General features: G+C 71.2%; 108 protein-coding genes, 1 tRNA gene and 2 riboswitches (1 of these 111 running past the window's edge). Of the genes, 64 read left to right on the top strand and 45 right to left on the bottom strand.

Going from position 1 to position 111,561, the window contains the following annotated elements; all coding sequences use genetic code 11:
• The first annotated feature begins 64 nt into the window (after positions 1-64).
• From Microterr_RS08865 to Microterr_RS08855, 3 genes are all read left to right on the top strand, one after another.
• Positions 65-1,210, top strand: a complete 1,146-nt coding sequence (locus Microterr_RS08865) for a Na+/H+ antiporter NhaA (RefSeq protein ID WP_263798322.1) — start codon at positions 65-67, stop codon at positions 1,208-1,210.
• Entirely contained in the window at positions 1,207-1,863 is a 657-nt protein-coding gene (locus tag Microterr_RS08860) for a nucleoside triphosphate pyrophosphohydrolase (RefSeq protein ID WP_263798323.1), read from the top strand. Before Microterr_RS08865 ends, Microterr_RS08860 begins: the two co-directional genes overlap by 4 nt.
• A gap of 231 nt (positions 1,864-2,094) precedes the next feature.
• Positions 2,095-3,354, top strand: coding sequence for a histidine--tRNA ligase (locus Microterr_RS08855; protein WP_263798788.1), 1,260 nt, complete (start codon positions 2,095-2,097; stop codon positions 3,352-3,354).
• Between the two features lie 24 nt (positions 3,355-3,378).
• On the opposite strand, the gene Microterr_RS08850 is transcribed toward Microterr_RS08855, so the two are convergent.
• Positions 3,379-3,852 (bottom strand): DUF4442 domain-containing protein, encoded by a 474-nt coding sequence (locus Microterr_RS08850; protein ID WP_263798324.1) that lies wholly within the window; start codon positions 3,850-3,852, stop codon positions 3,379-3,381.
• A gap of 101 nt (positions 3,853-3,953) precedes the next feature.
• Between Microterr_RS08850 and Microterr_RS08845 the strand changes: the two genes are divergently transcribed.
• The 12 genes from Microterr_RS08845 to Microterr_RS08790 all read left to right on the top strand — a co-directional run bounded on the left by Microterr_RS08845 (position 3,954) and on the right by Microterr_RS08790 (position 15,368).
• A complete protein-coding gene (locus Microterr_RS08845; RefSeq protein WP_263798325.1) occupies positions 3,954-4,622 on the top strand; it encodes an O-methyltransferase in 669 nt (222 codons plus the stop codon).
• Positions 4,623-4,736: 114 nt separating this feature from the next.
• Complete coding sequence (eno, locus tag Microterr_RS08840) at positions 4,737-6,017, top strand: phosphopyruvate hydratase (protein WP_263798326.1); 1,281 nt, start codon at positions 4,737-4,739, stop codon at positions 6,015-6,017.
• 22 nt (positions 6,018-6,039) lie between these two features.
• Positions 6,040-6,531, top strand: coding sequence for an FtsB family cell division protein (locus tag Microterr_RS08835; RefSeq protein ID WP_263798327.1), 492 nt, complete (start codon positions 6,040-6,042; stop codon positions 6,529-6,531).
• Between the two features lie 86 nt (positions 6,532-6,617).
• Positions 6,618-7,088 (top strand): DUF501 domain-containing protein, encoded by a 471-nt coding sequence (locus Microterr_RS08830; RefSeq protein ID WP_404810195.1) that lies wholly within the window; start codon positions 6,618-6,620, stop codon positions 7,086-7,088.
• A complete protein-coding gene (locus Microterr_RS08825) occupies positions 7,085-8,413 on the top strand; it encodes a S8 family serine peptidase (protein ID WP_263798329.1) in 1,329 nt (442 codons plus the stop codon). Before Microterr_RS08830 ends, Microterr_RS08825 begins: the two co-directional genes overlap by 4 nt.
• Positions 8,414-8,456: 43 nt before the next feature.
• On the top strand, positions 8,457-9,890 hold the full coding sequence (locus Microterr_RS08820; RefSeq protein ID WP_263798789.1) for an NAD(P)/FAD-dependent oxidoreductase: 1,434 nt from the start codon (positions 8,457-8,459) through the stop codon (positions 9,888-9,890).
• A gap of 80 nt (positions 9,891-9,970) precedes the next feature.
• Positions 9,971-10,047 (top strand) — tRNA-Leu (locus Microterr_RS08815).
• 158 nt (positions 10,048-10,205) lie between these two features.
• Positions 10,206-11,438, top strand: a complete 1,233-nt coding sequence (locus tag Microterr_RS08810; RefSeq protein WP_263798330.1) for an alanine racemase — start codon at positions 10,206-10,208, stop codon at positions 11,436-11,438.
• Positions 11,435-12,748, top strand: a complete 1,314-nt coding sequence (locus Microterr_RS08805) for a D-arabinono-1,4-lactone oxidase (protein WP_263798331.1) — start codon at positions 11,435-11,437, stop codon at positions 12,746-12,748. Before Microterr_RS08810 ends, Microterr_RS08805 begins: the two co-directional genes overlap by 4 nt.
• 59 nt (positions 12,749-12,807) lie before the next feature.
• A complete protein-coding gene (locus Microterr_RS08800) occupies positions 12,808-13,377 on the top strand; it encodes a LemA family protein (RefSeq protein ID WP_263798332.1) in 570 nt (189 codons plus the stop codon).
• 18 nt (positions 13,378-13,395) lie between these two features.
• Positions 13,396-14,283, top strand: a complete 888-nt coding sequence (locus tag Microterr_RS08795) for a M48 family metalloprotease (protein WP_263798333.1) — start codon at positions 13,396-13,398, stop codon at positions 14,281-14,283.
• A gap of 2 nt (positions 14,284-14,285) precedes the next feature.
• Positions 14,286-15,368 (top strand): DNA glycosylase AlkZ-like family protein, encoded by a 1,083-nt coding sequence (locus Microterr_RS08790; protein WP_263798334.1) that lies wholly within the window; start codon positions 14,286-14,288, stop codon positions 15,366-15,368.
• On the opposite strand, the gene Microterr_RS08785 is transcribed toward Microterr_RS08790, so the two are convergent.
• Complete coding sequence (locus Microterr_RS08785) at positions 15,365-16,639, bottom strand: winged helix-turn-helix domain-containing protein (protein WP_263798335.1); 1,275 nt, start codon at positions 16,637-16,639, stop codon at positions 15,365-15,367. The genes Microterr_RS08790 and Microterr_RS08785 overlap by 4 nt on opposite strands.
• A gap of 58 nt (positions 16,640-16,697) precedes the next feature.
• On the opposite strand from Microterr_RS08785, the gene Microterr_RS08780 reads away from it, so the two are divergent.
• The gene (locus tag Microterr_RS08780; protein ID WP_263798336.1) at positions 16,698-17,888 is read left to right on the top strand and encodes an AI-2E family transporter; all 1,191 of its coding nucleotides are present in this window, start codon (positions 16,698-16,700) and stop codon (positions 17,886-17,888) included.
• Positions 17,885-19,111 carry a threonine ammonia-lyase gene (gene ilvA / locus Microterr_RS08775; RefSeq protein WP_263798337.1) on the top strand — a complete coding sequence of 409 codons (1,227 nt, stop codon included), beginning with the start codon at positions 17,885-17,887 and terminating at the stop codon, positions 19,109-19,111. Before Microterr_RS08780 ends, ilvA begins: the two co-directional genes overlap by 4 nt.
• A 21-nt stretch (positions 19,112-19,132) precedes the next feature.
• On the opposite strand, the gene greA is transcribed toward ilvA, so the two are convergent.
• Positions 19,133-19,624, bottom strand: a complete 492-nt coding sequence (gene greA, locus Microterr_RS08770; RefSeq protein ID WP_263798338.1) for a transcription elongation factor GreA — start codon at positions 19,622-19,624, stop codon at positions 19,133-19,135.
• Positions 19,625-19,711: 87 nt separating this feature from the next.
• Positions 19,712-20,107 carry a DUF4307 domain-containing protein gene (locus Microterr_RS08765; RefSeq protein ID WP_263798339.1) on the bottom strand — a complete coding sequence of 132 codons (396 nt, stop codon included), beginning with the start codon at positions 20,105-20,107 and terminating at the stop codon, positions 19,712-19,714.
• A gap of 68 nt (positions 20,108-20,175) precedes the next feature.
• On the opposite strand from Microterr_RS08765, the gene Microterr_RS08760 reads away from it, so the two are divergent.
• Positions 20,176-20,469: a hypothetical protein gene (locus tag Microterr_RS08760; protein WP_263798340.1), complete on the top strand. Its 294-nt coding sequence runs from the start codon at positions 20,176-20,178 to the stop codon at positions 20,467-20,469.
• A 36-nt stretch (positions 20,470-20,505) separates the two neighbouring features.
• Here the strand turns inward: Microterr_RS08760 and trhA are convergent, their stop codons facing one another.
• Entirely contained in the window at positions 20,506-21,204 is a 699-nt protein-coding gene (gene trhA / locus Microterr_RS08755) for a PAQR family membrane homeostasis protein TrhA (protein WP_263798790.1), read from the bottom strand.
• 140 nt (positions 21,205-21,344) lie between these two features.
• Between trhA and Microterr_RS08750 the strand changes: the two genes are divergently transcribed.
• The 4 genes from Microterr_RS08750 (at position 21,345) to Microterr_RS08735 (ending at position 25,546) form a co-directional block, all read left to right on the top strand.
• Entirely contained in the window at positions 21,345-22,124 is a 780-nt protein-coding gene (locus Microterr_RS08750; RefSeq protein WP_263798341.1) for an isoprenyl transferase, read from the top strand.
• A gap of 17 nt (positions 22,125-22,141) precedes the next feature.
• The gene (locus Microterr_RS08745; protein ID WP_263798342.1) at positions 22,142-23,266 is read left to right on the top strand and encodes an aminotransferase class V-fold PLP-dependent enzyme; all 1,125 of its coding nucleotides are present in this window, start codon (positions 22,142-22,144) and stop codon (positions 23,264-23,266) included.
• 182 nt (positions 23,267-23,448) lie between these two features.
• Positions 23,449-24,804: an RNA 5'-3' helicase PhoH2 gene (gene phoH2 / locus Microterr_RS08740; RefSeq protein WP_404810188.1), complete on the top strand. Its 1,356-nt coding sequence runs from the start codon at positions 23,449-23,451 to the stop codon at positions 24,802-24,804.
• Between the two features lie 112 nt (positions 24,805-24,916).
• Positions 24,917-25,546: a hypothetical protein gene (locus tag Microterr_RS08735; RefSeq protein WP_263798343.1), complete on the top strand. Its 630-nt coding sequence runs from the start codon at positions 24,917-24,919 to the stop codon at positions 25,544-25,546.
• Positions 25,547-25,633: 87 nt separating this feature from the next.
• Here Microterr_RS08735 and Microterr_RS08730 read toward each other — a convergent pair whose 3' ends face one another.
• From Microterr_RS08730 to xseA, 7 genes are read right to left on the bottom strand one after another with little or no spacing between them, the layout of a single operon-like run.
• Positions 25,634-26,290, bottom strand: coding sequence for a response regulator transcription factor (locus Microterr_RS08730; RefSeq protein WP_263798344.1), 657 nt, complete (start codon positions 26,288-26,290; stop codon positions 25,634-25,636).
• On the bottom strand, positions 26,287-27,804 hold the full coding sequence (locus Microterr_RS08725; RefSeq protein WP_263798345.1) for a sensor histidine kinase: 1,518 nt from the start codon (positions 27,802-27,804) through the stop codon (positions 26,287-26,289). The genes Microterr_RS08730 and Microterr_RS08725 overlap by 4 nt, the downstream gene beginning before the upstream one ends.
• Before the next feature lie 40 nt (positions 27,805-27,844).
• Positions 27,845-29,239, bottom strand: a complete 1,395-nt coding sequence (locus Microterr_RS08720; protein ID WP_263798346.1) for a class II fumarate hydratase — start codon at positions 29,237-29,239, stop codon at positions 27,845-27,847.
• Positions 29,240-29,288: 49 nt separating this feature from the next.
• Positions 29,289-29,900 (bottom strand): carbonic anhydrase, encoded by a 612-nt coding sequence (locus tag Microterr_RS08715; protein WP_263798792.1) that lies wholly within the window; start codon positions 29,898-29,900, stop codon positions 29,289-29,291.
• 35 nt (positions 29,901-29,935) lie between these two features.
• A complete protein-coding gene (locus Microterr_RS08710; RefSeq protein ID WP_263798347.1) occupies positions 29,936-30,568 on the bottom strand; it encodes a DUF4245 domain-containing protein in 633 nt (210 codons plus the stop codon).
• Positions 30,568-30,810, bottom strand: a complete 243-nt coding sequence (locus Microterr_RS08705) for an exodeoxyribonuclease VII small subunit (protein ID WP_263798349.1) — start codon at positions 30,808-30,810, stop codon at positions 30,568-30,570. Before Microterr_RS08705 ends, Microterr_RS08710 begins: the two co-directional genes overlap by 1 nt.
• Position 30,811: 1 nt before the next feature.
• Positions 30,812-32,104, bottom strand: coding sequence for an exodeoxyribonuclease VII large subunit (gene xseA, locus Microterr_RS08700; RefSeq protein ID WP_263798350.1), 1,293 nt, complete (start codon positions 32,102-32,104; stop codon positions 30,812-30,814).
• Between the two features lie 96 nt (positions 32,105-32,200).
• Between xseA and Microterr_RS08695 the strand changes: the two genes are divergently transcribed.
• The 3 genes from Microterr_RS08695 to Microterr_RS08685 are packed head-to-tail and all read left to right on the top strand — an operon-like array spanning position 32,201 to position 34,401.
• On the top strand, positions 32,201-33,241 hold the full coding sequence (locus Microterr_RS08695) for a 4-hydroxy-3-methylbut-2-enyl diphosphate reductase (protein WP_263798793.1): 1,041 nt from the start codon (positions 32,201-32,203) through the stop codon (positions 33,239-33,241).
• Complete coding sequence (locus tag Microterr_RS08690) at positions 33,238-33,825, top strand: DUF6264 family protein (protein ID WP_263798351.1); 588 nt, start codon at positions 33,238-33,240, stop codon at positions 33,823-33,825. The genes Microterr_RS08695 and Microterr_RS08690 overlap by 4 nt, the downstream gene beginning before the upstream one ends.
• Before the next feature lie 24 nt (positions 33,826-33,849).
• A complete protein-coding gene (locus Microterr_RS08685; protein WP_263798352.1) occupies positions 33,850-34,401 on the top strand; it encodes an MOSC domain-containing protein in 552 nt (183 codons plus the stop codon).
• 115 nt (positions 34,402-34,516) lie between these two features.
• On the opposite strand, the gene fbaA is transcribed toward Microterr_RS08685, so the two are convergent.
• A complete protein-coding gene (gene fbaA, locus Microterr_RS08680; protein WP_263798353.1) occupies positions 34,517-35,545 on the bottom strand; it encodes a class II fructose-bisphosphate aldolase in 1,029 nt (342 codons plus the stop codon).
• Between the two features lie 187 nt (positions 35,546-35,732).
• On the opposite strand from fbaA, the gene glpX reads away from it, so the two are divergent.
• Together glpX and Microterr_RS08670 are read left to right on the top strand one after the other, a co-directional pair.
• Positions 35,733-36,722, top strand: coding sequence for a class II fructose-bisphosphatase (gene glpX / locus Microterr_RS08675; protein ID WP_263798354.1), 990 nt, complete (start codon positions 35,733-35,735; stop codon positions 36,720-36,722).
• 127 nt (positions 36,723-36,849) lie between these two features.
• Positions 36,850-37,059, top strand: coding sequence for a UDP-N-acetylmuramyl pentapeptide phosphotransferase (locus Microterr_RS08670; RefSeq protein WP_263798355.1), 210 nt, complete (start codon positions 36,850-36,852; stop codon positions 37,057-37,059).
• 3 nt (positions 37,060-37,062) lie between these two features.
• Here the strand turns inward: Microterr_RS08670 and Microterr_RS08665 are convergent, their stop codons facing one another.
• Both Microterr_RS08665 and Microterr_RS08660 read right to left on the bottom strand, forming a co-directional pair.
• The gene (locus tag Microterr_RS08665; protein ID WP_263798356.1) at positions 37,063-38,346 is read right to left on the bottom strand and encodes a DNA recombination protein RmuC; all 1,284 of its coding nucleotides are present in this window, start codon (positions 38,344-38,346) and stop codon (positions 37,063-37,065) included.
• A gap of 43 nt (positions 38,347-38,389) precedes the next feature.
• The gene (locus Microterr_RS08660) at positions 38,390-38,992 is read right to left on the bottom strand and encodes a 3'-5' exonuclease (protein ID WP_263798357.1); all 603 of its coding nucleotides are present in this window, start codon (positions 38,990-38,992) and stop codon (positions 38,390-38,392) included.
• Between the two features lie 181 nt (positions 38,993-39,173).
• Between Microterr_RS08660 and Microterr_RS08655 the strand changes: the two genes are divergently transcribed.
• The 3 genes from Microterr_RS08655 to ychF are packed head-to-tail and all read left to right on the top strand — an operon-like array spanning position 39,174 to position 41,645.
• Positions 39,174-39,788: a dihydrofolate reductase family protein gene (locus Microterr_RS08655; RefSeq protein WP_263798358.1), complete on the top strand. Its 615-nt coding sequence runs from the start codon at positions 39,174-39,176 to the stop codon at positions 39,786-39,788.
• Positions 39,785-40,531 carry a class I SAM-dependent methyltransferase gene (locus Microterr_RS08650; protein ID WP_263798359.1) on the top strand — a complete coding sequence of 249 codons (747 nt, stop codon included), beginning with the start codon at positions 39,785-39,787 and terminating at the stop codon, positions 40,529-40,531. The genes Microterr_RS08655 and Microterr_RS08650 overlap by 4 nt, the downstream gene beginning before the upstream one ends.
• 40 nt (positions 40,532-40,571) lie before the next feature.
• Complete coding sequence (gene ychF / locus Microterr_RS08645; RefSeq protein ID WP_263798360.1) at positions 40,572-41,645, top strand: redox-regulated ATPase YchF; 1,074 nt, start codon at positions 40,572-40,574, stop codon at positions 41,643-41,645.
• Positions 41,646-41,671: 26 nt separating this feature from the next.
• Here ychF and Microterr_RS08640 read toward each other — a convergent pair whose 3' ends face one another.
• Positions 41,672-42,988, bottom strand: coding sequence for a hypothetical protein (locus Microterr_RS08640; RefSeq protein WP_263798362.1), 1,317 nt, complete (start codon positions 42,986-42,988; stop codon positions 41,672-41,674).
• Between the two features lie 221 nt (positions 42,989-43,209).
• Here Microterr_RS08640 and Microterr_RS08635 point away from each other — a divergent pair, with 221 nt between their 5' ends.
• Positions 43,210-44,862 (top strand): ABC-F family ATP-binding cassette domain-containing protein, encoded by a 1,653-nt coding sequence (locus tag Microterr_RS08635; protein WP_263798363.1) that lies wholly within the window; start codon positions 43,210-43,212, stop codon positions 44,860-44,862.
• Positions 44,863-44,910: 48 nt separating this feature from the next.
• Here Microterr_RS08635 and Microterr_RS08630 read toward each other — a convergent pair whose 3' ends face one another.
• From Microterr_RS08630 to Microterr_RS08620, 3 genes are all read right to left on the bottom strand, one after another.
• A complete protein-coding gene (locus tag Microterr_RS08630; protein WP_263798364.1) occupies positions 44,911-45,261 on the bottom strand; it encodes a LysR family transcriptional regulator in 351 nt (116 codons plus the stop codon).
• Positions 45,262-45,295: 34 nt separating this feature from the next.
• Entirely contained in the window at positions 45,296-45,769 is a 474-nt protein-coding gene (locus Microterr_RS08625) for a hypothetical protein (RefSeq protein ID WP_263798365.1), read from the bottom strand.
• A gap of 82 nt (positions 45,770-45,851) precedes the next feature.
• The gene (locus tag Microterr_RS08620; RefSeq protein ID WP_263798366.1) at positions 45,852-46,736 is read right to left on the bottom strand and encodes a hypothetical protein; all 885 of its coding nucleotides are present in this window, start codon (positions 46,734-46,736) and stop codon (positions 45,852-45,854) included.
• A gap of 47 nt (positions 46,737-46,783) precedes the next feature.
• Between Microterr_RS08620 and Microterr_RS08615 the strand changes: the two genes are divergently transcribed.
• Positions 46,784-47,491: a nitroreductase family deazaflavin-dependent oxidoreductase gene (locus Microterr_RS08615; protein WP_263798367.1), complete on the top strand. Its 708-nt coding sequence runs from the start codon at positions 46,784-46,786 to the stop codon at positions 47,489-47,491.
• 10 nt (positions 47,492-47,501) lie between these two features.
• Here the strand turns inward: Microterr_RS08615 and Microterr_RS08610 are convergent, their stop codons facing one another.
• The gene (locus Microterr_RS08610) at positions 47,502-48,167 is read right to left on the bottom strand and encodes a VOC family protein (RefSeq protein WP_263798368.1); all 666 of its coding nucleotides are present in this window, start codon (positions 48,165-48,167) and stop codon (positions 47,502-47,504) included.
• Between the two features lie 154 nt (positions 48,168-48,321).
• Here Microterr_RS08610 and Microterr_RS08605 point away from each other — a divergent pair, with 154 nt between their 5' ends.
• Complete coding sequence (locus tag Microterr_RS08605; protein ID WP_263798369.1) at positions 48,322-49,308, top strand: aldo/keto reductase; 987 nt, start codon at positions 48,322-48,324, stop codon at positions 49,306-49,308.
• A gap of 6 nt (positions 49,309-49,314) precedes the next feature.
• Here the strand turns inward: Microterr_RS08605 and Microterr_RS08600 are convergent, their stop codons facing one another.
• Entirely contained in the window at positions 49,315-50,097 is a 783-nt protein-coding gene (locus tag Microterr_RS08600) for a hypothetical protein (RefSeq protein WP_263798370.1), read from the bottom strand.
• A 41-nt stretch (positions 50,098-50,138) separates the two neighbouring features.
• A complete protein-coding gene (locus tag Microterr_RS08595; protein WP_263798371.1) occupies positions 50,139-50,552 on the bottom strand; it encodes a glucose-6-phosphate dehydrogenase in 414 nt (137 codons plus the stop codon).
• A 224-nt stretch (positions 50,553-50,776) separates the two neighbouring features.
• On the opposite strand from Microterr_RS08595, the gene Microterr_RS08590 reads away from it, so the two are divergent.
• Positions 50,777-51,583, top strand: coding sequence for a DNA-formamidopyrimidine glycosylase family protein (locus tag Microterr_RS08590; protein ID WP_263798372.1), 807 nt, complete (start codon positions 50,777-50,779; stop codon positions 51,581-51,583).
• A 121-nt stretch (positions 51,584-51,704) separates the two neighbouring features.
• Here Microterr_RS08590 and Microterr_RS08585 read toward each other — a convergent pair whose 3' ends face one another.
• Both Microterr_RS08585 and Microterr_RS08580 read right to left on the bottom strand, forming a co-directional pair.
• The gene (locus Microterr_RS08585; protein ID WP_263798373.1) at positions 51,705-53,225 is read right to left on the bottom strand and encodes a DHA2 family efflux MFS transporter permease subunit; all 1,521 of its coding nucleotides are present in this window, start codon (positions 53,223-53,225) and stop codon (positions 51,705-51,707) included.
• Positions 53,226-53,356: 131 nt separating this feature from the next.
• Positions 53,357-53,533, bottom strand: coding sequence for a hypothetical protein (locus tag Microterr_RS08580; RefSeq protein ID WP_263798374.1), 177 nt, complete (start codon positions 53,531-53,533; stop codon positions 53,357-53,359).
• Positions 53,534-53,589: 56 nt separating this feature from the next.
• On the opposite strand from Microterr_RS08580, the gene Microterr_RS08575 reads away from it, so the two are divergent.
• A complete protein-coding gene (locus Microterr_RS08575) occupies positions 53,590-55,674 on the top strand; it encodes an ABC transporter ATP-binding protein (protein WP_263798794.1) in 2,085 nt (694 codons plus the stop codon).
• Between the two features lie 3 nt (positions 55,675-55,677).
• Here the strand turns inward: Microterr_RS08575 and Microterr_RS08570 are convergent, their stop codons facing one another.
• Genes Microterr_RS08570 through Microterr_RS08545 form a run of 6 tightly spaced genes read right to left on the bottom strand, consistent with a single transcriptional unit; the run spans position 55,678 to position 62,251 of the window.
• Positions 55,678-56,622, bottom strand: a complete 945-nt coding sequence (locus tag Microterr_RS08570) for a glycosyltransferase family 2 protein (protein WP_263798375.1) — start codon at positions 56,620-56,622, stop codon at positions 55,678-55,680.
• Entirely contained in the window at positions 56,619-57,773 is a 1,155-nt protein-coding gene (locus tag Microterr_RS08565) for a cysteine desulfurase family protein (RefSeq protein WP_263798376.1), read from the bottom strand. Before Microterr_RS08565 ends, Microterr_RS08570 begins: the two co-directional genes overlap by 4 nt.
• A gap of 2 nt (positions 57,774-57,775) precedes the next feature.
• Positions 57,776-58,636 carry a carboxylating nicotinate-nucleotide diphosphorylase gene (gene nadC / locus Microterr_RS08560; RefSeq protein ID WP_263798377.1) on the bottom strand — a complete coding sequence of 287 codons (861 nt, stop codon included), beginning with the start codon at positions 58,634-58,636 and terminating at the stop codon, positions 57,776-57,778.
• Positions 58,636-60,231, bottom strand: a complete 1,596-nt coding sequence (nadB, locus tag Microterr_RS08555; protein ID WP_263798378.1) for an L-aspartate oxidase — start codon at positions 60,229-60,231, stop codon at positions 58,636-58,638. Before nadB ends, nadC begins: the two co-directional genes overlap by 1 nt.
• Positions 60,228-61,541 carry a quinolinate synthase NadA gene (gene nadA, locus Microterr_RS08550; protein WP_263798379.1) on the bottom strand — a complete coding sequence of 438 codons (1,314 nt, stop codon included), beginning with the start codon at positions 61,539-61,541 and terminating at the stop codon, positions 60,228-60,230. Before nadA ends, nadB begins: the two co-directional genes overlap by 4 nt.
• Positions 61,538-62,251, bottom strand: a complete 714-nt coding sequence (locus Microterr_RS08545; RefSeq protein ID WP_263798380.1) for an NUDIX hydrolase — start codon at positions 62,249-62,251, stop codon at positions 61,538-61,540. The genes nadA and Microterr_RS08545 overlap by 4 nt, the downstream gene beginning before the upstream one ends.
• Before the next feature lie 116 nt (positions 62,252-62,367).
• On the opposite strand from Microterr_RS08545, the gene Microterr_RS08540 reads away from it, so the two are divergent.
• The 4 genes from Microterr_RS08540 (at position 62,368) to gcvP (ending at position 68,273) form a co-directional block, all read left to right on the top strand.
• Positions 62,368-63,558: a MarP family serine protease gene (locus tag Microterr_RS08540; protein ID WP_263798381.1), complete on the top strand. Its 1,191-nt coding sequence runs from the start codon at positions 62,368-62,370 to the stop codon at positions 63,556-63,558.
• A 47-nt stretch (positions 63,559-63,605) separates the two neighbouring features.
• A riboswitch (glycine riboswitch) is annotated at positions 63,606-63,700 on the top strand.
• Positions 63,701-63,801: riboswitch (glycine riboswitch) on the top strand.
• A 43-nt stretch (positions 63,802-63,844) separates the two neighbouring features.
• The gene (gene gcvT / locus Microterr_RS08535; protein WP_263798382.1) at positions 63,845-64,981 is read left to right on the top strand and encodes a glycine cleavage system aminomethyltransferase GcvT; all 1,137 of its coding nucleotides are present in this window, start codon (positions 63,845-63,847) and stop codon (positions 64,979-64,981) included.
• The gene (gcvH, locus tag Microterr_RS08530) at positions 64,978-65,361 is read left to right on the top strand and encodes a glycine cleavage system protein GcvH (RefSeq protein ID WP_263798383.1); all 384 of its coding nucleotides are present in this window, start codon (positions 64,978-64,980) and stop codon (positions 65,359-65,361) included. Before gcvT ends, gcvH begins: the two co-directional genes overlap by 4 nt.
• 74 nt (positions 65,362-65,435) lie before the next feature.
• Positions 65,436-68,273 (top strand): aminomethyl-transferring glycine dehydrogenase, encoded by a 2,838-nt coding sequence (gene gcvP, locus Microterr_RS08525; RefSeq protein WP_404810196.1) that lies wholly within the window; start codon positions 65,436-65,438, stop codon positions 68,271-68,273.
• A 213-nt stretch (positions 68,274-68,486) separates the two neighbouring features.
• Here gcvP and Microterr_RS08520 read toward each other — a convergent pair whose 3' ends face one another.
• Entirely contained in the window at positions 68,487-69,362 is an 876-nt protein-coding gene (locus tag Microterr_RS08520; RefSeq protein ID WP_404810190.1) for a CPBP family intramembrane glutamic endopeptidase, read from the bottom strand.
• A gap of 154 nt (positions 69,363-69,516) precedes the next feature.
• Here Microterr_RS08520 and Microterr_RS08515 point away from each other — a divergent pair, with 154 nt between their 5' ends.
• The 3 genes from Microterr_RS08515 to Microterr_RS08505 all read left to right on the top strand — a co-directional run bounded on the left by Microterr_RS08515 (position 69,517) and on the right by Microterr_RS08505 (position 74,312).
• Complete coding sequence (locus Microterr_RS08515) at positions 69,517-71,388, top strand: ABC transporter family substrate-binding protein (protein ID WP_263798387.1); 1,872 nt, start codon at positions 69,517-69,519, stop codon at positions 71,386-71,388.
• 201 nt (positions 71,389-71,589) lie between these two features.
• Positions 71,590-73,125 (top strand): ABC transporter permease, encoded by a 1,536-nt coding sequence (locus Microterr_RS08510; protein ID WP_263798389.1) that lies wholly within the window; start codon positions 71,590-71,592, stop codon positions 73,123-73,125.
• A 2-nt stretch (positions 73,126-73,127) separates the two neighbouring features.
• Positions 73,128-74,312: an ABC transporter permease gene (locus tag Microterr_RS08505; RefSeq protein WP_263798390.1), complete on the top strand. Its 1,185-nt coding sequence runs from the start codon at positions 73,128-73,130 to the stop codon at positions 74,310-74,312.
• On the opposite strand, the gene Microterr_RS08500 is transcribed toward Microterr_RS08505, so the two are convergent.
• Positions 74,303-74,908, bottom strand: coding sequence for a PH domain-containing protein (locus Microterr_RS08500; protein WP_263798391.1), 606 nt, complete (start codon positions 74,906-74,908; stop codon positions 74,303-74,305). The two genes, Microterr_RS08505 and Microterr_RS08500, sit on opposite strands and share 10 nt — an antisense overlap.
• Before the next feature lie 35 nt (positions 74,909-74,943).
• Here Microterr_RS08500 and Microterr_RS08495 point away from each other — a divergent pair, with 35 nt between their 5' ends.
• The 10 genes from Microterr_RS08495 to ddaH all read left to right on the top strand — a co-directional run bounded on the left by Microterr_RS08495 (position 74,944) and on the right by ddaH (position 84,231).
• Positions 74,944-76,653 carry an ABC transporter ATP-binding protein gene (locus tag Microterr_RS08495; RefSeq protein WP_263798796.1) on the top strand — a complete coding sequence of 570 codons (1,710 nt, stop codon included), beginning with the start codon at positions 74,944-74,946 and terminating at the stop codon, positions 76,651-76,653.
• An 86-nt stretch (positions 76,654-76,739) separates the two neighbouring features.
• Positions 76,740-78,650, top strand: a complete 1,911-nt coding sequence (gene typA, locus Microterr_RS08490; RefSeq protein ID WP_263798393.1) for a translational GTPase TypA — start codon at positions 76,740-76,742, stop codon at positions 78,648-78,650.
• Between the two features lie 82 nt (positions 78,651-78,732).
• A complete protein-coding gene (locus Microterr_RS08485; RefSeq protein ID WP_263798395.1) occupies positions 78,733-79,467 on the top strand; it encodes an AzlC family ABC transporter permease in 735 nt (244 codons plus the stop codon).
• On the top strand, positions 79,464-79,778 hold the full coding sequence (locus Microterr_RS08480) for an AzlD domain-containing protein (protein ID WP_263798397.1): 315 nt from the start codon (positions 79,464-79,466) through the stop codon (positions 79,776-79,778). The genes Microterr_RS08485 and Microterr_RS08480 overlap by 4 nt, the downstream gene beginning before the upstream one ends.
• Before the next feature lie 14 nt (positions 79,779-79,792).
• Positions 79,793-80,191, top strand: coding sequence for a DUF6113 family protein (locus Microterr_RS08475; protein WP_263798398.1), 399 nt, complete (start codon positions 79,793-79,795; stop codon positions 80,189-80,191).
• A gap of 4 nt (positions 80,192-80,195) precedes the next feature.
• Positions 80,196-80,516, top strand: a complete 321-nt coding sequence (gene fdxA, locus Microterr_RS08470; protein ID WP_263798399.1) for a ferredoxin — start codon at positions 80,196-80,198, stop codon at positions 80,514-80,516.
• A gap of 15 nt (positions 80,517-80,531) precedes the next feature.
• Positions 80,532-81,638 (top strand): succinyldiaminopimelate transaminase, encoded by a 1,107-nt coding sequence (gene dapC / locus Microterr_RS08465; protein WP_263798400.1) that lies wholly within the window; start codon positions 80,532-80,534, stop codon positions 81,636-81,638.
• A gap of 159 nt (positions 81,639-81,797) precedes the next feature.
• The gene (locus tag Microterr_RS08460) at positions 81,798-83,096 is read left to right on the top strand and encodes a citrate synthase (protein WP_263798401.1); all 1,299 of its coding nucleotides are present in this window, start codon (positions 81,798-81,800) and stop codon (positions 83,094-83,096) included.
• A 63-nt stretch (positions 83,097-83,159) separates the two neighbouring features.
• Positions 83,160-83,465, top strand: a complete 306-nt coding sequence (locus Microterr_RS08455; protein ID WP_263798402.1) for an SHOCT domain-containing protein — start codon at positions 83,160-83,162, stop codon at positions 83,463-83,465.
• A gap of 4 nt (positions 83,466-83,469) precedes the next feature.
• Positions 83,470-84,231, top strand: coding sequence for a dimethylargininase (ddaH, locus tag Microterr_RS08450; protein WP_263798403.1), 762 nt, complete (start codon positions 83,470-83,472; stop codon positions 84,229-84,231).
• A gap of 27 nt (positions 84,232-84,258) precedes the next feature.
• Here the strand turns inward: ddaH and dapD are convergent, their stop codons facing one another.
• A complete protein-coding gene (gene dapD / locus Microterr_RS08445) occupies positions 84,259-85,209 on the bottom strand; it encodes a 2,3,4,5-tetrahydropyridine-2,6-dicarboxylate N-succinyltransferase (protein WP_263798404.1) in 951 nt (316 codons plus the stop codon).
• 44 nt (positions 85,210-85,253) lie between these two features.
• On the opposite strand from dapD, the gene dapE reads away from it, so the two are divergent.
• The 3 genes from dapE (at position 85,254) to Microterr_RS08430 (ending at position 87,765) form a co-directional block, all read left to right on the top strand.
• Positions 85,254-86,324, top strand: coding sequence for a succinyl-diaminopimelate desuccinylase (gene dapE, locus Microterr_RS08440; RefSeq protein WP_263798405.1), 1,071 nt, complete (start codon positions 85,254-85,256; stop codon positions 86,322-86,324).
• Positions 86,312-87,517: a hypothetical protein gene (locus tag Microterr_RS08435; protein WP_263798406.1), complete on the top strand. Its 1,206-nt coding sequence runs from the start codon at positions 86,312-86,314 to the stop codon at positions 87,515-87,517. The genes dapE and Microterr_RS08435 overlap by 13 nt, the downstream gene beginning before the upstream one ends.
• A gap of 74 nt (positions 87,518-87,591) precedes the next feature.
• Entirely contained in the window at positions 87,592-87,765 is a 174-nt protein-coding gene (locus Microterr_RS08430) for a DUF3117 domain-containing protein (protein ID WP_257502423.1), read from the top strand.
• 61 nt (positions 87,766-87,826) lie between these two features.
• On the opposite strand, the gene Microterr_RS08425 is transcribed toward Microterr_RS08430, so the two are convergent.
• Positions 87,827-88,462 (bottom strand): O-methyltransferase, encoded by a 636-nt coding sequence (locus Microterr_RS08425; protein WP_263798407.1) that lies wholly within the window; start codon positions 88,460-88,462, stop codon positions 87,827-87,829.
• Between the two features lie 72 nt (positions 88,463-88,534).
• Between Microterr_RS08425 and Microterr_RS08420 the strand changes: the two genes are divergently transcribed.
• Positions 88,535-88,909, top strand: a complete 375-nt coding sequence (locus tag Microterr_RS08420; RefSeq protein ID WP_263798408.1) for a twin-arginine translocase TatA/TatE family subunit — start codon at positions 88,535-88,537, stop codon at positions 88,907-88,909.
• A gap of 105 nt (positions 88,910-89,014) precedes the next feature.
• Complete coding sequence (locus Microterr_RS08415; RefSeq protein WP_263798409.1) at positions 89,015-90,304, top strand: HNH endonuclease signature motif containing protein; 1,290 nt, start codon at positions 89,015-89,017, stop codon at positions 90,302-90,304.
• Between the two features lie 9 nt (positions 90,305-90,313).
• Here Microterr_RS08415 and Microterr_RS08410 read toward each other — a convergent pair whose 3' ends face one another.
• Genes Microterr_RS08410 through Microterr_RS08400 form a run of 3 tightly spaced genes read right to left on the bottom strand, consistent with a single transcriptional unit; the run spans position 90,314 to position 93,296 of the window.
• Entirely contained in the window at positions 90,314-91,465 is a 1,152-nt protein-coding gene (locus Microterr_RS08410) for an Mrp/NBP35 family ATP-binding protein (protein ID WP_263798410.1), read from the bottom strand.
• Positions 91,462-92,001, bottom strand: coding sequence for a DUF1003 domain-containing protein (locus Microterr_RS08405; protein ID WP_263798411.1), 540 nt, complete (start codon positions 91,999-92,001; stop codon positions 91,462-91,464). The genes Microterr_RS08410 and Microterr_RS08405 overlap by 4 nt, the downstream gene beginning before the upstream one ends.
• Positions 92,001-93,296, bottom strand: coding sequence for a magnesium transporter MgtE N-terminal domain-containing protein (locus Microterr_RS08400; RefSeq protein WP_263798412.1), 1,296 nt, complete (start codon positions 93,294-93,296; stop codon positions 92,001-92,003). The genes Microterr_RS08405 and Microterr_RS08400 overlap by 1 nt, the downstream gene beginning before the upstream one ends.
• Before the next feature lie 40 nt (positions 93,297-93,336).
• On the opposite strand from Microterr_RS08400, the gene Microterr_RS08395 reads away from it, so the two are divergent.
• Together Microterr_RS08395 and Microterr_RS08390 are read left to right on the top strand one after the other, a co-directional pair.
• Positions 93,337-94,086, top strand: coding sequence for a YflT domain-containing protein (locus tag Microterr_RS08395; protein ID WP_263798413.1), 750 nt, complete (start codon positions 93,337-93,339; stop codon positions 94,084-94,086).
• 7 nt (positions 94,087-94,093) lie between these two features.
• On the top strand, positions 94,094-94,777 hold the full coding sequence (locus Microterr_RS08390; RefSeq protein WP_263798415.1) for an alpha/beta hydrolase family protein: 684 nt from the start codon (positions 94,094-94,096) through the stop codon (positions 94,775-94,777).
• Here Microterr_RS08390 and Microterr_RS08385 read toward each other — a convergent pair.
• The 3 genes from Microterr_RS08385 to Microterr_RS08375 form a co-directional block, all read right to left on the bottom strand.
• Positions 94,759-96,486 (bottom strand): gamma-glutamyltransferase family protein, encoded by a 1,728-nt coding sequence (locus Microterr_RS08385; RefSeq protein WP_263798797.1) that lies wholly within the window; start codon positions 96,484-96,486, stop codon positions 94,759-94,761. The genes Microterr_RS08390 and Microterr_RS08385 overlap by 19 nt on opposite strands.
• Positions 96,487-96,556: 70 nt before the next feature.
• A complete protein-coding gene (locus tag Microterr_RS08380) occupies positions 96,557-97,978 on the bottom strand; it encodes an aminopeptidase P family protein (protein WP_263798416.1) in 1,422 nt (473 codons plus the stop codon).
• Positions 97,979-98,095: 117 nt separating this feature from the next.
• Positions 98,096-99,112: an endonuclease/exonuclease/phosphatase family protein gene (locus tag Microterr_RS08375; RefSeq protein WP_263798417.1), complete on the bottom strand. Its 1,017-nt coding sequence runs from the start codon at positions 99,110-99,112 to the stop codon at positions 98,096-98,098.
• 73 nt (positions 99,113-99,185) lie between these two features.
• Between Microterr_RS08375 and Microterr_RS08370 the strand changes: the two genes are divergently transcribed.
• Entirely contained in the window at positions 99,186-100,046 is an 861-nt protein-coding gene (locus tag Microterr_RS08370; RefSeq protein ID WP_263798798.1) for a PHP domain-containing protein, read from the top strand.
• 31 nt (positions 100,047-100,077) lie between these two features.
• On the opposite strand, the gene Microterr_RS08365 is transcribed toward Microterr_RS08370, so the two are convergent.
• Complete coding sequence (locus tag Microterr_RS08365; RefSeq protein WP_263798419.1) at positions 100,078-100,491, bottom strand: SHOCT domain-containing protein; 414 nt, start codon at positions 100,489-100,491, stop codon at positions 100,078-100,080.
• Positions 100,492-100,613: 122 nt separating this feature from the next.
• Between Microterr_RS08365 and Microterr_RS08360 the strand changes: the two genes are divergently transcribed.
• Positions 100,614-101,477: a DUF817 domain-containing protein gene (locus Microterr_RS08360; protein WP_263798420.1), complete on the top strand. Its 864-nt coding sequence runs from the start codon at positions 100,614-100,616 to the stop codon at positions 101,475-101,477.
• 18 nt (positions 101,478-101,495) lie between these two features.
• On the opposite strand, the gene Microterr_RS08355 is transcribed toward Microterr_RS08360, so the two are convergent.
• Positions 101,496-103,013, bottom strand: coding sequence for a DEAD/DEAH box helicase (locus Microterr_RS08355; protein WP_263798421.1), 1,518 nt, complete (start codon positions 103,011-103,013; stop codon positions 101,496-101,498).
• 132 nt (positions 103,014-103,145) lie between these two features.
• Here Microterr_RS08355 and Microterr_RS08350 point away from each other — a divergent pair, with 132 nt between their 5' ends.
• Positions 103,146-103,859 (top strand): ferritin-like domain-containing protein, encoded by a 714-nt coding sequence (locus Microterr_RS08350; RefSeq protein ID WP_263798422.1) that lies wholly within the window; start codon positions 103,146-103,148, stop codon positions 103,857-103,859.
• On the opposite strand, the gene Microterr_RS08345 is transcribed toward Microterr_RS08350, so the two are convergent.
• Both Microterr_RS08345 and Microterr_RS08340 read right to left on the bottom strand, forming a co-directional pair.
• Positions 103,856-104,143: a hypothetical protein gene (locus Microterr_RS08345; RefSeq protein WP_263798423.1), complete on the bottom strand. Its 288-nt coding sequence runs from the start codon at positions 104,141-104,143 to the stop codon at positions 103,856-103,858. The two genes, Microterr_RS08350 and Microterr_RS08345, sit on opposite strands and share 4 nt — an antisense overlap.
• Before the next feature lie 2 nt (positions 104,144-104,145).
• On the bottom strand, positions 104,146-104,370 hold the full coding sequence (locus tag Microterr_RS08340; protein ID WP_263798424.1) for a DUF3107 domain-containing protein: 225 nt from the start codon (positions 104,368-104,370) through the stop codon (positions 104,146-104,148).
• 152 nt (positions 104,371-104,522) lie between these two features.
• Between Microterr_RS08340 and Microterr_RS08335 the strand changes: the two genes are divergently transcribed.
• Both Microterr_RS08335 and Microterr_RS08330 read left to right on the top strand, forming a co-directional pair.
• On the top strand, positions 104,523-107,609 hold the full coding sequence (locus tag Microterr_RS08335; protein WP_263798425.1) for an ATP-dependent helicase: 3,087 nt from the start codon (positions 104,523-104,525) through the stop codon (positions 107,607-107,609).
• Between the two features lie 5 nt (positions 107,610-107,614).
• Positions 107,615-110,896 carry an ATP-dependent helicase gene (locus tag Microterr_RS08330; protein WP_263798426.1) on the top strand — a complete coding sequence of 1,094 codons (3,282 nt, stop codon included), beginning with the start codon at positions 107,615-107,617 and terminating at the stop codon, positions 110,894-110,896.
• Positions 110,897-110,900: 4 nt separating this feature from the next.
• Here Microterr_RS08330 and Microterr_RS08325 read toward each other — a convergent pair whose 3' ends face one another.
• On the bottom strand, positions 110,901-111,561 hold the final stretch of the coding sequence (locus tag Microterr_RS08325) for a phosphotransferase (RefSeq protein WP_263798427.1). It continues 674 nt past the right edge of the window; only the last 661 of its 1,335 coding nucleotides appear in the window; its start codon lies beyond the right edge, outside the window — the gene reads right to left on this strand; its stop codon occupies positions 110,901-110,903.

Genomic DNA, 111,561 nt, shown 5'->3' with positions numbered 1-111,561 from the left:
CCCGAGGAGCGCCGGGAAGTCTGGTCGGCATCCATTTGTGCACTCCTCGAAAGGCCGGTACCCCGTGAGGCTCCTCCGCTCCGACCGCTTCCCCGCCGTTCTCCTGCTCGCCGCCGCCGCCCTCGGGCTGATCGTCGCCAACACGGCGGCGGGCCCCGCGGTCATCGACGCGTTCGCCGTCCACATCGGGCCCGCGCCGTTCGACCTCTCCCTGACCCACTGGGTGCAGGACGGCCTGCTCGCGATCTTCTTCTTCTCGGTCTCGGTCGAGCTGCAGTACGAGCTGACCAGGGGAGAGCTGGGCAGCGCCCGTCGGGCGGCGCTGCCGGCGATCGCGGCGACCGGAGGCGTGCTGGTGCCGATTGCGATCTACCTCGCGATCGCCGCGCCCGCCGGGTTCGCCCCCGGCTGGCCGATCCCGACGGCGACCGACATCGCCTTCGCGCTCGGCGTGCTCGCCATGTTCGGCCGCGGGCTGCCCTCGCGGGTGCGGGTGTTCCTGCTGGCCCTCGCGATCCTCGACGACATCGTCGGCATCGTGTTCATCGCCGTGCTGTTCGCGACCGACCTGAACCTCTGGATGCTGCTGCTGGGCATCGTGACGGCGACGGCCTTCGCGATCGTCAGCCGCATGATCGACACCCGGATCCGCCGCGGGCTGGTGGTCGTGCTGATCCTGCTCGCCATCGCCACCTGGGTGTTCGTCTTCCTCTCGGGTGTGCACGCGACCATCGCGGGCGTCGTCCTCGGGCTCGCGATGGCGCAGTCGCCCGCACTCGTCGCGCGGCATGCGCTGGAGCCGTGGATCAACGGCCTGATCCTGCCCCTGTTCGCCTTCACCGCTGCCCTGGTGCCCATTCCGGGCGGGGGAGAGGGGCTCTCGCCCGCGTTCTGGGCGATCCTCGTCGCCCTGCCGGTCGGCAAGCTCGTCGGCGTGGCCGGCGCCGGCTGGCTCGGCCAGCGGCTGCTCGGCGGGCCGCGTCTGGCGACCGGCGATCTGCTGGCGGCGGGCGCGCTGGCCGGCATCGGGTTCACGGTGTCGCTGCTGCTCGCGGCGCTCGCCTTCGCGGACGACGCGGCTGCTCGTGATCAGGCGACGCTCGGCGTGCTCGCGGGCTCGATGATCGCCCTGGCCGTGTCGGCGGTGCTGGTCAGCCTGCGCGCGCGGCATCATCGGAGGATCGCCGCCACATCGCAGGAGACGCCATGACCGATTCAGCCGACCCGCTGCGCAGCGCCGCCGACACCATGAGGGCCGTGCGCGACCGCTGCGTCTGGTCGCAGCAGATCACGCACCGCGACCTCGTGCCCTACCTCATCGAGGAGAGCGCCGAGCTGATCGACGCGGTCGAGGAGGGACCCCGCGCTGAGCTGCGCGAGGAGCTCGGCGACCTGCTCTGGCAGGTGCTGTTCCACGCCGAGATCGCCTCGCGCGACCCGGACGACCCGTTCGACATCGACGACGTCGCCCGCGGGCTGACCGAGAAGATGGTGCGACGGCATCCGCATGTGTTCGCCGGTGAGACCGCCGAGACGCCCGAGCAGGTGCTGGTGCTGTGGAACGCGGCCAAGGCGGCCGAGAAGCACACCCGCACGAGTGTGCTCGACGGAGTGAGCGAGCGGATGCCGTCGCTCGCGCTCGCGCAGAAGCTCGTCGGCAAGGCGGCCCAGGTGGGAAGTCCCGTCGACGCGGAGCGCGGCACGTCGCCCGGGCCCGCGTCCGAAGCCGAGCTCGGCGACGCCCTCCTGGCGCTGGTCGCCACCGCGCGCGCCCGCGGGTGGGACGCCGAACGCGCCCTCCGCGAGCGGCTGCGGACGCTGCAGACCGACATCCGCCAGGCCGAATCGGGCCCCACCGGCTGATCCCGCCCCCGGCTCGGAGTCCGCGCCGCAGCGCACCCCCCCCCGTCCGCCCCGCAACGCACCCCCGCCTGCCCAGAACACCTGTTCCGGCGGGCACAGGACGACGTGGCCCTGAAACCACCTCCCCTCGCCAGAACAGGTGTTTCGGCGCGCGGCGGCCGGGCCGACTGCGGGGCGCCCACCGCGACCTGGAAGAATGGTGCTGTGGCATCCGTGAACCCGCCGCGCGGCATGCGCGACTTCCTCCCCGCCGACAAGGCCCGCCGCGAGCGCGTGCTCGCCGTCATCCGCGAGCGCTACCGCGCCCACGGGTTCGACGAGATCGAGACACCGGTCGTCGAGGAGTACTCCCGCCTGCACGCAGGCATCGGCGGCGACAACGAGAAGCTCGCGTACAACGTGCTCAAGCGCGGTCTCGACGCCGACGCGATCCGGGCGGGCGCCGACGACCCTGCCGCGCTCGCCGACCTCGGCCTGCGCTACGACCTCACGGTGCCGCTCGCGCGGTTCTACGCGAGCCACCGCGGCGAGCTGCCGTCCGTCTTCCGCTCGATCCAGATCGCACCGGTGTGGCGCGCCGAGCGCCCGCAGAAGGGCCGCTACCGCCAGTTCGTGCAGTGCGACATCGACATCATCGGCGACGGATCGGCGCGCGCCGAGGCCGAGCTGATCGTCGCCACGCTCGACACGGTCGACGCGCTCGGCCTCGACGGAGGCTCCGTGCGCGTGAACGACCGCCGCGTCCTCGAGTGGATGCTGGCGAGCTTCGGCTTCACGGACGACGAGAAGCCGGGCGTGCTCATCACGATCGACAAGCTCGACAAGATCGGGCCCGCCGGCGTCGCCGCGGAGCTGCGCGGTCGCGGGACGACTCCGACCGCCGTCGATGCGTTCGAGGCGTTCCTGACCCGGCCGCAGACCCTCGAGTACCACCCGTACGGCGAGCGGCAGATCCGCAAGGCGCTCCCCGAGGGCGCACCCGACGAGGTCGTCGGACACCTCGTCGGCATCGGCGAGGCGGTGGCGGCAGCGCGCAGCGGCGACGGCGACGTTCCGCTCGTCTTCGACCCCTTCCTCGTCCGCGGCATGGGCTACTACACGGGCACGATCTTCGAGCTGGCGCACCCGAGCGTCGACTACTCGCTCGGCGGCGGCGGCCGCTACGACGGCATGATCGGCCGCTTCCTCGGCCAGGACGTGCCGGCCGTCGGCTTCTCGATCGGCTTCGAGCGCATCGTCGACCTCATCGCGGACGGTGACGCCGCAGCCGCCAGCGCGATCGTGCTCGTCCACGATCGCGACGTGCCCCTGGGGGAGCTCCTGGCGATCAAGGCCGGGCTCCTCGCGGATGGCGCCCGCGTGCGCCTCGAGCAGCGCACCAAGAACCTCAAGGCGCTGCTCGAGCGATCGGCCGCCGACGGGTACACGTCGTTCGCGACCGTGACGGCAGGCGCGGCACTCGCCGACCTGGAGATCAAGCCGCTCGCCTGACGCCGCTGCCGGGAACCCGCGGGATCAGCCTGCCGTCGACGAGGTGACGCGCTTCTTCTCGCGCACGTACACCTCGCGGCGCACCCGCGCGACGACGTCGCCGGCGGCATCGGTGATCTCGGTCTCGAACCACTCGAGCACCTTCGCGCCGCCGCGGGCGCGCTCGCGCAGCTCGGCCGCCTTCTCCGGCGGCACGTGGAACTGCGCGGTGAGCACGCCGCTCCCCGGTTTGACGAACTCGATCTCGCCGCGCGTGTCCCACACCACGTAGTCGCGGCCGAGCTGGTGCATCACCAGCATGAAGAAGTACGGATCGGTCATCGCCGACATCGATCCGCCGAACGCCGTCTTCACGTAGTTGCGGGTGATCCGGTTGACGTGCAGCTCGACGGTGGCGCGCGTCCAGTCGTCCGAGAACCGCCTGATGCGGATGCCGCTGAACAGGTTCGGCGCCCACAGGCTCATGCCGATGGCCAGGCGTCGGGGGGTGATCTGCATGACCGAGAGTGTGCCGGAGGAGACGGATGCTGCGCACATCGATGGTCGAAGACCCACAATGCACCGTTGCGACCGGGCGTCCGAGGCGGTTGGCTGACCACATGAGCGATCCCACCCCCGCGGCCTGGGCGGCCGTCGACAGCTACCTCGCCGAGACCCTCGTCGGCCACGACAGCGATCTCGAGCGCGCGCTGGCCGAGCAGAACGCCGCCGGGCTGCCGCCGATCGAGGTGGCGCCGCTGAATGGCAAGTTCCTGCATCTGCTGGCACGGATCAGCGGCGCCCGACGGGTGCTCGAGATCGGCACCCTCGGCGCCTACTCCACGATCTGGATGGCCCGCGGCCTGCCGGCGGACGGGCGGGTCGTGACCATCGAGGCCGAGGGGCGCAACGCCGCGATCGCCCGCGCCAACCTCGAGCGGGCGGGCGTGGGGGACAAGGTCGAGATCCTCGTCGGCCGCGGCGCCGATGTCCTGCCGACCCTCGAGGGCGGCGAGCCCTTCGACCTCGTCTTCATCGACGCCGACAAGGAGTCCAACACCATCTACCTCGACTGGGCGGCCCGGCTCGGCCACCCCGGCACGGTCGTGGTCGTCGACAACATCGGCAGGGGCGGTCAGGTCGCCCACGCGGACACCGGCAGCTCGCAGGTGGATGGCACGCGCGCCGGGCTGCAGATGCTCGGCGCCGACCCGCGGTTCGACGCCACCGCCCTGCAGACGCTCGACGCGAAGGGATGGGACGGCGTCGCGGTCGCCATCGTCGTCTGACAGGCGAGGGGACCTGTGGCGACGGCATCCTGATCACTAGACTCGGGCTCGGACCGATGACGCTCCGCGATCCACCTCCACGACGTAAGTCACAAGAAACGCAAGGGGTCCCCAGTGGCACTTATCGAGGCAGTAGGCGCGCGCGAAATCCTGGATTCGCGCGGCAATCCGACCGTCGAGGTGGAGGTGCTGCTCGATGACGGCATCGTCCAGCGCGCTGCCGTCCCGTCGGGCGCGTCCACCGGCGCCTTCGAGGCGTACGAGCTGCGCGACGGCGACAAGGGCCGCTACGGCGGCAAGGGCGTGCTGAAGGCCGTCTCCGCCGTGCTCGACGAGCTCGGCCCGGCTGTCGAAGGCGTCGAAGCCAGCGAGCAGCGCACCGTCGACGAGATCCTGATCGCGACCGACGGCACCGACAACAAGAAGCGCGCGGGCGCCAACGCGATCCTGGGCGTCTCGCTCGCCGTCGCGAAGGCCGCGGCGGACAGCGCCGACCTGCCCCTGTTCCGCTACCTGGGCGGACCGAACGCGCACGTCCTGCCCATCCCGCTGTTCAACGTCATCAACGGCGGTTCGCACGCCGACAACGGCATCGACATGCAGGAGTTCTTCCTCGCGCCGATCGGCGCGTCGAGCTTCGCCGAGGCGCTCCGCTGGGGTGCCGAGACCTACCACGTGCTGCACAGCGAGCTGAAGGCCGCCGGCTACGCCACCGGCCTCGGCGACGAGGGCGGCTTCGCCCCCGACCTGAAGAGCAACCGCGAGGGCCTGGACTTCCTGGTCAAGGCGATCGAGAAGGCCGGCTTCGCCGTCGGCACCGACATCGCGCTGGGCATGGATGTCGCGGCCACCGAGTTCTTCAGCGACGGCGTGTACCGCTTCGAAGGCGCGGACTGGTCGGCCGAGAAGCTCACCGACTACTACGTCGACCTCGCCGACTCGTACCCGATCGTCACGATCGAGGACGCGCTCGCGGAGGACGACTGGGAGGCCTGGGGCGCTCTGACCGAGGCGCTCGGCAAGAAGATCCAGCTCGTCGGCGACGACCTGTTCGTGACCAACCCCGAGCGCCTGGCGAAGGGCATCGAGCTGGGCATCGCCAACTCGCTGCTCGTGAAGGTCAACCAGATCGGCACGCTCACCGAGACGCTCGACGCGGTCGAGCTCGCGCACCGCTCCGGCTACACGACGATGTTCTCGCACCGCTCCGGCGAGACCGAGGACACCACCATCGCCGACCTCGTCGTCGCGGTGAACTCGGGTCAGATCAAGAGCGGCGCGCCCGCTCGCAGCGAGCGCGTCGCGAAATACAATCAGCTTCTGCGCATCGAAGAGGAGCTGGGCGACGCCGCGACGTTCATCGGCCGCTCCGCGTTCCCGCGCTACAAGGCCTGACGCACGATCGAGAGGGGGAGCCGTGAGCGACACGACGGCTCCCCCTTCCCGTGCCCGCGGGACGCGCGCGGTGCGCGGGCGCGTGGACGTGCGCGGGTGGCTCGGCGGCATCCGGCTCTCCGGGTTCATGGTCATCATGCTCGGCCTCGTCGTGCTCGCCGCGTTCGTGCTGGTGCCCACGATCGGCACGTACATCGATCAGCGCCAGAAGGTCGCCGCGCTCGAGGAGTCGGTGCAGCTCGCGAACGACGAGGTCGCCGCGCTCCGGGCGCAGCGCGATCGCTGGAGCGACCCCGCGTACATCACCACGCAGGCGCGGGAGCGGCTGTACTACGTGCAGCCGGGCGAAGTGGTCTATCTCGTCGACAACGACCTGCCGGCGTCCGCCACCCCGCAGGAGGAGGCGCCGGTCAGCGAGGACGTCGAGGCGACGCACACCGACTGGATGGCGCAGCTGGTGCGCTCGGTGACGGCCGCGGGCCTGGCCGAGACCGTGTCCGGCGAGGCGGACTGATCAGCGCCGTCCCAGCCGGGGCCGGTAGCCTGGGCGGCGTGAGCACCCCGCCGTATCCTCCCGTCGACGACGCTGACCTCGAGGTCATGCGCGAGCAGCTCGGCCGCCCCGCACGGGGTGTCGTCGGCATCGCGGCGCGCTGCGTCTGCGGCAACCCGACCGTGGCTGCCACCGCGCCCCGGCTGCCCGACGGCACGCCGTTCCCGACGTTCTACTACCTCACCCATCCCGCGGCGACCGCGGCGATGTCGACGCTCGAGGCCGGTCAGGTCATGCGAGCCCTCGCCGACGACCTCGCCGCGGATGAGGAGCTCGCTGCCGCCTACACGCGTGCGCACGAGGCCTACCTGCGCGACCGGGAGCCGTTCGGCCACGTCGAGGAGATCGACGGCATCTCCGCCGGCGGCATGCCCACCCGCGTCAAGTGCCTGCACGCGCTGGCCGCTCATGCGCTGGCCGCTGGGCCCGGCGTGAACCCGATCGGCGACCGCGCGCTCGCCCTGTCCAACTGGTCGCCGGACCGCTGCGTCTGCGCGCACCCGGGCAAGGGCGCATGAGGCGCCGCCTCACCGCAGCCGCCGCGGCGCTCGTCGCCACGGCGCTGCTCGTCGGGGCGGCCCCTGAGATCGACGACCAGGTCGACGTCGAGCACGTCGGCGTCGACGAGACCACCGAGGTCGAGGAGACCCCGGCGCCCGATCCCGTCCGGGCCAAGGAGTACTGGCTCGACGACTACGGCGTCGAGGACGCCTGGAAGAGCTCGAAAGGCGCCGGCGTGCGCATCGCCGTCATCGACACCGGTGTGGGGCGCGAGCCCGAGGAGTTCCAGGGCGCCGTCGTGGACGGCACCGACGTGTCGGGCATGGGCTCGCCGGACGGGCGCACCCCGGTCGGCGCGGTGGACGGCAACCACGGCAGCTGGGTCGCCTCGCTTGCGGCGTCCCGCGGCACCGGCAAGGGCACCGGCATGATCGGCGTGGCCCCCGAAGCCGAGATCCTCTCGATCTCGGTGGGCTTCGGGTCGTCGGTGACGGTGCCCTTCGACGAGCAGATCGCCACGGCCATGCGCTGGGCGGTCGATCACGGTGCGGATGTCATCAACCTCTCCCTGACGACCAACTCCGCGGGCTGGGACGAGAGCTGGGACGACGCGTTCCTGTACGCGTTCGAGAACGACGTCGTCGTGGTCGTGGCCGCCGGCAACCGGGGCAGCGGAACCTCGCGCGTGGGTGCACCGGCGACGATCCCCGGGGTGCTCACGGTGGCCGGCGTCGATCGGAACGGTGAGGCCAGCGTCGAGGCGTCGACGCAGGGCATCACCATCGGCGTCTCGGCGCCGAGCGAGGAGCTGCTCGGGGTCTCCGCCGACGGCGACCTCGTGCAGTGGAACGGCACCAGCGGCGCGGCGCCGATCGTGGCGGGCGTCGCCGCGCTCATCCGCTCCGCGCACCCCGAGCTCGACGCCGTCAACGTCATCAACCGGATCATCCGCACCGCGCGGCCCGCGGACGACGCGACCGCGGTGCCCGACCCGCTCTACGGGTACGGACTCGTGGATGCCGAGGCCGCCGTCACCGAGGACGTCCCGCTCGTCAGCGTGAACCCGATGGGCAGCCTCGCCGACTGGGTACGGCTGTACCGGCGCGCCGACGCGATCCCCGCGCCCGTGCCCACGGCGACCCCCGTCGAGATCGCGCCGCTGCCGCGCGCGGAGGTGCCGACGCGGCCCTCGTCGCCGCTGCTGCCGTCGCGGGAGACGCTGCTCTACGGGAGCCTGCCGCTGATGGGGGGGACCATGGGCGGTATACTGATAGCGCTCGGCGTCACCGTTGCTGTCCGACGCATCCGATTGGCGCGCGCATCCCGCACGTCGAGCCGTTGATCCGCGAGGAGTCCCACCCATCGTGTCCAGCACTGTGACCGCCGTGCCCAAGATCCTCATCGTCGGCGGCGGCTACGCCGGCTTCTACACGGCCTGGAAACTCGAGAAGCACCTCCGCAAGGGCGAGGCCGACGTCACCATCGTCGACCCGCTGCCCTACATGACCTACCAGCCGTTCCTGCCGGAGGTCGCCGCGGGCGAGATCGAGGCGCGCCACGTCATCGTCGGCCTGCGCCGCCACCTCAAGCGCACCCGCGTGGTCACCGCGAAGGTCACGCAGATCGACCACGCGTCCAAGACCGCGACGCTCACCCCGGCCGAGGGCGAGCCGTGGCAGGAGACCTACGACCAGATCGTCGTCACCGCCGGTGCCGTCTCGCGCACCTTCCCGATCCCCGGCATCGCCGACAACGCGATCGGCCTCAAGACGATCGAGGAGGCCGTCGCCATCCGCGACCGCATCCTGACGAACTTCGACCGCGCGGCGAACCTCGCGCCCGGCCCCGAGCGCGACCGCCTGCTGACCGTCGTGGTCGTCGGCGGCGGCTTCGCCGGCATCGAGGTCTTCGCCGAGCTGCGCGCCCTGGCATCCTCGCTGCTCAAGGACTACCCGCAGCTGAGCTTCGACGACACGCACTTCCACCTCATCGAGGCGATGGGGCGCATCATGCCGGAGGTGTCGCTGAAGACGAGCGAGTGGGTGCTGAAGAGCCTCGCCACCCGCGGCGCCAACGTGCACCTCGACACGCAGCTCACCGGTGCGATCGACGGCAACGTCGAGCTGTCGACGGGCGAGGTCATCCCGACCGACCTCATCGTCTGGACCGCGGGCGTCATGGCCAACCCCACCGTCGTGCGCGGCAGCGACCTGCCCGTCGAGGAGCGCGGCCGCATCCGCACCCGCGCCGACCTGCGGGTGGGCAGCGACGAGGAGATCGTCGAGGGCGCCTGGGCGGCCGGCGACGTCTCCGCCGTGCCCGACCTCACCGGCGGCGGCGTGGGCGGATACTGCGTGCCCAACGCCCAGCACGCCGTGCGTCAGGCGAAGCTGCTCGCGAAGAACCTCGTCGCCGTGCTCCGCGGAGAGGTGCCCCGCGAGTACATCCACAAGAACCTCGGCGCCGTGGCCGGCCTCGGCCTCTACAACGGCGTCTTCCAGTCGGGCAAGTTCGCGCTCAAGGGCTTCATCGCCTGGTGCGCGCACCGCGGCTACCACGGCCTGGCGATGCCGTCGTGGGAGCGCAAGTGGCGCGTCATCGGCGACTGGTGGCACAACTTCTGGCTGCACCGCGACAACGTCTCGCTGCAGACCGTGCAGAACCCCCGCTACGTGTTCGAGGAGTTCGCGGCCCGGCCGCGCCCCGCGCAGCCGGCCCCCGAGGCCGCGCCGGCACCGGCCATCGACCCGAAGAGCATCGCCAAGGAGAACGCCGAACCCGCCGCCAAGGCACCTGCCAAGGTGAAGGCCAAGGCCTGACCCTCCCGCATCCGCGGTCCTCGATCGCCGCGACGTCGACGCACTAGTCTGACGTCGCGGCGATCGTCGTTTCGCGGCGCGCCCCCATAGCCCAATCGGCAGAGGCAGGCGACTTAAAATCGCTTCAGTCTGGGTTCGAGTCCCAGTGGGGGTACCACAGGATCCGCGCTGTCGACATGCTCAGCGGGGCGGACGGATGCTGGCGAAACCGACGCCGGAAACGGGTCCGCCACGCGGGGGAGCGGCGTGGTCGGAGACACCCCCGGAGAACGCGTAGGCTGATCGCTTGTGTCGAAGCGAAGGAGCCCGAAACCGATGAGCATCGACCTCTTGGATGCCACCGCGGCGTCCACCGAGTCCTGGCGGAATCCGGCCGAGTACTGGCCGGCGATGACGCGTGCCGTCGCGGACCTGTCCGGGCCCGTCGCGGCCATCAGCCTGCCCGCGCTGCGCTACAACGCGCTCGACATGGTCGTGCGCTCCAGCGGGGTGCCCATCCGCGTCGCGAGCAAGTCGGTGCGCGTGCGCCAGGTCGTCGACGCGACGCTCGCCCTGCCCGGCTACCACGGCATCCTCGCCTTCACCCTGCCGGAGGCGCTCTGGCTGGCCGAGACGCACGACGACGTCGTGCTCGGCTACCCGACGGCCGACCGCGCCGCGATCGCCGCGCTCGCGGCCGACGAGGCTGCGGCCTCCCGCGTCACCCTGATGGTCGACGATCTCGCCCAGCTCGATCTCATCGACGGCATCGTCGCACCTGCCGGACGCGCCGTCATCCGTCTCGCCATCGACGCCGACGCCTCATGGCGGGCGCCCGGCCTCGGCCACATCGGCGTGCGCCGCTCGCCGGTGCACACGCCCGACGAGGTCGCCGCGCTCGCGCGCGCGATCGCCGGTCGCGCGGGCTTCCGGCTCGTCGGCCTGATGATGTACGAGGCTCAGATCGCCGGCCAGGGCGACGCCACCGGCTCGGGCGACGCGATGATCCGCTGGATGCAGCGCCGCTCGTCGCAGGAGCTCCTCGACCGCCGCGGCGCCATCGTCGAGGCGGTGCACGCTGTCGCGCCGCTGGAGTTCGTCAACGGCGGCGGCACCGGCTCGCTGGAGTACACCGCTTCCGACCTCTCCGTCACGGAGCTCACGGCGGGCAGCGGCCTGCTCGCGGGGCACCTGTTCGACGGCTACCGCATCTTCGACCCGGCGCCCGCTGCCGCGTTCTCGCTCGAGGTCGTGCGCAAGCCCGCGCCCGACATCGCCACCGTGCTGGGCGGCGGCTGGATCGCCTCCGGCCCGCCGGTGGCCTCGCGACAGCCGCTGCCGGTGTGGCCGCAGGGTCTGAGCACGCTCGCCCGCGAGGGCGCGGGCGAGGTCCAGACGCCCCTGCAGGGCGAGTCCGCGCGCGGACTCTCGGTCGGCGACCGCGTCTGGTTCCGCCACTCCAAGAGCGGCGAGCTCGCCGAGCGCGTCGACCGCTACCACCTCATCGACGGCGACCGCATCGTCGGCGAGGCTCCCACCTACCGCGGCGAGGGGAAGACGTTCCTGTGACCCGACCTGAAGGAACCTGGCAGAACTGGGGTCGCTCGGCGCATGTCCGTCCGCAGCGAGTGGAGTTCCCGCGCAGCACGGATGCGGTCCAGCGCGCCGTGCAGGCGGCGAAGACCCGCGGGATGCTGATCAAGGCGGTCGGCGCCGGCCACAGCTTCACCGGCATCGCGGTGGCGCCGGGAGTCCTGCTCGACCTCACCGACCTGACTGGGCTGGTCGACGTCGACCGCGAGCGCGGCCGCGTGACGCTGCGGGCCGGAACGCGCCTGCACCAGATCCCCGCCCTGCTCGAGCCCTACGGCCTGGCGATGGCGAATCTCGGCGACATCGACCGCCAGTCGATCGCCGGTGCGATCTCGACAGGCACCCACGGCACCGGAAGCCGCTTCGGCGGCATCTCCACCCAGGTCGTCGGCGCGAAGCTCGTGACGGCCGACGGCGAGGTGCTGACGGTGGACGAGCACGAGAACGCCGAGCTGCTGCCGGCGGTCGCCCTCGGACTCGGGGCGCTCGGCATCCTCGTGGAGGTCACCGTGCAGTGCGTGCCCTCCTTCGTGCTGCACGCGGTCGAGCGGCCCGAGCTGCTCGGCGACGTGCTCGGGACGCTCGACGACCGCGCGGACGCAGCCGACCACTTCGAGTTCTACTGGTTCCCGCACACCGACCGCGGCATGACCAAGACCAACACCCGTCTGCCCGCCGATGCCCCGCGTCATCCGCTGCCGGCTGTCGGCAAGTGGCTCGACGACGTGGTCATCGGAACCGCGGTGCACGAGGCGGTCTGCCGGCTCGGCAAGCTCGCGCCCGCCAGCATCCCCGCGGTCAACCGCGCGGCGGCGAAGATCTGGGGGGATCGCGAGTTCACCGACGCCTCCCACCGCGTCTTCGCGACAAACCGCGACGTCCGCTTCCGCGAGATGGAGTACGCCCTTCCGGCTGACAACGTGCGGCCCGCCTTCGACGCCGTGCGCGCGCTGATCGACGAGCGCGGCTGGCGGATCTCGTTCCCGATCGAGGTGCGCTTCGCGGCTGCCGACGATCTGTGGCTCTCGACCGCCCACGGGCGGGCATCCGGCTACATCGCCGTGCACCGGTACTGGCGCGAGGACCCCACCGAGTACTTCGAGGCCGTCGAGCAGATCATGCTCTCCTTCGGCGGGCGCCCGCACTGGGGAAAGATGCACACCCTCGACGCGTCGATCCTGCGCGAGCGCTACCCCCGTTTCGACGACTTCGTGGCCCTGCGCGACCGGCTCGATCCCGACCGGATGTTCCGCAACCGCTACCTCGATCGCGTGCTGGGTGAGTAACGACTGGGAGTAGCGAACGCACCCGTTCGACGGGTCGGGCACGTGGATAGGATGGCCGCATGTGGGAATGGCTTATTCCGGTCCTCATCGCGGTGGCGCTCATCGTCATCGGCTGCGTCTACCTCTGGGCGACCTACAACTCGCTCGTCGGGCTGAACGCGCGCGTCGAGGAGGCCTGGAGCGACATCACCGTGCAGCTCAAGCGCCGAGCCGATCTGCTGCCGAACCTCATCGAGACGGTGAAGGGCTACGCCGCGCACGAGAAGGCGGTGTTCGAGAACGTCACCAGAGCCCGCGCCGAGACCCTCGCCGCCCGCCGTCCGGCTGACGCGGGCGTCGCCGAAGGGCACATGGAGCTGGCGCTGAGGTCGCTGTTCGCCGTGGCAGAGGCGTACCCGCAGCTCCAGGCCAGCCAGAACTACCTGCAGCTGCAGCAGTCGATCGTCGACACCGAAGACAAGATCCAGGCGTCGCGGCGGTTCTACAACGGGGGCGTGCGCGAGCTGAACACCAAGATCGCGGTGTTCCCGAACAACCTCTTCGCACGCAACCTGGGATTCCCGACCCGCGAGTACTTCGAGGTCGTCGACGGGGCAGCGATCTCGGAACCCCCTCGCGTCCAGTTCTGACCGCTCGCACCCGCCTCGTTGTACACCGCGATCAGCCGGAACAAGCGCAACACGTGGCTCATCGTGATCGCGTTCGTGCTGTTCCTCGGCGCCGTGGGGCTGCTGGCGGGCTGGCTCGCCGGCAACAACTGGTGGATCACGGCCTTCGTGCTGCTGTTCGCCGGTGGCTACGCGACGTTCCAGTACTTCCTCGCTGATCGCGAGGCCCTCGCCATGTCGGGCGCCGTCGAGGTGGGGCGCGAGGACGCGCCCCGGTACCACCGCCTCGTCGAGAACCTGTGCATCGCGACCGGCACCCCGATGCCGAAGCTGTACGTCGTGCAGGATGCGGCGCCCAACGCGTTCGCGACCGGACGCACGCCCGAGACCGCGTCGATCACCGTGACGACGGGGCTCTTCGAGCTCATGACGGATCGCGAGCTGGACGGCGTGCTGGGCCACGAGCTCGGTCACATCCGCAACTACGACATCCGCGTCTCGCTGATCGTCTTCGGGCTCGTCGTGGCCGTCGGGGTCCTGGCCGACCTGACGATGCGCGCCGCGTTCTTCGGGAGCCGCGGGCGTGGCGGCGGCAATCAGGCGCAGCTGCTCTTCCTCGTCTTCGGGGTCGTCGCGGCGATCGTCTCGCCGCTGATCGCCGCCGGCGTGCAAGCCGCCGTGTCGCGCCAGCGGGAGTACCTCGCCGACGCGACGAGCGCCCTCACCACACGCGACCCGGACGGGCTCGCATCCGCGCTGGAGAAGTTCGGGCAGCACGCTCAGCCGCTCGCGAAGGCGAACACCTCCATGGCCCACCTGTGGATCGCCGACCCGCTCAGGCCCGGTGCCCTGACGCGCCTGTTCGCGACCCATCCGCCGATCGCCGACCGGGTCGCGCGCCTGCGCGACATCGGCGGGCACTTCTGACCATGCGCACCCTCGCTGCCACCGAGGCGCGCCGCATCGCGGTGACCGCGCAGCTGCTCGGCGCTGAGCGACCGGCCGACATCATGGAGACCGTCGACGGGCTGGGCGCCATCGACACGGAGCCGACCGCCGCGGTCGCCCCCAGCACCGACCTGATCCTGTGGAGCAGGCTCGGCTGGCCGTACCAGCACGCCGACCTGATGCGCCTGTTCGAGCAGGACCGTGCCGTCTTCGAGTGGCGCGGCTTCGTGCGTCCGATGTCCGACCTCCCGCTGTTCCGGCCGGTCATGCGCGCCTGGCCGCCGTACCAGGAGACGCGCGAATGGCTCTCGGCCAATCAGGGGTTCCGCCGCGACGTGCTCGACCGGCTCCGCGCCGAGGGGCCCCAGCATCCCGCGGACGTCCCCGACACCGCCCAGGTGTCGTGGCGCTCCACGGGCTGGACGAACAGCCGCAACTCGTCGCAGATGCTCGAGCTGCTGCTCTCGCGCGGGGAGGTCGCCGTGACCGGCCGCGACGCGAAGGGGCGGCTCTTCGATCTGGCCGAGCGGGTGTATCCGACGGACCTGCCCGAGCTGAGCGACCGCGACGCCGCGAACGCCCGCGCGGAGCGCCGGCTCGGCGCGCTCGGGATCGCCCGCCGGAAGAGCCTCGTGGAATCGGGCGAGACCGTGGACGAGGAGGCGCTGGGCGAGGCGGTGCAGGTCGAGGACGTCGCGGGGGAGTGGCACGTCGACCCGATCGCGCTGACGGCGTCGTACTCCGGCCGGACGGCTCTCCTGTCGCCCTTCGACCGGCTGGTCTTCGACCGAGACAGGCTGGGCGAGCTCTTCGGCTTCGAGTACATCCTGGAGATGTACAAGCCGGCCGCGAAGCGCCGATGGGGGTACTTCGCGCTGCCGATCCTGCACGGCGACCGGCTCGTCGGAAAGCTCGACGCGAAGGCCGACCGCAAAGCAGGGATGCTGCGCGTGCACGCCGTGCACGAGGACGTCACCTTCGACGAGACGATCGCCGACGCGGTCGACGAGCAGATCGCCGACCTCGCGCGCTGGCTCGGTCTCGAGGTCGACCGCGCGCGTTAGCCCGGCTCGTCCGCAGCCAGCGCGGCCGGCTCGGCGAGGCCGCGCTCGTGCCGCGCAGCCTCGGTGACCACCGCAGCGAGGTCGTCGGTCGCGTCGCCCCAGCGTGAGATGGAGATGCGCTCCAGGCCTTGCCATGCGGCGGCCCCGCGCAGCTCTCCGGCGAGCATCTCCGCGGCGTGCGCCGGACGCCCGTGCTCCCACCACGCCGACTGCACGCGCAGCGTGGACGCCGACCTTTCGGCCTTCAGGTCGACGCGCCCGACCAGATCGTCGCCCACCAGGACGGGCAGCGAGTAGTAGCCGTAGCGCCGCTGGGGCGCCGGTGTGTAGATCTCGATGCGATAGGCGAAGTCGAACAGCCGCTCGGCCCGGTCGCGGAACCACACCACCGGATCGAACGGCGTCAGCAGCGCCGCCGCCTCGATGCGCCGCGGCACGACGGCGTCGCTGTGCAGCCACGCCTTGGCCGGCCGCCCGGCTGTGGTCCACCCCTCGACCGCGACGGGCCGCACCTCGCCGGCCTCCTCCAGCTCCGCCACCGCCGTCAGCACTGCGCGGCGATCCCGGATGCGCCAGTAGTCGGCGAGATCGGATGCGGTGGCGACGCCGTACGCACGGGCGGCGCGTCGCACCAGCTCGCGGATCGCCTCGTCGCGGGGTACGGGAGCGGCGAGGACCTCGGCCGGGATCACGTGCTCGGCGAGCCCGTAGCGGCGCTCGAAGCCGCGGCGGCCGGCGATCGCCACCTCCCCGAACATCCACAGGTACTCGAGCGCGTGCTTGACGACATCCCAGTCCCACCACGGTCCGCGCCGCGTCTGCTTGGCGTCGTGATCGATCTGCGCCGGCCGCAGGGGGCCGCGGGCGGCGAGTTCGGCGCGGACCCAGTCGACGATCTCGCGGTGGGTCTGGTACCAGCCGCCGGCGGCGCTGCCGTACTTGGCGCGCATCGCGTCCATGCGGAAGCGGAACAGCGCCCAGTCGCCGGCCGGCACGAACGCCGCGACGTGCGCGAGGTACTCGACGTACGGCGGCCGGCGCGCGAACAGCAGGCGGTCGAGCGCGGACGTGTCGTAGGCGCCGAGCCGCGAGAACAGCGGCATGTAGTGCGAGCGCGCGAACACGTTGACGGAGTCGATCTGCAGCGTGTGCATCCGCTGCAGCGCGAGGTTGATCTGACGCGTGCCGGGCGCGTCGGGACGGGGTCGGGCGAAGCCCTGAGCGGCGAGGGCCACCCGGCGTGCCTCCGCCGCGCTGAGGGATTCCTTCACGCCCGAAAGCCTAGCCATGCGCACCGACACGGCCGCCGGTGCGGCCTAGACTGGCGAGATGAGCGGCACCGACGACAAGCCCCGCGGGCCGGTCGTCTACATCGCGCGTGACCGCCGGCGCACCCGCCGCGACGCCGTCGCCGATGCACTCCCGCAGGGCCTGCGCGTCGCCACCGCCTACTCGTGGCGGCTCCTGGTCATCGCGGCGGCCATCGGCGTCGGCATCTGGCTGGTCATCCAGCTGAAGCTGCTCGTCATCCCGCTCATGGTCGGCATCCTGATCACCGCGCTGCTCTGGCCCGGATTCGCCTGGATGCTGCGGCACCATCTTCCGCGCTGGCTGGCGATCGTCGTCGCGGTGGCCGGAACGCTGATCATCGTCGGCGGACTGCTCTGGCTCGTGATCTGGCAGGTCGCGAGGGAATGGCCCTCAGTCCGCGCGAGCACGGTGGACGCCGTCGAGCAGTTCCGCGAGTACCTCATCAACGGACCGCTCCACCTCACGGCAGGTCAGATCGACGACCTCCTCGCGCAGGGATGGAGCTTCCTGCAGCAGCAGGCGGAGCTGCTGTGGTCGGGAGCGCTCGCGATCGGCACCACCGTCGGGCATGTCGCCACCGGCGCGGTGCTGTCGCTGTTCATCCTGCTCTGCCTGCTCGCCGACGGCGGCGGCATCTGGCGCTGGACCGTGCGTCTCTTCCCGGTCAAGGCGCGCCCCGCCGCCGATGGCGCCGGCCGCGCCGGCTGGGTCACCGTCGTCAACTACGCGCGCACGCAGCTGCTGGTCGCCACGATCGACGCGGTGGGCATCGGCCTGGGCGCCGCCCTGCTCGGCGTCCCCCTCGCGATCCCCGTCGCGGTGCTGGTGTTCCTCGGCGCGTTCGTGCCCATCGTCGGCGCGGTCGTCACCGGCACGGTCGCCGTGTTCCTCGCCCTCGTCTACAACGGGCCGTGGATCGCGCTGTGGATGCTGGTGGTCGTGCTCGGCGTGCAGCAGCTCGAGGGACACGTGCTGCAGCCGCTGCTGATGGGGTCGGCCGTCAAGGTCCACCCGCTCGCCGTCGTGCTCGTCGTGGCCGGAGGCGCCATGATCGCCGGCATCCCCGGAGCCCTGTTCGCGGTGCCCCTCGCCGCGTTCGTCAACGTCGTCGCCGTGTACCTGAGTGCGCGCGCCTGGGAGACCGGTGCGTCGCCGACCGGCGATCTGATCTGGAGCACAGTTCCCCGTCCGAGGAGGACCCCCGCGTGACCCGGCCCACCCTGGCGGCGTTCGAGGACGCCGCCGCCCTCTTGGCGGACGTCATCGTCCGCACCCCCATCGACGAGTCCCAGCACCTCACCGAGCTGCTCGGCGTCCCCGTCTACCTCAAGCTCGAGAACCTGCAGCGCACCGGGTCGTTCAAGATCCGCGGCGCGGCCTACCGGCTCTCCCGGCTCACCCCGGAGGAGCGCGCGAGGGGAGTGGTGGCCGCCTCCGCCGGCAACCACGCGCAGGGCGTCGCCATGGCCGCGCAGGCGCTGGGGATCCACGCGACGATCTTCATGCCGCTGGGCGTGCCGGTGCCCAAGCTCCTGGCCACCCGGGGCTACGGCGCGGACGTGATCCTCGACGGGGCAACGGTCGAGACGCCGCTGCGCCTCGCGGCCGAGTTCGCCGAGCGCACCGGTGCCGTGCTGATCCACCCGTTCGACCACGACGACATCATCGTCGGCCAGGGCACCCTGGGCCTGGAGATCATGGATGCGGTCCCCGACCTCGACACGATCATCATGGGCATCGGCGGCGGTGGCCTGATCGCCGGCGTCGCCGCGGCCGCCAAGGCCCGCGCGGAAGCCGAGGGCCGCCGCATCCGCGTCATCGGCGTCCAGGCCGAGAACTCCGCGGCGTACCCGTCCTCGCTCGCCGCCGGAATGCCGCTCGAGGTGGCCACGACCCCGACGATCGCCGACGGCATCGCGGTCGCCCGGCCGGGCGACATCCCGTTCGAGATCATCCGCGACCTCGTGGACGAGGTCGTCACCGTCAGCGACGACGACATCGCCCGTGCGCTGCTGGTGCTGCTGGAGCGTGCGAAGCAGGTCGTCGAGCCCGCGGGGGCGGTCGGCGTCGCCGCGATCCTGGCCGGCAAGATCCACGCCACCGGTCCGACCCTGTCGATCCTTTCCGGCGGCAACATCGACCCGCTGCTGCTGCAGCGCGTGGTCGCACACGGACTGGCGGCATCCGGCCGCTACATGACCCTGCGCATCCCGCTGCCCGACCGACCTGGTCAGCTGGCCCGCGTCTCCGATCTGCTGTCGAAGGCGGGCGCCAACGTGACCGAGGTCATGCACACACGCCACGGCCAGGGCCTGCAGATCAGCGAGGTGATCCTGCAGCTGAGCGTGGAGACGCGCGGCGAGGAGCACCGGGCGCAGGTCATCGCCACGCTCGAGGAGGCCGGCTTCGCGCCGACCGTCGTGCTCGACTAGGCGAGAGCCCCGTGCGCGGTGCTACTGGCCGTTGTAGGTCTCGACCTTGATGACCTCGACGGCGATGTCGCGCCCGTTCGGCGCGGTGTACGACGTCTTCTCGCCCTCCTTGAGGCCGAGGATCGCGGCACCCAGGGGCGACGCCTCGCTGTACACGTCGAGCTCCGAGTTCGCGGCGATCTCGCGGTTGCCGAGCAGGAACACCTCTTCGCCGCCCGCGACGTTCGCGGTGACGACGGTGCCCGGCTCCACGACGCCGCTGCTCTCGGGAGCCTCGCCGACGGAGGCGTTCTTGAGCAGGTGCTGGAGGGTGCGGATGCGGGCCTCCTGCTTGCCCTGCTCATCCTTGGCGGCGTGGTAGCCGCCGTTCTCCTTGAGGTCGCCCTCTTCGCGGGCTGCCTCGATGCGCTTGGCGATCTCTTCACGGCCGACCGTCGACAGCTGCTCGAGCTCGGCGGCGAGCCGGTCGTAGGCATCCTGCGTGAGGAAGGTCACGGGGGCATCGCTGGACACGTCAGACTCCTTCGATCGGGGGGTGCGTCGATATGCCACGACGCCCCGGCGGATGCCAGGGCGTCGGTCGACTGCGGTGCGGTCAGACTACGTCACCCAGCAGGAGTTGACAAAACCCGTCGTCGCCTCGGCGACTGTCGGTACCGTCTCCTGGAACGCGCGGGAATGCTCGTCGGACGCGGGATACTCGACGACCCGCCAGCCCACGATCCCATGCTGGGTGTCCTGCGCCTCCAGCGCGCACGCGACCGACCGCCCGGGCGGAGCGATGAACTGGAAGTCGATCGTCACGGTGCGCTCGTCGACCACGTGGAAGCCCGTGGCGTCGACGTCGACGTCGTCCAGCGCGCCGGCGACCGTCATCCAGGCGAAAAGCCCCACGGCGACCGCGGCCACCCCCACGATGATGCCCAGCGTCCAGCGCCGGCGCCGCGCGCTGTGGCGTCCGTAGCGCTCGTCGAGCATCTGCTGGGTGGTCGTCATGGGCCGTCCGTCGGGAAGATTAGGCTGGTGCTTCCAGGCTATGCGCTCCGGCGCGGAACGAGGACACCATGCACGACGCGCTGATCGCGCTGATCGCCGCTGCGAGCACGGCGACTCCCACGCCGACACCGTCGACGCCCGATCCCGCCACCGTGACGCCCGGCCCGTGGGGCTTCGCGGCGATCGTCTTCATCGCCGTCGCCGTGATCCTGCTCGTGTGGGACATGATGCGCCGCATCCGCCGCGGACGCGTGCGTGCCGACATCGAGGAGCAGCTCGACGCCGAAGAGCAGGCCGCTCGCGCCGTCGAGGCGACGTCGACCGACGATGAGGACATCGACCGGGAGCGCCCGCAGGCCTGACCCAACAGTCAGGTCTGCTCAGCCAGGCAGGTCGGCTCAGCCGGGGAGTCCGAGCGAGGGCGAGAGCGGGTCCAGCGCGATGAGCAGGCACGCCGCCCAGTGGCAGAGGAACGCGAGCACGGTGCACACGTGGAAGATCTCGTGGAAGCCGAAGTGGCCGGGCCATGGGTTCGGCTTCTTGAGGGCGTAGACGATCGCCCCGCCCGTGTAGAGCAGGCCGCCCACGATGACGAGCACCATCATCGCGGGGTTCGCGACGAACAGGTCCGCCATGTACATCACCGCAGCCCATCCCAGCGCGAGATACAGCGCGACGTAGAGCCAGCGCGGTGCACCGATCCAGAACACGCGGAACAGGATGCCGAGCAGCGCGCCCGTCCACACGACGACCAGCAGCAGGGCCCCCTTCGCCGGCGGCAGCGCGAGCACCGCGATCGGGGTGTACGTGCCGGCGATCAGCAGCAGGATGTTGGCGTGGTCGATGCGCTTGAGCACGGCCTTGGTCGTGGGACCCCAGTTGAACCGGTGGTACAGCGCCGAGTTGCCGAACAGCAGGAGCGAGCTGGCCATGAAGACCGCCGACGCCCACTTCGCAGGCGCTCCCTGAGCCAGGGAGATCAGCACGATGCCCGCGGCGATCGCGACGGGGAACGTCGCGGCGTGGATCCATCCGCGCCAGGACGGCTTGAGTTCGACCTCCGCCTCGGCCGCCTCCATGAGGGGCAGCTGCGGCATCTCCGCGCCGTCGTCGGCGGGCTCGGTCTCGGCGGGTCGGGTCACGTGCCCGAGCCTACGCGGGCGCGTATGCCCGTGGGCGCACACGACGCGTCTCGCCGCCACGGATATCGACCCGCCCGGGCGGTAGCGTAGAGGCCGTGACCGCGTCGAACCAGGGGAGAGGGCCGCTCTATCGGCTCTACACCAGTCGACTGCGGCGACGGCTGTCGCCGGAGACGGTGCCGCACCACGTCGCGATGATGATCGACGGCAACCGGCGCTGGGCCCGCCAGCTCGGGTTCGACTCGGCCGCGCACGGGCACCGCGCGGGTGCCGCGAAGATGCGCGAGTTCCTCGGCTGGTGCGATGAGATCGGCATCAAGGTGGTGTCGCTCTACCTGCTCTCCACCGACAACCTCACCAAGCGGGAGACCGGCGAGCTGAGCGACCTGATCGAGATCATCGCCGAGCTGGCCGACGAGCTGTCCCGCGAGGCGGACTGGCGGGTGCAGCACGTCGGGCGCGCCGACCTCCTCCCGCCCGACCTGGCGCGCGTGCTGGCCGATGCCGCCGAGCGCACGCGCGAGCACACCGGGCTGCACGTCAACCTCGCCGTCGGCTACGGCGGCCGCGGCGAGATCGTCGATGCCGTGCGCAGCATCATCGCGGCACACCAGGTGCAGGGCGGCTCGCTCGACGACCTCGCGGCCAGTCTCACTCCCGAGCAGATCGGCGAGCACCTCTACACCGGCGGTCAGCCCGATCCCGACCTGGTGATCCGCACGTCGGGCGAGCAGCGACTGAGCGACTTCCTCCTCTGGCAGAGCGCGCACAGCGAGTTCTACTTCGTCGAGGCCCTCGGGCCGGACCTGCGCGAGGTCGACTTCCTCCGCGCCATCCGCGACTACACCTCCCGCGATCGGCGTTTCGGCGGCTGAACTGCCACAATGGCAGGGTGAGTCAGCTCGAGGAGTACAGAGCGTCGTTCGACGACGAGCCGGGCTATCTCGACTGGGCGGCGTTCGGACCGCTCGCTCCGTCGGTGCGCGCCGAGGTGCACGCCGACTCCGACCTGCTCGCCACCGGCCGCCGCTCGGGCATCGAGCTCGTCGAAGAGCGCCTCGGCGAGGCCCGCGAGCTCATCGGCGAACTGATCGACGCGCCGGCCGACCAGGTCACGCTGCAGCCGTCGACGACCCAGGGGCTCATGCAGGCGCTCTTCGGTGTCAGCGGCACGATCCTGGTCTCCAGCGGCGACTTCCCGAGCCTGACCCTCGGCGCCACGCGCGCCGCCCAGGCACGTGAAGACACCTCGGTCGCCTGGATGACGCCCGACGCCGACGGCTTCGTCACGCCGGACCTCGTGCGCGACGCGCTCACCGACGACGTCGCAGCGGTGGCCGTCAGCCTGGTGGACTACCGCACCGGGTACCTCGCCGATCTGTCCGCCATCCGCGACGTGATCGGCGACCGCCTCCTCATCGTGGACGCGATCCAGGGGTTCGGCGTGGCGGATGCCGACTACGCCGCAGCCGATGTGGTGTGCGGCCACGGATACAAGTGGCTCCGCGCGGGCCGGGGGACCGGGTTCGCCTGGTTCGGGGACCGCGCCCTGGAGCGACTCACCCCCGTCTTCTCCGGGATCACCGGGACGGATGCTGAGGGCCCGGGCGACGAGGTGCTCGCGCCGTCGCACTCGGCACGCGCGTTCACGGTGAGCCCGACCGACGCGCTCGCTGCCGCGCGGCTGACGGCGGCGCTGCGCGAGGTCCGCGACGTCGGCGTCGCCGAGATCGCCCGCGCGGTCGCGGAGCGCGCAGACGAGGTCATCTCGCTGGCCGATTCGCACGGCATCCCGCTGGCGACACCGCGCGACGCCGCGCGAAGGGCCGGCATCGTCGCGCTCGCGCCCGACCCGGGCGATGCCGCGCACCTGCCGGCGGCGCTCGCGAATGACGGCATCACTTTCACCGCCCGCTCCGGCCTCATCCGCATCGCGGTGCACGCCGGCACCACCGAGGCCACCATGCGCATGCTCGTCGACGCCCTCGCGACGGCAGCATCCGCCCGCGTCTGGTGACGTGGGGAATTAACCCCGTCGTAACAGACACGCCAGCGTGTCGATTCCGTCGCTTCCCCCCGCGAGACGTACGTTGCTCTCAACGGGCAAGGCGCCCGTTCGGGTCGGCCCAGTTGGATCGCGACTCGTGACCACGGTCGACTCGTGACAGCCGGGTGAACCACCCGGGGCGGGAGTGGGTTGTGACCACACGAGCACCTCATCAGCAGCACATCGCCGACGCGACCGAGATTGGCGACGTGTCGACCGACCTGCGCACCTACGTCCTCGATACGTCGGTCCTGCTGAGTGATCCGCGGGCGTTCTTCCGTTTTGCCGAGCACAACGTCGTGATCCCCGTCGTGGTGATCTCGGAGCTCGAGGGCAAGCGGCACGACCCCGAGATCGGCTACTTCGCGCGCCAGGCCCTCCGGCACCTCGACGAGCTCCGCATCGAGCACGGCCGCCTCGACTTCCCGGTCCCGGTGGGCGCGGGCGGCACCCTGCGGGTGGAGCTCAACAACACCGACGCCTCGGTGCTCCCGTCCGGGATCCGTCTCGGCGACAACGACAGCCGCATCCTCGCCGTGGCGATGCACCTCTCCCAGGACGGCCAGGAGGTGACCGTCGTCTCGAAGGACCTTCCCATGCGGGTGAAGGCGGCCTCCCTCGGCATCGTCGCGGAGGAGTACCTCGCCGAGCAGGCCGTCGACTCCGGCTGGACCGGCATCGCGACCCTCGACGTCTCGGGCGACGACCTCAGCGACCTCTACGAGAGCGAGGTCGCCACGAGCGAGCAGGTGCGCGGCATCCCCGTGAACACCGGCCTCATCATCCACTCCGAGCGCGGGTCGGCGCTCGGCCGCGTCACCGGCGACGGCGACTACCGTCTGGTCCGCGGCGACCGCGAGGTGTTCGGCCTGCACGGCCGCTCCGCCGAGCAGCGGATCGCGATCGACCTGCTGCTCGACCCCGAGGTGGGCATCGTCTCCCTCGGCGGCCGCGCGGGCACCGGAAAGTCGGCGCTCGCGCTGTGCGCGGGCCTCGAGGCCGTCCTCGAGCGGCAGCAGCAGAAGAAGATCATCGTCTTCCGCCCCCTGTTCGCCGTCGGCGGCCAGGAGCTCGGCTACCTGCCGGGCGACCAGCAGGAGAAGATGAACCCGTGGGGTCAGGCGGTGTTCGACACCCTGGGCTCGGTCGTCTCGGGCAACGTCCTCGAAGAGGTCGTGGAGCGGGGGATGCTGGAGGTCATGCCTCTGACGCACATCCGCGGCCGGTCGCTGCACGACGCATTCGTGATCGTCGATGAGGCCCAGTCGCTCGAGCGGAACGTGCTCCTCACGGTGCTGAGCCGCATGGGGCAGAACTCGCGGGTCGTGCTGACCCACGATGTCGGCCAGCGCGACAATCTGCGGGTCGGACGCCACGACGGCGTCGCCTCCGTGATCGAGACGCTGAAGGGGCACGACCTGTTCGGGCACGTGACCCTGATGCGCTCGGAGCGCTCCGCGATCGCCGCTCTGGTCACCGATCTCCTGGAGGCGGGCGAGCTCGCCTGAGTGCCGACTGGGGAGATGAGAAGAGTCTCATCCCCCTCTCCTCCCTGTCTCACGCATCAGTGCGACCATGGTGGAAGAGCGCGAGAGCCGCGCCGCCCTGGGGAGGATGATCGTGGACGGTCGAGCACGTCTGGCATTCGGTGGCGCTGCCACCGTCGTCGCCAGCGTCGCCGTGATCGGGGCGGTCGTCGTCTCCCACGGCACGGCCCTGGCTGACTCGGCCGGTGTGGCCGTCGACGGCGCACGCATCGTCGTGGTGCCCTCCCCGGCCACCGCCCCGCGTGCCGCCGCCCCCGTCGCCGTGCTCGAGAAGACCGCACCGGAGACGGTGCCGGCGCCGGAGCCGGAAGACATCCCGGTCGCGGAGACCCGGGACGCGACGGTGCAGACCGAGGGCGCTTCGCGGACGACTCCGTCCGCGCGGACCGCGACGGTCACCGAGAAGAAGGCCACCACGTCGCCGAGCGCACCGAAGGCCCGTCCCCGCACCACCCCCGCTGCGTCGCCCCGCCCCCTCCCGACCGCTCCCGCCGACGGGCAGGACGAGCAGCACGACTGGTCGCGCGAGCGCGTGACCGATTGGATCCGCACGGAGATGCACGACGATGCCGACGCGCACGTCGAGCGCCGTGCCGACCGCAGAACTTCCGCTCAGGAAGAGTCGTCCGACCGCGACCGACGGTGGTCGCAGGACGGATGGAAGAGAGATCAATCGCGCGGTTCCACCGAGAAACGCGATTGACGACGGGCCGACGTCCCCAGCGCGGCCCCTCCCCAGCCCCCGGTGTCCCCCAGCACCGGGGGCTTTCTCTGTCCGGAGGTCGGGAGGTCACTCCCAGCGGTAGCCGGCGCCCCGCACCGTGACGATGTGGTGCGCGCCGAGCTTGCCGCGGAGGTACCGCACGTACACGTCGACCACGTTCGACCCGGGGTCGAAGTCGAGCCCCCACACGCGGCTGAGCAGCTGCTCGCGGGTGAGGACGTGGCCGGGGCTGCGCAGGAACTGCTCGGCGAGGGCGAACTCACGGGTGGACAGCTCCACCTCGTGGCCGTCGACCGTCGCGCGCCGGGCGAGGATGTCGAGCACGACGTCGCCGTGTCCGAGCGAGACGCCGGCCGGAGCGCTGCTCTCGCGCAGCCGGGAGCGCACGCGGGCAAGAAGCTCCTCGAAGGTGAAGGGCTTGGCCACGTAGTCGCTGGCGCCGGCATCCAGTCCTTCGACGGTGTCGCGGGTGCTCGTGCGCGCGGTCAGCATGATGATCGGGATGCTGACGCCCTGGGCACGCGCCTGCTGCACGACCTCGTAGCCGTCCATGCTCGGCAGCCCGATGTCGAGCAGCACGAGATCGAAGTCGTCGCGCAGCATCCGCTCGAGCCCAGCCGCCCCGTCCTCGACGATCGCCGTCTGGTAGCCGTTGGCCTGCAGGCCGCGGCTCACGAAGGAGGCGATGCGCGCCTCGTCCTCCACGATGAGGATCTTCGTCATTCCGCCGCCTCTCGTTGCAGTACGACATCGCCGGCGCGCACGGGCGCCGGAAGCTCGACGGTGGCCACGGGCAGTTGGATGGTGAAGGTCGCGCCGCCACCCGGGGTGTCGGTCACCGTGCACTGGCCGTGGTGGCCCTTCGCGATCGCGTCGACGATCGCGAGGCCGAGACCCGAGCCGCCGACGGCGCGCTTGCCCTGTGCGCGGTCGAAGCGGCGGAAGATGCGGTGGCGGTAGGCGGGCGGGATCCCGGGGCCGTGGTCGCGCACCCAAAGGCTCGCGCCGGTCGCGTCGCGGGAGCTCCCGATCTCGATGGACGAACCCTCCGGCGTGTACTTCGAGGCGTTGTCTGCCAGCTGCAGCCAGGCCTGCAGCAGGCGATCCTGGTCGCCGACGATATCGCCGCGGGCGGTCGCGACGACCGTCCACGGGTGCCCGGGGATGGCCTGCACCAGTTCGCCGACCCGCGCCGTCAGCGCGGCCAGATCGACGTGGGTCATCGAGAACGAGTCGCCCTCCACGGTGGCCAGGAGGTCGATGTCGTCGACGAGACGGGTCATCCGGTCGAGCTCGGCGATGCCGATGTCTCGCGTGTTCTCGACGTCGACGATGTCGCCCGTGTCCATCATCTCGAGGTGTCCGCGCACGATGGTGATGGGCGTCTTCAGCTCGTGCCGGACATCGTCCAGGAGCTGGCGCTGCACGTCGACGGAGCCCTCGAGCCGGTCGAGCATCGAGTTGACGGTGCGCGTGAGATCGGAGATGTCGTCGTTGCCCTCGGCGGGGAGCCGCGGCGAGAGATCGGTGAGCGTGATGGCGTCGGCGGCGTCGCGCAAGGAGCGGATGGGGGAGAGCAGTCGCCCGGCGACGAACCACCCGACGATGCCGATCGCGGCGAGCACGATCAGTGCCGCGACGATGAACGTGGTCGTCGCCGCCGTCACCGGCTCCAACTCCGCGCGCAGGTCGATCGCCCTGATGTACACGCCGTCCTGCGCGTCCCCCTCCATCTCGACCGGGATCGCGATGTAGCGCAGGGTCTGCTCGGCGTTGCTGAAGGTGCCGCGCACGGTCTTGCCGCCGCTGGCGGCGATCTCGGCGATGGTGCGGTCGATGAGCCCGTGGTTGTCGGAGATGTCGAAGCCGGAGAGCGTCTGCGGGCGGAACCGGGCGACACCGTCGATCACGGCGACCGAGCCCTCGTTGCGCGCGGGGACGAGCCGCGAGACCGCCGCACGCAGGAACTCCTCGACCGAGCTGAACTCGTCGATGTCGATGGTCTCCGGCGCGATCCGCGCGCCTGGCGCGGCCGACTCGTCGGCGGATGACTCGCCCGACACGACCAGCAGACGCCCCACCTGGCTGTCCAGCCGATCCATCACCTCGGTGAGGACCCGCTCGCGCTGCACCAGGAACGTGACACTGCCGACGATCGCGAGACCGATGCACGCCACCGCGAGGATCGCCCCGAGGATGCGGGTGCGCGCCGAGATCGGCTTGGGCGTGATGGTCACAGTGCGATTATCGCCCTCCGCTGCGGCGCGCGTCCCGATTTCAGCCCGGATGGGTCATCGAGAGCAGGTCGAGCTTCTCATCCAGCTGCTCCAGGGTGATCTCGCCGCGGTCGACGTAGCCGAGATCGATGACGGCCTCGCGGACGGTGATCCCCTTGGCGACGGAGTGCTTCGCGATCTTGGCCGCGGCCTCGTAGCCGATGACCTTGTTCAGCGGCGTCACGATCGAGGGCGACATGCCGGCCAGCGCCGAGGTGCGCTCGAGATTGGCCTCGAGGCCGTCGACGGTCTTGTCGGCGAGGACGCGCATGGCGTTGGTGAGCAGCCGGATCGACTCGAGCAGCGCGGTGCCCATCACCGGGATGGCGACGTTCAGCTCGAAGGAGCCGGACGCGCCCGCCCAGGCGACCGTCGCGTCATTGCCGATCACGCGGGCGCACACCATGAGGGTCGCCTCGGGGACGACCGGGTTGACCTTGCCGGGCATGATCGACGAGCCCGGCTGCAGGTCGGGGATGTGCAGCTCGCCGAGGCCGGTGTTCGGGCCGGAGCCCATCCAGCGGATGTCGTTGTTGATCTTGGTCAGCGAGACCGCGATCGTGCGAAGCGCGCCGGACGCCTCGACCAGGCCGTCGCGGTTGGCCTGCGCCTCGAAGTGGTCCTTGGCCTCGGTGATCGGCAGCTCGGTCTCGGCGGCGAGCAGGGCGATGACCTTCTGCGGGAAGCCGATCGGGGTGTTGATGCCGGTGCCGACCGCCGTTCCGCCGAGGGGGACCTCGCCGACGCGCGACAGCACGGCCTGGACCCGCTCGATGCCGAGGCGGATCTGGCGCGCGTAGCCGCCGAACTCCTGGCCGAGGGTGACCGGGGTGGCGTCCATGAGGTGGGTGCGGCCGGACTTGACCGCGTCCTTCCACTGCTCGGCCTTCGCCTCGAGCGCGACGGCCAGGTGATCGAGCGCCGGGATGAGGTCGTCGATGAGGGCCTGGGTCACCGCGATGTGCACCGAGGTCGGGAACACGTCGTTGGACGACTGCGACGCGTTGACGTGGTCGTTCGGGTGCACGCTCGCACCCAGCTTGCGGCTGGCGAGCGTGGCGAGCACCTCGTTCATGTTCATGTTCGACGACGTCCCGGAGCCGGTCTGGTACGTGTCGACCGGGAAGTGGGCGTCGTACGCGCCGGTGATGACGTCGTCGGCGGCGGCGGCGATCGCATCGGCGATGGCGCCGTCGAGCGTGCCGAGCTCCTTGTTGGCGAGGGCGGCGGCCTTCTTGATGCGCGCGAGCGCGGCGATCTGGGTGGACTCGAGGCCCGTGCCCGAGATCGGGAAGTTCTCGACCGCACGCTGCGTCTGCGCGGCGTACAGGGCATCCTTGGGGACGCGCACCTCACCCATGGTGTCGTGTTCGATGCGGTATTCGATGTCGGTCACGGCGTTGTTCCTCCTCGATGCGGGCGGTGCCCGCGTGCGTGTTGCGTGATCAGGCTGCCGCGTCGTTCGCGGGGCCCACGATGATGTCGGGCACGACGGTGCCCTCGCCGAGCCGGTAGTTCGCGCCCACGATGGCGAGGCGCTTCTCGGCGACGGCGCGGTTGATGAGTTCGGACGACTGCAGGATCTCGGCGACCGTGTCGCGCAGATGCTCGCGGCCGACCTGCTCTGCGTCGAGCGTCTCAGGGGTCGCATCGGGGCTCGCGCCCAGGACGCGGCGCACCGCAGGGACGATCGCGGAGATCAGGCGCCAGATGTGTGCAGGCAGGGTCGGGGCGTCGACCCGGGTGGAGTCGATCGCGGCGCGCACCGCACCGCACTCGTCGTGACCGAGCACGACGATGAGCGGCACTTCGAGCACAGCGACCGCGTACTCGAGGCTGCCGACGACCGAGTCCGAGATGACCTGGCCCGCGTTGCGGATGACGAACAGGTCGCCGAGGCCCTCGTCGAAGATGATCTCGGCGGCCAGTCGCGAGTCCGAGCAGCCGAACAGCGCCGCGCGCGGGGTCTGCACGTGCGCGAGCTCGTGGCGGCGGTCGACGTCCTGGCGTGGATGCTGCGGCTCGCCGGAGACGAATCGCGCGTTGCCGCGGCGCATCTCTTCCCACACGGTCCGCGGTGTCGGTCGCTCGGTCACTGTGCGTCCTCCTGGAGTTCGAGAACCTGCGCGCTCACCGCGGCCGCCGCCTGCTCCAGCACATCCTCGCCGGCTGCACCGTAGACCATGATCGTGTCGGGACCGGCGGGGGTGCTCAGCGCCGCGGAGATGTTGCCCGCGCGGGAGGCGTCGGGGATGGCGTAGCGCGTCCACTCGACGCCGCCGATCGTGACGGTGTCGTCGGCATCCGCTCCGGAGAGCACGCGCGCAGGCCACGCCTCGTCGGCGTCGAAGCCCTGGGCGACCCGGACATAGCCCGTCTCGTCGGGCACGTAGATGATCGTCCAGACCTCGGGCTCGGCGGAGCTGAGCGCGGCGCCGTTGACCCTCCACGCCGCGGGGACCTCCGGCACGACGACCGTGCGTCCGAGCGACGAGGAGACCTGGTCGGCGACGGCGGGGACGTCGATCGGCTCGCGCGCGGCCGGCTCGCCACGGGGCACGGCGAACACGATCACGACGACGACCGCGACGGTGACCAGGATCGCCGCCACGAGATTGCGGGCGGTCTGGCTGGAGCGGTACACGCGGGACGACTCCGCCTTGCGCGCTGCGGTCTCATCCGGGGTCTCGGGGCGGCCGAGCTCGGCGACGACGCGACCGGCCATCAGGCTTCCGCGGTCTCGGCGTCGGCGCGGGCGGCGTCGAGGCGGCGCTTGGCGCCGAGAAGCCAGTCCTCGCAGCGGGCGGCGAGCGCCTCGCCGCGCTCCCAGAGGGTCAGCGACTCCTCGAGGGTGGGCGCGCCCTGCTCGAGTTCGGCGACGACGCGCACCAGCTCGTCACGGGCCTGCTCGAACGACATGCTCGCGACATCGGCGTGGACGGGAGTCGGCTCGGTCACACTGTCCATCCTAGTTCTCGGCCGGAGCCGGATTCTCGGCCACGGCCCCCTCGGAGCGGGCCGCGAACGACCCTCGGCCGACCGTCACCAGCACCTCGGCGCCGAACGGGGCCTGGGCGGCGTCGCGGACGATGACCCCGTCGGCGAGATGGGCGATCGCGTATCCGCGGGCGAGCGTCGACGCGGGGGAGAGCGCGCGCAGCGCGGCGCGCAGCTCGGCGGCACGGCGAGCTTGCGCGTCGATGCGGCGGTCGATCGTGTCGCGGCCGCGGGAGACGCTCAGCCACAGCTGCTGCGAGCGGGACTGCAGCATCGTCTCGGGCGTGCGCAGCACGGGCCGCGAGCGCAGCTGCTCGAGCTGCGCGATGTCGTGGCCGACCCGCTGCGTGAGCCGCGACGTCAGGCGCGAGCGGAGGTGCGCGATCAGGGCGCGCTGCTCGGAGACGTCGGGCACGATCCGCTTGGCCGCGTCGGTCGGCGTCGATGCGCGCAGGTCGGCGACATCGTCGAGCAGCGGGCGGTCGTTCTCGTGGCCGATGGCGCTGACGACAGGGGTGGATGCCGCGGCCACCGCCCGCACGAGCCGCTCGTCGCTGAAGCCGAGGAGGGTCTGCGGGTCGCCGCCGCCGCGCGCGATCACGATCACGTCGACCTCGGGGTCGGCGTCGAGCGCCGTGAGGGCGGCGATCGTCTCAGGGACGCAGCGATCGCCCTGCACGGCGGCGTACCGGGTGCGGAAGCGCACCTGGGGCCAGCGCAGCTCGGCGTTGCGGTGCACATCCTTCTCCGCGTCCGACCGCTCGCCGGTGATCAGGCCGATCGTGTGCGGGAGGAACGGGAGCGGCCTCTTGCGCGCCGGATCGAACAAGCCCTCTGCGCGCAGCTGCGCGCGCAGGCGCTCGAGTCGCTCGAGCTGGTCGCCGAGGCCCACATGCCGCATCGCGGACACGCCGAACCCGAAGTCGCCGCTGCGGGAGTAGTAGTCGGCCTTCACGCACGCGATGACGTGATCGCCGACCTTGAGGTCGGCCGGCAGCCGCTGCAGCGTGCTCGACCAGATGCGCACCGAGATCACGGATTCGGTGCGGAGGTCTTTCAGTCGCCCGAAGACGTTCCCGCCGCGGAGGTTCCAGGAGGTGATCTCGCCCTCGACCCATACCGAGCCCCACCGCTCGATGAAGCCGCGGATCGTGTCGTTGAGCCGCGAGACCGATGTCGGCGCCTCTGCCGTCGCATCGCGAGGGGCCACCGAATCGGCCGGCGGCGGTACGCCGGGAACCGACTCGGCCTGGAAGGTCGTCATCCGGTCCTCTCGTGATCTCGATGCGGGCATCCCGCTGTCGGCGCTCGCCCAGCCCACCCGCCCTAGACTCGGGTGGTGAGCTCTTCCGCTATCCGAATGCCCGTGCCCCGTGTTCCACGGCGTCGCGAGCGGCTCCAGGATAACCCGGTGGACGGACACAAGCGGGTGCTGCTGGCATCCCCCCGCGGCTACTGCGCGGGCGTGGATCGCGCCGTCATCGCCGTCGAGAAGGCTCTCGAGCGCTATGGCGCGCCGGTCTACGTGCGCAAGCAGATCGTCCACAACATCCACGTCGTGACCGAACTCGAGGCCGCGGGCGCGATCTTCGTCGACGAAGTCGACGAGGTGCCGGAGGGCGCGCACGTCGTCTTCAGCGCGCACGGCGTCTCGCCGGCCGTCGTGAGCGCGGCGGCCGACCGCGGCCTGCGCGCGATCGACGCGACCTGCCCCCTCGTCACCAAGGTGCACCGCGAGGCGGTGCGCTTCGCCCGCGACGACTTCGAGATCCTCCTGATCGGCCACACCGGCCACGAGGAGGTCGAGGGCACGGCGGGCGAAGCGCCCGATCACGTCACCATCGTCAACTCGCCCCTCGAGGCCGACTCGGTCGTGGTGAAGGACCCGGAGAAGGTCGTGTGGCTGTCGCAGACCACGCTCTCGGTCGACGAGACCATGGAGACCGTGCGCCGGCTGCGCGAGCGATTCCCGTCACTGCAGGATCCGCCGTCCGACGACATCTGCTACGCCACCCAGAACCGTCAGGTCGCGATCAAGAAGGTCGCGAAGGACGCCGACCTCGTGATCGTGGTCGGCTCGGCGAACTCGTCGAACAGCGTGCGGCTGGTCGAGGTCGCCCTCGAGTACGGCGCGAAGGCGGCGTACCGGGTCGACTACGCCGACGAGGTCCGCCAGGAGTGGCTCGACGGCGTCGAGACGGTGGGCGTGACCAGCGGCGCGTCCGTGCCCGACGTGCTCGTCCAGGAGGTCCTCGCCGACCTCGCCGCCGCCGGTTACGGCGACGTCGAAGAGGTGCGCACCGCGGAGGAGGACCTCATGTTCTCGCTCCCGAAGGAGCTGCGCCAGGATGCCGGCGGCCGCCGCGACGACCGCGCTCTCGGCGGGCGGACGCGCGCATGAGCGACGCCACGCCGCCGCGCGATGAGCGACCCCGCCCGCAGTACGGCGAGTACGCCACCCCCGAGGAGCAGCGCGCGCACATCCGCCATCCCGACGTGACCGCGGCCATCGAAGCCGGTGAGTCCCTGTCGGCGGCGGCCGCGGCCGCGGCCGCGGCCCAGCCTGCGGCGGCTCCCGCATCCGATCTTCCGCCCGTCGTCGCCGCCGGGAGGCCCGCCCGCCCGGTCGACCGTGTGATCACGATGGCCCTGCTCGGATTCGGTCTCGTGAACGTCCTCTTCTCCGTGGTGAGCTACTTCGACCTCGCCGACGCCATCACGCAGGCGATGCAGATCCTCGGCATCGAGGAGGAGTTCACCAACACGGCCGCCGCGGATCTGTGGGGCCCGATCGCCGCTGTCGTGCTGACGGTCGGCTACGTGATCACGACCGTGGTCGCGCTGCGCAGCCTCCGGGCGAGGCGGCTGTCGTGGTGGATCCCGCTCGTGGGAGCGGTCATCACCTACATCGGCGTGTACGCGTGCCTCCTGGTGCCGTTCGTCGGCGATCCCGCGTTCATGCAGTACGTCTCGTCGGGAGCGTAGGCGCGCTCGCGCTAGCCTGACGGGATGCCGCGTCTTCTCGCCGTCTGCACCGTCCACCAGCTGCTGCCCGACCCTGGCACGATCGGCGTGACCGGGATCGACAAGCGTCCGGTCGAGGGGCGGGTGCGGGTGGGGCCGTACGGCGTCTACGCCGATGTCCAGGCCGATCGCAAGCACCACGGCGGGCTCGACAAGGCCCTCTACGCGTACGCCCAGGAGGATGCCGCGTACTGGGAGGGCGAGCTCGGCCGCGAGCTCCCGCCCGGCTTCTTCGGCGAGAACCTGCGCACGGAGGGCATCGACGTGAACGCGGCGCGCATCGGGGAGCGCTGGCGGATCGGCGACACCGTGGAGGTCGAGGTCACGATGCCCCGCACCCCGTGCCAGACCTTCGCCCGGTGGGTGGGCGGCGACGACGCCCGCGGCTGGGTGAAGCGGTTCTCGCAGGCGCGCCGGCTCGGTCCGTACCTGCGGGTCGTGCAGCACGGGCGGATCAGCGCCGGCGACGAGATCGTGGTGGTGCACCGGCCGGCCGACGCTCCGGGTCTGCTCGACGTGTACCGCGCCCCGGCGTAGCCCCCGCGGGTGCCCCGTTCCCCCGAGAAACCACATTCGGCGCGAGAAACCATGCCGGAGCTGGTTTCTCGCGCCGAAACGCGAGTCTCGCGGGCGGCGGCCCGCGAGGGTGCGGCTAGGACTGCGACTTGCCGGCGGAGCCGAGCTGCTGCGTCGCCTCGACGACGCGGGCGGCCATGGCCGACTCGGCGACCTTGCCCCAGGCGCGCGGGTCGTAGGCCTTCTTGTTGCCCACCTCGCCGTCCACCTTCAGCACGCCGTCGTAGTTCGCGAACATGAAGCCGGCGACCGAGCGCGTGAACGCGTACTGCGTGTCGGTGTCGATGTTCATCTTCACGACGCCGTTCGCGACGGCCGTGGCGATCTCCTCGTCGGTCGACCCGCTGCCGCCGTGGAAGACCAGGTCGAGCGGCTTCGCGCCGGTGCCGAACTTCTCGGCGATGCCCGCCTGGATCTCTCCGAGCAGCTCGGGACGCAGCTTGACGTTGCCCGGCTTGTAGACGCCGTGCACGTTGCCGAACGTCAGTGCCGCGATGTAACGGCCGTTCTCGCCGAGGCCGAGCGCGTCGACGAACTTCGACACGTCGGCGGTGGTCGTGTAGAGCGCCTCGTTCGAGCCCTCGTGCTTGACGCCGTCCTCCTCGCCGCCGACGACGCCGATCTCGACCTCGAGGATCGCGTTGATCGCCTTCAGGCGGGGGAGGAGCTCCTTGGCGATGTCGATGTTCTCGTCGAGCGGAACGGCCGAGCCGTCCCACATGTGCGACTGGAAGATCGGCTGTCCGCCGTCGGCGACGACCGACTCGGACGCGGCGATGAGCGGCAGCACGAAGTCGTCGAGCGCGGGCTTGGGGCAGTGGTCGGTGTGCAGCGCCACGGTGATGGGGTAGCTCTTGGCGACCTCGTGCACGTAGGCGGCGAAGGCGAGGGCGCCGGTGGCGCGCGCCTTCACGGTGTGGCCGGCGAAGTAGTCGGCACCGCCGGTCGTGACCTGGAGGATGCCGTCGGAGCCGGCCTCGGTCAGGCCCTGCAGGACGGCGTTCACGGACTGCGAGCTGGCGGCATTGATGGCGGGGTAGGCGAATCCGCCTGCCTTCGCACGGTCCAGCATCTCGGCGTACTGGTCTGGGGTGGCGACGGGCATGACAACTCCTTGAATCGGCGGCGTTCCCTCGTCACTCTAGCGAAGGACGCTCGGGCGCGGCATGCCCTGCGACGTCGCGAGGGGCGCGAGGAACCGGTCCTGCCCTGCTGTAAAGAAACGCACTTCCTTCGGCCGATCCGGCCGGAAAGCCGGCCGTTTCGATGAGGCCCGTGGTTAGGCTGGCGCCATGGTGAGTCTGACCGCTGACATGAGTCCGCTGCATCCCGACCGCAATCTCGCTCTGGAACTGGTGCGTGCGACCGAAGCGGCCGCGATCCGCTCCTCGCCGTTCATCGGACGCGGCGCGAAGGAGGCCGCCGACGGCGCGGCGGTCGACGCCATGCGCGCGTTCTTCACCACCGTGAACTTCGACGGGACCATCGTGATCGGCGAGGGCGAGAAAGACGAAGCGCCGATGCTGTTCAACGGCGAGAAGGTCGGCACCGGTCGCGGCCCCCAGGCGGATGTGGCGGTCGACCCGATCGACGGCACGTCGCTGACCGCGGCCGGTCGCAACAACGCGCTCTCGGTGATCGCGGTGTCCGACAGCGGCACGATGCTCGACGCGTCGAGCGTCTTCTACATGGACAAGCTGGTGACGGGTCCGGCGGGCGTGGGCGTCGTCGACATCCGCCTGCCGATCGGCGAGAACATCCGCCTGCTCGCGAAGGCGCTGGGCAAGCCCGTCGAGGAGCTCGTCGTCTCGGTGCTGCACCGCCCTCGCCATGACGGGCTCATCGAGGAGATCCGCGCGGCCGGTGCCGGCACCCGCCTGATGAGCGACGGCGATGTCGCGGGCGGCATCAACGCCGCCCGGCACAACGCGCGCACGGACATGTGCGTCGGCATCGGCGGCAGCCCGGAGGGCATCGTCACCGCCTGTGCGATCAAGGCGCTCGGCGGCCACATCCAGGGTCGGCTCTGGCCGCGGGACGACGACGAGAAGCAGAAGGGGATCGACGCCGGGCTGAAGCTCGACGGTCACGTGTACGAGGCCGACGGTCTCGTCACCGGCAGCAACACGATCTTCGTCGCGACGGGTGTCACCGACGGGCAGCTCGTGGCGGGCGTGCGCCGCGACGGCGGCTACATCTACACCGAGAGCGTCGTGCTGCGCGGCGCGTCGGGGACCCTCCGCCGGATCTCCTCGGAGCACCTCGTCGCCAAGTGGCTGTAGGGGACGAGGGATGCCGCAGCATCCCGTGACGCAGATGTGACCTGCTCTCTCAGGGTTCTCTGGCAGAATCGAATCCGGTGTCAACGGGGATGCATTCGATTTTTCGGTGAGTTCCAGGGAGTGCGAGATGGCGGTTGAGGTGGGCAGCTCGGCACCGCAGACCGGTGCGCATGCGGTCATCAAGGACGCGACCGATCCCGCTCGGCGCCCGGATGTCCTGTTCCGCAAGCGTCGCGACGAGGGTCACCAGGTCTCCCCGTGGTGGCTGATCGGTGCGTTCGTCGCCGTCTCCGCGGGCGTGATCGCGCTCCTCAGCTTCGTTCCCGGCGGAGCCTGACCCTCAGAGCCGCTCGCGCAGGTCGCCCACGTCGGCGCTGAGCGCGTCGGCCACGGGAAGCTGCGCACCTTCGAGCAGCTCCGGTGCGGTCAGTCGCCGCGGCGCCTTCTCGATCACCGCCGGTGTGGCCACCGCATCCAGCTTCGTCTCGTCGATGCCGGGGAACCGCCGCGCGCTCACGAGCACGCGCGTCTCGAGGGACCCGACGAACTTGTTGTAGCTGTCGACGGTGCGCTCGATCGCGCGGCGCAGGTCGTCGGCGTGGGTCGCGAGCCCGCCGAGACGCTCGTACAGCTGGGTGCCCAGGTCGAACAGCGTGCGAGCCTCGGCCGAGACGCTCTGCTGCGTCCACGTGTAGGCGACGGTCTTGAGCACGGCCCAGAGGTTGACCGGCGAGGCGAGGGCGACGCGCTTGCTGAACGCGTAGTCGAGCAGGGACGGGTCTTCCTCGAGCGCCGCGGCGAGCAGCGACTCGCTCGGCACGAAGCAGATCACGAACTCGGGGCTCGCCGACAGCCCGGCCCAGTAGGCCTTCCTCGCGAGGGCGTCGACGTGCGCACGCACCGCTCTGACGTGCTTGCCCAGCAGCGCGCTGCGCTGCGCGGCCTCTGCGCCCTGAGCGGTCACCGGGATCGCGCTCGCCTCGAGGTAGGCGTCGAGCGGCACCTTCGCGTCGACGGCGATCGCCTTGTCGCCGGGCAGGCGGATGATCATGTCGGGCCGCCCTGCGCCGGCGTCCGAGCTGATCGAGGTCTGCACGTCGAAGTCGACGTAGCGCGTCAGCCCGGCCGCCTCGACGACGCGTCGCAGCTGGGTCTCGCCCCACACCCCCCGCGTGCTGCTCGAGCTCAGTGCGCTCGCGAGCGACTCGGTCGTGGCGCGGAGCGCCTCGTCGGACTGCTGCGCCCGGCGCAGCTGCTCGGCGAGCGACCCGAACTGCTCGTGCCGCTCGCGTTCGAGGTCGTCGACCTTGCCCTGCATCGACTGCAGCGTCTCGCGCACCGGCTCGAGCGCCCGCAGCACCGCCTGCTCACGCCGTTCGCGCTCTTCGCGGGCGGCCTGGTCGTGCCGGGTCTGCGCCGCGAGCTCGCGGTAGAGGATCTGCTGGTGGTCGAGCTGCGCCTGCACCCCCTGGCGCGCCGCGTCGCTCGCGGCGAGCTGCGCGCGCAGGTCGGACTGCGCCTCCGCGGCCCGTGCGGCCGCCCGGGCGAGACCGGCGACCCAGCCGAACAGGGCGCCCGCGAGCAGGCAGCCCAGGGCGATGAGCGAGATGGTCAGTGCGTCCATGTGCCCAGGATGCCTCCGACGTCCGACATCGGGTGTGCGACGCTCAGGCGGCGACGAACTCCGCGGGCTGCTCGACGAGGGCTCGCAGCTGCGAGACCTTCACGCCGCTGAGCGCGGCGAGGGAGTGGATGTCGTCTGCTCCGACCCTCCTGGCCGCGTCGATCATGATGTGGGCGCAGGCGAGGGCGTCGGCCGTGGCGTCGTGGTGTGCGAACCCGCTGAAGCCCGCCTCGGCGGCCACGAGCGGCAGCCGGTAGGAGGCGAGGTCGTACGTCTTGCGAGAGACCTGGAGACTGCACACGTACCGGTGGGGCGGATGGGGGTCGCCGGTCGCCGCACAGGCGGCGCGGAGCACCGCCATGTCGAACCCGGCGTTGTGCGCCACGAGCACATCGGCACCGGCGAACGCGGCCAGATCGTCGAGCTGCTCGCTCCAGCCCTTCGCTCCGATGACGTCCTCGGCGCGGATGCCGTGGATCCGCGTGTTCAGCTCGAAGAAGCGGTCGTGGCCGGCAGGCGGCTGGATGAGCCACCCCGCTGTCGCGACCACCTGGCCGTCGCGCACCCGGGTGAGTCCCACCGCACAGGCCGACGCGTTGCTGGAGTTCGCCGTCTCGAAGTCGATCGCGGTGAAGTCCAGTGCCACGCCCTCAGCCTCACCCGAGGTCGCCGACCAGGCGCGCAGGCGCGCCGCTCTTCGCCCGACCGTCGTACCGTTCTCAGGATCGACCGCACCCGGTCTGGCATCCGCATCGATTCGACGGGCCCGCCACGTCCGCGGCTCCTGAGAACGGTACGCGAGTACCCTCGGCCCAGGGAGGCACGTGATGCGCGAGCTCATCGTCTGCAATTTCGTCACCGTCGACGGCCGATATGAGGACGACGACCACGGCATCGTCTCGTTCTTCGAGCATCAGCATCCCGACTACGCCGACGCCGACTCGTTCGACCACTACACCGCAGAGCTGCTGCGCGGCGCCGACACCCTGCTGCTGAGCGGGCGCCGGTCGGCGCTCGGCAACCTCGACTACTGGACGGGCGTGCGCGCCGATCCTGGCGCGACCGACATCCGCCACGAGCTCGCCGAGCTGATCCTCGGCATCGAGACGGTCGTGGTCTCCGACACCATCGCCGAGGCCGACATCGCGCCGTACCCGCACACGCGCATCGTGCGGATCGCCGACGCCCGCACCGAGGTCGCGGCGCTCAAGGAAGGCAGCGGCGGCAGCATCCTGATCCTCCTCGGGCGGGTGCTGTGGAACGACCTGATCCATGCCGGCCTCGTCGACGAGCTGCATCTCGTGACGTTCCCGCTCATCGCCGGCGGGGGAGTGCCGCTGTTCGACAGCCGGCCGCCCGTCGCGCTGAAGCTGCTCGAGACGCGCACCTGGGACGACTCGGGCAATGTGCTCATGCGCTGGCGGGTGGATCCGTCGGAATGAGGGAGGGTCACGAGGGCACGACGAGCGCGGCGAGCTTCGACGCCGTCGCCGAGATCTACGCACGCTCGCGACCTTCGTACCCCCAGGAGAGCGTCGACTGGCTTCTCGACGGCGACCCGGCGGTGGTGGTGGATGTCGGTGCCGGAACCGGTCTGTTCACCCGCCTGCTGCGCGACGGGATCCGCACCGTGATCGCAGTGGAGCCCTCGGCTCCGATGCGCGAAGAGCTGCGAGCGGCGATCCCCGACGTCGAAGCGGTGCAGGGCGCCGGAGAGCGGATGCCGCTGCGCGACGCCTCCGCCGATCTCGCGGTGTTCGCTCAGGCATGGCACTGGGTCGACGTGCCGGCCGCTTCTGCCGAAGTGGCTCGGGTGCTGCGTCCGGGCGGGCGGCTCGGGCTCGTCTGGAATCTCCGCGACGAGCGCGTGGAATGGGTCCGCGCCCTCGGCGTGGCGATGCGGGCGGACGGCGACCATTTCCGCGGCACGGTCGAGGATCCGGGCATCGGGCACCCGTTCGGAACACCGGAGCGATCGTTCGTCCCGTGGGTTCGCCGATGCACGCAGGAGGAGATCATCGCGGACGTGCGGTCGCGGAGCTACTTCGCCCTCCTGACGGCCGCACAGCAGGATCACGTCGCCGCCGCGGTCGAAGCCGTCCTTCAGGCTCACGCCCTCACCTCGGGAGGTCGCGTGATCGAGCTGCCCTACGTCACGGCGTCGTACCGGTACACCAGGCCGTGACGCCGGGACGCCGCATCCGCGCAACGTAGACTTGGGGCCCGTGGCTCTCACTATCGGCATCGTCGGCCTGCCCAACGTCGGCAAGTCCACCCTCTTCAACGCACTCACCAAGAACGACGTGCTCGCGGCGAACTATCCGTTCGCGACGATCGAGCCCAACGTCGGCGTGGTGAGCCTTCCCGATCCGCGGCTCGAGAAGCTCGCGGAGGTGTTCCACTCCGAGCGCATCCTGCCTGCGACGGTCTCCTTCGTCGACATCGCGGGCATCGTGCGCGGCGCCAGCGAGGGCGAGGGGCTCGGCAACCAGTTCCTCGCGAACATCCGCGAGGCAGACGCCATCGCCCAGGTCGTCCGCGGCTTCACCGACGACGACGTCGTGCACGTCGAGGGCGGCGTGAACCCCCAGAACGACCTCGAGACCATCAACGCCGAGCTCATGCTCGCCGACCTGCAGACGCTCGAGAAGGCCGTGCCGCGCATCGAGAAGGAGGTCAAGGGCAAGAAGACCGACCCCTCGGTCCTCGAGGTGGCGGTCGCCGCGAAGGATGCCCTGGAGCGCGGCGTGCTGCTCTCGCACTCGGGCATCGACCTCGCGCCGATCAAGGAGCTGGGCCTGCTCACCGCGAAGCCCTACATCTACGTCTTCAACGTGGACGAGGCGATTCTGACGGATGCTGCCGCCAAGGCTTCCCTGGAGGCCCTGGTCGCCCCGGCCCACGCCGTGTTCCTGGACGCGAAGATCGAGTCGGAGCTGATCGACCTCGACCCGGAGGACGCCGCAGAGCTGCTCGCCTCGACCGGTCAGGACGAGTCGGGGCTGGACCAGCTCGCGCGCATCGGATTCGACACGCTCGGGCTGCAGACCTACCTGACGGCCGGTCCGAAGGAAGCGCGCGCCTGGACGATCGGCAAGGGCTGGAAGGCTCCTCAGGCGGCCGGTGTGATCCACACCGACTTCGAGAAGGGCTTCATCAAGGCCGAGGTCATCTCGTTCGACGACCTCATCGAGGCTGGGTCCGTCCTGGAGGCCCGCCACCGCGGCAAGGCGCGCCTCGAGGGCAAGGAGTACGTCATGCACGACGGCGACGTGGTGGAGTTCCGCTTCAACGTCTGAGCTGTCCAGGTGAGCCGATGGCAGAACTAGCGGATCTCGGCTGTCGCCTGCGAGACCTTCGCCACAGTCGTATACCCGGTCTTCGAGGCGGTGACCTTCACTTTGATGGTCTTGCCCCGATCGGCCGCGGTCAGCAGATATGCAGGCTTCGTCGCGCCCTTGATCGCAGAGTTGTCGCGGTACCACCGGTAGGTCAGGGTGACGCTCGCCGGCCGCCACGCGCCCGCGGTGGCGGTGAGCTTCCTGCCGACCGTGGTCGTGCCGGTGATCTTCGGGGTCGCCGTCACGATGTGTTCCGCATCGATCGTGGTTGTCGGGAGGGACACCTTCGAGAGGGTGGGGTAGCCGGGCTTCGCGCCGGTGACCTTCACCTTGACGGTCCGGCCCTTGTCGGCAGCCGTGAGCTTGTACGTCCAGTTCGTCGCGCCTGAGATGGCCGACGATGCTCGGTACCACTGGTAGGTCGTCTTGGCTGCGGAGGGGGTCCAGATTCCTGGGATCGCGGTGAGGGTCGATCCGACTCGCGTGTTGCCGATGACTCTCGGGGTGGGTGCGGTGAATTTCCCCACCGCAGGGGCCGTCGCATTGGACGTCTTGATGATCGAGCCGTACTCGGACATGCCGGCGACGCGGACACTGATGACCGATCCGAGCTCGTCGTCCGTCGGCGTGAACGCGGGGCCGACTCGGCCGGCCGGCTTGCCGTCGACGAGCCAGGTGTACTCGAAGATCTCGTTCCACCATCCGTAGAAGCCTCGCTTCACCGTCAGCGGCTTCCCTACGATCGCGGTGGAGGCGATCACGGGAGTCGGCGAACCACCCTCGGCGGCGAGGGTGTAGTACTTCCAGCCCGCCTCCTTCAGGTTCGGCACCAGCTGATAGGAGAGCGCTCCGAAGATGCCGCCGGCGGCCACGTCATCCGCGGTAGGGGTGTAGGTGGTCGTGCAGGTGATCATCTCACCGACCTGCATGACGGGTGGGAGGTCGAACTCGCCGCTGTGCTTGACATAGGAGTCCACGGGCATGACGCCGGTGGCCGCGCAGTCGCCGGTGTAGGACGTGACAGGGCCGTCTTGCACCGCTTCCACGACGACGCGCGCATCCTCTGGCAGGGTAACGGCGGAGTTCCCGGCGTTCCTCGCGGTGAAGGTTACGGTAATCGTCTCCCCGGCCGTGAAGACGCCAGCAGAGGCCGGGACTCCGATCTTCAGTTCGAGCGGTGCTGTGTCACGCGCCTGCGCCCCCGCGGGTACCGCGATCACGCCGCCGAGGGCGAAGGCGGCCAGCGCCGCACCGGCCATGATGCGCCGCACAGCGCGCGTCCGATCATCGTTCACGGGCATCCCCATTCGGTAGACCACCTACCGCCTCCTCGTCGAGCCGGTTGAGGTGAGACTACTGGGACCGGCCCGCCTCAGCCAGGAGCTGCCCGGGTCCGAGCGGCCACTCAGCCGCGAGCCGTGGTCAGGGCGGTAGTACGCTCGGTCTGGCGTTCGATCCCTTCGTCGTCGGACTCTGACCCCGCCCGCAGCGACCGGCGCCCACGCCCCGAGAAGATCGAGCCATGACCGCAACCCTCGTCGCCCAGAGCCTCGCCGGCGGCTACGGCCACCGCACCCTCTTCGAGGGCCTCGACCTGACCGTCGCGCCGGGCGACGTGGTCGGCGTCGTGGGGGCGAACGGCGCAGGCAAGTCCACGCTGCTGAAGCTGCTCGCCGGCATCGACGAGCCGCAGGCGGGCACTGTCTCGCTCGCGCCGGCCGACGCCTTCGTGGGCTGGCTGCCGCAGGAGCACGAGCGCATCCCGGGCGAGACCGTCGCCGATTACATCGCCCGACGCACCGGCTGCGCGGACGCGACGCGCGAGATGGATGCTGCCGCCACCGCTCTCGGCGACCCCGACTCCGCGACGCCGGGCGTCGACCCGGCGGACGCGTACTCGGTCGCGCTCGATCGGTGGCTGGCGAGCGGCGCCGCCGATCTCGAGGAGCGGCTCCCCGTGGTGCTCGCGGATCTCGGCCTCGACCTCGGCGGCGATGCGCTCATGACCGCGCTGTCGGGTGGGCAGGCCGCCCGCGTCGGGCTCGCGGCTCTCCTGCTGTCGCGGTTCGACATCGTGCTTCTCGACGAGCCCACGAACGACCTGGACCCGGACGGACTCGAACGCCTGGAGTCGTTCGTGCGCGGGCTGCGGGGCGGCGTCGTTCTGGTCAGCCACGACCGCGAGTTCCTCGCGCGCTGCGTGACCCGTGTGCTCGAGCTCGATCTGGCGCAGAACGCCAACCGGGTCTTCGGCGGCGGCTATGACGCGTACCTCGAAGAGCGCGCGACGCTGCGCCGCCACGCGAGGGAGAAGTACGACGAGTTCGCCGACAAGAAGGCCGACCTCGTGGCGCGAGCGCGGACGCAGCGGGAGTGGTCGAGTCAGGGCGTGCGCAACGCGATGAAGAAGTCGCCCGACAACGACAAGATCCGCCGCAAGGCCGCGACGGAGTCGAGCGAGAAGCAGGCGCAGAAGGTGCGCCAGATGGAGAGCCGGATCGCCCGGCTCGACGAGGTCGAGGAGCCGCGCAAGGAGTGGCAGCTCGAATTCACCATCGGATCGGCACCCCGATCGAGCTCGGTGGTGGCGACGCTGAGCGGCGCGGTGCTCCGCCAGGGCGCATTCACTCTCGGTCCGCTCTCGCTGCAGGTGAACGCGGGCGAGCGCATTGGCATCACCGGACCCAACGGGGCAGGCAAGTCGACGCTCCTCCGCGCGCTGCTGGGCACGCAGGTGCCGGATGAGGGCACGGCGGGCCTCGGCGCCAACGTGCAGATCGGCGAGATCGACCAGGCGCGCGGGCTGCTGGCAGGGTCGCAGCCGCTCGCCGCCGCGTTCGAAGAGCTCGTCCCCGAGATGGCCGCGGGTGAGGTGCGCACGCTGCTCGCGAAGTTCGGACTCAAGGCCGATCACGTGCTGCGACCGGTCGACCAGCTGTCACCGGGGGAGCGCACGCGCGCCGCCCTGGCCCTCCTGCAGGCACGCGGCGTGAATGTGCTGGTGCTCGACGAGCCGACGAACCACCTGGATCTGCCGGCCATCGAGCAGCTGGAACAGGCGCTCGAATCGTACGAGGGGTGTCTGCTGCTCGTGACCCACGACCGACGGATGCTGGCGACGGTGAGGACCGATCGGCACTGGCGTGTCGAGGCCGGACAGGTCACCGAGCGGTAGGAGGTCTCCCGCCGGTCGTTGAGCGAGCGCAGCGAGACGAAACGCCCGCTATCGCCCTTGGCGCTTCTTGTATGTCACGGGCTGACCCTTCACCCGGGGTGTCCGCCCCTTCCCCTTCGACGCTTTCGCCTTGCCGCCGGCCGGAGCGACCTGCTTGGGCGCCGGTGCGGGCGCTGCGGCGATCTGCTGCCGAGCCTCCTCGAGGAGGAGCGCGCCCGCGCCGGTCAGGGCGAGGTTGGACTTGGCTCCCGTGAAGAGCGGGTGTCCGACCTCTTCCTCCAGCTTGTCGATCGAGGTGTACAGCGAGGCCAGCGGGATGCCGAGTGCCTCCGCAGCGCGCGGGAAGTGGATGCCTTCATCGACGAGTGCGACGAACCGTCGGAGCAGGGAGATCTTCACGTGGCGGCGCCTTTCGTTCTCCCCCGAAGGTAGCTCACGGGGCGGGGGCGTCAGCCCGCTCGAGCACGATCACCCCGCGCTCGTCTGCGCCGCAGAATGCGCCGAAGCTGCCGAAGTAGGAGTCAGGATCGGCGCCTGACGGCAGGTCGGAGAGGGTGACGAGATCGCCTTCGCCGAGGATTCCGTCGCCCGAGCCCACGCGGTCTCCACTCGAGAGAACGACGACGTCCGCGTCCTGACGCGCCCCTTCCGGCCACACGATCCACGCGCCGTCCTCGGGCGCGCCGTCCGCGCGCCACATGAAGCAGCCGTTCGTCTCGACCTGGAGTGCGCCGTCCACTGCCGCAGGCCCTGCGGCGTCGAGCACGCCGGCCGATTCCTCGGGACTGAGGGTCGGCAAGCCGAAGCCGGCTTCGGAATCGTCGGCGGCGCATCCGCCCAGCCCGAAGACCACGCCGATGACCGCGGCCAGCGCCACCGTGGAAGCGAGTGCGTGCCGGGTGCTCATTCGATCCACCTCCGCATCATGACAGCACCATCCCCGAGTCAGCACCAGCGCGATTCTCACTCGCTGTTCGCTGAGATCTGACTCAGGGCAGCGGCGGTGCGAACTCCAGAGCGTCCCCCATGCCCTCGGCGAGGGATCCGGTCGCGCGATAGGTCTGACCGTCGAGCGTGAGCTCGATGTCGTAGTCGTACGGCACGTCGCCGAGGGTCTCCGCGTCGGCGACCGAGAGCTCCGCAGTCAGCAGCTCGTCACCGGCGGCGTTGCAGGTGTCGGCTGGCGACGCAGGCGCGACCGTCACGCGGTCGCCATCCGGACCGGTGAGTGTCACCGTGGAGGTGACCTCCGCAGGAGAGACCGACAGGCCGATGAGCGAGACGGAGACCGACCCGGGCTCGTCGTCGGATGCGAGAACGTCGAGGGTGGCGACAGGCGGAGGGAGCGGTCGGTCCGTCGTCGTCTGCAGCGCGATGTACGCGCCGACTGCGCCGACTTCACCGCCGAGCGGCAGGCCGGGCCCGCTCGCGGCGCTGAGCTGCAGCGTATAGTCGCCGGCCTGGCCGACTGGCCGGACTGCCCACCATCCGCCGCCGAGATCGGTCTGCTCGGGTGTGAGCGACCACTCGTCGCATTCGTAGGGCTCGCCCGTGAACTGCGCCGCGCTCAGCGTCCACCCCGCCTGCGGAACGAACACGTAGACGTCTTCGGCGCGGAGGGACGGCAGGTCGTCGGGGATCGTCTCGAGGTTGCTGGCGGCATCCATCGACGCGATGTGCAGCTCGGTGTCGTCGTAGCGCACCACCAGCGCGTCGTCGCCGGTCGGCGAGCCGAACGACTCGGTCACCGCCGGCGTGGGCACACCGCTCGGCGCCGGGTCCGACAGCGCGAAGGGCGATGCGCACCCGGCGAGAGCTGCGACGAGCGTCAGCGGGACGAAGATGAGAAGCCGGCGGCCGTGGACGAAGGTCACCTCCGCATCATGGCATCGCTCGCGGTATGCGGACGTAGTCTGAGCGCATGTCCGTCAGGTCGATCCTGCGCGCCGCGCTCGGCGCAGCGCTGCTCGTCAACGCGGTCCCGCACGGCGTGAGCGGAGTGCAAGGCAAGCCGTTCCCGAGCCCCTTCGGCGATCCCCCAGGGGTGGGGGAGTCCTCGCCCACCTCGAATGTGGCGTGGAGCGCCGTCAACGCGATCGCGGGAGCAGCGGCGCTGCGCCACGGCATCCGCTCACGGGGCCAGGCGGCCGGCGCCGTGGTCGGGGCGATCGGAATGGCCGCGGTGCTCGCATTCCACTTCGGCGACGTGCGGCGCGGGGGTACAGGACTCCGACGCGGCCGGTCCGAGGGAAGCTCGGGTCCGCCGCGCGCGCTCATCGCGGCCACCGAGCCGATCGCGACGATGCTGGCCGGACGGCGCCTCTTCCCGCTCTGGGCGGTGCTCCACCACACGGGCCGCAAGAGCGGCACCCCCTACTCCGTCCCCGTGGCTGTCGTGCCGAGCTCCGATCCCGGCCTGATCGTGATCGGTCTGCCCTGGGGCCCTCACACGAACTGGGCACGCAACGTGGTCGCCGCCGGCACGGCCCGGATCGTCTGGAAGGGCTCGGAGCACATCGTGACCGCCCCGCGCATCGTCGAGCCCGCCATCGCGGCCGCGACCGTGAAGCCGGCGTTCCGCGTCATCGTCGCGCGGATGCCCGCCGCGATCCTCCTGCAGCGGTCGTAGCCGCGCTCGCTCATCCGCCCTCAGCTCCGCGCGGCTCGGCGCCGTCCGGCCATGCCGCGATGCAGACCTTGTTGCCTGCGCGGTCCGCGAGGATCCACGCGCTCGGGGCCTCGGAATCGTCGACGATTCGGCCGCCGGCCGCCACGGCGGCGGCCAGGCGCGACTCCGCCTCGGAACCGGCGACCGAGACGTCGAGGTGCATGGCGTGGCGGAGCGGCTTCGCCGGGTCGAGCTCCTGCATCCACACGGTGGAGCCCTGCCCCAGCGGGTCGATGGTGTTGTCGTCGTGCATCGGCGCGTAGCCGAGCACGGCGCGCCAGAATCCGAGATCGATGGCGTCGGGCTGCGCGGCGATCGCGACCTGGACTTCCTGGACGGCCCGCCTGTCCGCGGCCGCGCCGTGCGCGCGGGCCAGGCCGGAGACCTCCTGGGCGATCGCGATGTGCTCGATCTCGGTGCCCCACAGCTCGCGCGTCAGCTTGACCGTGAGTCGGTCGGCCGCGACGGTCAGCACGGTGCGAGGACCCAGGCCGGGGACAGTCGACACTGCGGCGGCCAACGCGGCCGCCTCCTGCAGGGATCCCACCAGGAAAACCGCCGTCGGGCCGCCGTGCATGACCACCCAGTCCTCGAGGCCGTCGGCGGCGAGGAAGTTGCGCCAGCCTGACTCGCTCATGGCGCCACGCTACGCCCCGGTGCCGACACCCGCGTCGCCGCCCCGCGCCGAGGCAGGCACTGCCAGTGCCTGGTGGCAGCGGTCCGCGGAGCGCACGCTGGAGGGAGCAGGTGGAACGCGCGGGATGCTGATGCCCGCCGTGGAAGGAGCAGCCATGCACACTCGCACACTCGGCCAGGGACTCGACGTCTCGGCGATCGGCCTCGGCGCCATGGGAATGTCGATGAGCTACGGGCCCAACCCCGGCGACCGCGACGACATGATCGGCGTGCTCCGCTACGCGGTGGAGCAGGGTGTGACCCTGATCGACACCGCAGAGGTGTACGGGCCGTTCGACAACGAGGAGCTCGTCGGTGACGCCATCGCGCCCATCCGCGACCAGGTCGTGGTGGCGACGAAGTTCGGGTTCCGCATCGTGGACGGGCGGATGGAGGGCACCGACTCGCGTCCGGAGAACATCCGCCGTGTCGCCGACGCCTCGCTGCGACGCCTCGGCATCGAGGCGATCGACCTGTTCTACCAGCACCGGGTGGACCCCGCGGTGCCCATCGAAGACGTGGCGGGAACAGTGGGCGATCTCATCCGCGAGGGCAAGGTGAAGCACTTCGGGCTCTCTGAGGCGGGTGCAGCGACGATCCGCCGCGCGCACGCGGTGCAGCCGGTGACCGCAGTGCAGAGCGAGTACTCGCTGTGGACCCGCGACCCCGAGGCCGAGGTCCTGCCCGCCTGCGCCGAGCTCGGCATCGGGTTCGTGCCGTTCAGCCCGCTCGGCAAGGGGTTCCTCACCGGCACGGTGTCACCTGACGCCACCTTCGCGGCGAACGAGATCCGGGCTCGTGTGCCGCGGTTCGCGGCGGAGAACCTCCGCGCCAACGAGGCGCTGGTCGACCGGGTGCGCTCGCTCGCCGCCGGGCGCGGGGCGACGCCGGGCCAGGTCGCGCTCGCGTGGCTGCTGGCGCAGCATCCGTTCATCGTCCCCATCCCCGGCACCCGCCGGCGCGAGCGCATCGACGAGAACGCGGGGGCGACCGCCGTCGCACTGTCCGCCGATGACATCGCTGAGCTGAACCTGCTCGTCGAGACCGTCGGCGTGGCCGGCGACCGCTACGACGCGGCGGGGATGGCCGCGGTCGGGCTCTGACGCCCGTCAGCGGGCGGAGAGGGTGAGATTGAGCTCCTCGCCCGCGTCGAGGATCGCCTTGATAGGGTTGGGCATGCGGTCTTCGTTGAGATAGAAGATGTCGTCACGCGTGACGCCGAACCGTGCGGCGACGGGATCGATCAGATCGTCCGCCGCGACCACGTAGACCCGCCGGCCGTCGGCGTCGAGCGTGACAGCACCGTGCGCGCCGATGGTCGGGCCGCGATCGGCGAGGTCGTCGAGCCACGGGCGCAGCGGGTCCATGGTCCAGTCCAGTGGCGCGCGGGCGGCGATGAGCAGCCCGCATCCTTCGTGCTCGCCGCCGGCGACGCTGAGGTCGAGTTCGTCGAAGGCAGTCCAGTCGCCGTGGACGGTCTCGCTCGACAGGTTGAACTCGATGGCGCTGGCGGCAGGGTACTCGCCGAGGTCGTACAGCCCTCCGTCCGCGCACGGGTCCTGCTCCCTGGGGACCAGCGACATCGTGACGATCAGCGACGGATGCGCGCTGACGAGGTCGGTGACAAGGACCTCAGCCTCTTCGCCCACGACGCGCACTTCCACCGCGCCCGCGGTCGAACCGTCCGGCGACGTCAGGATGCCGGTCGCGACGAGCCCCTGGGGCGGCGCCAGCTGCTCCGGTGCCGGCGTGACGGTCGGGGTGCCGGAGGGCGAAGGGCCTGTCGCCGTGTCCGGTGTCGTCGACGCGCCACCCATCGCCGCCGCGATCGCCGCGGCGACGGCGACCACTCCCGCGGTCACGCTGAGCACCCACACGCTGCGCCGTCGCACCGGGGTCATCCTGCCCTAGGTGGCGCGTGAAGGCAGTGCCGTCACGCCACCGTGTTGCCGCACATGCCGCAGATGCCGGTGGCGGGCACCTCGACGTAGCAGTCGGGGCACAGCGCCTTGGGGCGCTCGTCCGATGGGGTCGGGCGACGCACCGCGGGCTGTCGCGTCGAGGGCTGGCGGGCGGCGCGGGGTGCGGCGCGGCCGGGCCGCGTCTCGACGACGGGTGCGGGGCGCTGGAACGCCGGGCGGTGCTCGGCGCAGTAGAACCGCACGAAACCGGCGTGATTCTTCGGATGCTTGTGCTTCACGACCCACAGCTCGGTGCGCGGCCGCAGCTCGGAGTCGGGCCCGCACGTGAAGCAGCGGGTCGGGTCACCCGGGACGACCTCGGCGACGAGCATGGGGCTCTCGAAGGGGATGGCGTCTCTCCAGTCGGATCCGGCGACGATCTTCATGGCATGTCCTCCCTGCGGCGTCCGGCGACGGCCAGACCCTTCCTTCAACGGTACGCGATGACGGGCCGGTGCGGGGGCCGAGCGCCTACGATGGAACCATGGCGACCTCGAACCTCCCCGCACCCACCCTCCAGCCCGTCCCCGACGAGGCGAACCTGCTCGTTTCGGAGCAGGGCGCATCGTGCTGCGGTGGCGGCTGCTGCAGCTGACCTCGCGCTGAGCGCATGCCCGAGTCGCCGGAAGTGCAGGCGCTCGCCGAGTTCCTCGACGCACGCACCCGGTCGGGGCGCATCGAGGGCATCGATCTCGACGAGTTCCGTGCGCTGAAGACGCGGCAGCGACCGCTCACCGAGCTTGCGGGCGCGACGATCAGCGCCGTGCGGCGATTCGGCAAGCACCTCGACGTGCAGACGGATGCTGCGCACCTCGTGATCAGCTTCGGTCGCGCCGGCTGGGCGCGCTGGAACGGCGAGGCCGCTCCGGGCGCCGCCCCCGTGATCGGCCGCATCGCCGTCGGCGACGACCTGATCGAACTCACCGATGCGGGCGAGTGGCTCTCGATCGGACTCTCGGTCGTGGACGACCCCGCCGAGGTCGCGGCGATCGCCAAGCTCGGACCCGATCCGGCCGAACCGGGGTTCACCCGCTCCGCGTTCGACCACGCGGTCGTCGGCCGCCGCAAGCAGCTGAAGGCCCTCCTGCAGGAGCAGGAGTCGTTCGCAGGCATCGGCAACGCCTATTCGGACGAGATCCTGCACGCGGCGAAGCTGCCGCCGGCGGTGCAGGCGGCGTCGCTCGACGAGGAGCAGCGCGACCGGCTCTTCTCCGCCATGACGTCGGTCGTGCGCGACGCCGTCGCAGCGCGGCGCAGCATCCCCCCGCACGAGTTGAAGGCCGCCAAGGTGGCGGCGATGCGCGTGCACGGGCGCGGCGGGGAGGTCTGCCCGGTGTGCGGCGACGTCATCGTCGACCAGGCATCGTCGAGCACGAGCTCGCAGCACTGCCCGACCTGTCAGCTCGCGCAGCCCTGACCCGGGCGACGCGCGTCGACCCCACCCCGTCGTGCCGAGCCCACCGCCTCCGCACGGCGTGCAGGCGGCGGGGTCGAGCGCAAGGTGTGGGGTCGGCGCCGATGCGCCGATGCGCGCCGGGTCAGTGCCCGGCGGGCGGGGCGCCGATGCTGTCGGCCGGCTTCCGGATGAGGAACGCGCCGATGAGCAGCGGCGTCGCCACAATCGCGGCGATCAGGAAGGCCGCGTGGGCCCCGGCGGCGCCCGCGTCGAGCTCCGAGGCGCCGCTCGCGGCCGCCGTCGCGGTGGCCGACGACATCACGGTGATCATCAGGGCGATGCCGGCGGCGCCGGCGACCTGCTGGATCGTGCCGACGACCGCGCTGCCGTACGAGTAGAAGCGCGGCTCGAGGGATCCGAGTGAGGCCGTGAACAGCGGCGTGAAGGTGAGCGCGAGGCCGATCGACAGCACGGTCTGCGCCGCGGCGACCACCCAGATCGAGGTGTGCGCGCCGAAGGTGGTGTAGAACCACAGCATTCCGACGATGATCACGGCGCCCGGGATGAGCAGGATGCGGGTGCCCCTCGCATCGTAGATGCGCCCGATGACCGGACCGAGCAGTCCCATCAGCAGTGATCCGGGCAGCACCGCGAGGCCGGCGGTGAGGGCCGGGATGCCCAGCACGTTCTGCAGGTAGAGGGGCAGCACGGTGATCGCGCCGAAGAACGCCATCGACATGATCGCCAGCTGCGCGACCGACAGCGTGAAGTTGCCCGAGCGGAAGACGCGCAGGTCGAGCAGAGCCTGGTCGGTCCGCTGCAGGACGAACTGGCGCCACACGAACAGGCTCAGCGCGATGATGCTGACCACGAAGGCGACGATGAGCGTGACGGTCGAGCTGGCGGCGGCAGCGGCATCGGACGCCGAGCCGCCGTGCGCAGCCGCGCCGCCGATCTGGCTGAGGCCGTAGACGAGCCCGCCGAAGCCGAACGCGGACAGGATCACCGAGAGCACGTCGATCGGCGCGCGGGTCGTGTCGCCCAGGTTGTGGATCCAGCGGGCGCCCGCGAACAGTGCGAGCAGGGAGATCGGGAGCACGACACCGAAGATCCAGCGCCACCCGACCGTGTCGAGCAGCAGCCCGGACAGGGTGGGCCCGATCGCCGGGGCGAGCGCCATCACGATGCTGACGCGGCCCATCATGCGGCCGCGGGCGTGCGGCGGCACGACCGTCATCAGGGTCGTCATGAGGAGGGGCATCATGATCGCGGTGCCCGATGCCTGCACGACGCGGGCGACGAGCAGCAGCGGGAAGCCGGGGGAGAGGAACGCGATCAGCGTGCCCGCGGAGAACAGCGACATCGCGGCGACGAACACCTGGCGTGTTGTGAAGCGCTGCAGCAGGAATCCGCTGATCGGGATCACCACGGCCATGGTCAGCATGAAGGCGGTCGTCAGCCACTGCGCGGCGACGGCGGTGATGCCGAGGTCGGTGATGAGGTGCGGGATCGCCATCCCCATCGTGGTCTCGTTGAGGATCGCGACGAACGCGGCCGCGAGCAGCAGCCAGATGACGCGGGTCTCCTCCGGCCGCATGCCCGAGGCGGGCGCGGGCGCGAGGCGGATGCTGTCCGTGCCGGGAGCGGTTTCGGTGGTGGCCATAGGTCGGCTCCTCAGGTCTCTCGGTGGGGGATCGGGGCGCGCAACCGTCATCACCGCGGAGACGGATCACACGAGAGGCAAGCTCTCAGGGTAACGGCGGGGTCCGACAGGGCATTCCCGGTGAGCCGGATTCAGCCGATCGGGTCGGTGGGCTCGGGCTCAGGGTCCGACACCTCGGTGTCGTCCTCGCCCAGGTCGGCCGGCGACGGCGAGATCAGCTCGTCGGTCGGCGTGGCCTTCAGCTCGTCGATCTCCGCGCGCACCTCCTCGAGGTCTGCGCCATCGGGGACGTCGGGAGTGGAGGTCATGGCCACAGCCTACCGATCCGGTGTCGCCTGCGCTGGGTAGTGTCGAACACGTGAGCATGGGCGGAGGCGGCGGCGGGCATCCGACCGACGTGCCCCGCACCGGCGCTCCGCGGGGCGGAGCCTCGTTCCGCGGCGTCGACATCGCGGCGCAGAAGCGGCTCAACGCCGATGCTCCCCGCATCCCGCATCTCGGCCGTCGCGTGGTCGCGCTGTTCCGGCCGTATCTGGGCCAGATGATCTCCACCGGCATCCTGGTGATCCTCGGTGCCGCGATCGCGGTCATCCCGCCCCTGATCGTCCAGCGCATCTTCGACGACGCGCTCTTCCCCGTCGACGGCAGTGCGCCCGACATCCCCCTGCTGATCCGCCTCGTCACGGTGATGGTCGCCCTGTTCCTGCTCTCCGCCGCCCTCGGCGTCGCGCAGACCTGGTTCACCTCGACCGTCGGCAACAGGGTCACCGGCGACCTGCGGGTGAAGCTCTTCGAGCACCTGCAGGCGATGGAGCTCGCCTTCTTCACCCGGACGAAGACCGGCGTCATCCAGTCGCGCCTGCAGAACGATGTCGGCGGGGTGTCGGGCGTGCTCACCAACACCGTCACCAGCATCCTCGGCAACGTCGTCACTGTCGTCGCCTCGCTCGCCGCCATGCTCATCATCGACTGGCGGCTCACGCTGATCGCGGTCGTGATGATGCCCCTGCTCGTCCTCGTGCAGCGGCGCGTCGGGCAGGTGCGGGCGCGGATCGCCGGCGAGACGCAGGAGTCGCTCTCCGAGCTCACCGCCATCACGCAGGAGACGCTGAGCGTCTCGGGCATCCTGCTCTCGAAGTCGTTCAACCGTCAGCGCACGGAGTCCGCCCGCTACCAGGGCGAGAACCGCAATCAGGTGCGGCTGCAGGTGCGCAGGGCGATGAGCGGTCAGGGGTTCTTCGCGGTCGTCCAGGTGCTGATGTCGAGCGTCCCCGCGGTCATCTACCTCGTGTCGGGCTACCTGATCACGGGCGGCACCGACACGATCACCGCCGGCACCGTCGTCGCCTTCACCACCGTGCAGGCGCGGCTGCTGATGCCGCTGATGGGGCTCATGCGGGTGGCGCTCGACCTGCAGACCTCGGCGGCGCTGTTCGCGCGCATCTTCGAGTACCTCGACCTGGTGCCCGCCATCCAGGATGCGCCGGACGCCCGGTCGGTCGTGGACGCGCCTGGACCGATCGGCCGCGTCGAGTTCCGCGACGTCGTCTTCCGATATCCGGATGCAGCGCCCGACGCCCGCCCGACGCTGCGGGGCGTGTCGTTCGCGGCAGAGCCTGGGCAGCACGTCGCCTTCGTCGGCCCCTCGGGTGCGGGCAAGACGACCGTGCTCTACCTGACGCCGCGGATGTACGAGGCGTCGGCCGGGTCGGTGCTGTTCGCCGGCGAGGACGTCCGCCGGCTCACGCAGGAGTCGATCATCGACCATGTCGGCATCGTGTCGCAGGAGACGTACCTGTTCCACGCGACGATCCGCGAGAACCTGCGGTACGCCAAGCCCGATGCCACGGACGCCGAGCTGGCCGAGGCGTGCCGTGCCGCCAACATCCACCACATCATCGAGGGGTTCGAGCACGGCTACGACACGATCGTGGGCGAGCGCGGCTATCGGCTCTCCGGGGGCGAGAAGCAGCGCATCGCGATCGCGCGGGTGCTGCTGAAGGATCCGCCGGTGCTGCTCCTCGACGAGGCCACCTCGGCGCTCGACACCGTGTCGGAGCGGGTGGTGCAGGAGGCGCTGGATGCCGCCGCCCGCGGTCGGACGACGCTGTCGATCGCGCATCGTCTGTCCACGGTCATCGGCGCCGACGTGATCCACGTGGTCGACGCGGGGCGCATCGTCGAGTCCGGTACGCATGCCGCGCTGCTCGCCGCCGGCGGCCTGTACGCCGAGCTCGCGGCCGAGCAGCTGGCGGCGTCGCGGATCCTCGACACCGAGGCCGTGCAGCCGCCCGCCGACCATCCGGAGCGGCGCGCCGACCGCGCGCCGGCCGGCGCCGTGGCAGCCGACGCGGCCGAGCTGCTCACCGGGGCGGTCGACACCCTGCCAGGGTCCGTGCCAGGCCGGGTGCCCGGAGCAGTCGTTCCTGTAGATCCTCCTGAGGCGTGAGGGCTACCAGCGCGAAGCGGTCTCCGCGGCGGCCGAGAGCGGCAGGCCCGGCCCCTGCGCGACGAGGTCGCGCGTGAAGTCGCCGAGGGCGGACCGGTAGGCCGGGTCGCCGTGCGTCGTGGCGATCTCGACGAGCGACGGCAGATCCATGTCCTGGACGAGGCGCACTCGGGCGCGCACAGCGTCATCGTGTCCGGCCGCCGCGAGGACGGCGACCCCCGCGGCCATCGCGTCCAGGTACTCGCGCAGCACCGGGAGCGCCGCCTTCGTCTGCGTGATCGAGGATCCGTCCGCGCGCTCGCGCCAGTGCACGACGACATCGGGCACGACGTCGAAGGATCGAGCAGCGGAGTACATCCGCTGGGCGACGATCTGATCCTCGTACAGCCGCCCGACCGGGAAGCGCAGCCCCTGCTCGCGCCAGAACCCGGTGCGGCTGACCTTCGACCAGGCGACGATGTTGCCGGACGCCTCGGGGTGCGCGTCGATCGTCGTCGCGCGGCGCTCGGGGTCGGTGGCCGCAGCGACCCACGGCTGCACGATCCCCGGGTGGTAGGCGCCCTCCGCGTCCGGACGCAGCCGTACGTACGCGCCGACCGCGAAATCGCTGCCGGTCTCCTCGAGCACGCCGGCCAGGCGCGCGAGCGCGTCGGGCGTGTACAGGTCATCGGCGTCGAGGAACCCGACCAGCGGGGTCTCCACCAGGTCCAGCCCTGTGTTGCGGGCGGCCGAGAGTCCCTGACGCGCGGTGTGCCGTACCACGCGGAACCGCGCGTCGGAGGCAGCGGCGGCATCGAAGAGCGCGCCGGTGCCGTCGTTCGAGGCGTCATCCACGAGGATCGCGGTCCAGTCGGTGCGGGTCTGCGCGCGGAGCGAGTCGAGAGCCTCCTGCGCGTACGGGCCCACGTCGTAGCCGGGAACGATCACGGTGATCGCAGAAGAGGTCATCGGCCCGATTCTACGGCGATGACGGATGCGGCGACCGCCGCAGCGACCTCGCCCAGCGGTGCGCTCCACCCGTGCGGGAACGTGAAGCGCACGGCCGTCTGAGCCACGTCCGCGGGCACTCTCATCGCCGTCAGCACGTGCGAGGGCTCGTCGCTGCCCGCGGCGCAGGCGGAGCCGCTGGACGAGACGACGCCGCGTCGCTCGAGCTCGAGCAGCACGGCCTCGCCGCTCGTGCCCGCGAAGGTGAAGCTCGCCGTGCCCGGCAGGCGGCGGACCGGGTGACCGGTCAGGCGCGCCGCCGGGACGCTGCCCAGCACCCGCGCGATGAAGTCGTCGCGCAGCGCGGTGACCCGCGCGGCGTCGCCGGCCCGGTCGTGCTCGGCGAGCTCGAGGGCCGTGGCGATCCCGACGGCGCCCGCGACGTCCTCGGTGCCGCTGCGCCGGCCGCGCTCCTGACCGCCGCCGTGCAGGAGGGGCTCCAGCGGAATCCGTCCGCGGACGCCGAGCACGCCGGTGCCCTTGGGTGCGCCGATCTTGTGCCCGGCGAGGGAGATCGCGTCGACGCCGAGGTCGGCCGCCGACAGCGGCAGCCAGCCGGCGGCCTGCACGGCGTCGAGATGGATCGGGATGCTGCGCCCCACCGGCGCCGCGTGCACCGCGGCCGCGATGGCCGCCGCATCCTGGACGGTGCCGACCTCGTTGTTCGCGTAGCCGACGCTCACCAGCGCGGTGTCGTCGCGGATGGCGGCGGCGACGGCATCCGGGTCCACGACGCCGTCGCCGTCGACCGGGATGTGCGTGACCGCGAAGCCGTGGATGCGCGCGAGGTAGGCGGCGGACTCCAGGATCGACTCGTGCTCGATCGGCGTGGTGATCAGATGGCGTGCGCCGCGCTGAGCGGCGGCGATCGCGATGCCCTTGACCGCGAGGTTGTTGGCCTCGGTGCCGCCGGAGGTGAAGACGATGTCGCCGGTGCGCAGGCCGAGGATCCTGGCGACCCGCGCGCGAGCGTCGCTCAGGGCATCTGCGGCGTCCTCGCCCACGGTGTGATGGCTCGACGGGTTGCCGTAGCGGTGCGTGAGGTGGGGCATCATCGCCTCGAGCACCTCGGGGCGCACCGGGGTGGTGGCGGCGTTGTCGAGGTAGAGCACGGTCAGTCTCCGGCGGCGATGCGGATGTCCAGGCCCAGGTCGAGTGCGGGCGCCGAGTGCGTGAGCGCGCCGACCGAGATGACGTCGACGCCGGTCTCGGCGATGGCGCGCACCGTGTCGAGGCTCACGCCGCCCGATGCCTCGATCGTCGCGCGGCCGGCGATCTGCTCGACGCCCCAGCGCAGCTCGTCGAGGGAGAAGTTGTCGAGCATGATCGTGTCGATGCCCGCGGCGAGCACGCCCTCGATCTGGTCGAGCCGGTCCACCTCGACCTCGACGTGCGTCGTGTGGGGGAGCCGGGCGATCGCCCCCTGCAGGGCCGCGGTGACCGACACGCCGCTCTGGGTCAGCACCGCGAGGTGGTTGTCCTTCGCCATGACCGCGTCCGACAGCGAGAACCGGTGATTGTGCCCGCCGCCGCTCCGCACGGCGTGGCGCTCGAACGCGCGCAGCAGGGGCGTCGTCTTGCGGGTGTCGGCGATGCGGGCGCCGGTGTGGGCCACCTCGGCGACGTAGCGTCCGGTCAGGGTCGCGATGCCCGACATCCGCTGCGTGAAGTTCAGCCCGATGCGCTCGGCGGTGAGCACCGCGCCGGCGGGGCCGGTCACCATCGCGAGAGCGGTGCCGGCCTCGAACCGATCGCCATCGGCGACGAGGAGCTCGACCTGGACGGTCGGGTCGGTCAACCGGAAGGCGGCGGCGAACACGCCGCCGCCGCTGAAGATGCCCGGCTCACGCGCGATGAGCTCGGCCTGCGCGGTCGCGGACGCCGGGATGAGGCTCTCGCTGGTGATGTCGCCCCAGGGGGCGTCCTCGTCGAGAGCGGCGGCGACGACGCGGTCGATGGTGGTCTGGGTGAGCATCAGGCGGCTCCGAGCTGGAGGGCGGGCGTGGCGACGGGCGCGGGAGCGGTGTCGGAGCGGAAGTGGGCGCCGACCGAATCGGTGCGCGCCTCCGCCGCGGCCACCAGATGAGCGGCGACGAGCAGGAGGTTCTCGTCCTCGAGGGCGGCCTCGGTGCGCGGCTCGCGCTCCTGCGCGCGCCAGGCGGCGATCACCGACGCGGCGTGGCGGAGGCCGGCTCCGTCGCGGACGAGCCCTGCGTGCTCCCACATGAGCTGCTGCAGCGCAGCCCGGGTGAACGGGATGCGGCCGGCGTCGGCATCCCGCTCCGTCTGCGCGACGAACCCGTTCTGGGGCGGGACACCGCGCTCCGCGCGGCTCCTCGTGCGGAAGGCGGCTTCTCGTGGCCAGGACGCGGATGCGGCGTCCGCTGTGATCGCGTCGCCCGCGCGGGCGCCGAACACCGCGCCCTCCAGCAGGGAGTTGGAGGCGAGGCGGTTGGCGCCGTGGACGCCGGTGCAGGCGACCTCGCCGACGGCGTAGAGCCCCGGCACGGAGGTGCGGCCCTGCAGATCGGTGACCACGCCGCCCATCAGGTAGTGCGCGGCGGGCGTGACCGGGATGGGCTCGCGCGCCCAGTCCAGCCCGCGCTCGCGGACGGCCGCGTCGATCGTGGGGAACCGGCGCGCCAGGAAGGCGCTGCGCTCCTCGGCCGTGGGCCGCAGACCGGTGGCGTCCAGGAGGACGGGGCGCCCGCCCTGCCGCTCCATCTGCGCGGCGATCGCCCGCGCCACCACGTCGCGCGGCGCGAGCTCGCCGTCCGGGTGCGCGTCGAACGCGAAGCGGCGGCCGTTCTCGTCGATCAGCGTCGCTCCCTCGCCGCGCACGGCCTCTGACACGAGGAACGATGCGCCGGCGGCGAGGACGGTGGGGTGGAACTGGAAGAACTCGAGGTCGCGCACGACGGCGCCGGCCCGCAGCGCCGCGGCGATGCCGTCGCCGGTGGCGACGGAGGGGTTCGTGCTGTGGGCGTAGAGCTCGCCCGCCCCGCCGGTGGCGAGCACGACGGCGTCGGCGGCGAGGGTCTCGCGATCCCGGTCTCCGACGAGGAGCTCGACTCCCGCTGTACGGCCGGAGGCATCCAGGATCAGGTCCACGAGGAACGCGTGCTCGATCACCCGCACCGCGCTGGCGCGGAGCCGGGCCACGAGCGCCTTCTCGATGGCGGTGCCGGTGGCGTCTCCGCCCGAGTGCAGGATGCGCGGGTACGAGTGCGCCGCCTCGAGGCCCTTCACGAACTCGCCGTCGTCGCCGCGGTCGAACGCGACGCCGAGCGCGACCAGCTCGCGGATGCGGGCGGGGCCCTCGTCGACCAGCACGCGGACCGCGTCGGGGTCGCTCAGCCCTGCGCCCGCGGTCATCGTGTCGCGCACGTGGTCCTCGGCGCGATCGTCGTCGAACATGACGCCGGCGATGCCGCCCTGCGCGTAGCGGGTGTTGGCGTGCTCGAGCACGTCCTTCGTCACCAGCGTGACGCGGGCGCCGTGCTCGACCGCGTGGAGGGCCGCGGTGAGGCCGGCGATGCCGCTGCCGACGACGACGACGTGAATCGTCATGGCCGGGCCGCCAGCATCCGCTCGAGCGCGAGGCGTGCGGGGTCGGCGACGTCCGCCGGAACCGTGATGCGGTTCAGGACCGTGCCGGCGACGAGCGCCTCGAGCACCCAGGCGAGGTAGCCGGGGTGGATCCGGTACATCGTCGAGCAGGGGCACACCACGGGGTCGAGGCAGAAGATCTCGTGCTGCGGGTACTCGGCCGCCAGGCGCTGCACGAGGTTGATCTCGGTGCCGACGGCGAATGTGGTCGGCTCGGTCGCCGCGGCGATGGCCTTGCGGATGTAGTCGGTCGACCCGGCCTCGTCTGCGGCGTCGACGACCTCCATCGGGCACTCCGGGTGCACGATCACGCGCACGCCGGGGTGCTCGGCGCGGGCCTTCGCGATCTGGTCGACCGTGAACCGGCGGTGGACCGAGCAGAAGCCGTGCCACAGGATGACGCGCGCATCGGCGAGAGTCCCCGCATCCGATCCGCCGAGAGGCTTGCGCGGGTTCCACATCGGCATCTGCGCGAGCGGCACCCCCATCGCCTTCGCGGTGTTGCGGCCGAGGTGCTGGTCGGGGAAGAACAGCACCCGGCGCCCGCGCGCGAAGGCCCACTCCAGCACGGTGCGGGCGTTCGAGGATGTGCAGACGATGCCGCCGTGGCGGCCGACGAAGCCCTTGATCGCGGCGGAGGAGTTCATGTAGGTGACCGGGATGACCGGCACGAGGCCATCGGCGTCGACCGCGGCCATGTCGCCGTAGACCTCCTCCAGCTGCTCCCAGCACTCCTCGACCTGGTCGATGTCGGCCATGTCGGCCATCGAGCAGCCGGCGGCGAGGTTGGGCAGGATGACGGCCTGCTCGGGGCGCGAGAGCAGATCGGCCGTCTCGGCCATGAAGTGCACGCCGCAGAAGACGATGGCCTCGGCCTCTGGGTGCTCGAGGGCGGCGTTGGCGAGCTGGAACGAGTCGCCCAGGTAGTCGGCGTGGGCGACCACCTCCTCGCGCTGGTAGAAGTGTCCGAGGATCACGACGCGCTCGCCGAGAGTCGCCTTGGCGGCGCGGATGCGCGCGTGCAGCTCGTCATCGGATGCGGTGCGGTACTCGGCGGGCAGCTCGCCCTGGCGGGGCGCGCCGGTCGGGATGACGTCGCCCATCGAGGCGCCGGGACCGTAGCCGGGGCGGATGTCGAAGTTCCACGGACCCGAGGCGAGGTCGGTGTTGCAGGTCTCCGCGGTCGAGGCGCCGGCGACGATCGACTGGATCTCGTGATCGACGGACGGGTCGGTGGGCCGGGGACCGAGAGTGAGGGGCGTCGTGCTCATGATCTGCTCGATTCGCTGTGCGTGAGGGGGCCGCGGTCGGCAAGCTCGACTTCGCGGTTGTAGCGGTAGAGGCGGGCCGGCCGATGGCTGCCCGTGCGGAAGCGTTCTGTCGGGATGAGGGTGCCCGAGTTCTCGACCTGCCGGCGGAAGTTCGCGGGGTCGAGGCGTCGGGAGTAGATCGCCTCGTAGACCTCCCGCAGCTCGGCGAGGGTGAACTCGTCGGCCAGGAGCCCGTGCGCGATCCGGCTGTAGCCGACCTTGCTGCGCAGTCGCCACAGGGCGTAGTCGACGATCTCGCGGTGGTCGAAGGCGAGGCAGGGCAGGTCTGCCGTGTCGAACCAGGCCACGTTCTCCTCGGCGGCGGCCCGCTCGGCCTCGTCTGGTCGGACGAGGGCCCAGTAGACGATCGAGACGACACGCGAGGGGGAGCGGTCCACCGCCCCGAACGCGTACAGCTGCTCGAGGAAGCTCGGCGCGAGTCCGGTCGTCTCGCCGAGGGTGCGGGATGCTGCGGTGTCGAGGCTCTCGGACAGGTCGAGCCATCCGCCAGGGAGCGCCCAGAGACCTTCGTAGGGGTCCCGCGTGCGGCGGACGAGCGGCATGACGACGGCCGGGCGATCGTCCGCAGGATCGCGGCGCAGGCTGAAGATCACCGTCGACACGGCGACGCGCGTCGTGTCGACGTCCGGTCCCGCTGTTCGTGTCACCATGACCCTAAGCCTCCAAAGGACATCTTAGAGTCCCCTTGACCTGAAGTGCAAACGGGTGCGTGGGGAAGTGCACAGGCTCCCTGCGTACGCTGGAGGCCCAGCCCCTGGAGGAACCCGTGCTCGTCGTCGACATCGTGCTGCTCGCCGTCCTCGGCATCGCCCTGCTGATCGGCGTCCAGCGCGGCCTGCTCGCGAGCGCCGGCTCGCTCATCGGCCTCGTCGCCGGCGGCGCGGCGGCGTTCTGGCTCGTTCCGGTCGTCAACGACGCCTGGCCCTGGCTCGAGTGGCGCATGCCCGTCGTGCTGCTGGTCGCGGTCGTGCTCGTGCTCGGCGGAGCGGCGATCGGCGGGGCCATCGGGGCCGCCCTGCGCCGCGGGGTCGACCGCACACCTCTGCGTGGCCTCGACCGGCTGCTGGGCGGTGTCGTGAGCGTCGTCGTGGCCGCCCTCGCGCTGTCGCTGGCCGCCTCGAGCCTCGTCGCCACCGGCGCCCCCGGCGTCTCGGCCGCGGTGGGGTCCTCCCAAGTGCTGCGCACGATCGACCGGCTCACCCCGCCGCCGGTGTCCGAGACGCTCGCCCGGCTCCGCGCCTCCGTCATGGTCGACGGACTGCCCCGTCTCGATGACCTGTTCGGCCTCGGCGGCCTCGGCGGGCTCGGCGGCGCGGCGATCGCCCCCAGCGTCGACCTGGACGTCCCAGAGCTCGCGCTGGCCGCAGCATCCGTCGCCCGCATCTCCGGCACCGCGTACTCGTGCGGCACCAGCTCCAGCGGCACCGGCTTCGTCATCGCGACGGACCGCCTCGTCACGAACGCGCACGTCGTGGCCGGAGTGGCCACGCCCCTCGTGGAGCTGCCGGGGACGAGCGCGCGGGAAGGCCGGATCGTGTACTTCGACCCGATCGACGACCTCGCCGTCATCGCGGTCGACGACCTCGGCGCATCGCCCCTGCCCCTCGGCCCCACCATCGACAGCGGCGCCACCGGCGCGGTGCAGGGGTACCCCTACGGTGGCCCGTTCACCATGGTCGGCGCCGAGGTGCTCTCCGAGGGGAGCGCGCCCATCCCGGACATCTACGACGAGTCGACGGCGCTGCGCGACATCTACGCGCTCGCCGCGACGGTCCAGCCGGGCAACTCCGGCGGACCTCTGCTCACCGGCGACGGCGTCGTCGCCGGGGTCGTGTTCGCGCGGTCCGACAGCGACGAGAACCTCGGGTACGCCATGACCATGGCGGAGCTCGCTCCGGTCGCCGCGCAGGCCACCTCACTCGACCGATCTGTGTCGACCGGAGCCTGCACCGGCTGAGGGTCACCGGCCGGTATGCTGAGACCGCAAATCGAACATCGGGCCACACGATCTTCGCGGGAGAGCTCCGGGCACCGCCCCGGGCACCGAAGGAGCAAGCCTCCCCGCCAATCTCTCAGGTAACGCGTACCGCGAAGACCCGGCCACTCTGAAGAGCGATCCCGGCTGCCCGGTATCCGCCGACGGTGAAAGCGGGATGCTGCATCCCCGCGAAACTCTCAGGCTCATGACAGAGGGGGAGTTCTCAGGCGCCGTCCGGCGTCTGCCTGCCGATCCGGGAGAACTCATGTCCGATCCCACTCCGCCGCGCGAGACGCCGCTGCGCGCTCGCCACGAGGCGCTCGGCGCCTCGTTCACCGACTTCGGCGGCTGGATGATGCCGGTGCGGTACACCTCCGACCTGGCGGAGCACCACGCCGTGCGCACCTCCGCCGGTCTCTTCGACATCTCGCACATGGCGCAGTTCGGGGTCGCCGGCCCCGACCGCGAGGCGTTCCTCGCCTACGCGCTCGCCTTCGATCCGTCGAAGCTCGCGCTCTCCAAGGCGAAGTACACGATGATCCTCGCCCCGAGCGGCGGGATCATCGACGACCTCATCGTGACCCGCAACGCCGAGGACCAGTTCCTCATCGTCGCGAACGCCGGCAACCGCGACGCCGTGCGCGAGGCGCTCACGGAGCGGATCGACGGTTTCGACGCCGTGCTCGTCGAGCTCGACGACGCGCTCATCGCGGTGCAGGGTCCACGCGCACGCGAGATCCTCGAGGCCGTCGAGGGCCTCGACCACGACGACGACCTCGCGATGGGCCACACGCTCGAATCGCTCCCGTACTACACCGCCATGGGCATGCGCTTCGGCGGCGGCGCCGTGCTCGTCAGCCGCACCGGCTACACGGGCGAGGACGGCTTCGAGATCAGCGTCGACGCGGCCGACGTCGGCACGCTGTGGGATGCCGTCCTGGCCGCGGGGGAGCCGTTCGGGCTCACTCCCGCAGGCCTCGCCTCGCGCGACACGCTGCGCCTCGAAGCGGGCATGCCGCTGTACGGCCACGAGCTCTCGCTCGACGTGATCCCCGCCCAGGCGGGCCTGGGCCGCGTCGTCCCGCTGAGGACGAAGGAGGCCGACTTCGTCGGCCGCGCCGCACTCGAGAGCGTCATCGCCGCCGATGCTCCCGTGCTCGTCGGGCTGGTGAGCGCCGGCAAGCGCGCGGGCCGCGCCGGCTACGCCGTGCTCGACGCCGACGGCACGGCGGTGGGCGAGATCACCAGCGGGGCGCTCAGCCCGACGCTGCAGCATCCCATCGCCATGGCGTTCGTCTCGCCGGCCGTCAGCACCCCAGGAACCGAACTCGCCATCGACGTGCGGGGGACGCGAATCCCCGCGACCGTCACCGCCCTGCCTTTCTACCGGAGGACCACATGACCGACCTGACCAGCCTCAAGTACACCGCCGAGCACGAGTGGGTCGCCCTCTCCGGCTCGGTGGCCACGATCGGCATCACCGACTACGCGGCCGACAAGCTCGGCGATGTCGTGTACGTCGACCTCCCCGCCGTCGGCACCGCGCTCACCGCAGATCAGGTCTGCGGCGAGATCGAGTCGACCAAGTCGGTCGGCGAGCTCTACGCGCCCGTCGCCGGCACCGTGGTCGAGGTCAACGACGCCGTCGTCGACGACCCCTCGCTGGTGAACTCGGACGCCTTCGGAGATGGCTGGCTGATCAAGGTCGAGGCCGACGCCGATGCGGTGGCCGGCCTCCTCGACCGTGCCGCCTACGAGGCGCTCACCGGCGGCGACGCGTGACGACCTCGACCCCCGGACTCGCCGACGGGTTCGCCGGGCGGCACATCGGCGTCGACGCCGACGCCCAGCGGATCATGCTCAACGCGCTCGGCTACGACAGCGTCGATGCCCTGCTGCGCACCGCCGTGCCGGCCTCGATCCATGTCGCGCCGCGCGACACGAGCGACATCCCGCCGGCCGCGACCGAGGCGGAGGCCCTGGCGGAGCTGCGCGCTCTCGCCTCGCAGAACCGCACGGCCCGCCCGATGATCGGACTGGGCTACTACGACACCTTCACGCCGTCGGTGATCGCCCGCAACGTCCTTGAGAACCCGTCCTGGTACACCGCGTACACGCCGTACCAGCCGGAGATCTCGCAGGGCCGCCTCGAGGCGCTGATCAACTTCCAGACCATGGTCACCGACCTCACCGGTCTCGCCACCGCGAACGCCTCCATGCTCGATGAGGCCACGGCCGTCGTCGAGGGGATGCTGGTGGCCCGCCGCGCGTCGAAGTCCGCGTCGAACACGTTCCTCGTCGATGCGGACACCCTGCCGCAGACGAAGGCGCTGCTCGAGCACCGCGCCGCTGCGCTCGGGATCGAGCTGCACTTCACGCCGTTCGACATGTCGCCCCCGCCGGTCGACATCGACGTGTTCGGCGCGTTCGTCCAGTACCCCGGCGCATCCGGCCGGGTCTGGGACTTCTCCGAGGTCGCCGAGGCAGTGCACGCCGCGGGCGGGCTCGTCGTCGTCGCCGCCGACCTGCTCGCGCTCACCCTCCTGCGCTCGCCCGCATCCCTCGGTGCGGACGTCGCCGTCGGCACGACGCAGCGCTTCGGCGTCCCGCTGGGCTTCGGCGGACCCCACGCCGGCTACATGGCCGTGCGCGCCGGGCTCGAGCGCCAGCTGCCCGGACGTCTCGTCGGCGTCTCCCAGGACGCATCGGGCCACCCGGCCTACCGCCTGTCCCTGCAGACCCGTGAGCAGCACATCCGTCGTGAGAAGGCGACCTCGAACATCTGCACCGCCCAGGTGCTGCTGGCGGTGATGGCGTCGATGTACGCCGTCTACCACGGCCCCGCCGGTCTCCGGCAGATCGCGACGGACGTCGCCCGCAAGGCCGAGGCGCTCGCGGAGCGGCTGCGCTCGTACGACCTGCGACTCGCGTCGGACGCGTTCTTCGACACCCTGCGCGTCAGCGTGCCCGGCTCGGCGGCACGCGTCGTGGAGCGGGCGCGGGCGCGCGGCTACCAGCTGCACCTCGTGGACGAGGCCACCGTGGGGGTGTCGGTCGACGAGACCACGACCGCCGACGACCTGGCCGCGGTCGCCTGGGCGTTCGGGCTGCCCGAGGGCGAGTTCGTCGGAGGGGGCGAGCAGGGCGAGCGCGCCGTGCCGTTCGCCGACGCGACCGCCCTGGCCGGGGTGCCGGAGGCGCTGCTGCGCCGTGACGCGTACCTGCAGCATCCGGTCTTCAACACGCACCGGTCCGAGACCGCCATGATGCGGTACCTGAAGACGCTCGCCGACCGCGACTACGCGCTCGACCGCGGCATGATCCCGCTCGGCTCCTGCACGATGAAGCTGAACGCGGCGACCGAGATGGCGGCCGTGTCGTGGCCCGAATTCTCCCGCGTGCACCCGTTCGCCCCCGAGGCCGACGTGCGCGGCTACCTCGCGATGATCGAGCAGCTCGAGGTCTGGCTGGCCGAGGTGACCGGGTACGACGCCGTCTCGCTTCAGCCCAACGCGGGTTCGCAGGGCGAGCTGGCGGGTCTGCTCGCGATCCGCGGCTACCACCTGGCCAACGGAGACGTCGAGCGCACCGTGTGCCTCATCCCGTCGTCCGCGCACGGCACGAACGCGGCGTCGGCGGTGCTCGCCGGCATGTCGGTCGTCGTCGTCGCGTGCGACGAGGCGGGCAACGTCGACCTCGACGACCTGCGCGCGAAGGTGGCGGCGCACGCCGACCGTCTCGCGGCACTGATGATCACCTACCCGTCGACGCACGGCGTGTACGAGCAGGACGTGCTCGACATCACGCAGGCGGTGCACGACGCGGGCGGGCAGGTGTACGTCGACGGCGCGAACCTCAACGCCCTGCTCGGGTACGCCCGCTTCGGCGACCTCGGCGGCGACGTGTCGCACCTGAACCTGCACAAGACGTTCGCGATCCCGCACGGCGGCGGCGGACCCGGTGTCGGTCCGGTGGCGGCGAAGGCGCACCTCGCGCCCTACCTGCCCTCGCACCCGCTCGCGCAGCGCGCCGACCATGCGGGCGGCGTCTTCGAGGGCGGGCCGATCTCGGCGGCGCCGTACGGATCCGCGTCGATCCTGCCCATCTCGTGGGCGTACGTGCGGATGATGGGCGCCGAGGGCCTGCGCGCCGCGACCGCCGCCGCTGTGCTGTCGGCCAACTACATCGCCGCGCGGCTGTCGGAGCACTACCCGGTGCTGTATGCGGGGGAGTCCGGCCTGGTCGCGCACGAGTGCATCCTCGATCTGCGCCCGCTCCGCGAGGAGACCGGCGTGACGGTCGACGACGTCGCGAAGCGCCTGATCGACTACGGCTTCCACGCGCCGACGATGTCCTTCCCGGTCGCCGGGACGCTCATGATCGAGCCGACCGAGTCGGAGGACCTGGGCGAGATCGAGCGGTTCATCGAGGCGATGATCGCGATCAAGGCGGAGGCCCTGGCCGTTGCGGCGGGCCAGTGGCCGGCCGACGACAACCCGCTCGTCAACGCCCCGCACACGGCGCAGGCCGTCGTGGTGGGGGAGTGGCAGCATCCGTACTCCCGCGAGGTCGCCGTGTACCCGGTGCCCGCGCAGGTGCGGTCGAAGTACTGGCCGCCGGTGCGCCGCATCGACAACGCCTGGGGCGACCGCAACCTCGTGTGCGCCTGCCCGCCCGTGGAGGCCTTCGCCTAGCGGGAGCCCCGGTGTCGGGGCGCCCCCGCCCCCCCCTCGCGCGCCATGTCGCGGGATAAGGAGATGGCGCAGGGGGAGGGTCGATCCGGGTGGATCGGCCCTCCCCTCACGACATCCCCTTATCTCGCGACGGCGGGGCGGCGGCGGGGCGGTCTCGCGGGGCGGTCTCGCGGGACGGGCGGCGGGGCGGGATACTGCCGCCACCGCGAGCGGCTACGCGGTCGGGCTCGGGGTCGGCGACGGGCCGGGGGTGATGGTCGGCGCGGGCACGGGGCCGAACACGTCCGGCCAGAGCGCCACCGCGAGCGGGTAGCCGACGAAGGCGAACACGTCCAGCAGCGTGTGGGCGATGACGAGCGGCATGACCCTGCCCCAGCGGCGGTAGCACCAGCCGAACACGACGCCCATCGCGAAGTTGCCGACGATCGAGCCGATGCCCTGATATGCGTGGTAGGCCGCGCGCAGGCCGGCCGTCGACAGGATGATCGTCCAGTCGCCCCAGCCGAACCGGCGCAGCCGGTCGAACAGGTACCCGAGGAAGATCACCTCCTCCACGAGCGCGGCCCGCACGGCCGCGAGCACGAGCAGCGGCACGGTCCACCACGCGGCCGCGAGCGGCGCGGCGTTCACCTGGAGCGTGATGTCGAGCATCCGTCCCACCGCGTAGAGCGCGAGCCCCGGCACGCCGATCACGGCGAGCAGCAGCATCCCGCGTCCGAGGTCGCCGCCGAACCGCCGGAAGTCCAGTCCGATCCTGCGCAGCGCGTTGCCGCCAGGCTCCCAGAGCAGGTAGACGACCATCGCCACCAGCGCGAGCGAGAAGAAGATGCTCAGCAGCTGGTACAGCGCGTCCCAGAACGCGATGTCGTCGCGCGACGGGTTCAGCTGCGTCTGCTGCTGACCGAGTCCCTGGTTCTCCTCCAGTGCCCGGAGCACGGAGCGCAGGAACGACAGGATGCTGTAGACCGCCGACTGGCCGACCGTGATGGCCAGGACGATGCCGACCTCCCACGCCAGGCGCCGCCGGGAGAGCGGGACGGGGGCTGGGACCGGTCCCGTGGGCAGATCTGACGCGATGGAGCCGGGCACGTTGTCAGAATGGCACAGCTTTGTGACGGGGAGTAAAGGATATGTAACGGTTTCCGCCGACGTTTTGCTCAGTGCACACCGTCTGCTTAGGGTGGCCGTGTCCGTGTCCAGAGCTGCCACAGGCTGGGCACTTAACCCTTGCACAGGAGGAAATGTGAAGATCGCACGTCTTTTGGCGGGCGTGGGCGTCGTTGCCGCGGGGGCACTCGTGCTCTCTGGCTGCGGCAACCCGTACCAGTCCGAGGTTGTTGAAGGCACGGAGATCAACGTCGCCTACAACGAAGGCTTCATGGCCTTCAACTCGAGCAGCAGCGCCGGCAACAACACCGCCAACTCGAACATCAAGTACATGACCGACGGCGCGTCGGCGTGGGGCTACTACGACAACACGCCCGAGTGGGTGAAGAACACCGACTTCGGCACGTACGAGAAGACGAGCGACGACCCGCTCACCGTCGACTACAAGATCACCGCAGATGCAGTGTGGTCGGACGGCGTTCCGATCGACGAGGCCGACATGCTCATGATGTGGGCTGCGATGTCGACCAAGGTCGAGGGCGGCTGGGCTCCGGCAGCCAGCGCCGGCTGGAACCTCATCTCCGAGACCCCCGAGGTCGGCGACAAGGAGATCACCTTCGTCTACGACAAGCCGTACGTGGACTGGGAGCTGATCGCTCCTCTCGGCGTCTCGGCGCACGGCACGTACGCGCTGGCCTACCCGGACGAGTACGCCGATGTGCAGGCGGCGTGGGACACCTACAAGTCCTCTGACTCGGACGACGACTTCACCAAGTACACCGACGCGGCCAAGGAGTTCGCCGAGGGTGCCAAGGAGAAGGTCATCTCCGCCATCGAAGACGGCGACACCGAGGTCCTGACGGCCCTCGCGACCGCGTGGAACGACGCCTACGTCTACACCACGATGCCCGAGAGCCCCGCTGCGTTCCTCACGGCCGGCCAGTACAACCTGGTCGACACCAAGGAGGACGAGTACACGACCATCGAGGCGAACCCGCTCTTCACCTGGGGCGCTTCGCCCAAGTACGAGAAGATCACGGTCCGTGCGATCGCCGACTCGACCACCGCGCTGCAGGCTCTGCAGTCCGGCGAGCTCGACATCTGGTCGGGTCAGCCCACCTCCGACATCCTCGAGCTCGCTCAGGGCATCGACACCGCTGAGGTTCAGCAGGGTGTCCAGGCCTCGCACGAGCACGTCGACCTGACCGTCAACAACGGCGGCCCGTTCGACCCGGCCACCTACGGTGGCGACGAGGAGAAGGCCCTCAAGGTCCGCCAGGCGTTCCTGAAGGTCATCCCGCGTCAGGAGATCGTCGACAAGATCATCGTCCCGCTGCAGTCCGACGCCGTGGTGCGCAACACCAACCTGGTGAGCGCGTCCGACCCGGAGCGCTACCCGATCCTCACCGAGGCCAACGGCTCGGCTGACTACGCAGACGTCGACGTCGAGGGTGCCAAGGCGCTCCTCGCCGAGGCCGGCGTGACCGGCGACGTCGAGGTCGGCTTCTGGTACCCCGAGGGCAACGTCCGTCGTGGCCAGGAGTTCGAGCTCATCGCGTCGTCCGCTGCCAAGGCGGGCTTCCAGCTCGTCGACCAGAGCGAGCCGAACTGGGTCTTCACCGACCCGTCGCAGGAGCCGATCAACCCGCACGACGCCACGCTGTTCGCTTGGTCGCAGACCTCGCTCGCCGTGGGCGGCTCGGACCAGATCTACGCCTGCTACGACGACCCGAGCCTCAAGGGCGGCAACTACAACGGCTACTGCAACCAGGAGGTCACCGACCTGCTCGCAGAGCTGAACGTCACCGCTGACGCGGACCGTCAGACCGAGATCCTCACCGACACCGAGACCCTCATCTGGGCCGACGCCGTGACGATCCCGATCTTCCAGTTCCCGGGCCTCACGGTCTCGAGCGACAAGGTCACCGGCGTGAAGGCGATGCCGCTCAGCCCCGACTACTTCTGGAACTTCTGGGAGTGGGCGCCGGCTGGCGCTGCCGCCGAGTAATCGGCCGGGGTGAGGGGCGCGAGCCCCTCACCCTCCGATAACCGGAAAAGACTGTGGGTGCCGAGTGACCCTCGGCACCCACAGTCATGTCGGGGTGCCGCGCATACGCGTGCGCGCGACCCGGCGTAGTACCTTTGGCACACCGCTCCCGAACGGATCGAAGACCATGACACCTGCCCCCACGACGAAGCGATCACGTCTGTGCTGACGTTCATTCTGAGGAGACTCGGAGCCACGATCCTCGTGCTCCTCGTCGCCTCCTTCATCGTCTACACGCTCACCGCGATCGGCACCGACCCGCTCGCCGACCTCAAGGCGAGCAACTCCGCGAACCGCCAGCAGATGATCGATGCCCGCATCGAGCAGCTGCACCTGGACGTCCCGCCGGTGCTGCGCTACTTCACGTGGCTCGCCGGCGCCGCGAAGTGCTTCGTGTTCCAGTGCGATCTCGGCGTGGCCTTCAGCCGGAGCAACCAGCCCGTGACCGAGGCCGTCGCCACGGCGGCCGGCTCCACCATCCAGCTGGTCACCGCGTCGATCATCATCGCGATCCTGGTGGGTCTCACCATCGGCATCCTCACCGCGCTGCGCCAGTACAGCGGGTTCGACTACTCGGTCACCTTCCTGACCTTCGTCGTCTACTCGCTCCCCATCTTCTGGGTGGCCGTGCTCCTCAAGGAGTTCGGCGCCATCCGCTTCAATGCGTTCCTGAACGATCCCGTGATCACGGTGTGGGCGGTGGTGGTGACCGGCCTTGTGACGGGCTTCATCTTCGCGGCCGTCCTCGGCGGTCCGTGGAAGACGCGGCTCATCACGTTCGCGTCGGCCGCCGTGGCCAGCGGCGGACTGCTCGCCTTCCTCGGTGTCACCGACTGGTTCTCGCAGCCCACCGTCGGCCTCGTCGGCATCATCGTGACCGGCATCGGCGCCGCCTTCGGCGTGACCGCGATCTCGACGGGCCTCGGCAACCGTCGCGCGCTGTACGCCTCGCTCATCGTCGTGGCCGTGTGGGCCATCGCGTGGTACCCGCTGCAGTTCCTGTTCCTCTACGTCCCGACCGGCTGGATGCTGGTGGGCGTCGCGATCGTGGGCGTCGGGATCGCGATCGGGGTCGGCATCCTCATCGGCGGAGACGACAAGAAGCAGGTCGCGCGCACCGCCGCGATCGTCAGCTTCATCACGTTCCTCGTGGTCGTCGTCGACCGCGTCCTGCTGATCTACCCCGACTACCTCAACCGCATCCCGCAGTCGGGCGTGATCGCGACCATCGGCTCGGAGACGCCGGGGCTCCAGGGCGACATGTGGTTCCACATGCTCGACAGCTTCGCGCACCTCATCCTGCCGACGATCGCGCTGGCCGTCGTCTCGATCGCCGCCTACACGCGGTACGCCCGCTCGAGCCTGCTCGAGGTGATGAACCAGGACTACGTGCGCACCGCACGGGCCAAGGGTCTCACCGAGCGGACCGTCATCGTCCGGCACGCGATGCGCAACGCGCTCATCCCGATCGCGACGATCATCGCGTTCGACATCGGCGCGCTGATCGGCGGCGCGGTCATCACCGAGACGATCTTCGCCTGGAAGGGCATGGGTGCGCTGTTCACCGACGGCCTGCGTGCCGGCGACGTCAACCTCGTGATGGGCTTCTTCGTCGTCACGGGTGTGCTCGCCGTCATCTTCAACCTCATCGCGGATCTGCTGTACTCCGCACTCGACCCCCGGATCCGGGTGAACTGACCATGGCCACAACGCTTCCCACCGACGCCCCGCAGGACCGCGGCTCCGAGCAGTCGCTCGAGCAGAAGGCCGTCGCCGGCCTCAGCCAGGGCGCCCTGGTGCGCCGGCGCTTCTTCCGGCACGCCGGCGCCATGACGGCCCTCGTCGTCCTGGTGCTCGTGATCCTCCTGGCCTTCACCTCGGTCGGCACGGTCATCGGCGGCTCGGGCAACCTGCAGGCCTCCGCCGACGGCACCCTGCAGATCAACGGCTTCCGCATCCCCGGCTGGTGGCCGCTGGACTGGTTCACCACGTACCCGATCGTGAACGGCGGCCAGCCGACGCTGACGATCTGGCCGTTCAGCCTCGGCGAGCACCCGTTCGGGCAGGACACGCTCGGCAAGGACATCTTCGCGCAGGTCATGCGCGGCACTCAGCAGTCGCTGAGCGTCATGTTCCTGGTCGGCATCGTGTCGCTCAGCCTCGGTGTCGTCCTCGGAGCCCTGTCGGGCTTCTACCGCGGCTGGATCGACTCGCTGATCATGCGCTTCACCGACGTGATCATCATCATCCCGATCATCGTCATCGGCTCGATCTTCGGTCGCATCTTCGGCGGCAACGCGATCGTCTTCGGCATCTTCCTCGGCATCCTGAGCTGGACGGGCCTCGCTCGCCTCGTGCGCGGCGAGTTCCTCGCGCTGCGAGAGCGCGAGTTCGTCGATGCGGCGCGCGTCGCCGGCGCGAACAACCGCCGGATCATCTTCCAGCACATCCTGCCCAACGCGGTCGGCATCATCATCGTCAACACGACGCTGCTGATGAGCGCCGCGGTGCTGACCGAGGCCGCCCTGAGCTTCCTCGGCTTCGGCATCACCTACCCGGACGTCTCCCTCGGCCAGATCATCAGCACGTACCGCGAGGCGTTCCGCACGCGGCCGTGGCTGTTCTGGTGGCCGGGCTTCTTCATCATCGTCCTCGCCCTGTGCATCAACTTCATCGGCGACGGCCTGCGCGACGCGTTCGACCCGCGCCAGCAGTCGAAGGTGAGCAAGCGCAGGGCTGCCCGTGCGGTCGCCGCCATCCCGTCCGTCCAGGGCGTGCAGATGGTCGAGGGCCCGACGAGCAGCGATGACCCCGAGCTCGAGACGTACGACGGCAACGGTCTGCCCGACCTGCCCAGCGGCGGCCCGAAGGGTGATCAGCCGTGAGCGGCGGCACCCGCCAGGGTCGCGAGAGCGGCCGCGACCACCGCGACCGTCACCGCGACCAGCCACAGGTTCCAGGTGCTCGTCGTCCCGCCGGGCAGGCCGGGTCCGCCCGTGGTGCGGTACGTCTCCAGGTGGCGGCGCACGATCGCCGTGGCGTCGCCGGACTCGGTGCCCTCCGCATCCGACGGGCGACGCGTGTCGCCTTCGCCGGGCGTGCGGGAGACCTCGTCACGCCGCGTCGCGAGAGCCTGGCGGGCACTCGGTGCGGGAGCGGCCCACGCCCGGATGCGGCGGCCGTCGCGCGTCATGACGGTGAGCGCGTAGCGCGACTCGACGTCGTCGACGTCGCCCCACGGCACGCGGTGCGTGCGGAGGATGTTGCGGATCTCGACGAAGCCCTCGGTGACGGTCACGCACGGATTGATGTACAGCAGCCACGCGCCCCACGCGAACGCGGCGATCGGCCAGAACCAGCCGAACAGCCCTTCGGTGCCCTCGGACAGGATGAGTCCGATGAGCCCGAGCGCGCAGATGACGATGGCGATCACGGCGAGGATCAGACCGCCGCGAGGACGGAAAGTGACCGGTTGAGGCATTCGCCCATCCTGACACGGGAGATGGACCGATGAGCATGAGCGAGCGCGCCCGCGGGCGCCGTCAGACCGGTGCGCCGGCCGCACCCTTCGAAGGCCCCGCACTGTCGGTGAGCGGTCTGAGCGTCGAGTTCTGGGTCGGTGGCCAGTGGGCTGCCGCGGCCAAGCACGTGACCTACGACCTCATGCCGGGCAAGGTGCTCGCGATCGTCGGCGAGTCCGGCTCGGGCAAGAGCACCAGCTCGATGGCGATCATGGGCCTGCTGCCCAAGAACGCGCGGATCAGCGGCAGCGCCAAGCTCGCCGGCCGTGAGCTCGTCAATGCCCCCGTCGAGGTGCTCCGCAAGGTGCGCGGCGAGGGGATCGCGGCGATCTTCCAGGAGCCGATGACGGCGCTCAACCCCGTCTACACGATCGGGTTCCAGATCTCCGAGACGCTGCTGACCCACCGGCACGGCATGACGCGCAAGCAGGCCAGGGAGCGCGCGATCGAGCTGCTCGGCCTCGTCGAGATGCCCGACCCGGAGAAGGCGTACAACTCGTACCCCCACCAGCTCTCCGGCGGGCAGCGGCAGCGCGCGATGATCGCGCAGTCGATCTCGCTCGACCCGCGCGTGCTCATCGCCGACGAGCCGACCACCGCCCTCGACGTGACGGTGCAGGCGGAGATCCTCGATCTGCTGCGCAACCTGCACCAGAAGCTCGACTCGGCCATCATCCTCATCACCCACGACATGGGCGTGGTGGCCGACATGGCCGACGACGTCATGGTGATGAAGGACGGCGACGTCGTCGAGCACGGCCCCGTCGGGCAGATCTTCGGCAAGGCAGAGCACCCGTACACGCGTGCGCTGATGGCGTCGGTGCCTCACCTCGGCCTCGGCGAGGCCGGAGCGGATGCTGCGGCTCGCCACGAGGCGGGCACCGCGGCTCTGGTGCTCGACAAGCTGTGCATCGACTACCCGAAGCGCGGGCGCGTGCCCGCGTTCCGCGCGGTCTCCGATGCGTCCCTGACCATCCAGCCCGGCGAGGTGCTGGGCCTGGTGGGCGAGTCCGGATCGGGCAAGACCACGATCGCGCGCGCCATCGTGGGTCTGATCCCCGTCGCCGAGGGCGCGCTGCGCGTCGCGGGCCAGGACATGGTGGGAGTCGACCCGAAGGAGCTGAAGGCCGTGCGCCGCAAGCTCGGCATCGTCTTCCAGGACCCCGGCTCGTCCCTGAACCCGCGCTGGCCCGTCGGCGAGTCGATCGGCGAGCCACTGCAGCTCGCCGGCCACGACAAGGCCGACATCGCCACGCGCGTCACGGATCTGCTCGACCTCGTCGAGCTGCCGCGCGACTTCCGCAACCGCTACCCGCACGAGCTCTCCGGCGGTCAGCGCCAGCGCATCGGCATCGCCCGTGCGCTCGCGCTCGACCCGACCGTGCTCGTGGCCGACGAGCCGACCAGCGCGCTGGACGTGTCGGTGCAGGCGCGCGTGCTCGAGCTGCTCCAGAACATCCAGAAGGAGAAGCAGTTCGCGACGCTGTTCGTGACGCACGACCTCGCCGTCGTCGACCTGCTCGCCGACCGGATCGCGGTGATGCAGCACGGCAAGATCGTCGAGCAGGGAACGAAGGAGCAGATCCTCCGCAACCCGCAGGACCCGTACACGCAGCGTCTGATCGCCGCCGTCCCTGTACCGGATCCGGCCGAGCAGCGCGTGCGTCGCGAGGCGCGGGCGGCCCTCCTGGCCGCGCAGGAATAGCGCGTCCAGCAGGCACACGGCATCCACTTGTAGAATGGGATGCACCCGACTCCGGGTGCATCCCCTTCTTCTTTCAAGGAACCCTCATGGCGCGCGCCCTCCGTCCGGACCTCCGCAACGTCGCGATCGTCGCGCACGTCGACCACGGCAAGACCACGCTCGTCGACGCGATGCTCCGCCAGACGGGCTCGTTCGGCTCGCACGAGCACATGGAAGAACGCGCCATGGACTCGAACGACCTCGAGCGTGAGAAGGGCATCACGATCCTCGCCAAGAACACGGCGATCACGTACAACGGCATCCACAGCGACGTGCCGGTGACGATCAACGTCATCGACACGCCCGGCCACGCCGACTTCGGCGGCGAGGTCGAGCGCGGCCTCTCGATGGTCGACGGCGTCGTGCTGCTCGTCGACGCGTCCGAGGGTCCGCTGCCGCAGACCCGCTTCGTGCTGCGCAAGGCCCTCGAGGCGAAGCTGCCCGTCATCCTCCTGGTCAACAAGACCGATCGTCCTGATGCACGCATCGCCGAGGTCGAGGAAGAGGCCCACGACCTGCTGCTCGGACTCGCATCCGACCTGGTCGACGACGTGCCCGACCTCGACGTCGACGCCCTGCTCGACGTGCCGGTCGTCTACGCGTCCGGTCGCGCAGGCGCCGCGTCGGCGAACCGTCCCGAGAACGGCGAGCTGCCCGACAACGACGACCTCGAGCCCCTGTTCGACGCGATCCTCCAGCACGTCCCGGCTCCGGCTTACGACGACGAGGCGCCGCTTCAGGCCTGGGTCACGAACCTCGACTCCAGCCCGTTCCTCGGCCGCCTCGCCCTGCTGCGCGTCTTCAACGGCACGCTCAAGAAGGGCCAGACCGTCGCCTGGGTGCGCTCGGACGGCACGACCAGCAACGCCCGCATCACGGAGCTGCTGAAGACCCGTGCGCTCGACCGCTACCCGGCCGAGTCGGCCGGCCCCGGCGACATCGTCGCGATCGCGGGCTTCGAGGACATCACCATCGGCGAGACCATCGCCGACCCCGAGGACGTGCGCCCGCTCCCGGCCATCACGGTCGACGACCCCGCCATCTCGATGACCATCGGCACCAACACCTCGCCGCTGGTCGGCAAGGTCAAGGGCCACAAGCTCACCGCTCGCATGGTGAAGGACCGCCTCGACCGCGAGCTCATCGGAAACGTCTCGCTCAAGGTGGTCGACATCGGGCGCCCCGACGCGTGGGAGGTGCAGGGCCGCGGCGAGCTGGCCCTCGCGATCCTCGTCGAGAACATGCGCCGTGAGGGCTTCGAGCTCACCGTCGGCAAGCCGCAGGTGGTCACGAAGAAGGTCGACGGCAAGACCTACGAGCCGTTCGAGCACCTGACGATCGACGCCCCCGAGGAGTACCTCGGCGCGATCACGCAGCTGCTGGCGACCCGCAAGGGCCGCATGGAGAACATGACGAACCACGGCACCGGCTGGGTGCGCATGGAGTTCGTCGTCCCCTCGCGCGGCCTGATCGGCTTCCGCACCGAGTTCCTCACCACGACCCGCGGCACCGGCATCGCCAACGCCATCTCGCACGGCTACGAGCCGTGGGCCGGCCACATCGTCACGCGTCAGAACGGCTCGATCGTCGCCGACCGCACCGGCGTCGTGACCCCGTTCGCGATCATCGCCCTGCAGGAGCGCATGTCGTTCTTCGTGCAGCCGACCCAGGAGGTCTACGAGGGCATGGTCATCGGCGAGAACTCGCGCGCCGACGACATGGACGTGAACATCACCAAGGAGAAGAAGCTCACCAACATGCGCTCTTCGACCTCGGACTCGTTCGAGTCGATGACCCCGCCTCGTCAGCTCTCGCTCGAGGAGTCGCTCGAGTTCGCGCGCGACGACGAATGCGTCGAGGTCACCCCCGAGATCGTCCGCATCCGCAAGGTGAACCTCGACGCCACCGAGCGCGCCCGCGCCACGGCCCGCCTGAAGCGCCAGGACGCCAACGCGTAACCCCGCATCGCAGAAGGGCAGGTTCTCGGTCGTCCACGGCGACCGGAACCTGCCCTTTCCCGTCGGCGGATAGGCTCGTCGGGTGACCCACCCGCTCGAGATCGACGCCGACGGGGAGCACCGACGGGCGTGGCGGCAGGCGCTCGGCGTCGCGCTGGCCACGAGCGCGTACGGCATCTCCTTCGGGGCCCTCGCGGTCGCGTCCGGACTCGACGTCTGGCAGACCTGCGTGCTCAGCCTCGTGATGTTCACCGGCGGCTCGCAGTTCGCGTTCGTCGGCGTCATCGGCGCGGGCGGCCTGGCCGCGGCTCCCGCTGCGATCGCGTCGGCCTCGCTGCTCGGCGTGCGCAACGTCGCCTACGGCATCCGCATGTCGCCGGTGATCGGCGCGGGCTTCTGGCGACGCGCCGCCGCCGCGCACTTCACGATCGACGAGTCCACGGCCGTCTCGCTCGCGCAGACCACGTCGCGGGCGCGCATGGTCGGGTTCTGGGTCACCGGGATCGGCATCTACGTGGGCTGGAACGCATCCACCCTCGCGGGTGCGCTGCTCGGCGACGTGCTGGGGGATCCGAAGGCGTACGGACTGGATGCTGCGGCCGCCGCCGCCTTCCTGGCGCTCCTCTGGCCGCGTCTGCGGCACCGGCAGCCGATCGCCGTGGGCATCGCGGCGGCGGTCGTGGCCACCGTGCTCACGCCCGTCATGATGCCGGGGGTCCCCGTGCTCATCGCGGCGCTGGTCGCCATCGTCGTCGGGTGGTTCGACTGGCTCGGCCCGGCCGTCCCCGCCGAGGACAACCAGGAGGGGCTGCCGTGACCCTCTGGACCGCGATCTGGACGGCCGCGATCATCTGCGTCGGGCTGAAGACGCTCGGCTACCTCGTGCCGCCGCGCTGGCTCGATGCGCCGCGGCCATCCCGCATCGCCGACCTGCTGACGGTCGCGCTGCTGGCCGCGCTCGTGGCCGTGCAGACCCTCGGAGTGGGCCAGCAGATCGTCGTGGACGCCCGCATCCCGGCCGTCCTGGTCGCCGCGGGGCTCCTGATGCTCCGCGCGCCGTTCCTCGTCGTGGTCGCAGCCGCCGCCCTGGTGGCCGCACTGCTCCGCCTCTGGGGATGGGCCGCCTGACCTAGAGTTGACGGATGCGCAGCGTCGTCGTCGCCCGGGTCGTGACCTGGCTCATCGCCCTGATCGTCGGCGCCGTGTACGGCCTGGCCGGCACGGTCGCCCACGCGTTCGAGCTGGGCTGGTTCCCGCTCGGCCTCGTGCTGGCGATCATCGGATCGGGCGCACTCCTCGTCGCGGTGCGTCTGCTGACGCTCGATCGCTGGGCGGCGCTGGCCACAGGGCTCGGGATGATGCTCACCACCCTCATCGTGTCGGGCAAGGGTCCGGGGGGCTCGGTGATCGTCCCGGAGAGCATCCTCGGGATGGTCTGGACGCTCGCGGTGCCGCTGCTCGTGGCGATCGTGGTCGCCTGGCCGGATCACCGGGCGGCACCTGCGGCGGACGTCACCCCCTCGACGAGCGAACTAGACTGATCACGTGACGTATGTGATCGCTCTTCCGTGCGTCGATGTGAAGGACCGCGCCTGCATCGACGAGTGCCCTGTCGACTGCATCTACGAGGGCGACCGGTCGCTGTACATCCACCCCGACGAATGCGTCGACTGCGGCGCCTGCGAGCCCGTCTGCCCCGTCGAGGCGATCTACTACGAGGACGACCTGCCCGACGAGTGGCAGGACTACTACAAGGCCAACGTCGAGTTCTTCGACGAGGTCGGCTCGCCCGGTGGAGCGGCGAAGGTCGGCGTGATCCACAAGGACCACCCGATCATCGAGGCGCTGCCGCCGCAGGCCCCCTGATCCGGCCGCGCTGACATGGGAGTCTCGGACCTCGCCGACTACCCCTGGGACGCCGTCGCGCCGTACGCGGAGCGCGCCCGCGCCCATCCGGACGGCATCGTCGACCTGTCGATCGGGTCGCCGGTCGATCCGACGCCCGAGCTCATCCGGACGGCCCTCGCGGCATCGACAGACGCCCACTCGTACCCGCAGACGATGGGCACGCCCGATCTCCGCGGCGCGATCGCGCAGTGGTTCGCCCGCCGCCGCGGCGTGGCCGGGCTGACCCCCGAGCACGTCCTGCCGACGGTCGGCTCGAAGGAGCTCGTCGCGCTGCTGCCGCTGCTGCTCGGCCTGGGTCCCGGCGACGTCGTCGTGCATCCGCGCGCCGCGTACCCGACCTACGAGGTCGGCGCACGCCTGGTCGGAGCGACGCCGCTCGCCTCGGACGACCCCGCCGAGTGGCCGGAGAGCACGCGGCTGGTCTGGCTGAACTCGCCCGGCAACCCGGACGGCAGGGTATGGGATGCTGACGCCCTCCGCGTCGCGGTGGCCCGTGCGCGCGAGCTCGGCGCCGTGCTCGCCGGCGACGAGTGCTACGCCGAGCTCGGCTGGGAGTCGCCGTGGGACACCGAGCCGATCCCGTCGGTGCTCGACCCGCGCGTCACGGGCGGCTCGCCCGACGGCGTGCTGTCGGTGTACTCGCTGAGCAAGCAGTCGAACCTGGCCGGCTACCGCGCCGCGTTCTTCGCCGGCGACCCGTCGGTCGTCGCCCGGCTGCTGACGGCGCGAAAGCACCTCGGGCTGATGCTGCCGGGGCCGGTCCAGGCGGCCATGACGGTCGCCCTGCACGACGACGAGCACGTCGCCGCGCAGCGCGAGCGGTACCGGGCGCGCCGCGCCGCGCTCAAGCCCGCGGTGGAAGCCGCCGGGTTCCGGATCGATCGGAGCGAGGCCGGCCTGTACCTGTGGGCCACCGAGGGCAAGGACGCCTGGGCGAGCCTCGATCGCCTCGCCGACCTCGGCATCCTGGCCGGACCCGGTCACTTCTACGGCGCCCACTTCCGGGAGCACATCCGCCTCTCCCTCACGGCCTCCGACGAGCGCATCGCGGCCGCGGTCGCGCGTCTGCGCGGGCTCTGAGGGCGGACACGGAGGTTTCCTCCACCGGATCCGCTCGCGGATTGGCGGTGTCCGCAGTGTGCCGCGAGGGCCGATAGGCTGTAATGCGGCGCGGAGGAGCTCATCTCGCCCCCCGCGCGAAGATCCCCCGGCACAACCAGGAAATCGCGAGGAGGCGCCGTGAGCGACGCGGGCACCGAGAACGACAAGGCCATCCTCTCGATCGGCGACAAGACGGCCGAACTGCCTGTGCTGCACGGCACGGATGGCGCGTCGAGCATCGACATCTCGACGCTCACCCGCCAGACCGGGCTCACCACGATCGACTACGGCTTCGTGAACACCTCGGCCACCAAGTCGGCCATCACCTACATCGACGGCGACCAGGGCATCCTGCGCTACCGCGGATACCCGATCGAGGAGCTGGCGAAGAACAGCACCTACCTCGAGGTGGCCTGGCTGCTGCTCTACGGCGAGCTGCCGACCGCCGATGAGCTCGGCGAGTTCGACGAGAAGATCCGCCGTCACACGCTGCTGCACGAAGACCTCAAGCGCTTCTTCTCGTCGCTGCCGCACACGGCGCACCCCATGTCGGTGCTGTCGTCGGCCACCGCGGCCCTCTCGACGTACTACGAGCACCAGTCCGACCCGGCCAACCCCGAGCACGTCGAGCTGAACACGATCAGGATGCTGGCGAAGCTCCCCGTGATCGCCGCCTACGCGCACAAGAAGAGCATCGGCCAGGCGTTCCTGTACCCCGACAACTCGCTGAGCTTCGTCGACAACTTCCTCAAGCTCAACTTCGGCGTGCTGAGCGAGGTCTACGAGATCGACCCCGTCATGTCGCGGGCGCTCGAGCGCCTGCTCATCCTCCATGAGGACCACGAGCAGAACGCCTCCACCTCCACGGTGCGCCTCGTCGGCTCCACCGGCGCGAACCAGTTCTCCTCGATCTCGGCCGGCATCAACGCGCTCTACGGCCCGCTGCACGGCGGGGCCAACGAGGCGGTGCTGGCGATGCTCGCCCGCATCCGCGACTCGGGCGAGTCCGTGCAGCGCTTCGTGGAGCGGGTCAAGAACAAGGAAGACGGCGTGAAGCTGATGGGCTTCGGGCACCGCGTCTACAAGAACTACGATCCGCGCGCCAAGCTCGTCAAGGAGTCCGCCGACGAGGTGCTCGAGGCCCTCGGGGTGAGCGACCCGCTGCTCGACCTCGCCAAGCAGCTCGAGGAGATCGCGCTGGAGGACGACTACTTCAAGGAGCGTCGTCTCTACCCGAACGTCGACTTCTACACCGGGGTCATCTACAAGGCGATGGGCTTCCCGACGCGGATGTTCACCGTGCTGTTCGCGATCGGCCGGCTCCCCGGCTGGCTCGCCCACTGGCGCGAGATGCAGCAGGACCCGCAGACCAAGATCGGCCGCCCGCAGCAGCTGTACATCGGCGCGCCACACCGCGCGTACCCGGGCGCGGAGTAGTCCTCCCCTAGGATTCCCCTGCGGGCGGTGGCGCCCGGGAACGGGAGAGTCATGGGATTCGACATGAATGTTGCCTTCGGGGCGTTCGGCGTGATCTTCGCGATCGCCGCGGCCGTGGTGCTGTCGGGCTTCGTGTTCGTGATCGTGATGATGGTCAGGAACGCCAAGAAGGTGCGAGATGCCGGCCATGACCCGTTCACCCTCAACGCGGAGCTGACGAACCGAGTGCTCGCGAGCGAGGTGCTCGCGCCGGCCGCACCGCCGCAGACGCTCGAGCAGCGCCTGGCCGAGGTCGACGGCCTGCAGGCACGCGGGGTCATCAGCGCGGAGGAGCACGCGCAGGCGCGGGCCGAGATCCTCAAAGGCTGAGCGGATGCCGCGGCTGCTCGTCCGTCGGCCGTCGCCTCAGCTGGCTGACGGCGAGCTGACGCACCTCGACCGCGTGCCGGTCGACCACGACCTCGCCCTGGCGCAGTGGGAGGCGTACGTGGCGGCCTTCCGCACCCGCGGCTGGGAGATCGTCGAGGTCGAGCCGGCCGACGAGCATCCGGACGGCGTGTTCGTCGAGGACGCGGTCGTCGTGTTCGGCGCGCTGGCGGTGCTGGGCCGCGCCGGCGCGGTGTCGCGCAGGGGCGAGAGCGACAGCATCCGCGCCGCGATCCTCCGCACCGGTCTCGAGGTGGCCGCGATCGAGGCGCCGGGAACGCTCGACGGCGGCGACGTGCTGAAGGTCGGGCGGTCCGTCTACGTGGGTGCGTCGACGCGCACGAACAGCGTGGGCATCGCGCAGCTGCGCGCCCTGCTGGCGCCCAGGGGATGGAACGTCGTGGAGGTTCCGGTGACCAAGGTCCTCCACCTGAAATCGGGCGTCACCGCGCTGCCCGACGGCACGGTCGTCGGGTTCGAGCCGCTCATCGACGACCCGTCGATCTTCCCGGCGTTCTCCGCCGTCCCCGAGGAGCACGGCACGGCAGTCGTCGTGCTCGACGAGGGCACCGTTCTCATGTCTGCTGACGCGCCGGCCACGGCGGCGGCGTGGCGGGCGCGCGGCCTCGAGGTCGTCACCACGCCCGTGAGCGAGTTCGAGAAGCTCGAGGGGTGCGTCACCTGCCTGTCGGTGCGGCTCCGCGACTGAGACGGGCCGCCGATCCTGCGGTGGCGCTCAGGCGTGCAGGGCCTCGTTGAGCGTCACGCCGACGCCCGCGCGACGGACCGCTTCGACGGCTCCGGTGAGCGAGTTGCGGCGGAACAGCAGGCCGTCCTGCCCGGAGAGCTCCGCCCCCTTCGCCACCGGGCGCGAGCCGTCGGCGCGCGCGGGCTGGTCGGCGAGGACGATCTTCGAGCCGGCGGTGACGTACAGGCCCGCCTCGACGACGCAGTCGTCGCCGAGGGAGATGCCGATGCCGGCGTTCGCGCCGAGCAGGGTGCGCGCGCCGATCGACACGCGGTGCTGACCGCCGCCCGAGAGGGTGCCCATGATCGACGCGCCGCCGCCGATGTCGCTGCCGTCGCCGACCACGACGCCCTGCGAGATGCGCCCCTCGACCATGCTCTGGCCGAGCGTGCCCGCGTTGAAGTTGACGAAGCCCTCGTGCATGACGGTGGTGCCGGGGGAGAGGTGCGCACCGAGGCGCACGCGCGCAGCATCCGCGATCCTGACGCCCGCGGGCGTCACGTAATCGAGCAGGCGGGGGAACTTGTCGAGCCCGGTGACATGGATGCCTGCGCGCAGGAGTTGGGGGCGGAGCCGGTCGAGGTCGGCGGGGAGGACAGGGCCGGCGTTGGTCCACGCCACGTTCGGCAGGTGCGCGAAGACGCCGTCGAGGTTCACCTCGCCCGGTCGCACGAGCAGGTGCGAGAGGGCGTGCAGGCGGAGGTACGCGTCGGGCGTCGACGCGGGCGCCTCGTCGAGGTCGATCTCGACGACGAGCGTCTCGATGGTCACGTTGCGCCGAGGATCGGGCCCCTCCAGGCCGGCGAGCGGCCCGAGCTGGGCGGTGGGGTCTGCGGCGATGCGGCCGCCCTCCGGCGACGGGTACCAGGTGTCGAGCACCGTGCCGTCGCCCGCCGTGGTCGCAAGCCCGGCACCCCAGATCCATCGCGCATCGCTCATGCCATCCAAACTACCCGGCGCAGGGCCACGGCTAGACTCGGGGGATGCCGGCGCTCGACCTGACTGCGACATCCGTCGACCTCACCCGCACCATCTGCGACATCCCGAGCGTCTCCGACGACGAGACCCCGCTCGCCGATGCGATCTTCGCCGCGGTGTCGGCGTACCCGCATCTGGAGGTGCTGCGTGAGGGCGACACGATCGTGGCGCGCACCCGCCTCGGCCGCGATCGGCGGGTCGCGATCGCCGGGCACATCGACACCGTGCCCATCAACGGCAACGTGCCCACCCGCGACATCGACATCGACGGCCAGCCGTACCTCTGGGGCCGAGGCACCGTCGACATGAAGGCGGGCGTCGCCGTGCAGCTCAAGCTCGCCGCCGAGCTCGTCGCGCCCCGCATCGACATCACCTGGCTCTGGTACGACCACGAAGAGGTCGACTCCGCGCGCAACGGGCTCACCCGTCTCGCTGCCACTCGGCCCGAGGTCTTCGCCGCGGACTTCGCGATCCTCGGCGAGCCGTCCAACGGCGAGGTCGAGGGCGGCTGCAACGGCACGCTCCGCGCGTTCGTGCGGACGCGCGGCGTGCGGGCGCACAGTGCGCGCTCGTGGATCGGAGAGAACGCGATCCACAAGGCCGCGCCCATCCTCGCGCGCCTGGCCGAGTACCGGCCGCGCGATGTCGTCGTCGAGGGCCTCGAGTACCGCGAGGGACTCAACGCGGTCGCCATCCACGGCGGCATCGCCGGCAACGTCATCCCCGACGCGTGCGAGGTCGAGGTCAACTACCGCTTCGCCCCGAGCCGCGACGCGGCCGAGGCCATGCAGCACGTGCGGGATGTGTTCGAGGGCTTCGAGGTCGAGGTGGTCGATGTGGCCGAGGGTGCGCGCCCCGGCCTCGACGCACCGCTCGCGCGGGAGTTCGTCGCCGCCGTGGGGGCCACGCCGCAGCCCAAGTACGGCTGGACCGACGTCGCGCGGTTCTCGGCGATGGGCGTGCCCGCCGTCAACTACGGACCGGGCGACCCCCACTTGGCCCACCACGACGAGGAGCGGGTTCCGCTCGCCCAGATCGAGGCGGTCGAGCACGGGCTCAGGGCGTGGCTCAGCTGACCGCACCCGCGCGTGTGGGTGCGCGGCTGCCGATCGCCGCGCGCATCGCGCTCATCTATGTCGCCGCGCGGGTCGTCACGGTGGTGTTCCTGGTGATCGCGGCCTCGGCAGGGGGAGTGTCCGACCCGGCGTCAGCCTTGAGCAGCCTGCTGCTGAGGTGGGACGCCCAGTGGTACTGGTTCGTCGCGGAGCACGGCTATCCGACCGAGCTCCCGCTGACCGACTCCGGTCAGGTCGCCGAGAACCAGTGGGCGTTCATGCCCATCTACGCATATCTCTCGGCCGTGGTCGGCGCCCTCTTCGGCTCCTGGGGTGCTGGTGCGACCGTCGTGTCGCTGGTCTCCGGCTACCTCGCCTCCCTCGTGCTGTTCCGGATGCTGCGCCTGCGCGTCGACGAGAGCACCGCGACGTGGGCCGTCGTGTTCTTCGCGGCGGGCCCGTTGGCTGGCCTGTTCCACGTCGGCTACGCCGAGTCGCTCTTCCTCCTGTGGCTGTTCCTCGCACTGTGGCAGGTGCTGCGGCGGCAGTACGCCTGGCTGTACCTGCTGATCCCGCTGATGGGGTACACGCGCCCCGGGGTGCTGGCGTTCGCGCTCTTCCTCGGCCTGCACGGGATCGTGCGGTGGGTGCGGCGGCGGGTCGACCCGCTGTCCGTGCGGGAGATCGTGCACATCGTGGCCACCGGCGCTCTCGCGGTCGTGGTGGGCTTCTCGTGGCAGTTCCTCGCGGCGGTGGCGACCGGCGACCCCGGTGCATACCTGGCCACCGAGCTGGCCTGGCGCCGCAACTGGATCTCCGACGCGGGCGGCGGGTTCGTGCCGTTCGACGGCTTCGTGCAGGCGGCCGGATTCTGGTTCACCGACTGGGGGTTCGGGCCGGTGGTCGGCTACGTCGCGCTCGGCCTGCTGGTCGCGGGTCTGGTCGCGCTCCTGCTCTTCGAGCCGCACGTGCGCCGGCTCGGCGTCGACCTGCGGCTGTGGTCGGCGAGCTACCTGCTGTACCTGCTCGCCGTGTTCTTCCCGCAGTCGAGCGTGTTCCGCCTGCTCGCGCCGCTGTCGCCGCTGTGGGGCGCCGTCGCGATGCCGCGCTCGCGCGTGTGGCGGGTCGGCGTTCTCGCCCTCTGCCTGGTGGCCCAATGGTGGTGGATCTACAACATGTACGCGCTCGGAACCACGTACTGGCAGATCCCCTGAGTTACTCAGGATTATCCGAGTGTCCCGGACGCACGGTAAACTTCCAGGTAAGACCACGACGAAAGGGAGCCGCAATGGCAGCCATGAAGCCGAGAACCGGAGACGGGCCGATGGAGGCCGTGAAGGAGGGTCGTCTCATCATCGTGCGCGTGCCGCTCGAGGGTGGCGGGCGACTCGTCGTCTCCGTGAACGACGCCGAGGCCAAGGAGCTCTACGATGTGCTGGGCGGGGTCGTCAACGTCGCCTGACTTCGCAGCATCCGTGAGGAACGGCCGGTCTTCGGACCGGCCGTTCTGCTGTTCCCCAGGGTCAGTCGCGGGGCAGCGTGGTGAGCTGGAGCAGACCTTCGCCGACGATCGAGAGAGCGCCGATGACGGCAGGCGAGGACTGCGTCTCCTGGATCAGGGAGCGGTACGCGACGGTGATCGCGTCACGGCGCACCGGGTCGGCGACGGCGCCGCCGGCGAGCACGCGGGGCACGAGGACGGTGCCGCCCGCGCGCACGAGGCGCAGCCCGTGCTCGACGTACTCGATGACCCCCTCGGGGTCGGCGTCGATCAGGACGATGTCATATGAGGCTTCGTTCATACGGGGGAGGACCTCCGCGGCGCGGCCGGTGATGAACCGGGCGCGGGCGGGCGGGATCTTCGCCTCGGCGAACGCCTGACGGGCAGCGCCCAGGTGCTCGGGCTCGCTGTCGATCGTCGTGAGCGTGGCACGCGGCGAGCCGTGCAGCAGCCACAGTCCGCTCACGCCGGCGCCCGTGCCGATCTCCACGATGTTCAGCGCCTGCGACGCCGCCGCGATGAGCGCGCACTGCGCGCCGACGGGTGCGCTGATCGGCGTCGCCCCGAGCTCGTACGCGAACGCGCGGGCCCGCGCGATGTGGTCCGGCTCGCTCGTCGCCTCCGCGGCGAAGCGGTTGTTCGCGTCGTAGTCGCCCATGTGATCCTCCGGGGCTCAGCCTATGCGCGAGGCGGCACGGGAGTGCTCAGGCGCGGCGGTAACCTGGGAGGCATGTTCAACGGCATCACGATCGAGAAGCTGCTGCTGCTCGGCGTGATCGCCGCGCTGATCATCGGGCCGGAGCGGTTGCCGCGCTACGCGGAGGGCCTCGCGCGTCTCACGCAGCGCGCCCGCGACTTCCTCACCTCCACCAAGACGCGGGTGAAGGAGGAGATGGGCGAGGACTTCGACGACGTCGACTGGCGCAGCCTCGATCCCCGTCAGTACGACCCGCGCCGGATCATCCGCCAGGCCCTGCTCGACGACGCGCCCGTGCCGGCTGCGACCGCCGCCGCCGTGAAGCCGTCAGCCGAGATGGCGCCCGCACCGGCGCCCACGCCGTTCCGGCCGGGCGGCGAGACCCCCTTCGACAACGAGGCCACCTAGCCCCTGCGGTCGAAGCGTTCCCGGGTCGTTGAGCGAGGCCCGCAAGGGCGGAGACGAAACGTCCCGACCCGCTCCGATGTCGGACCCCCCTCGTATCGTGGGGCCATGGAAGACGCCGGCAGCTCCCTCCCCGAGGAGGACGACTCCTTCTCCGAGGAGGCGTGGGATGCTGCCGCCGCCCTGGCACCGGACGCGCTCGACCTCGTGACCGAGGTGGCCGACATGATGTCGGTGTTCGCCGCGGAGCAGCTGGTCCGGCTCGACAGCCTCCGGCGTGAGATGCTCGCCGACGCCGTCCAGCCCGGCGAGCCGGTCACCCAGGTCAAGGAGCGGTCGATCCGCCTCGAGCTTGCCGCGGCGCTGCGGATCACCGAGCATGCGGCAGGCGACCTGATCTCGATTGCCGACGCACTCGTGCACCGGTACCCCATGGTCCTCGCCTCGCTGGGCCGGGCAGGAATGACGCTGCGGCATGCCGAGGTCCTGGTCGAGCTGCTCGATCCGGTCGAGCCGGAGCTGCGCGACGGACTTGTCGACGCCGCCGTGCGGTTGGCGGAGTCCCGGCCCGTGGGGTCGTTCCGGCGAGAGCTGCGCAGGCGCGTCGATCTGACGCGGGCGCAGACCCTCGCGGAGCGGCATGCCGAGGCGCTCCTTCACCGGCGGGTCGTCGTCACGCCGGCCGACGACGGCATGGCGTGGCTGAACGTGCTGATGCCCGCCGTCGAAGCGCACGCGATCCACCACCGCATCACCGGCATGGGCACGGCCTTGTCTGCTGCGGAGGGCGAAGAGCGCACCCTCGATCAGATCCGTGCGGATGTCGTCTGCGATCTGCTCGTGGACGGCGTCGTCCCCTCGCAGCCGACCGCAGTGCGGGGCATCCGGGCGACGGTCGCCGTGACCGTGCCGGTGCTGGCGCTGCTGTCCGGCGACATCGCCGACGGCGTGCCGGTGGTGGAAGGCGTCGGTCCGATCCCGATCGAGCGCGCGCGAGAGCTCTGCGGAGGCGCGGCGGGATGGATGCGGGTGCTCACGCACCCCGAGACCGGCGTCGTCCTCTCCGTCGGGCGAAGACGCTACCGTCCGCCGCCCGAGCTGCGGCGGCTGCAGCGCTGGCTCGCCGGCAGATGCCTCGCCCCCGGCTGCGGAGTCCCCGCGTCACGGTGCGAGATCGATCATCAGCTCGCGTGGGAGCACGGCGGTGTCACCGCAGCCTGGAACCTGGCTCCACTCTGCACCGGCCACCACCACGTCAAACACCACGGCAACTGGCTCGTGCGCCAGATCGAGAGCGGCGTCATCGAGTGGACCTCGCCGATGGGCCGCGTCTACCTCGTCGAACCAGAACGCCGACTGCCGGTGTTCCGTCCCGACACCGCGGCTGCGCCGTTCTGAGATGCGGAATCAGCTCGGCCGCAGTGGCAGCGAGCGACCCGCGAGGCCGCGTCCGCGGCCGACGAGCGCGGTCGCGAGCTTTTCGATGGCGCGGGCGGCAGCATCCGTCGGCGATGAGAGCACCACCGGCATCCCGGCGTCCCCCGCCGCGCGGAGGGCCGGGCTCAGCGGCACCGAAGCCAGCACCTCGACCGTCTGCTCAGCCGTGGCGAGGGCGTCGGCCACCGCCTGACCGCCCCCGGTTCCGAACAGATCGAGCGTGGTGCCGTCCGGCAGGGTCATCGCGGCCATGTTCTCCACGACCCCGATGACGCGCTGACCGGTCTGCCGCGCCACGAGCCCGCTGCGCACCGCCACGTCGGACGCCGCGGCCTGCGGCGTGGTCACGACGAGCACCTCGGCGTGGGGGAGCAGCTGCCCCACCGAGATCGCGATGTCGCCGGTGCCGGGCGGCATGTCGAGCAGCAGCACATCCAGGTCGCCGAAGAACACGTCGGTGAGGAACTGCTGCACGGTGCGGTGCAGCATCGGCCCGCGCCAGGCGACCGCGCCGAGCGGTCCGTCGGCGTCACCGCGGCGCAGGAACATGCCGATCGAGATGACCTTCACGCCGTGCGCGACCGGCGGCAGCATGAGGTCGTCGATGCGGGTGGGTTGCGGGACGCCGCCGGCCGCATCCACGAGGCCCATGAGCCCGGGGATCGAGAAGCCGTGGACGTCGGCGTCGACGAGGCCGACCGACAGTCCCCGTCGCGCCAGTGCCACCGCGAGATTGGCGGTGACGGTCGACTTGCCCACGCCGCCCTTGCCGCTCGTGACGGCGATCACGCGGGTCAGCGAGTCTGGGCCGAACGCCATCTGGCGCGCCGGTCGCCCATCGCGCAGCTTCTCGGTGAGGGCGCGGCGCTCGGCCGGCGACATGACGCCGACCTCGAGGTCGACCTCCGCGATGCCGGGGACGGATGCCGCGGCCGCGCGCACCTCGGCGGAGATCCGCTCGGCCGCGGGGCAGCCGACGATCGTGAGCACGATCGCGACCTTGGCGACGTCGCCGTCGACGTCCACCGTGCGCACCATGTCGAGATCGGCGATCGGGCGCCGCAGCTCGGGATCGACGACCGCGCCGACGGCCCGCTGTACGGCGTCAGCGGTCTCGCTCACGACGCGTCGTCGGACGAGCGCTTGTCCGACTCGACCGCGCGCTTGTCGAGCTGCTCGAGGAACGAGCGCAGCTCGCTGCGCAGGACGTCACGGGTGACGGCCTCGTCGGAGACATCGGTCAGCGCCATCCGGAGCGCGACGATCTCGCGGGCCAGATACTCGGTGTCGGCGAGGTTGCGCTCGGCGCGCTGGCGATCCTGCTCGATCTGCACCCGGTCGCGGTCGTCCTGCCGGTTCTGCGCGAGCAGGATGAGCGGCGCGGCGTACGACGCCTGCAACGAGAGGATGAGGGTCAGCAGCGTGAAGTTGGTGGCGGCGGGGTCGAACTGCAGCTCCGGCGGCATCGCGATGTTCCAGGTCAGCCACGCGGCCACGAAGACCGTCATGCCGATCAGGAACCCGGAGGTGCCCATCCCGCGCGCGAACGACTCGGAGAACCGCCCGAAGCGGTCGCGCGACGGCTGCGGGGTGCGCTGCAGCATCCCCGAGCGCCCGCGGGGGGCATCCAGCGACGGCTGGCGTGGTGTGCGGGCCATCAGCGCCTCCTCGGAATGCTCGCGGTCGTGGTCGGGACAGGATCGGGAGTTCGTTCATCCTCCGCATCCTGCGATCGCCAGTCTTCGGGGAGGAGGTAGTCGAGCACGTCATCGACGCTGACCGCCCCGACGAGGCGGTGGGCCGGATCGACGACAGGCAGCGAGACGAGGTTGTAGCTGGCCAGGAGCCGCGCCACCTCGGCGGCGGACGCCGTCGCCGGCACCGGGTCGAGGGTGTCGTCGATGATCGTGCCCAGCCGCTCGTGCGGGGGGTAGCGCAGCATCCGCTGGAAGTGCACCGTGCCCAGCAGGCGCCCGGTCGGCGTCTCGAACGGGGGCAGCGTGACGAAGACGGCGGCGGCGAGGGCCGGGTGCAGCTCGTGACGCCGGATGAGGGCGAGCGCCTCCGCGACGGTCGCCTCGGCGGACAGCACGATGGGCTCGCTGGTCATGAGCCCGCCCGCCGTGTCGGGGCCGTACTTCAGCAGGGCGCGCACGTCCTCGGCCTCTTCGGGCTCCATGAGGTCGAGCAGCTCCTCGAGCCGCGCCTCCGGGAGCTGGGCCAGCACATCGGCGGCGTCGTCCGGCTCCATCGCATCGAGGATGTCGGCGGCGCGCTCGTCGCCGAGCGCTTCGAGGATGTGCACCTGGTCGTCTTCGGGCATCTCCTCGAGCGCGTCGGCGAGGCGATCGTCCGGGAGCTCCTCGGCCACCTCGATGAGGCGCTCGTCCGGCAGGTCGAGCAGCGTGTTGGCGAGGTCGGCGGGCTTCAGCTCGGAGTAGGTGGCCACCAGCTGCTCCGCGGACTGGGCCTCACCGGGGATCTGGCGCTCCTGCACGTCCGCCCAGTTCGCGAACGTGGTCGGCCCCTTGGCGAACGGCGACGCGCTCGTCTTGGGCTTGCGCAGGAACAGCTGCCCGATGTCCCACTCGCCGAGGCGGTTGCGCTCGATCGCGACGTCCTCGATCACGGCGTGGCCGGAGCCGTCGGCGAAGTAGACCTTGCGGCCCAGCAGCTCCGACATCACCCGCACCTCGCCACCGCGCTGCTGGAAGCGGCGCACGTTGATGAGGCCGGTCGTGATGACCTGGCCGGTGGCGATCGAGGTGACGCGTCCGATCGAGACGAACACGTGGCGCCGCCCGGGGATCTCCACGATGAGTCCGATCACGCGCGGGGGATCGTTCTTGCGGTAGATGACGACGACATCCCGGACCTTGCCGAGCCGGTCGCCTGCGGGGTCGAAGACCGTGCAGCCGGCTAGGCGTGCGACGAAAACCCTCTGCGTGCTCACACGTCCCAGCGTAGTGCGGGGCCCGTGGAAGGATGGGGAGATGAGCATGATCGGCGGGCGGTTTCCGCAAGCGGGCGACGACGTGGGCAAGACCATCGCCGCGTTCTCGACCTATGAGGAGGCGCAGAAGCTCGTCTCCGAGCTGATCGAGTCGGAGGTGCCCGCACGAGAGATCGCGATCGTGGGGGTGAACCTGCGCTCGATCGAGCGCGTGACCGGGCGGCTCGGCTACGCCACGGCGGCGCGATCCGGGGCCATCAACGGGCTGCTGCTCGGCCTGCTGTTCGCCGCGATCTTCGTGCTGGGGTCGCCGTCCCCGCCCATCCAGGTCTTCGCAGGGGTGGTGCTGATCGGCATCGCGCTCGGGATGCTCATCAGCATCATCGGATACGCGTTCCTGCGCAGGCGCCGCGACTACGCGTCGGTCATGCAGGTGCGCGCCGATCGCTACGAGGTCACGGCGCGCGGCCAGGCGTACCACCTCGCACTGACGGCCCTCGGTCCGCGCGCCGGCCACCTCGGCGCCGGGGCCGCGGCGCAGCCCGAACCCACGCAGCCGGTGGCGCCCGTGGTGCCGGCGACCCCCGCCGCGCCCGGCGCGGCACCGGTGCCCCGACCTGCCGCGGCAGACCCGGCAGAGCCGCCGCGCTACGGTGAGCGCCGTGCACCGGCGACCGAACCCGTGCCGCAGCCCGCCGCGCCCCCGCAGCAGCCCGCCGAGCCCGCGCAGCAGCCCGCCGGGCCCGCGCAGCAGCCCGCCGAGCCGGATGATGACGACTCCGGGCGATAGCCACACCATGACACGCACCGACGTGCGGATCACGGTCGCGTTGCCCGCCGGCGACGTCGACGTCTCCGCGACGTTAGAGACGCCCGACGAGCCCTGGGCTGTGCTCGCACTGGCGCACGGAGCCGGCGCGGGGATGCAGCATCCCTTCCTGGTCGGCTTCGCCGCCGCGCTGCGGGCGCACGGCGTCGCGACGATGCGCTTCGCGTTCCCCTACGCCGAGGCGGGCCGGCGCATGCCGGGACCCGCCGCGCACGCCGTCTCGACCTGGGCCGCGGTGGCCGACCACCTGCGCGGCGCGGTCGACGCGCCCCTGTTCGCCGCCGGGAAGTCCTACGGCGGACGGATGGCGTCCGTCGCCGCGGCCGAGGGCGCGATCGACCCGGCGGGGCTCGTGTACCTGGGCTATCCGCTCCACCCGCCGGGGCGCCCGGACGCGCCGCGGGTCGCGCATCTGCCCGCCATCGGCCAGCCTCAGCTCTTCCTCTCCGGCGAGGCCGACCCGTTCGCCGCCCCGCCCGAGCAGGTGATCGACGCCGTCGCGACCTGCCGCGACGCCACGCTCGTCTGGGTGCCCGGCGGCCATTCCTTCGAGGTGAAGGGCCGCAAGCAGCCCGCCGCCGAGGTCGGCGCGGGCGTGGCGCCGCGCGTCGTGGAGTGGATGCGGGGCGTCGCTCAGCGACCCGCGGCGTAGCCCTGCATGCCGCGAGGATTCGCCGCGGCCCACACCGTGCCCTGCGCGCGATCGAGCCCGACCGCCGACAGCCGCCCCAGACGCCAGTCGCCTGCGCGGACGACCTCGTGGCCCCGGTCGGCGAGTCCCTGGATCACGTCGTCGCCGAGGCGATCCTCGACGTAGACGCCTGCGGGCTCCCAGGTGCGCGGCCAGAACGAGTCCACGAGCGCGGTCGTGTGCAGCGTCGGCGCGTCGATCGCCTCCTGTGCGCTCCAGCCCCCGACGATCATCCGCAGCAGCATCGGCAGCTGCCACTGGTCCTGCTGGTCGCCGCCGGGCGTGCCGAGTGCGACCGTCGCGTCGTCGGAGAGCACGAGCGTCGGGCTGAGGGTCGTGCGCGGACGCGCGCCCGGACGCAGCGCCGACGGCGCCGACTCGTCGAGCCAGGTCATCTGCAGCCGGGTGCCGAGACAGAAGCCGAGCTCGGGGACCGTCGGAGACGACTGCAGCCAGCCGCCCGACGGCGTCACCGAGACGATGTTGCCCCAGCGATCGACGACGTCGATGTGGCAGGTGTCTCCCCGGGTCTCACCGGTCGGTGCGACGGTCGGCTCGCCGGCACCCGCGAACGCGACCGGGTCGTCTGCGCGCTGACGCAGCGGCGGACGGAACGGGTCACGGCCCGGCACCGCACCGGGACGCCACTCGCGCGACGCCGTCGGCCCGATGTCCGCGCGCCGCGCCGCGACGTGCGCGTCGGAGAGCAGCTCGGCGAGGGGTGCGCCGTCGCCGTAGTGCGCATCCCGGTCCGCGAGCGCGAGCTTGAGGGTCTCGATGATCGTGTGCGCGCCGTCGGCGGTGCCCACATCGAGCTGCTCGTCGGGCAGCGGCTCGAGGATGCGCAGCGCTTCGAGGAGGGCCGGGCCCTGGGTCCATGCGCCCGCCTTCGCCACCGTGTGCCCACGGAAGGGCACGGTGACCGCATCCTCGTATCCTGCCGAGAAGGCGGCGAAGTCGGCGGGCGTGATGACGGCGGCGTGGTCGGTCCCCGTGGAGTGCCGGTGCGGGACGCCGAGGAACGCGGACGCTGACTGCGCGACGATGCCGGTCGACCATTCCGTCCGCGCCGCCTCGACGCCCTCGGCGCGATCGCGACGCGCGGATGCGGTGGCCGCCAGCCGCTCGAGCACTTCGGCGTAGGCGGGGTTGCGGTGCAGCGTCCCCGCTGACGGCACTTCGTCCTCCGGCAGCCAGAGCGACGCCGACGTCGGCCAGTGCGCGCGGAACAGATCGGCGACGTGCGCGATCGTGGCGGTCGTGGTGGGCAGCAGGGGGGTCCCGTCGCGGGCGTAGCCGATCGCGGGGGAGAGCACGTCGGCGAGCCCCATCGTCCCGTGGTCGCGCAGCAGGACGAGCCACGCATCCACCGCACCGGGTACGGCCGCCGCGAGGCCGCCTGCGCCGGGGACGAGGTCGAGCCCCTCCGCGCGGAAGTGCGCGATCGATGCGCCCGCCGGTGCCGGCCCCTGTCCCATCAGCACGACGGGCGTGCGCGGATCGGCGGCGGTGGCGAACACGCCGACGAGATCCCCGCCCGGTCCGTTCAGGTGCGGCTCGGCGAGGTGCAGCACGAAGCCGCCCGCCACCACCGCGTCGAAGGCGTTGCCGCCGCGCTCGAGCACGCCCTGGGCGACGGCGGTCGCGATCCAGTGGGTGGATGCGACCATCCCGAACGTGCCGGTCAGGGTCGGGCGGGTGGTGAAGGGCGGAGGCGTCGACACGCTCGGCGAACCGCGATCAGGCGCTCAGCCGGGCGATCCACTCCTCGACCTCGTCCGCGGTGCGCGGAATGGCCGCGGAGAGGTTGACCGCCCCGTCCTCGGTGAGCAGCACGTCGTCCTCGATGCGCACGCCGATGCCGCGGTACTCGGCGGGCACGGTGAGGTCGTCGATCTGGAAGTACAGGCCAGGCTCGATCGTGAACACCATGCCCGGCTCGAGCACGCCGTCGTAGTACATGTCGCGGCGCGCCTGCGCGCAGTCGTGCACGTCGAGGCCGAGGTGGTGGCTGGTGCCGTGCACCATGTAGCGGCGGTGCTGGCCTCCCTTGTCCGCGTCGAGGGCCTCCTGCGCCGTGACCGGCAGCAGTCCCCACTCGGAGGTGCGCTCGGCGATGACCTTCATGGCGGCCTCGTGCACGGTGCGGAACAGCACGCCCGGCTTGGCGGCGTCGAACGCCGCGTCTGCGGCCTCGCGGACGGTCTCGTAGACCTTCCGCTGGATGTCGGTGAACGTGCCCGAGACCGGGATCGTGCGGGTGATGTCGGCGGTGTAGAGGCTGTCGACCTCGACGCCCGCGTCGACCAGGATCAGGTCGCCCGGCACCACGGCGCCGTCGTTGCGGGTCCAGTGCAGGTAGCAGGCGTGCGGGCCGGAGGCGGCGATCGTGTCGTAGCCCTCCCAATTGCCCTCGCTGCGCGCGCGCTGGTGGAAGAGGCCCTCGACGACCCGCTCGCCGCGGGGGTGCTCGATGATGCGGGGGAGATCGGCGACGATGTCGTCGAACCCCTTGGCGGTGACGTCGACGGCGAGCTGCACCTGCGCGAGCTCGTACGCGTCCTTGACCAGTCGCAGCTCGGAGACGAAGCGGGTCAGGTCTGCGTCCTCGTCGACCACGAGGTCCGCGTCGCCCGCGGCGAAGTCGTCGATGTGCGCGGTGGCGAGACCCAGGTCGGCGGCCACGCCGGCCAGCGCGGGACGCGGGCCGATCCAGAATTCGCCGATCGACGCATCCGCGTAGAACTCGGTCGTGGTGCGGCCGGCGCGCTCGCGGAAGTACAGCGTCACGTCGTGGCCGTCGGCCGTCGGCTCGAAGACGAGGAGCGAGCCTGGTTCCGAGTCGGCGGCCCAGCCGGTCAGGTGGGCGAACGCGCTGTGCGCGCGGAACGGGTAGTCGGTGTCGTTGCTGCGCTGCTTGAGGTCGCCGGCGGGGACGACCAGGCGCTTGCCGGTGAACGCGACCGAGACCGCAGCCCGGCGCTGTGCCGCGTACGCGGCCTGCTCACGGGCGGGCGGGAGATGCTCGGGGCGCTCGGCCCAGCCCTGCGAGATGGTGTCCAGGAAGCCCTGCGGGAAGGGCTGCCGCCGATTGGTGCTCGCCGAGGGGGTGGGGGCCGTGATCGTCTCGGTGCCGGCCGGGGATTCGCCTGTCGTGCTCATGCGTCAAGTCTCCCACGCGACCCGCACTCTGTCGCGAGATGCGGCGATGACGCGGAGGGAGGCTGCTCAGGCGCACCGTCCTCCTCCGGTGGCTCCTTCTCCTTATCTCGCGACGGGTCAGCCGGCGGGTTCGAGCTGCACCACGAGGGGGCGGTGATCGCTGCCGGAGTCGTCCAGGGTGGTGAGCACGAGCGAGCCGGTGGCCTTCCAGTCGCTGCCGGCCATGACGTGGTCGATGGGTGCGCCGAGCAGGGCAGGGAACTCCGTCGACCAGGTGCCGATCGCGCCGTTGCCGGTCTCGGACGCCGCGTCATGGCAGCGGCCGAGACTGCCTCCCTCGAAGCCGAGCCCGCCGAAGTGGTCGAGGGTGGCGTTGAAGTCGCCGGCCATGATCACGTCGGACGCTCCGCACTGATCGGCCAGCCACTGCAGGTCGGTGCGCCAGTGCTCCATCGCCGACTGCCGCGGGGCGACGGCGTGCGCGGCGACGATCGTGGGACCGGAGCCGTCGACGGGCATCGCGACGGCGCTCGGCACCGTGGACGTGTTGGACGAGCCGTCGGCGGAGGATTCGATGACCGAGTACTCGCCGAGGTCGGGCGAGATGAGCAGCGTGGTCGAGCGCGCATCCCAGCCGTCCTCGCCGTACTCGGCGTGGTAGGCCCACATCCGATGGTCGAGGTCGCGCATCGCGAGCGCGACGGCCTCGCCGGTCTCGATGGTCGTCTCCGGGAGCGTCACGATGTCCGCGTCCATCGCCACGGCGATCTGGGCGACGGTGTCGGCGTTGTCGGCACCCGCCGTGTTCCAGGTCAGGACGCGGATGCTGTCCTCCGTCGTCGCCGGCAGCCCCTCGGTGCCGAGGCCCCGAGACGCGACGATGGCGCCGTTCGCGATCGTGGCGGCCGCGGCGACGACAGCGATCGAGAATGCGAAGCCCCGGATCGGGCGGATCAGCGCCAGCAGGAGGGCGAGGACCAGCAGCACCCCGAACGCGAGGGTCAGCACCCCCCGGAAGGAGACGATCTGCGCGATCGGGAAGGTGCGATCGACGCGGAAGAAGGAGGGCCACGTGAGCACGGCGGCTGCCACGGCGCAGAGCAGTGTCAGCAGGATCCCCAGCACGCGCAGCACGATCGCGACTCTAGGCCAGGAGGCTGGGAGATCGGCCAGTGGCGCGGCGCGATACGCTCGGTTCGTGGTGGGAATGCGGCGTTTCGAGGGTCCGAGCGACCTGCACCTGCACTCGCTGCACTCGGACGGCACGGAGACCGCCGCACAGGTCATGTCGGCCGCGCACCGCCACGGTCTGCGCACCGTCGCCCTGACCGACCACGACACCACCGCCGGATGGGCCGAGGCCGCGGAGGCCGCGGTGTCGCTCGGACTCACCTTCCTGCCCGGCATGGAGCTGTCGGCGCGGCAGGAGGGGCGGAGCGTCCACGTCCTCGCCTATCTGTTCGATCCGGACGACACGGCGCTCCGGGCCGAGATGGAGCGCGTGCGCGACGACCGGATGGGGCGTGCCGAGCGGATCGTGCGCTCGATCGGTCACGACTACGACCTCACCTGGGCGGACGTCGCCGGACAGACCACCGACGGCGCCACGGTCGGCCGCCCGCACATCGCCGACGCTCTCATCGCGCGGGGGATCGTCGCCGACCGGGGCGAGGCCTTCGACGGCATCCTGCACCCGCGGGCCGGCTACTACGAGCCGCATTACGCTCCCGATGCCCGCACGGCTGTGCGGCTGGTGGTCGCAGCGGGCGGCGTTCCGGTCATCGCCCATCCGGCAACCCTCGGCCGCGGCCGGATGATGTCGACGGCGACGCTCGAAGCGCTCATCGCCGCCGGCCTCGCCGGCTTCGAGCTCGACCACCGTGAGAACACCCCGGACGGGGTCGCGGCCCTGCGTACCGTCGTCGACCGGCACGACCTGATCGTCACCGGTTCCAGCGACTACCACGGCCTCGGCAAGCCGAACCTGCCGGGGGAGAACACGACCGCCGACGAGATGGTCCAGCGCATCATCGACGCCGCAACGGGAAGCGCCCCCGTCTACCCGTAGGCGGACGAGGGCGCTTCTGCGCTGAGTCGGATCAGGCCAGGACGCGAGCCTTGATCTGCTCGTACTCGGCCTGCGAGATGGTGCCGGCGTCGAGCAGGGCCTTCGCCTTGGCGATCTCGTCGGACGGGCTGCTGCCCGCGACCGACTTGATGTAGTCGTCCTGCGCGGCCTTGTACTGGCGCGCCTGGGCGGCGCCGCGCTCGGCCATGCCGTTGCCCCGGGCGATCAGGTAGACGAGCGCCGTCACGATCGGGAAGAAGATCAGGAAGAAGATCCACACCGCCTTCCACCAGCCGCTGAGCTTCGAGTCGCGGAACAGGTCCCCGATGATCGCGAACAGCGCCATGAGGTAGGCGAAGAAGATGAACAGCCACAGGAACCACCAGATGAGGTCCCAGAAGGAGCCCCAGAAGCCCTGGTACTCCACGGTCTCGAAGAATCGCACGTCGTGCCTCTTTCAGGAATCGGCGCGGCTGTGTGCCGCGCAATCCTCACGATAGTGGGGCGTCTGGCGGTCGCAGCGGGATTATGACGCGTGTTTCGCACGACACGCGTTAGCGTCGAGCGATGCGCCAGTCCACGTCCCTCGAACGGCGCATCGACGCGGTCGCCCACCGCATCCTGCGCGACGCGCCTCGCCGTGGCGTGCGCGCCTGGCTCGTCGAGTTCGCCGTGTTCGTGCTCAAGCAGGCGTGGGCGTGCGTGTTCGGCGCGCTGCTGCTGGTCGCGATCCTCGCCGCGCGCCTCTGGTACCCGGATGACGCGGCACTCGCCCGCAACGATGCGCTGACCATCGCCGCGGTCCTGATCCAGGTGGTGATGATCGCCGCTCGACTGGAGACGGGCCGCGAGCTCTGGGTGATCGTGCTCTTCCACCTCACCGGAACCGCGATGGAGCTGTTCAAGACCGACGTCGGCTCGTGGGCGTACGCCGCGGACGGTGTGATGCGGATCGGCGGTGTGCCGCTGTTCAGCGGGTTCATGTACGCGGCGGTCGGCTCGTACATGGTCCGCGTCTACCGCCTGTTCGACCTCGGCTTCACGCGCTACCCGCGGCGATGGCTGACCACGGTCGTGGCCGTCGCGATCTACGCGAACTTCTTCACCCACCACTTCTGGTGGGATCTGCGCTGGGTGCTGCTGGCCGCCGTGATCGTGCTGTGGCTGCCGACCGTCATGTACGCGCGGGTCTGGCGACACGTCGTGCGGATGCCGGTGCTCGCGGCGTTCGCGGGCGTCGCGGTGTTCATCTACCTGGCGGAGAACATCGGCACCTGGGCGGGCGCGTGGCTTTACCCGGATCAGGCGGACGGCTGGCAGCCCGTCTCGCTCACCAAGCTGATCTCGTGGTTCCTGCTGATGATCATCTCGGTGGTGATGGTGACGTGGGTCTACCCGCCGCGTCCGCCTCGCCCTCCGAACCCGGAGTGAGTCGGGGGATGCTGCGGGTCAGGCGCCGGCAGGAGCGGTCGGCGCGCCGCCGCCCGCACCGCGACGGCGGCGGCGACGACGTGCCGGTGCCGGCTTGCCGTCGTGGTGCTCCCTGCCTGCGCCGTCGTGCGTGCCCGCGCCGTCCGCAGCGCGCTCGGTCGACGTACCGGAGGCCTCCGGTGCGCCGGCGGCAGCCGCATCCGTCCCTTCGGCGAAGGTCGAGCCGACCTGCTCGCCACCCGATCCGGTCCGGCGGCGGCGACGGCGGCGCGAGCCGGCCTCGGTCGAGCCCTCCGCGGCGGCGTCGGCAGCGCGCTCGGGCTGCGTCCGGACGGCCTGCGTGCGGGGTGCGGTCGCGATGCGGCCCTTCGTCCCCGCGGGGATGTCGAGGTCGCTGAACAGGTGCGGGCTCGACGAGTAGGTCTCGACGGGCTCGGGCTGGCCGAACTCGAGCGCACGGTTGATGAGCGCCCACTTGTGCAGGTCGTCCCAGTCGACGAAGGTGACGGCGATGCCCGTCTTGCCCGCGCGGCCGGTGCGGCCGGCGCGGTGCAGGTAGGTCTTCTCGTCGTCCGGGATCGTGTGGTTGATCACGTGGGTGACGTCGTCGACGTCGATGCCGCGCGCGGCGACGTCGGTGGCGATGAGGACGTCCTTCTTGCCTGCCTTGAAGCCGGCCATCGAGCGCTCGCGCGACTCCTGGCTCATGTCGCCGTGCACGGCGCCGGCGTTGAAGCCGCGGTCGTTGAGCTCGTCGACGAGCTTCTGCGCCGCGCGCTTCGTGCGCGTGAACACGACGGTCTTGCCGCGGCCCTCGGCCTGCAGGATGCGGGCGATGACCTCGTCCTTGTCGAGCGAGTGCGCCCGGTAGACCAGGTGCTTGATGTTCGCCTGCGTGAGCCCCTCGTCGGGGTCGGTCGCGCGGATGTGGATCGGGTTCGACATGAACCGACGGGCCAGCGCCACGATCGGGCCGGGCATCGTCGCCGAGAACAGCTGGGTGTGGCGCACCTGGGCCACCTTGGTGAAGATCTTCTCGATGTCGGCGAGGAATCCGAGGTCGAGCATCTTGTCGGCCTCGTCGAGCACGACCTCGGTCGCGTTCGAGAGGTCGAGGAGGCGCTGGTTGTTCAGGTCGATGAGGCGACCGGGCGTGCCGACGACGATCTGGGCGCCCGCCTTCAGCTGGTCGATCTGACCCTCGTACGCCTTGCCGCCGTAGATCGCCACGACGCTCGTCGCGCGGTTCTGGGTCAGCATGTCCATGTCCTCGTAGACCTGGACGGCGAGCTCGCGGGTCGGCACGACGATGAGCGCCTTGACCCCTGGCTCGGGGTTCAGGCCGAGGCGCTGGACGACGGGGATGCCGAAGCCGAAGGTCTTGCCGGTGCCCGTCTTGGCCTGGCCGATGATGTCCTGACCGGGGAGGCCGAGGGGGATCGTCTGCTCCTGGATGGGGAACGCGTCCACGATGCCCTTGGCAGCGAGCGCGTCGACGATGTCCTGGTCGACGCCGAGATCGGCGAAGGTCGTCACGATTGTTGAGCCTGTCCGGCGGAGAGATGACCGCCTGAAGAATGTCGGATCCACGCCCTTCACTCAGCCGCAGGCGCGGGGCCCCGATCCACTGCCGGGGCGTGTCCAGCCTATCGGCTCTAGGCTGGACCCGTGGTGAAGTGGTTCTGGCAGCGCCGCCCGCAGGACAGGCTCCTGCAGCTGCGGTCGCGTGACGACGTCGGCGATGCGCGGCGCGTCGACTTCGAAGAGCTCGCTCCCGAGATCGACACCTTCCTCGGTCAGGCCGCCTATCTGCAGCTCGGCTACTTCGAGACGCTGTCGGAGCTGATCGCCTCGACGCCCGGCCTGGCCGACAAGGAGTCGCTCTCTCGCGCCGCCGGCGCGGCGCTCACGAAGCACCAGCAGCTGGTCGCTCTCATCCGCGAGCGCGGCGACGACCCGACCGCTCTCATGCTGCCGTTCCGTGAGCCGCTGGACGCGTTCCGCCGCGCCACGCACGGTGTGCGTCCGCAGGAGACGATGCTGTCCGTCCACATCACGGCGGGCATGCTGGACGACTTCTACGAAGCGCTCTCGCTCAGCTACGGGGAGACCGGCCAGCGCGTCGCGCGGATGCTGCGCGCCGACAACGACCGGCAGGCGATCGTCGAGATCATCAAGGCCACGATCGCCAGCGACCCGGAATGGAAGGCGCTGCTGGCCATGTGGGGCCGGCGCCTCGTCGGCGACACGCTGCTGATCGCCCGTGCCGCCCTGCGTCCGGCATCGCTGCAGCGCGCGGACGAGAAGAAGGTCGAGCCGGTGTTCACCGACCTGATGGCCGCCCACTCTCGTCGCATGGACGACATGGGGCTCGCCGCCTAGAGGATGCGGAGCCTGGTGCGCTCACGCTGATCGTGCGCGCGACGCGCCACCGTCAGCGCCGCCAGTGCCGGGAACGCGAGCAGCGGCGTGAGCATGGAGATCAGCCACAGCCATCCGCTGTCGGTGCCGACGCCCGCCCAGGTGAGGATCAGCCAGGTGACCCCGCCGATGAGGGCGCCCGTGAACGGGCCGACGGCGACGCCCCGCGTGTCGCGACCGGGCGCGAGGAAATGCGCCCCGAGGCCCCACACGGCGCCGACCATCAGCGCGAAGACGATCTCCATCGTCAGGCGACGAAGCCGACGCGGCGGGACTCTTCCGTCCCGAGCTCGATGTACGCGAGGCCGGCGGTGGGCACGATGTACGAGTTGCCCTTCACATCGGCGAAGGTGACGTGCGTGGCTCCGGCGTCGAGGGCGCCTGCCACCGACTGCTTCACGGTCGCCGCCGAGTCGCTGGTCTCGAAGCTGAGCTCACGGCCGGTGTTTGCGATGCCGATGCGGATCTCCACGTCACTGCCCTCCTGCGGCCGGGGCGTCTGGCCCGGTGCATGGCAACTCTACGACACCGGATGCGGCCGGTCGGCCGCGGCCGGAACGCTCTCGGCGAACGGGTCGGACGCGTGCGAACGGCGATGTCGCCGAGTGGCGCTAGCGTGCTGACATGGTCGAAAGGAGTGCGGACGCCGCCCAGCAGGCGATCGCCGACCTCCCGTTCGACGCATCAGGCGTGGTGGTCGGCGCCCCGGGGACGGGCAAGACCACGGCGCTGACCGACCGGGTCGCGGCGCTCGTCGCCGCAGGCGTCACTCCCGACGCCATCGCCGTGCTGACGCCCTCCCGTCTCACCGCGACCGCGCTGCGCGACCGGCTCGCACTGACGGTCGGGCAGGCGACATCCGGTCCGATGGCGCGGTCGGTCGCCTCGTTCGCCTTCCGCCTGGTCCGCGCGGCGGCCGTCGCGGCCGGTGACGAGCCGCCGCAGCTGCTCACCGGCGCCGACGAGGACCAGCTCATCCACGACCTCCTCGACGGCGACGCCGAAGACGAGCAGCACGCGCCGACCCGCTGGCCCGACTGGCTCACCCCGTCGATCCGCAGCACCAAGGGGTTCCGCGCCGAGGTCCGCGCATTCATCGCGGAGTGCACGACGCTGGGCCTCGAGCCCGCGCGGCTCGCGGCGCTCGGCCGTGCCCACGAGCTGCCGGTGTGGGAGTCGATGGCATCGTTCACGGCCGAGTACCTCCAGGTCCGTGCCGACATGCGCGGGGCTCACCGCGATGCCGCCGGACTCATCCGCGAGGCTGTCGGCCTCGTCCGAGCCGGCGGTGCGGGGGCGCAGCTGCTCGATCCGGTGGCCGCGCTGCTCATCGACGACGCGCAGGAGCTCACACTCGGCGGCGTCGAGCTGGTCGAGGCGTGCCGTGCCAGGGGGATGGCGGTGCTGGCCTTCGGCGACCCCGACGTCGGCGCGGGTGCGTTCCGCGGCGCGACGCCCGAGAACTTCGCCCGGCTCGCCGCGGGCCTCGGCGGTCAATGGGTGCTGCGCGACGCGCACAGGGGCACCCCCGCCCACATCGACCTCGTGCGCCGCGTCACCGGTCACATCGGGGCGGTCGGCGTCGTCGCCCACCGAGCCGCGCCCGTGGGCGTCGAGCCGGACGCCTCACTGCGCGCGCTCACCCTGCGCTCGAGCGCCGAGGAGTACGACGCGATCGCGCGGCTGCTGCGCGAACGGCATGTGCACGCCGGCGTCCCGTGGGGCTCCTGCGCGGTGATCGCCCACGACACCCGGCAGATCAGCGCGCTCGAGGCAGAGCTGTCGGCGCGCGAGGTGCCGGCTCGGGCGAGCGGGCCCGGTCAGGCGCTCGGGGCGCTCGCGCCCGTTCGCGACCTGCTGCGCCTCATCGAGCTCGCCGCGAGCGACGACGACTGGACCGCTGACGACGTGTCCGGCGCGCTCGGCGGGGTGTGCGGCCGGCTCGATCCGATCGAGCTGCGCCGTCTGCGGTCGGGTCTGCGGCACAGTGAGCTCGCCGCCGGGGGAGAGCGGGCGGGTCGGGAGCTGCTGGTCTCGGCGATGCGCTTCCCGCTGGAGTTCGATCTGCTCGACACCCGCGAGGCGCGACGCGCAGCGACCCTCGCACGCACGCTCGAGGTGCTCCGACGCGAGCTCGCCGAGGGGGCGACCGTCCACGAGCTGCTCTGGACGGCGTGGGATCGCAGTCACCTCGAACGGGCATGGACCGAGCTCGCCGCGGGGCACGGACCCCTTGCCGAGCAGGCGGGGCGCGACCTCGACGCCGTCGTGGCCCTCTTCCAGGCGGCCAAGCGCTTCGTCGAGCGCACCGTCGACTCCGACCCGCGCGCGTTCGTGCGCGGCGTGCTCGACAGCGACGTCGCCGACGACCGCCTCGACGCCGCCCTGCCCGATGCCGCTGTGCGCGTCCTCACCCCGGCCGGCGCGATCGGCACCGAGTTCGACACCGTCGTCATCGCCGGGGTGCAGGACGGGGTGTGGCCGAACACGCGTCTGCGCGGCTCCCTGCTGGAGACCTGGCGCCTCGCGGGCGCAGCCGTGGCCGGTGAGGGTGAGGCGCTCGCGCCGCTCGACCGGCGCAGGGCGGCGATGCACGACGAGCTGCGCCTGCTCGTCCGCGCCGCCTCCCGGGCGACGACGCAGCTGATCGTCACCGCAGTGGATGACGACGACACCGGGCCGAGTGTGTTCTTCGAGTTCCTGCCCGATCCGGAGCCGTTCACGAGCGAGCACCCGCTCTCCCTGCGCGGGCTCGTCGCCGCGCACCGTCGCACCCTCACCTCCGGCCGGGCATCTGCGCGACCTCATGCGGCCGGGCAGCTCGCGCTCCTCGCCGACGCCGGCGTGGCGGGCTCCCGCCCTGTCGAGTGGTACGGGGTGCCGGGACCCACGTCGACCGGGCCGCTGCGCGATCTCGCGCGCGAAGACATCCGGGTGTCGCCGTCGCGCCTCCACACGCTCGAAGAGTGCGAGCTGAACTGGGTGATCGGTGATCTCGGCGGCGACGCCGGCAGCGCGTCAGCCGGGCTCGGCACCATCATCCACGCGGCGCTGGAGCACGCGGAGGGCGCAGACGAGGCGGCGCTGTGGCGCGCCGTCGAGGCTCGCTGGGGCGAGCTGACCTTCGAGGCGCCGTGGCGCGAGCGCGCGGAGCTCACCCGGGCGCGCGACCTCATCAGACGGCTGCACGCGTACCTCCGCGACTTCGAGCGCTCCGGCGGGAGCCTGCTCACCGCCGAGCCGCATTTCGAGGTGGCCGTGCCGCTCACGACGGAAGAGGTGTTCGAGCACGGGGTGGTGCTGTCGGGCTACATCGACCGGGTCGAGCTCACTCCGGAAGGCGCGGTCGTGATCATCGACCTGAAGACGGGCAAGCGCGAGCCGCAGAGCGACGCCAAAGTGGCAGACAACCCGCAGCTCGCCGCCTACCAGCTCGCATTCGAGGCCGGCGCGATCGAGGCGGCGGCAGGGCACCCGGCCGGCGGCGCGCGACTGCTCGTACTGCGTCCCACCTCCCAGAAGGACTACGTGATCCCGCACCAGCCGCCGTTCGACGACGACACCCGCGCCGCGTTCGTGGACCGCATCTCCGCCGCGGTCGGCGTCATGCGGGGCAGCGGGTTCCAGGCGCCCTACGAAGAGCACTGCCGTGCCGACCACTCGTACGGACTCTGCCGCATCCACACCATCGGCGCGGTGAGCGCGTCGTGACGGGGATGCTGACAGCCGCCGCGATCTCGGCGGCGCTGGGGCAGTTCCCGCCCACCGCAGAGCAGACGGCGGTGATCGAGGCGCCCCTCACGCCGGCGCTCGTCGTGGCGGGCGCGGGCAGCGGCAAGACCGAGACGATGGCGGCGCGCGTGGTGTGGCTGGTGGCCAACGGGATCGTCGGCCGCGACGAGGTCCTGGGTCTGACCTTCACGCGCAAGGCGGCGGGGGAGCTCGCCGAGCGGATCAGGGCACGGCTCGATCGGCTCGCCGAGTTCGAGCGCCGCGGACTGCTGCCGCACCTGCCCGCGCTGCACGCCGAGGGCCGTCTGGCGCTGTTCGGCGAGATCGAACGCGGCGAGCGTCCGGGGTCGACGCGCACGAGCGCGCTGGACGCTCTGGTGGCGGCGACCGGTGCCGAGCCCGTGCCCGCCGACGCCGACGCGATGCTGCATCGGCCGACGGTGGCCACGTACAACAGCTTCGCCGATCAGATCGTGCGCGAGCACGCGGTGCGGATCGGCCGCGACGCCGAGGCGGTGGTGCTCAGCGAGTCGGCCGCCTGGCTCCTCATGCGCCAGGTCATCTTCGCCTCGGACGATCCCCGCCTCGAGGAGCGCGACAAGGCGCTCGGCACGATCGTCGACGCCGCCCTGCGCATCGCCCGCGACGGCGTCGACAACCTCGTCTCGCTGGACGATCTCGCCGCGTTCCCCGACGGCTTCCGCAGCGTCCTCGACCGCCCGTCCGAGCGCAAGACGGTCACGGTCTACGCCGACGTCGTCACCGCCGAGCGCGAGGTCTCCGGGCTCGGCCTGCTTGCCGACCTCGCCCGCGAGTACGCGGTGCAGAAGCGGCGCAGGGGAGTGCTGGACTTCTCCGACCAGGTGGCCGGCGCCGTCGAGGTCGTGCGCGACCACCCGGCGGCAGCCGCCGAGCTGCGGGCACGCTACCGGGTCGTCCTGCTCGACGAGTATCAGGACACCTCCGTCGTGCAGACCGATCTGCTGTCCGCCCTCTTCGCCGAGACGGCCGTGATGGCTGTCGGCGACCCGCACCAGGCGATCTACGGCTGGCGCGGCGCGAGCGCAGGCAACCTGGGCGGATTCGCCGCGGCCTTCTCGCCGGACGCGCCCTGCGCGCAGTTCTCGCTGCTGACGAGCTGGCGCAACAGCGCGCAGGTGCTCACCGCCGCGAATGCGGTGCTCGCACCGCTTGCGGCCAGGGCGCCCGTCGACGTGCAGGGGCTGCGCCCGCGCCCGGCGGCTCCGGCCGGCGCGGTCGAGCTCTCCTTCGACGCCGACCTCGACGCCGAGACCGAGCGGGTGGCCGAGTGGTTCCACGAGGTGAGGGCGACGCGCGCCCGGGCAGGGCGCTCGACGACCGGCGCCGTGCTGTTCCGCAGCAAGAAGCACATGGTCCGCTTCGGCGACGCGCTCGGTCGCCGCGGCATCCCGCACCGCATCCTGGGTCTCGGCGGACTCCTGTCGACACCCGAGGTGGTCGACGTGGTCGCGGCGATGCGGGTGATCAGCGACCCGACGGCCGGCTCCGCGCTGATCCGGCTGCTCACCGGACCCCGCTGGGCCATCGGCTTGCCCGACATGCGCGAGCTCGCGGCGCTCGCCCGGCGCCTCGCCCGGCACGACGCGGCGCTCCAGCCGCTCGCCCCGGAGGTCGTCGAGCAGATCCGCGGCAGCGCGGGCGATGATCAGGGCTCGCTCATCGACGCCCTCGACTTCGTGGCCCGTACCCGGCCCGATCACGGATGGCTCAGCGCCTTCACGCCGAGCGCCGTAGAGCGCCTCCGCGAGGCGGGAGCCGTGTTCGCCGGCCTGCGTCGCGCGGTCGGCATCCCGGTGCCCGAGCTGGTACGGCTCATTGAGCTCGAGCTGCGGCTCGACATCGAACTCGCCGCCAACGACGTGCGCGGACCTGCGCGCATCGCCACGGCGCAGCTGCGCGCCTTCGTGGACGAGCTGCACGGCTTCCTCGCCGCCGACGAGAGCGGGTCCGTCGCCAACCTGCTCGCCTGGCTCGACCACGCCGAGCAGCTCGACGAATTCGCGCCGCGCACCGAGCCGCCCGAGCCCGACGTCGTCCAGCTCCTGACGATCCACGGCTCGAAGGGCCTCGAATGGGATGCGGTGGCCGTGGTCCGTCTGGTCAAGGACGAGCTGCCCAGCGCCCCGCGAGACACGAAGGGGTGGCTCGGATTCGGCGTGCTGCCCTACGCCTTCCGCGGCGACGCCTCCTGGCTGCCCGTGTTCGCCTGGGACGCCCATGCGAGCCCGACCCAGCAGGCGCTCAAGAGCGCGCTGGACGCCTTCGTCGAGGCGAATCGAGGGCGTCAGCTCGACGAGGACCGTCGGCTCGCGTACGTCGCCGTGACCCGGGCCCGCGACCACCTGCTGCTGAGCGGATCGAGCTGGTCGGGCACCAAGAAGCCCAGGGAGCGCAGCGTGTTCGCCGTCGAGATCGCCGAGGCTCTCGACGTCGAGCTGCCCTCCGACGATCCGGGCGATAACCCCTACCTCGGCGACCGCCGCATGCTCACCTGGCCGATCGACCCCCTCGGCGCACGGCGCACCACGGTCGAGGCGGCCGCAGCCGCCGTCGACGCCGCTGTCGGCGCCGACCGTGCTCACCCCGACGATGATCTCGTGCTGCTGCTCGCCGAGCGCGACGCCCGCCACACGCGCACGGCCGCGGTCGCGCCCACTCGCATCGCGGCGTCGCGCTACAAGGACTTCGCCGCCGACTACGCCGGCACCGTCGCCCGCATCGCTCGCCCCCTGCCGGAGCGCCCGTACCGGCAGACGCGGCTGGGCACGCTGTTCCACGCCTGGGTCGAGCAGCGCTCGGGTCTCGTCGGCGCGGCCGGTTCGCTCGACGACGCGCTCTGGGAGTCCGACGCCGATGACGCCTCCACCTCATCGGCCGCCGATGCCGTCGCCCTGCAGGCTCTCCGCGACACCTTCGAGCGCTCGGAGTGGGCCGCTCTGCAGCCCCTCGAGGTCGAGACCGAGATCGACTTCACCACGACCGACCTCGACGGCCGCCCGCACGTGATCATCTGCAAGCTCGACGCGGTGTACCGCCGTGGCGACCGCATCGAGATCGTCGACTGGAAGACCGGCGCCGCCCCGCGCACGGACGCGGAGAAGGACGAGCGGATGCTGCAGCTCGAGCTGTACCGCGAGGCCTACCACCGACGCCACGGCGTGCCGAAGGAGTCGATCGACGTCGTGCTCTACTACCTCGCTGCCGATCTGGTCCTGCGGGCCTGAGCGGTCAGCGCGCGAGCCACCGCCGCAGCGCGGCGTCGGCGGCGCGCGAGTTCTCCGCCTGCGCCTGCGTGTCGGCCCACTCCAGCGGTCCCGAGTCCGCGTCGTCGCGCTGCGCCATCGGTCCGTCGAGGGTCTCCATGGGGGCGACGCCGAGCGGCGGGACCGTCGGCTGCGGCTCGAACGAACCGAGATCCAGGGGAGCGACGGGCTGGGTCTGGTCGGACGGGTCGGCAGCCGCATCCGTCCTGCCCTCGTTCTCCTCGTCCCAGAGCGAGAGCTCGTCCGCACCGTAGGTGTCGGTCTGCATCGACATGTCGGCGAGCGTGCCGGCGGCGGTGCCGGCTGCGGGCACGCGGTCGAGGAGGGCGATCGCGTCATCGACGCCGAGCTCGGCATCCGTGACGATGTCCTCACCCGACGTGGTCTCCGCCAGCGACAGCAGCAGCGCGGCGGCGTCGTCGACGATGTCGGCGCGGTCGGCGTCGTGTCCGTGCACCAGCCACTTCGCGAACTCGAGCTCGGCGTACAGGCGCGCGCGATCGCGCAGCAGTGCGTCGGGCGCGCGACCGCTGCGACGCACATACGCGGCGAACACGTCGTCGGCGGCGGCCGGCGCGGCGGCGAGCCACTGCAGGTCGGTGGCGGGGTCGCCGACTGACAATCCC

Origin of the sequence: Microbacterium terricola (assembly GCF_027943945.1) — a bacterium.
Lineage (GTDB): Bacteria > Actinomycetota > Actinomycetes > Actinomycetales > Microbacteriaceae > Microbacterium > Microbacterium terricola.
Note: the sequence above shows the minus strand (reverse complement) of the source record. Positions and strands in the feature narration are given on the sequence as shown.

What these genes read in the sequence shown, in the direction of transcription:
- Microterr_RS08430 (WP_257502423.1), top strand. Translation starts at nt 87,592, where the DNA reads ATGGCAGCCATGAAGCCGAGAACCGGAGACGGGCCGATGGAGGCCGTG.
- Microterr_RS08695 (WP_263798793.1), top strand. Translation starts at nt 32,201, where the DNA reads ATGCCCGTGCCCCGTGTTCCACGGCGTCGCGAGCGGCTCCAGGATAAC.
- Microterr_RS08415 (WP_263798409.1), top strand. Translation starts at nt 89,015, where the DNA reads ATGGAAGACGCCGGCAGCTCCCTCCCCGAGGAGGACGACTCCTTCTCC.
- Microterr_RS08615 (WP_263798367.1), top strand. Translation starts at nt 46,784, where the DNA reads ATGTCCGTCAGGTCGATCCTGCGCGCCGCGCTCGGCGCAGCGCTGCTC.
- Microterr_RS08585 (WP_263798373.1), bottom strand. Translation starts at nt 53,225, where the DNA reads ATGGCCACCACCGAAACCGCTCCCGGCACGGACAGCATCCGCCTCGCG.
- Microterr_RS08810 (WP_263798330.1), top strand. Translation starts at nt 10,206, where the DNA reads ATGAGCATCGACCTCTTGGATGCCACCGCGGCGTCCACCGAGTCCTGG.
- Microterr_RS08790 (WP_263798334.1), top strand. Translation starts at nt 14,286, where the DNA reads ATGCGCACCCTCGCTGCCACCGAGGCGCGCCGCATCGCGGTGACCGCG.
- Microterr_RS08475 (WP_263798398.1), top strand. Translation starts at nt 79,793, where the DNA reads ATGCGCAGCGTCGTCGTCGCCCGGGTCGTGACCTGGCTCATCGCCCTG.
- Microterr_RS08335 (WP_263798425.1), top strand. Translation starts at nt 104,523, where the DNA reads ATGGTCGAAAGGAGTGCGGACGCCGCCCAGCAGGCGATCGCCGACCTC.
- Microterr_RS08715 (WP_263798792.1), bottom strand. Translation starts at nt 29,900, where the DNA reads ATGCGCCGCGGCAACGCGCGATTCGTCTCCGGCGAGCCGCAGCATCCA.
- typA (WP_263798393.1), top strand. Translation starts at nt 76,740, where the DNA reads ATGGCGCGCGCCCTCCGTCCGGACCTCCGCAACGTCGCGATCGTCGCG.
- Microterr_RS08685 (WP_263798352.1), top strand. Translation starts at nt 33,850, where the DNA reads ATGCCGCGTCTTCTCGCCGTCTGCACCGTCCACCAGCTGCTGCCCGAC.
- Microterr_RS08650 (WP_263798359.1), top strand. Translation starts at nt 39,785, where the DNA reads ATGAGGGAGGGTCACGAGGGCACGACGAGCGCGGCGAGCTTCGACGCC.
- glpX (WP_263798354.1), top strand. Translation starts at nt 35,733, where the DNA reads ATGGTGAGTCTGACCGCTGACATGAGTCCGCTGCATCCCGACCGCAAT.
- Microterr_RS08760 (WP_263798340.1), top strand. Translation starts at nt 20,176, where the DNA reads ATGCACGACGCGCTGATCGCGCTGATCGCCGCTGCGAGCACGGCGACT.
- Microterr_RS08345 (WP_263798423.1), bottom strand. Translation starts at nt 104,143, where the DNA reads ATGGAGATCGTCTTCGCGCTGATGGTCGGCGCCGTGTGGGGCCTCGGG.
- Microterr_RS08390 (WP_263798415.1), top strand. Translation starts at nt 94,094, where the DNA reads ATGACACGCACCGACGTGCGGATCACGGTCGCGTTGCCCGCCGGCGAC.
- Microterr_RS08500 (WP_263798391.1), bottom strand. Translation starts at nt 74,908, where the DNA reads ATGCCTCAACCGGTCACTTTCCGTCCTCGCGGCGGTCTGATCCTCGCC.
- Microterr_RS08730 (WP_263798344.1), bottom strand. Translation starts at nt 26,290, where the DNA reads ATGACGAAGATCCTCATCGTGGAGGACGAGGCGCGCATCGCCTCCTTC.
- xseA (WP_263798350.1), bottom strand. Translation starts at nt 32,104, where the DNA reads ATGACGACCTTCCAGGCCGAGTCGGTTCCCGGCGTACCGCCGCCGGCC.
- Microterr_RS08655 (WP_263798358.1), top strand. Translation starts at nt 39,174, where the DNA reads ATGCGCGAGCTCATCGTCTGCAATTTCGTCACCGTCGACGGCCGATAT.
- gcvP (WP_404810196.1), top strand. Translation starts at nt 65,436, where the DNA reads ATGCTCAACGCGCTCGGCTACGACAGCGTCGATGCCCTGCTGCGCACC.
- Microterr_RS08690 (WP_263798351.1), top strand. Translation starts at nt 33,238, where the DNA reads ATGAGCGACGCCACGCCGCCGCGCGATGAGCGACCCCGCCCGCAGTAC.
- Microterr_RS08860 (WP_263798323.1), top strand. Translation starts at nt 1,207, where the DNA reads ATGACCGATTCAGCCGACCCGCTGCGCAGCGCCGCCGACACCATGAGG.
- Microterr_RS08575 (WP_263798794.1), top strand. Translation starts at nt 53,590, where the DNA reads ATGGGCGGAGGCGGCGGCGGGCATCCGACCGACGTGCCCCGCACCGGC.
- Microterr_RS08360 (WP_263798420.1), top strand. Translation starts at nt 100,614, where the DNA reads ATGCGCCAGTCCACGTCCCTCGAACGGCGCATCGACGCGGTCGCCCAC.
- Microterr_RS08830 (WP_404810195.1), top strand. Translation starts at nt 6,618, where the DNA reads ATGCGCGAGCAGCTCGGCCGCCCCGCACGGGGTGTCGTCGGCATCGCG.
- Microterr_RS08595 (WP_263798371.1), bottom strand. Translation starts at nt 50,552, where the DNA reads ATGAAGATCGTCGCCGGATCCGACTGGAGAGACGCCATCCCCTTCGAG.
- Microterr_RS08370 (WP_263798798.1), top strand. Translation starts at nt 99,186, where the DNA reads ATGCGGCGTTTCGAGGGTCCGAGCGACCTGCACCTGCACTCGCTGCAC.
- Microterr_RS08855 (WP_263798788.1), top strand. Translation starts at nt 2,095, where the DNA reads ATGCGCGACTTCCTCCCCGCCGACAAGGCCCGCCGCGAGCGCGTGCTC.
- Microterr_RS08590 (WP_263798372.1), top strand. Translation starts at nt 50,777, where the DNA reads ATGCCCGAGTCGCCGGAAGTGCAGGCGCTCGCCGAGTTCCTCGACGCA.
- Microterr_RS08850 (WP_263798324.1), bottom strand. Translation starts at nt 3,852, where the DNA reads ATGCAGATCACCCCCCGACGCCTGGCCATCGGCATGAGCCTGTGGGCG.
- nadA (WP_263798379.1), bottom strand. Translation starts at nt 61,541, where the DNA reads ATGAGCACGACGCCCCTCACTCTCGGTCCCCGGCCCACCGACCCGTCC.
- Microterr_RS08610 (WP_263798368.1), bottom strand. Translation starts at nt 48,167, where the DNA reads ATGAGCGAGTCAGGCTGGCGCAACTTCCTCGCCGCCGACGGCCTCGAG.
- Microterr_RS08625 (WP_263798365.1), bottom strand. Translation starts at nt 45,769, where the DNA reads ATGAGCACCCGGCACGCACTCGCTTCCACGGTGGCGCTGGCCGCGGTC.
- Microterr_RS08580 (WP_263798374.1), bottom strand. Translation starts at nt 53,533, where the DNA reads ATGACCTCCACTCCCGACGTCCCCGATGGCGCAGACCTCGAGGAGGTG.
- Microterr_RS08545 (WP_263798380.1), bottom strand. Translation starts at nt 62,251, where the DNA reads ATGGTGACACGAACAGCGGGACCGGACGTCGACACGACGCGCGTCGCC.
- dapD (WP_263798404.1), bottom strand. Translation starts at nt 85,209, where the DNA reads ATGAGCGATGCGCGATGGATCTGGGGTGCCGGGCTTGCGACCACGGCG.
- Microterr_RS08765 (WP_263798339.1), bottom strand. Translation starts at nt 20,107, where the DNA reads ATGACGACCACCCAGCAGATGCTCGACGAGCGCTACGGACGCCACAGC.
- Microterr_RS08570 (WP_263798375.1), bottom strand. Translation starts at nt 56,622, where the DNA reads ATGACCTCTTCTGCGATCACCGTGATCGTTCCCGGCTACGACGTGGGC.
- Microterr_RS08635 (WP_263798363.1), top strand. Translation starts at nt 43,210, where the DNA reads ATGACCGCAACCCTCGTCGCCCAGAGCCTCGCCGGCGGCTACGGCCAC.
- Microterr_RS08505 (WP_263798390.1), top strand. Translation starts at nt 73,128, where the DNA reads ATGGCCACAACGCTTCCCACCGACGCCCCGCAGGACCGCGGCTCCGAG.
- Microterr_RS08420 (WP_263798408.1), top strand. Translation starts at nt 88,535, where the DNA reads ATGTTCAACGGCATCACGATCGAGAAGCTGCTGCTGCTCGGCGTGATC.
- nadC (WP_263798377.1), bottom strand. Translation starts at nt 58,636, where the DNA reads ATGCTCACCCAGACCACCATCGACCGCGTCGTCGCCGCCGCTCTCGAC.
- Microterr_RS08705 (WP_263798349.1), bottom strand. Translation starts at nt 30,810, where the DNA reads ATGGACAGTGTGACCGAGCCGACTCCCGTCCACGCCGATGTCGCGAGC.
- Microterr_RS08395 (WP_263798413.1), top strand. Translation starts at nt 93,337, where the DNA reads ATGAGCATGATCGGCGGGCGGTTTCCGCAAGCGGGCGACGACGTGGGC.
- Microterr_RS08405 (WP_263798411.1), bottom strand. Translation starts at nt 92,001, where the DNA reads ATGGCCCGCACACCACGCCAGCCGTCGCTGGATGCCCCCCGCGGGCGC.
- ddaH (WP_263798403.1), top strand. Translation starts at nt 83,470, where the DNA reads ATGCCGCGGCTGCTCGTCCGTCGGCCGTCGCCTCAGCTGGCTGACGGC.
- Microterr_RS08605 (WP_263798369.1), top strand. Translation starts at nt 48,322, where the DNA reads ATGCACACTCGCACACTCGGCCAGGGACTCGACGTCTCGGCGATCGGC.
- trhA (WP_263798790.1), bottom strand. Translation starts at nt 21,204, where the DNA reads ATGCCGCAGCTGCCCCTCATGGAGGCGGCCGAGGCGGAGGTCGAACTC.
- Microterr_RS08845 (WP_263798325.1), top strand. Translation starts at nt 3,954, where the DNA reads ATGAGCGATCCCACCCCCGCGGCCTGGGCGGCCGTCGACAGCTACCTC.
- gcvT (WP_263798382.1), top strand. Translation starts at nt 63,845, where the DNA reads ATGTCCGATCCCACTCCGCCGCGCGAGACGCCGCTGCGCGCTCGCCAC.
- dapE (WP_263798405.1), top strand. Translation starts at nt 85,254, where the DNA reads ATGCCGGCGCTCGACCTGACTGCGACATCCGTCGACCTCACCCGCACC.
- fbaA (WP_263798353.1), bottom strand. Translation starts at nt 35,545, where the DNA reads ATGCCCGTCGCCACCCCAGACCAGTACGCCGAGATGCTGGACCGTGCG.
- Microterr_RS08385 (WP_263798797.1), bottom strand. Translation starts at nt 96,486, where the DNA reads ATGGTCGCATCCACCCACTGGATCGCGACCGCCGTCGCCCAGGGCGTG.
- Microterr_RS08380 (WP_263798416.1), bottom strand. Translation starts at nt 97,978, where the DNA reads ATGAGCACGACAGGCGAATCCCCGGCCGGCACCGAGACGATCACGGCC.
- Microterr_RS08710 (WP_263798347.1), bottom strand. Translation starts at nt 30,568, where the DNA reads ATGGCCGGTCGCGTCGTCGCCGAGCTCGGCCGCCCCGAGACCCCGGAT.
- Microterr_RS08455 (WP_263798402.1), top strand. Translation starts at nt 83,160, where the DNA reads ATGAATGTTGCCTTCGGGGCGTTCGGCGTGATCTTCGCGATCGCCGCG.
- Microterr_RS08495 (WP_263798796.1), top strand. Translation starts at nt 74,944, where the DNA reads ATGAGCGAGCGCGCCCGCGGGCGCCGTCAGACCGGTGCGCCGGCCGCA.
- Microterr_RS08825 (WP_263798329.1), top strand. Translation starts at nt 7,085, where the DNA reads ATGAGGCGCCGCCTCACCGCAGCCGCCGCGGCGCTCGTCGCCACGGCG.
- Microterr_RS08425 (WP_263798407.1), bottom strand. Translation starts at nt 88,462, where the DNA reads ATGGGCGACTACGACGCGAACAACCGCTTCGCCGCGGAGGCGACGAGC.
- Microterr_RS08665 (WP_263798356.1), bottom strand. Translation starts at nt 38,346, where the DNA reads ATGGACGCACTGACCATCTCGCTCATCGCCCTGGGCTGCCTGCTCGCG.
- Microterr_RS08640 (WP_263798362.1), bottom strand. Translation starts at nt 42,988, where the DNA reads ATGCCCGTGAACGATGATCGGACGCGCGCTGTGCGGCGCATCATGGCC.
- Microterr_RS08800 (WP_263798332.1), top strand. Translation starts at nt 12,808, where the DNA reads ATGTGGGAATGGCTTATTCCGGTCCTCATCGCGGTGGCGCTCATCGTC.
- Microterr_RS08670 (WP_263798355.1), top strand. Translation starts at nt 36,850, where the DNA reads ATGGCGGTTGAGGTGGGCAGCTCGGCACCGCAGACCGGTGCGCATGCG.
- dapC (WP_263798400.1), top strand. Translation starts at nt 80,532, where the DNA reads ATGGGAGTCTCGGACCTCGCCGACTACCCCTGGGACGCCGTCGCGCCG.
- Microterr_RS08330 (WP_263798426.1), top strand. Translation starts at nt 107,615, where the DNA reads ATGCTGACAGCCGCCGCGATCTCGGCGGCGCTGGGGCAGTTCCCGCCC.
- gcvH (WP_263798383.1), top strand. Translation starts at nt 64,978, where the DNA reads ATGACCGACCTGACCAGCCTCAAGTACACCGCCGAGCACGAGTGGGTC.
- nadB (WP_263798378.1), bottom strand. Translation starts at nt 60,231, where the DNA reads ATGACGATTCACGTCGTCGTCGTCGGCAGCGGCATCGCCGGCCTCACC.
- Microterr_RS08780 (WP_263798336.1), top strand. Translation starts at nt 16,698, where the DNA reads ATGAGCGGCACCGACGACAAGCCCCGCGGGCCGGTCGTCTACATCGCG.